Origin of the sequence: Paramesorhizobium leguminum, from assembly GCF_003217235.1 — a bacterium.
Lineage (GTDB): Bacteria > Pseudomonadota > Alphaproteobacteria > Rhizobiales > Rhizobiaceae > Paramesorhizobium > Paramesorhizobium leguminum.
Genome location: NZ_QJTF01000015.1, coordinates 1 through 94773, shown reverse-complemented (window position 1 = coordinate 94773; position 94773 = coordinate 1). Strand labels below are relative to the sequence as shown.

General features: G+C 59.3%; 96 protein-coding genes, 3 tRNA genes and 5 pseudogenes. 46 read left to right on the top strand and 58 right to left on the bottom strand.

The features are described from left to right. A pseudogene (locus C7477_RS13160) lies at positions 1-206 on the top strand (IS110 family transposase); the annotation flags it as partial. 217 nt (positions 207-423) lie between these two features. Here C7477_RS13160 and C7477_RS19220 read toward each other — a convergent pair. The 4 genes and pseudogenes from C7477_RS19220 to C7477_RS13140 form a co-directional block, all read right to left on the bottom strand. Continuing rightward, positions 424-576, bottom strand: a pseudogene (locus C7477_RS19220) (prevent-host-death protein); the annotation flags it as partial. An 83-nt stretch (positions 577-659) separates the two neighbouring features. Further along, the gene (locus C7477_RS13150) at positions 660-2549 is read right to left on the bottom strand and encodes an ABC-F family ATP-binding cassette domain-containing protein (RefSeq protein ID WP_110752845.1); all 1890 of its coding nucleotides are present in this window, start codon (positions 2547-2549) and stop codon (positions 660-662) included. Positions 2550-2626: 77 nt separating this feature from the next. Continuing rightward, the gene (locus C7477_RS13145) at positions 2627-2914 is read right to left on the bottom strand and encodes a YciI family protein (RefSeq protein WP_110752843.1); all 288 of its coding nucleotides are present in this window, start codon (positions 2912-2914) and stop codon (positions 2627-2629) included. 36 nt (positions 2915-2950) lie between these two features. Further along, complete coding sequence (locus C7477_RS13140; protein ID WP_110752841.1) at positions 2951-3553, bottom strand: TetR/AcrR family transcriptional regulator; 603 nt, start codon at positions 3551-3553, stop codon at positions 2951-2953. 160 nt (positions 3554-3713) lie between these two features. Here C7477_RS13140 and ndk point away from each other — a divergent pair, with 160 nt between their 5' ends. Continuing rightward, positions 3714-4136: a nucleoside-diphosphate kinase gene (gene ndk, locus C7477_RS13135; protein WP_110752839.1), complete on the top strand. Its 423-nt coding sequence runs from the start codon at positions 3714-3716 to the stop codon at positions 4134-4136. A gap of 55 nt (positions 4137-4191) precedes the next feature. Here ndk and C7477_RS13130 read toward each other — a convergent pair whose 3' ends face one another. The 8 genes from C7477_RS13130 to C7477_RS13095 all read right to left on the bottom strand — a co-directional run bounded on the left by C7477_RS13130 (position 4192) and on the right by C7477_RS13095 (position 10321). Beyond that, complete coding sequence (locus C7477_RS13130; protein ID WP_110752837.1) at positions 4192-4593, bottom strand: type II toxin-antitoxin system VapC family toxin; 402 nt, start codon at positions 4591-4593, stop codon at positions 4192-4194. Further along, complete coding sequence (locus C7477_RS13125) at positions 4590-4823, bottom strand: type II toxin-antitoxin system Phd/YefM family antitoxin (RefSeq protein WP_110752835.1); 234 nt, start codon at positions 4821-4823, stop codon at positions 4590-4592. The genes C7477_RS13130 and C7477_RS13125 overlap by 4 nt, the downstream gene beginning before the upstream one ends. 78 nt (positions 4824-4901) lie before the next feature. Continuing rightward, positions 4902-5705, bottom strand: a complete 804-nt coding sequence (locus tag C7477_RS13120) for an META domain-containing protein (RefSeq protein ID WP_110752833.1) — start codon at positions 5703-5705, stop codon at positions 4902-4904. A gap of 166 nt (positions 5706-5871) precedes the next feature. Continuing rightward, positions 5872-6363 carry a molybdenum cofactor biosynthesis protein MoaE gene (locus tag C7477_RS13115; RefSeq protein WP_110752831.1) on the bottom strand — a complete coding sequence of 164 codons (492 nt, stop codon included), beginning with the start codon at positions 6361-6363 and terminating at the stop codon, positions 5872-5874. 1 nt (position 6364) lies between these two features. Next, positions 6365-6619, bottom strand: coding sequence for a molybdopterin converting factor subunit 1 (gene moaD, locus C7477_RS13110; RefSeq protein WP_110752859.1), 255 nt, complete (start codon positions 6617-6619; stop codon positions 6365-6367). A gap of 55 nt (positions 6620-6674) precedes the next feature. Beyond that, positions 6675-7256: a CDP-diacylglycerol--glycerol-3-phosphate 3-phosphatidyltransferase gene (gene pgsA / locus C7477_RS13105; protein WP_110752829.1), complete on the bottom strand. Its 582-nt coding sequence runs from the start codon at positions 7254-7256 to the stop codon at positions 6675-6677. 150 nt (positions 7257-7406) lie between these two features. Next, positions 7407-9494 carry an excinuclease ABC subunit UvrC gene (gene uvrC / locus C7477_RS13100; protein WP_110752827.1) on the bottom strand — a complete coding sequence of 696 codons (2088 nt, stop codon included), beginning with the start codon at positions 9492-9494 and terminating at the stop codon, positions 7407-7409. After that, complete coding sequence (locus C7477_RS13095) at positions 9491-10321, bottom strand: SDR family oxidoreductase (protein WP_110752825.1); 831 nt, start codon at positions 10319-10321, stop codon at positions 9491-9493. The genes uvrC and C7477_RS13095 overlap by 4 nt, the downstream gene beginning before the upstream one ends. Before the next feature lie 338 nt (positions 10322-10659). Between C7477_RS13095 and C7477_RS13090 the strand changes: the two genes are divergently transcribed. From C7477_RS13090 to C7477_RS13080, 3 genes are all read left to right on the top strand, one after another. Next, positions 10660-11301, top strand: a complete 642-nt coding sequence (locus C7477_RS13090; RefSeq protein ID WP_110752823.1) for an outer membrane protein — start codon at positions 10660-10662, stop codon at positions 11299-11301. Between the two features lie 195 nt (positions 11302-11496). Continuing rightward, positions 11497-11745 carry a type II toxin-antitoxin system Phd/YefM family antitoxin gene (locus tag C7477_RS13085; RefSeq protein ID WP_110752821.1) on the top strand — a complete coding sequence of 83 codons (249 nt, stop codon included), beginning with the start codon at positions 11497-11499 and terminating at the stop codon, positions 11743-11745. An 11-nt stretch (positions 11746-11756) separates the two neighbouring features. Then, positions 11757-12182, top strand: coding sequence for a type II toxin-antitoxin system VapC family toxin (locus tag C7477_RS13080; RefSeq protein WP_110752819.1), 426 nt, complete (start codon positions 11757-11759; stop codon positions 12180-12182). Between the two features lie 36 nt (positions 12183-12218). Here C7477_RS13080 and C7477_RS13075 read toward each other — a convergent pair whose 3' ends face one another. The 6 genes from C7477_RS13075 to C7477_RS13050 form a co-directional block, all read right to left on the bottom strand. Beyond that, a complete protein-coding gene (locus tag C7477_RS13075) occupies positions 12219-12815 on the bottom strand; it encodes a glutathione S-transferase family protein (protein ID WP_110752817.1) in 597 nt (198 codons plus the stop codon). 26 nt (positions 12816-12841) lie between these two features. Beyond that, positions 12842-13609 carry a ribonuclease T2 family protein gene (locus C7477_RS13070; RefSeq protein WP_110752815.1) on the bottom strand — a complete coding sequence of 256 codons (768 nt, stop codon included), beginning with the start codon at positions 13607-13609 and terminating at the stop codon, positions 12842-12844. A 23-nt stretch (positions 13610-13632) separates the two neighbouring features. Further along, on the bottom strand, positions 13633-14106 hold the full coding sequence (locus tag C7477_RS13065; RefSeq protein WP_110752813.1) for a phage portal protein: 474 nt from the start codon (positions 14104-14106) through the stop codon (positions 13633-13635). 64 nt (positions 14107-14170) lie between these two features. Continuing rightward, complete coding sequence (locus tag C7477_RS13060) at positions 14171-15028, bottom strand: 23S rRNA (adenine(2030)-N(6))-methyltransferase RlmJ (RefSeq protein ID WP_110752810.1); 858 nt, start codon at positions 15026-15028, stop codon at positions 14171-14173. Between the two features lie 42 nt (positions 15029-15070). After that, complete coding sequence (locus C7477_RS13055) at positions 15071-15502, bottom strand: type II toxin-antitoxin system VapC family toxin (protein WP_210206149.1); 432 nt, start codon at positions 15500-15502, stop codon at positions 15071-15073. Then, entirely contained in the window at positions 15499-15753 is a 255-nt protein-coding gene (locus C7477_RS13050; RefSeq protein WP_110752806.1) for a type II toxin-antitoxin system Phd/YefM family antitoxin, read from the bottom strand. The genes C7477_RS13055 and C7477_RS13050 overlap by 4 nt, the downstream gene beginning before the upstream one ends. 173 nt (positions 15754-15926) lie before the next feature. Here C7477_RS13050 and C7477_RS13045 point away from each other — a divergent pair, with 173 nt between their 5' ends. Together C7477_RS13045 and C7477_RS13040 are read left to right on the top strand one after the other, a co-directional pair. Further along, positions 15927-16772: a DMT family transporter gene (locus C7477_RS13045; protein ID WP_110752804.1), complete on the top strand. Its 846-nt coding sequence runs from the start codon at positions 15927-15929 to the stop codon at positions 16770-16772. Positions 16773-16784: 12 nt separating this feature from the next. Beyond that, on the top strand, positions 16785-18890 hold the full coding sequence (locus C7477_RS13040) for a molybdopterin oxidoreductase family protein (RefSeq protein ID WP_110752802.1): 2106 nt from the start codon (positions 16785-16787) through the stop codon (positions 18888-18890). Positions 18891-18923: 33 nt separating this feature from the next. On the opposite strand, the pseudogene C7477_RS13035 reads toward C7477_RS13040, so the two are convergent. From C7477_RS13035 to purM, 4 genes and pseudogenes are all read right to left on the bottom strand, one after another. Beyond that, positions 18924-19676, bottom strand: a pseudogene (locus C7477_RS13035) (Fic/DOC family protein); the annotation flags it as partial. Positions 19677-19741: 65 nt separating this feature from the next. Then, positions 19742-19948 carry an antitoxin VbhA family protein gene (locus C7477_RS13030; protein WP_110752857.1) on the bottom strand — a complete coding sequence of 69 codons (207 nt, stop codon included), beginning with the start codon at positions 19946-19948 and terminating at the stop codon, positions 19742-19744. A 101-nt stretch (positions 19949-20049) separates the two neighbouring features. Beyond that, a complete protein-coding gene (purN, locus tag C7477_RS13025) occupies positions 20050-20706 on the bottom strand; it encodes a phosphoribosylglycinamide formyltransferase (protein WP_110752799.1) in 657 nt (218 codons plus the stop codon). Continuing rightward, a complete protein-coding gene (purM, locus tag C7477_RS13020; protein ID WP_110752797.1) occupies positions 20703-21770 on the bottom strand; it encodes a phosphoribosylformylglycinamidine cyclo-ligase in 1068 nt (355 codons plus the stop codon). Before purM ends, purN begins: the two co-directional genes overlap by 4 nt. Before the next feature lie 236 nt (positions 21771-22006). On the opposite strand from purM, the gene C7477_RS13015 reads away from it, so the two are divergent. Both C7477_RS13015 and hdaA read left to right on the top strand, forming a co-directional pair. Further along, positions 22007-23149 (top strand): AI-2E family transporter, encoded by a 1143-nt coding sequence (locus C7477_RS13015; RefSeq protein WP_110752795.1) that lies wholly within the window; start codon positions 22007-22009, stop codon positions 23147-23149. Then, complete coding sequence (gene hdaA, locus C7477_RS13010; RefSeq protein ID WP_110752793.1) at positions 23146-23832, top strand: DnaA regulatory inactivator HdaA; 687 nt, start codon at positions 23146-23148, stop codon at positions 23830-23832. Before C7477_RS13015 ends, hdaA begins: the two co-directional genes overlap by 4 nt. Positions 23833-23883: 51 nt before the next feature. On the opposite strand, the gene C7477_RS13005 is transcribed toward hdaA, so the two are convergent. Then, entirely contained in the window at positions 23884-24780 is an 897-nt protein-coding gene (locus tag C7477_RS13005; RefSeq protein WP_110752791.1) for a hypothetical protein, read from the bottom strand. A gap of 194 nt (positions 24781-24974) precedes the next feature. Next, positions 24975-25226 carry a hypothetical protein gene (locus C7477_RS18780; RefSeq protein WP_146226099.1) on the bottom strand — a complete coding sequence of 84 codons (252 nt, stop codon included), beginning with the start codon at positions 25224-25226 and terminating at the stop codon, positions 24975-24977. Here C7477_RS18780 and C7477_RS18775 point away from each other — a divergent pair. After that, entirely contained in the window at positions 25225-25821 is a 597-nt protein-coding gene (locus C7477_RS18775) for a hypothetical protein (protein WP_146226098.1), read from the top strand. The two genes, C7477_RS18780 and C7477_RS18775, sit on opposite strands and share 2 nt — an antisense overlap. A gap of 101 nt (positions 25822-25922) precedes the next feature. Then, complete coding sequence (locus tag C7477_RS12995; protein ID WP_281032545.1) at positions 25923-26147, top strand: cold-shock protein; 225 nt, start codon at positions 25923-25925, stop codon at positions 26145-26147. Between the two features lie 133 nt (positions 26148-26280). On the opposite strand, the pseudogene C7477_RS19215 reads toward C7477_RS12995, so the two are convergent. The 5 genes and pseudogenes from C7477_RS19215 to C7477_RS12970 all read right to left on the bottom strand — a co-directional run. Further along, positions 26281-26438 (bottom strand): annotated as a pseudogene (locus C7477_RS19215) (HigA family addiction module antitoxin); the annotation flags it as partial. A gap of 126 nt (positions 26439-26564) precedes the next feature. Continuing rightward, positions 26565-26641, bottom strand: a tRNA-Arg gene (locus C7477_RS12985). Positions 26642-26724: 83 nt separating this feature from the next. Beyond that, the gene (locus C7477_RS12980; RefSeq protein WP_110752785.1) at positions 26725-27030 is read right to left on the bottom strand and encodes an ETC complex I subunit; all 306 of its coding nucleotides are present in this window, start codon (positions 27028-27030) and stop codon (positions 26725-26727) included. Between the two features lie 53 nt (positions 27031-27083). Further along, positions 27084-27160, bottom strand: a tRNA-Pro gene (locus C7477_RS12975). A gap of 59 nt (positions 27161-27219) precedes the next feature. Then, complete coding sequence (locus C7477_RS12970; RefSeq protein WP_110752783.1) at positions 27220-28395, bottom strand: cystathionine beta-lyase; 1176 nt, start codon at positions 28393-28395, stop codon at positions 27220-27222. A 307-nt stretch (positions 28396-28702) separates the two neighbouring features. On the opposite strand from C7477_RS12970, the gene C7477_RS12965 reads away from it, so the two are divergent. From C7477_RS12965 to C7477_RS12950, 4 genes are all read left to right on the top strand, one after another. Then, entirely contained in the window at positions 28703-29734 is a 1032-nt protein-coding gene (locus C7477_RS12965) for an amino acid ABC transporter substrate-binding protein (protein ID WP_110752781.1), read from the top strand. A 217-nt stretch (positions 29735-29951) separates the two neighbouring features. After that, positions 29952-31145 carry an amino acid ABC transporter permease gene (locus tag C7477_RS12960; RefSeq protein WP_110752779.1) on the top strand — a complete coding sequence of 398 codons (1194 nt, stop codon included), beginning with the start codon at positions 29952-29954 and terminating at the stop codon, positions 31143-31145. A 1-nt stretch (position 31146) separates the two neighbouring features. Continuing rightward, complete coding sequence (locus C7477_RS12955) at positions 31147-32325, top strand: amino acid ABC transporter permease (RefSeq protein ID WP_110752777.1); 1179 nt, start codon at positions 31147-31149, stop codon at positions 32323-32325. A gap of 65 nt (positions 32326-32390) precedes the next feature. Beyond that, positions 32391-33197: an amino acid ABC transporter ATP-binding protein gene (locus C7477_RS12950; RefSeq protein ID WP_110752775.1), complete on the top strand. Its 807-nt coding sequence runs from the start codon at positions 32391-32393 to the stop codon at positions 33195-33197. Positions 33198-33540: 343 nt separating this feature from the next. Here the strand turns inward: C7477_RS12950 and C7477_RS12945 are convergent, their stop codons facing one another. The 6 genes from C7477_RS12945 to C7477_RS12915 form a co-directional block, all read right to left on the bottom strand. Then, positions 33541-33945, bottom strand: a complete 405-nt coding sequence (locus C7477_RS12945; RefSeq protein ID WP_110752773.1) for a type II toxin-antitoxin system VapC family toxin — start codon at positions 33943-33945, stop codon at positions 33541-33543. Then, on the bottom strand, positions 33942-34205 hold the full coding sequence (locus C7477_RS12940) for an antitoxin (protein ID WP_110752771.1): 264 nt from the start codon (positions 34203-34205) through the stop codon (positions 33942-33944). The genes C7477_RS12945 and C7477_RS12940 overlap by 4 nt, the downstream gene beginning before the upstream one ends. A gap of 51 nt (positions 34206-34256) precedes the next feature. Beyond that, the gene (locus C7477_RS12935; RefSeq protein WP_181418412.1) at positions 34257-35477 is read right to left on the bottom strand and encodes an FAD-dependent monooxygenase; all 1221 of its coding nucleotides are present in this window, start codon (positions 35475-35477) and stop codon (positions 34257-34259) included. A gap of 213 nt (positions 35478-35690) precedes the next feature. Next, positions 35691-35936 (bottom strand): zinc-finger domain-containing protein, encoded by a 246-nt coding sequence (locus tag C7477_RS12925; RefSeq protein ID WP_110752767.1) that lies wholly within the window; start codon positions 35934-35936, stop codon positions 35691-35693. Positions 35937-36065: 129 nt separating this feature from the next. Continuing rightward, the gene (locus C7477_RS12920; protein WP_110752765.1) at positions 36066-37142 is read right to left on the bottom strand and encodes an FUSC family protein; all 1077 of its coding nucleotides are present in this window, start codon (positions 37140-37142) and stop codon (positions 36066-36068) included. Positions 37143-37150: 8 nt separating this feature from the next. Continuing rightward, positions 37151-37978, bottom strand: coding sequence for an HlyD family secretion protein (locus C7477_RS12915; RefSeq protein WP_245411829.1), 828 nt, complete (start codon positions 37976-37978; stop codon positions 37151-37153). Positions 37979-38272: 294 nt separating this feature from the next. Here C7477_RS12915 and C7477_RS12910 point away from each other — a divergent pair, with 294 nt between their 5' ends. The 3 genes from C7477_RS12910 to C7477_RS12900 all read left to right on the top strand — a co-directional run bounded on the left by C7477_RS12910 (position 38273) and on the right by C7477_RS12900 (position 42932). Continuing rightward, entirely contained in the window at positions 38273-40456 is a 2184-nt protein-coding gene (locus C7477_RS12910) for an RNA degradosome polyphosphate kinase (RefSeq protein WP_342633278.1), read from the top strand. Further along, entirely contained in the window at positions 40453-41970 is a 1518-nt protein-coding gene (gene ppx, locus C7477_RS12905; protein WP_110752761.1) for an exopolyphosphatase, read from the top strand. The genes C7477_RS12910 and ppx overlap by 4 nt, the downstream gene beginning before the upstream one ends. Positions 41971-42053: 83 nt before the next feature. Further along, positions 42054-42932 (top strand): CPBP family intramembrane glutamic endopeptidase, encoded by an 879-nt coding sequence (locus tag C7477_RS12900; RefSeq protein ID WP_110752759.1) that lies wholly within the window; start codon positions 42054-42056, stop codon positions 42930-42932. Here C7477_RS12900 and C7477_RS12895 read toward each other — a convergent pair. The 3 genes from C7477_RS12895 to rnd all read right to left on the bottom strand — a co-directional run bounded on the left by C7477_RS12895 (position 42890) and on the right by rnd (position 45801). Next, a complete protein-coding gene (locus tag C7477_RS12895) occupies positions 42890-43882 on the bottom strand; it encodes a GlxA family transcriptional regulator (RefSeq protein WP_110752757.1) in 993 nt (330 codons plus the stop codon). The two genes, C7477_RS12900 and C7477_RS12895, sit on opposite strands and share 43 nt — an antisense overlap. Positions 43883-43884: 2 nt before the next feature. Further along, complete coding sequence (locus C7477_RS12890; RefSeq protein WP_110752755.1) at positions 43885-44445, bottom strand: isochorismatase family protein; 561 nt, start codon at positions 44443-44445, stop codon at positions 43885-43887. Between the two features lie 198 nt (positions 44446-44643). Further along, positions 44644-45801 carry a ribonuclease D gene (rnd, locus tag C7477_RS12885; protein WP_110752753.1) on the bottom strand — a complete coding sequence of 386 codons (1158 nt, stop codon included), beginning with the start codon at positions 45799-45801 and terminating at the stop codon, positions 44644-44646. A 211-nt stretch (positions 45802-46012) separates the two neighbouring features. Between rnd and aspS the strand changes: the two genes are divergently transcribed. After that, positions 46013-47857 carry an aspartate--tRNA ligase gene (gene aspS, locus C7477_RS12880; RefSeq protein WP_110752851.1) on the top strand — a complete coding sequence of 615 codons (1845 nt, stop codon included), beginning with the start codon at positions 46013-46015 and terminating at the stop codon, positions 47855-47857. Positions 47858-48121: 264 nt separating this feature from the next. Here aspS and C7477_RS12875 read toward each other — a convergent pair whose 3' ends face one another. After that, positions 48122-49321: a hypothetical protein gene (locus C7477_RS12875; RefSeq protein ID WP_110752751.1), complete on the bottom strand. Its 1200-nt coding sequence runs from the start codon at positions 49319-49321 to the stop codon at positions 48122-48124. A 168-nt stretch (positions 49322-49489) separates the two neighbouring features. On the opposite strand from C7477_RS12875, the gene parC reads away from it, so the two are divergent. After that, on the top strand, positions 49490-51742 hold the full coding sequence (gene parC, locus C7477_RS12870) for a DNA topoisomerase IV subunit A (RefSeq protein WP_110752749.1): 2253 nt from the start codon (positions 49490-49492) through the stop codon (positions 51740-51742). Between the two features lie 33 nt (positions 51743-51775). On the opposite strand, the gene C7477_RS12865 is transcribed toward parC, so the two are convergent. From C7477_RS12865 to hemB, 4 genes are all read right to left on the bottom strand, one after another. After that, complete coding sequence (locus C7477_RS12865; protein WP_110752747.1) at positions 51776-52138, bottom strand: four helix bundle protein; 363 nt, start codon at positions 52136-52138, stop codon at positions 51776-51778. Between the two features lie 56 nt (positions 52139-52194). After that, the gene (locus C7477_RS12860; protein ID WP_110752745.1) at positions 52195-52935 is read right to left on the bottom strand and encodes an arginyltransferase; all 741 of its coding nucleotides are present in this window, start codon (positions 52933-52935) and stop codon (positions 52195-52197) included. Positions 52936-53043: 108 nt separating this feature from the next. Then, positions 53044-53514 carry an RDD family protein gene (locus C7477_RS12855; protein ID WP_110752743.1) on the bottom strand — a complete coding sequence of 157 codons (471 nt, stop codon included), beginning with the start codon at positions 53512-53514 and terminating at the stop codon, positions 53044-53046. Positions 53515-53586: 72 nt separating this feature from the next. Continuing rightward, positions 53587-54627 (bottom strand): porphobilinogen synthase, encoded by a 1041-nt coding sequence (gene hemB, locus C7477_RS12850; RefSeq protein ID WP_110752740.1) that lies wholly within the window; start codon positions 54625-54627, stop codon positions 53587-53589. A 255-nt stretch (positions 54628-54882) separates the two neighbouring features. Here hemB and C7477_RS12845 point away from each other — a divergent pair, with 255 nt between their 5' ends. The 18 genes from C7477_RS12845 (at position 54883) to C7477_RS12760 (ending at position 73915) form a co-directional block, all read left to right on the top strand. Further along, on the top strand, positions 54883-55935 hold the full coding sequence (locus tag C7477_RS12845; RefSeq protein WP_110752849.1) for an enoyl-CoA hydratase/isomerase family protein: 1053 nt from the start codon (positions 54883-54885) through the stop codon (positions 55933-55935). Further along, positions 55932-56354: a DUF6163 family protein gene (locus tag C7477_RS12840; protein ID WP_110752738.1), complete on the top strand. Its 423-nt coding sequence runs from the start codon at positions 55932-55934 to the stop codon at positions 56352-56354. The genes C7477_RS12845 and C7477_RS12840 overlap by 4 nt, the downstream gene beginning before the upstream one ends. A gap of 199 nt (positions 56355-56553) precedes the next feature. Then, positions 56554-57069, top strand: coding sequence for a transcriptional regulator LdtR (ldtR, locus tag C7477_RS12835; protein ID WP_110752736.1), 516 nt, complete (start codon positions 56554-56556; stop codon positions 57067-57069). A gap of 464 nt (positions 57070-57533) precedes the next feature. Beyond that, positions 57534-58817, top strand: a complete 1284-nt coding sequence (locus C7477_RS12830; RefSeq protein WP_110752734.1) for a L,D-transpeptidase family protein — start codon at positions 57534-57536, stop codon at positions 58815-58817. A 184-nt stretch (positions 58818-59001) separates the two neighbouring features. Continuing rightward, positions 59002-59970: a glycosyltransferase family 2 protein gene (locus C7477_RS12825; protein ID WP_425373567.1), complete on the top strand. Its 969-nt coding sequence runs from the start codon at positions 59002-59004 to the stop codon at positions 59968-59970. A gap of 131 nt (positions 59971-60101) precedes the next feature. Continuing rightward, entirely contained in the window at positions 60102-61421 is a 1320-nt protein-coding gene (gene glyA, locus C7477_RS12820; protein ID WP_110752730.1) for a serine hydroxymethyltransferase, read from the top strand. An 89-nt stretch (positions 61422-61510) separates the two neighbouring features. Beyond that, on the top strand, positions 61511-61996 hold the full coding sequence (nrdR, locus tag C7477_RS12815; RefSeq protein ID WP_110752728.1) for a transcriptional regulator NrdR: 486 nt from the start codon (positions 61511-61513) through the stop codon (positions 61994-61996). 3 nt (positions 61997-61999) lie between these two features. Then, positions 62000-63127: a bifunctional diaminohydroxyphosphoribosylaminopyrimidine deaminase/5-amino-6-(5-phosphoribosylamino)uracil reductase RibD gene (gene ribD, locus C7477_RS12810; RefSeq protein ID WP_110752726.1), complete on the top strand. Its 1128-nt coding sequence runs from the start codon at positions 62000-62002 to the stop codon at positions 63125-63127. Continuing rightward, a complete protein-coding gene (locus C7477_RS12805) occupies positions 63128-63742 on the top strand; it encodes a riboflavin synthase (RefSeq protein WP_110752724.1) in 615 nt (204 codons plus the stop codon). It abuts the gene before it with no gap. Between the two features lie 83 nt (positions 63743-63825). Continuing rightward, positions 63826-64275: a 6,7-dimethyl-8-ribityllumazine synthase gene (locus tag C7477_RS12800; protein WP_110752722.1), complete on the top strand. Its 450-nt coding sequence runs from the start codon at positions 63826-63828 to the stop codon at positions 64273-64275. 4 nt (positions 64276-64279) lie between these two features. After that, positions 64280-64783, top strand: coding sequence for a transcription antitermination factor NusB (gene nusB, locus C7477_RS12795; RefSeq protein WP_110752720.1), 504 nt, complete (start codon positions 64280-64282; stop codon positions 64781-64783). Positions 64784-65022: 239 nt separating this feature from the next. After that, positions 65023-65472: a GNAT family N-acetyltransferase gene (locus C7477_RS12790; RefSeq protein WP_110752718.1), complete on the top strand. Its 450-nt coding sequence runs from the start codon at positions 65023-65025 to the stop codon at positions 65470-65472. A 92-nt stretch (positions 65473-65564) separates the two neighbouring features. Next, complete coding sequence (locus C7477_RS12785; RefSeq protein ID WP_110752716.1) at positions 65565-66053, top strand: AAA family ATPase; 489 nt, start codon at positions 65565-65567, stop codon at positions 66051-66053. Positions 66054-66123: 70 nt separating this feature from the next. Next, a complete protein-coding gene (locus C7477_RS12780) occupies positions 66124-67356 on the top strand; it encodes an MFS transporter (RefSeq protein WP_110752715.1) in 1233 nt (410 codons plus the stop codon). A gap of 66 nt (positions 67357-67422) precedes the next feature. Next, positions 67423-68949, top strand: coding sequence for a glycerol-3-phosphate dehydrogenase (gene glpD / locus C7477_RS12775; RefSeq protein WP_110752713.1), 1527 nt, complete (start codon positions 67423-67425; stop codon positions 68947-68949). A 56-nt stretch (positions 68950-69005) separates the two neighbouring features. Then, complete coding sequence (gene glpK, locus C7477_RS12770; protein ID WP_110752710.1) at positions 69006-70502, top strand: glycerol kinase GlpK; 1497 nt, start codon at positions 69006-69008, stop codon at positions 70500-70502. Positions 70503-70552: 50 nt separating this feature from the next. Next, a complete protein-coding gene (locus C7477_RS12765) occupies positions 70553-71287 on the top strand; it encodes an MIP/aquaporin family protein (protein ID WP_110752708.1) in 735 nt (244 codons plus the stop codon). Between the two features lie 471 nt (positions 71288-71758). Next, complete coding sequence (locus C7477_RS12760) at positions 71759-73915, top strand: sodium-translocating pyrophosphatase (protein WP_110752706.1); 2157 nt, start codon at positions 71759-71761, stop codon at positions 73913-73915. Between the two features lie 450 nt (positions 73916-74365). Here C7477_RS12760 and C7477_RS12755 read toward each other — a convergent pair whose 3' ends face one another. Further along, on the bottom strand, positions 74366-74869 hold the full coding sequence (locus tag C7477_RS12755; RefSeq protein ID WP_181418411.1) for an outer membrane protein assembly factor BamE: 504 nt from the start codon (positions 74867-74869) through the stop codon (positions 74366-74368). 160 nt (positions 74870-75029) lie between these two features. On the opposite strand from C7477_RS12755, the gene C7477_RS12750 reads away from it, so the two are divergent. The 6 genes from C7477_RS12750 (at position 75030) to C7477_RS12725 (ending at position 79527) form a co-directional block, all read left to right on the top strand. After that, positions 75030-75590 (top strand): ubiquinol-cytochrome C chaperone family protein, encoded by a 561-nt coding sequence (locus C7477_RS12750; RefSeq protein ID WP_110752702.1) that lies wholly within the window; start codon positions 75030-75032, stop codon positions 75588-75590. 34 nt (positions 75591-75624) lie between these two features. Continuing rightward, positions 75625-76179, top strand: coding sequence for a YceD family protein (locus tag C7477_RS12745; protein ID WP_110752700.1), 555 nt, complete (start codon positions 75625-75627; stop codon positions 76177-76179). A 196-nt stretch (positions 76180-76375) separates the two neighbouring features. Continuing rightward, positions 76376-77443, top strand: coding sequence for a phosphate acyltransferase PlsX (gene plsX / locus C7477_RS12740; RefSeq protein WP_110752698.1), 1068 nt, complete (start codon positions 76376-76378; stop codon positions 77441-77443). A 59-nt stretch (positions 77444-77502) separates the two neighbouring features. Continuing rightward, complete coding sequence (locus C7477_RS12735) at positions 77503-78474, top strand: beta-ketoacyl-ACP synthase III (RefSeq protein ID WP_110752696.1); 972 nt, start codon at positions 77503-77505, stop codon at positions 78472-78474. 172 nt (positions 78475-78646) lie between these two features. Beyond that, entirely contained in the window at positions 78647-78985 is a 339-nt protein-coding gene (locus tag C7477_RS12730; RefSeq protein ID WP_110752694.1) for an integration host factor subunit alpha, read from the top strand. A 5-nt stretch (positions 78986-78990) separates the two neighbouring features. After that, positions 78991-79527 (top strand): MerR family transcriptional regulator, encoded by a 537-nt coding sequence (locus tag C7477_RS12725; RefSeq protein WP_110752692.1) that lies wholly within the window; start codon positions 78991-78993, stop codon positions 79525-79527. A 108-nt stretch (positions 79528-79635) separates the two neighbouring features. On the opposite strand, the gene C7477_RS12720 is transcribed toward C7477_RS12725, so the two are convergent. The 5 genes from C7477_RS12720 to C7477_RS12700 form a co-directional block, all read right to left on the bottom strand. Then, positions 79636-79712 (bottom strand) — tRNA-Pro (locus tag C7477_RS12720). Positions 79713-80123: 411 nt separating this feature from the next. After that, positions 80124-81398: an O-antigen ligase family protein gene (locus C7477_RS12715; RefSeq protein WP_425373566.1), complete on the bottom strand. Its 1275-nt coding sequence runs from the start codon at positions 81396-81398 to the stop codon at positions 80124-80126. Continuing rightward, the gene (locus C7477_RS12710) at positions 81395-82942 is read right to left on the bottom strand and encodes an undecaprenyl-phosphate glucose phosphotransferase (RefSeq protein WP_110752690.1); all 1548 of its coding nucleotides are present in this window, start codon (positions 82940-82942) and stop codon (positions 81395-81397) included. Before C7477_RS12710 ends, C7477_RS12715 begins: the two co-directional genes overlap by 4 nt. 320 nt (positions 82943-83262) lie before the next feature. Further along, a complete protein-coding gene (locus C7477_RS12705; RefSeq protein ID WP_110752687.1) occupies positions 83263-84408 on the bottom strand; it encodes a glycosyltransferase in 1146 nt (381 codons plus the stop codon). Positions 84409-84424: 16 nt separating this feature from the next. After that, complete coding sequence (locus tag C7477_RS12700) at positions 84425-84988, bottom strand: polysaccharide biosynthesis/export family protein (protein WP_425373571.1); 564 nt, start codon at positions 84986-84988, stop codon at positions 84425-84427. A 260-nt stretch (positions 84989-85248) separates the two neighbouring features. Here C7477_RS12700 and C7477_RS12695 point away from each other — a divergent pair, with 260 nt between their 5' ends. Then, positions 85249-87471 carry a GumC family protein gene (locus tag C7477_RS12695; protein ID WP_110752683.1) on the top strand — a complete coding sequence of 741 codons (2223 nt, stop codon included), beginning with the start codon at positions 85249-85251 and terminating at the stop codon, positions 87469-87471. Positions 87472-87776: 305 nt separating this feature from the next. Here the strand turns inward: C7477_RS12695 and C7477_RS12690 are convergent, their stop codons facing one another. Both C7477_RS12690 and C7477_RS12685 read right to left on the bottom strand, forming a co-directional pair. Next, positions 87777-88895 carry a GNAT family N-acetyltransferase gene (locus tag C7477_RS12690; RefSeq protein ID WP_110752681.1) on the bottom strand — a complete coding sequence of 373 codons (1119 nt, stop codon included), beginning with the start codon at positions 88893-88895 and terminating at the stop codon, positions 87777-87779. 9 nt (positions 88896-88904) lie between these two features. Further along, positions 88905-89123, bottom strand: a complete 219-nt coding sequence (locus tag C7477_RS12685) for a DUF2842 domain-containing protein (protein ID WP_110752679.1) — start codon at positions 89121-89123, stop codon at positions 88905-88907. A 155-nt stretch (positions 89124-89278) separates the two neighbouring features. Here C7477_RS12685 and C7477_RS12680 point away from each other — a divergent pair, with 155 nt between their 5' ends. Further along, positions 89279-90349 carry a COX15/CtaA family protein gene (locus tag C7477_RS12680; protein WP_245411828.1) on the top strand — a complete coding sequence of 357 codons (1071 nt, stop codon included), beginning with the start codon at positions 89279-89281 and terminating at the stop codon, positions 90347-90349. A gap of 9 nt (positions 90350-90358) precedes the next feature. Here C7477_RS12680 and C7477_RS12675 read toward each other — a convergent pair whose 3' ends face one another. From C7477_RS12675 to C7477_RS12645, 7 genes and pseudogenes are all read right to left on the bottom strand, one after another. After that, a complete protein-coding gene (locus C7477_RS12675) occupies positions 90359-90778 on the bottom strand; it encodes a type II toxin-antitoxin system VapC family toxin (protein WP_110752675.1) in 420 nt (139 codons plus the stop codon). Continuing rightward, the gene (locus C7477_RS12670) at positions 90778-91035 is read right to left on the bottom strand and encodes a type II toxin-antitoxin system Phd/YefM family antitoxin (RefSeq protein ID WP_110752673.1); all 258 of its coding nucleotides are present in this window, start codon (positions 91033-91035) and stop codon (positions 90778-90780) included. The genes C7477_RS12675 and C7477_RS12670 overlap by 1 nt, the downstream gene beginning before the upstream one ends. Before the next feature lie 80 nt (positions 91036-91115). Then, on the bottom strand, positions 91116-92051 hold the full coding sequence (gene argC / locus C7477_RS12665) for an N-acetyl-gamma-glutamyl-phosphate reductase (protein WP_110752671.1): 936 nt from the start codon (positions 92049-92051) through the stop codon (positions 91116-91118). A gap of 80 nt (positions 92052-92131) precedes the next feature. Beyond that, positions 92132-93082 (bottom strand): agmatinase, encoded by a 951-nt coding sequence (gene speB, locus C7477_RS12660; RefSeq protein ID WP_110752669.1) that lies wholly within the window; start codon positions 93080-93082, stop codon positions 92132-92134. A gap of 149 nt (positions 93083-93231) precedes the next feature. Then, a complete protein-coding gene (gene rpsI, locus C7477_RS12655) occupies positions 93232-93714 on the bottom strand; it encodes a 30S ribosomal protein S9 (protein WP_110752667.1) in 483 nt (160 codons plus the stop codon). A 2-nt stretch (positions 93715-93716) separates the two neighbouring features. Beyond that, entirely contained in the window at positions 93717-94181 is a 465-nt protein-coding gene (gene rplM / locus C7477_RS12650; RefSeq protein WP_110752665.1) for a 50S ribosomal protein L13, read from the bottom strand. A 386-nt stretch (positions 94182-94567) separates the two neighbouring features. Further along, a pseudogene (locus tag C7477_RS12645) lies at positions 94568-94773 on the bottom strand (IS110 family transposase); the annotation flags it as partial.

The following is a 94773-nucleotide window of genomic DNA, read 5'->3' as shown; positions in this document are numbered from 1 at the left end:
GCGGGCGCCGTCACATCAGGCCGATGCTCTTCATCGCAGCCCTGACCGCCATCCGCGGCAAAAATGATCTGGCCGCGGCATACAAGGCATTCCTCAAAGCCGGGAAGCCAAAGCGCCTCGCTCTTGCAGCCATCATGCGAAAGATCATCATCCGCGCAAACGCCCGCATCCGTGACCAAATCGCTCCCAAACCGCAACTGACTTGATGACGGAAGGTTTGCTGTTAACGGCTAAATTCCAACATTTCTGCTTGGAAAGAACGGTTCCCGCTAGAGGAAAAAACATCGCCACCCGTCATTCCTGTGCTTGTCACAGGAATCCATGCCTCAACCTATCCATTCACGACAACGGCGCAAAAGGACACCAAGCGATCCCACCAAAAGAGGAAGCTCTCTAGATGTGAGCTTAGCATTTCCCGCTATTCTAGCCATCTTTTGGTTCGTCGCGTTGACGCTTTACATCCAAATCAGCGTCGCATAGTGGCGATTTCATAAGGAACTCCGCAAGCGTACCCACGCGTACGGTCTTTCGTCGCGCCTCTTTGGGGGAGAGAACAACACTCGGCTTGTCGTTTCGTGGTTGCATTGCTCGCCTCCTGGTCATGGTGCTTATAATGACCATATGGACCATTTAGTCGGGTAAACAAGCCCCTCGATGCCTCACTCCGCCATCGCCGTCTCATACTCCGCCGAAAGCGCCATCCACTTCTCCTCCGCTTGAGCGAGTTCCACCTTCGCCTTGGCGATATCGCGCGTGATTGCGGTGACCTTCGACGCGTCCTGACCATAAAGCTCGGGATCGTCGAGCTGCGCCTGCAGGCCCTCGATCTTCTTGTTCAGCTTCTGCACCAGGGCCTCGGCTTCATTGATCCGTTTCTGCAAGGGCTTCAGTGCTTCCCGCTTCTGCGCGGCGAGGCGGCGTTGGTCGGCCTTGGAGACTTTCGGCCCCTGATTGGCAGATTTCCCGCCGCCACCGCCGGAGCGGCTGTCGGACAGAACCAGCGAGCGGTAATCCTCCAGATCGCCGTCATAGGCCTTCACTTCACCGCCGCGCACCAGCCAGAGCCGGTCCATCGTCGCTTCGATCAGATGCCTGTCGTGGGCGATGAGAATGACCGCGCCATTGAAGCCGTTGAGCGCGTGGACGAGTTCCTCGCGGCTGTCGATATCCAGATGGTTGGTCGGCTCGTCGAGAATCAGCAGGTTCGGCCCGTGGAAGGTCGCGAGCCCCATCAGGAGACGCGCCTTTTCGCCGCCCGAGAGGTCCTTGGCGGGCGTCATCATCTTTTCGGTGGAAAGCCCCATCCGCGCCACGCGCGAACGCACCTTTGCTTCCGGCTGGTCGGGCATCAGCTTGCGCACATGCTCGATGGCGTTGTCATCAGGCACGAGATCGTCGAGTTGGTGCTGCGCGAAAAAGGAGACCTTGAGATTGGGCGAGACGGTCAGCCGCCCCGTTTCGGGCGGCAGCCTGCCGCCCAGCAGCTTGGCGAGCGTCGATTTGCCGTTGCCGTTGGAGCCGAGCAGCGCGATGCGGTCGTCATTGTCGATGCGCAAGGATAGATCGCGCAGCACCGGCTTGCCCGGCGTATAGCCGACATCGGCGCTTTCCAGCGCGATGATGGGTGATGCCGCCTTCTTTTCCGCATCCGGAAAGGTGAAGGGCTGCACATGATCGTCTATATGGGCGGCAATCGGCTTCAGCTTCTGCAACGCCTTCAATCGCGATTGCGCCTGCCGCGCCTTGGAGGCCTTGGCGCGGAAGCGTTCGACAAACGCCTCCATATGCTCGCGCTGCTTCTCCTGCTTGACGCGCTGCTTCTGCTGCAATTCGATCATCTCGGAACGCTGGCGTTCGAACTGGTCGTAGCCGCCGCGCCAGAAGGTGAGCTTCCGCTGGTCGAGATGCATGATCGAGTTGACGGCGGAGTTGAGCAAATCGCGGTCGTGGCTGATGAGGATGACGGTGTGCGGATAGCGCCGCACGTAATCTTCAAGCCAGAGCGTGCCTTCGAGATCGAGATAGTTGGTCGGCTCGTCGAGGAGAAGCAGATCCGGCTCCGAGAAGAGAACGGCGGCAAGCGCCACGCGCATCCGCCAGCCGCCGGAAAAGGACGAGGCTGGGCGCCGTTGCGCCTCTGCGTCAAACCCGAGGCCGGAGAGGATCGCGCCCGCGCGCGCTTCCGCTGAATGCGCGTCGATATCGGCGAGGCGCATGTGGATATCGGCGATGCGGTGCGGGTCGGTCGCGGTCTCGGCTTCTGCAAGCAGCGCCGTGCGCTCTTTGTCCGCCTTCAGCACGATTTCGATCAGCGGTTCCTCGGTCCCCGGCGCTTCCTGCGCCACCTGGCCGATGCGCGTGTTCTTCGGCAGCGAGAAATCGCCGGTCTCCGGCGCGAGATCGCCGGTGATGACGCGGAAGAGGGTGGATTTGCCGGTGCCGTTGCGGCCGACGAAGCCGGTCTTCGATCCCGAAGGCAGCGTCACGCTGGCGTGGTCAATCAAAAGGCGTCCGGCCATGCGCACGGAAATGTCGTTCAATATAAGCATGCCCGCGCTTTTGCACGGGAAACGCCTGTTTCGCAAGATGCGGCGGGGCTGCTTTGTCGGAAAAGCGGCCCTTTCGGTTATCCCTTCAGAAAGAGAAGACGCTCATCGACGCGCCCCGGTGTGACTTCATGAATCTCGGCGCTAACCACCCGCTCCGCCACGAACGGGTCTTCCTGTACCAGCATATCAAGAGCCTCTCGGTCGATATTGTGCGCGAAGATCGCACCGCCCGCGTTCGGCTGGAGGTTACCGGCTAGAAGAAAAATCCCGCTGTCAAAGCCTCTTTTGACCCAGGCATTGTGGCCTTCCATGAATTGGGCCGCCTGTGCGCGGTTGTCGGAAAATCTCAGGAATATAATGAACATCTGCGCTCCGTTTTTGAATTGTAAGAAATTGAGATTTCAGACCGTCCGGATTCGGGCTATGCCTGCGGAACCCCCAGCCGCAATATCCCTCAGCCATTCCTTCATCCCGGAAACCTCCCGCTCGACGAAATCCTGATCCTGAAAGGCATTGAAAAGGGTCGCGACGCCTTGGCTTTGGACAAGAAGATGCATCGCAAGCGCATCCGCGTCGGCTTTCCGGCCAAGCGCGGCGAACTGATCGCGAAGCCATGTTCGAAACAGGGCAAACAGCCCGTTGGCGTCCGCCTGCGCTGCATGGTTCAGCTTCGCAAGCTCGCTGGTCAGCGTGCCGATCGGGCATCCATACCGTTTGATCTTTTCGCCATTGACGATGAGGATGTCGATGAAGCGGCTGATCCGTTCCTCCGGGGTCTTGCCGTCGATTTCCCACCGGTCGAGCATCGCCCGCCGATCCGCCAGGCGCTTCTGGATCACCGCGTCCAGAATGTCGTCCTTGGTTTTGAAATGGTGATAGAAATTGCCGCGCGAAATCTTCACGACATCGGCGATGTCCGCAAAGGACGTGTGCTCATATCCCCTGCGATAGAACAGATCATCCGCTACGCCGACAATCTCCTCGCGTGTCGCCCGATTTGCCATGTTGGTGCTGCTTCTCTAGGTCAGTTGTCCTAAAGTAATTTTTAGGTCAATTGTCCTAGTCTGTCAACGTCCCCTGTCGCGCCACAGGCCCTTGGCAAGGGAGCAGCGCGCCGCTATAGGAGCCGCACCTTCCCTCAATAAGAAGACAAAGGTTTCCGATATGGCGATTGAACGCACTTTTTCGATGATCAAGCCCGATGCAACGAAGCGCAACCTGACTGGTGCGATTACCAAGATGCTCGAAGACGCAGGCCTGCGCGTTGTCGCTTCCAGGCGCGTATGGATGAGCCGCCGCGAGGCCGAGGGCTTCTACGCCGTCCATAAGGAACGCCCCTTCTTCGGCGAGCTGGTCGAGACCATGATCTCCGGCCCGACGGTCGTCCAGGTTCTGGAAGGCGAGAACGCCATCCTGAAAAACCGCGAAATCATGGGCGCCACCAACCCCGCCAATGCCGACGAAGGCACGATCCGCAAGACCTTCGCGCTCTCCATCGGCGAAAATTCGGTCCACGGCTCGGACGCCCCTGAAACCGCCGCCGAGGAAATCGCCTACTGGTTCTCCGGCACGGAAATCGTCGGCTGATTTTTCAAGTCGCTTGAAATGCCAAGCCCGCCGGAAACGGCGGGCTTGGATTTTTTTACCAGACCCTGCCACTCCAGCCGGGCTCATTAGACAATTCGTCAAAAATGGCGTCGGCTGAAACCAGAACGAGCTTTTTATCGAGTGCCGTGGCGCCTAAAATCCGATCAAAGGGATCGCGGTGCGCCCAATCCAGCGTAGCGGCGGTTAGCGCAATCGCCGGAGACAATTCGGCAACCCGTCCGCCTTGTTCATCGATCAGCCCGACCAGCCGGTCAAGCAGCGGTTTCATTTCCGGCCATTTGCCGAGACGCACTTTTTGACCGATTTCGAACAGGCTGATAGGGCTGATATAGACATTTTCAGCGCCCTCGATGATATCAGTTGCTTTGGCTGACAGACGACCATCCCCGCTCATGGCCCATGCCCAGGTATGGGTATCCAGCAGAATATGCTTCACTCGGACCCTTCCCAAAGCGCAAGGTCAGCCTCGTCCATCGGCTCGAAGAAATCGGGAGAGGTCCCGGCAAGCTCATCTTTCAAAACGCCGATGATAAATCCTGTTTGCGGGATTGGAATGATCTTTGCCACAGGACGTTTGCCTTTGGCGATTACGACCTCTTCCCCGCCTATTGCCGCCTCGATCAATTTGGAAAGATTTGTTTTGGCTGCATGGATTGTGACTTGCATGCCAGTCTCCTAATTAGCTAACTTAGCCATATTAGTGAATTCCGGCTTCTTTTTCCACAAAATTCTAAAAAATACGCATCAACCATTCTGCGTCAGCCGCAAAATCTCTTTTCCCTTGTCGTCGAGCAGCAAGAGCTTCCCCATATCGACCTTGTAAGCCCTCGTCTTGCCCAGTGCGTCGAAGAACTTGCTTTCCTGGTTCATCAGCGCCGGCGGGCATTGCAGATAGGTGGAGCCGACCTCGGCAAACGAAAGCGTGTCGGCGGAAAATGACGCCTTGGTGAAATAGCGGTTGCAGCCGCTCGAGCCGTTCACTTCGCCACCGTCGCCGATGGTCAGCGTTGTCTGCGCATTGTCGATCACGCCAGCGCCGAAAATATCCTCCACGAGCCAGTTGGAACCTCCGATGGGACTGTCTGGCGCCGCCTCGGCATCCTTTCGCACCACGACGACATCGATGTTGACCGGCTCTTGCAATTGCATCGGATCGACTCGGTATTGCTGGTCATTGACGAACCAGAGCGTATCCCCTGCGGCGATGCGCGCTTGCAGCACATAGGTATGGCCGGGCAGGAGGTCGTCGCTGTCAAAATCGAGCGAGAACGGAATGCGCCCGCGATCGATATGGGAAACCCGCGTCTCGGCCACAATTTTCGCACCCGCGTCGGCCAGCGAAATATCCGCCAGTTGTACATGCAGATTGGCCTCCGGCGGCAGCGCGACCTGCTTTTCATAAGACACCGCGCCACGGATGGTCTTTTCCGCCGCAATGCCTGAGGTCGGAAGCGAAGTCGTCACGAACAGGGTGAAACCGGCAAGCGCGGCGACCCCCGCCACCGCTGCTCCCATCATCGAAATCTTACTCGCCCGAAAGCGCCGCATGTCGTTTCCCGCAATTATTATTGTTTTTGAGTATCTCTCGAATCTCATTGCAAAAGAGGCCGATTCTCCACTCTCATGGATGTGAAATGTTCGTGTGCAAATTGTGACATTGCAAGTTTTTGGGCAAGGTTTCAGGCAAGTTTTTGGTAGCGCTTTGCCAGTTTTTTCAAGTTGCATTGCCTGGCTTGATCGCATCCCATCGCAATTGCGCGCCTTCGTCGCTTGCCTTGGGTTCCACCCAGCCTGCCGGCTGCCCATTGCGGGCATGCTCTTTCTTCCAGAAAGGCGCGCGGGTTTTCAGGAAGTCCATGAGAAACGAGGCTGCCTCGAATGCCGCCTGGCGATGCGCGGAGGTGGTGATGACGAGGACGATATTCTCCCCGGGCAGGATTTTTCCATGACGGTGGATGATACGCAAGGCGAGAAGCGGCCAGCGTTCGAGCGCCGCACCGGCGATGCGCTCTATCTCCATTTCCGCCATGCCGGGGTAATGCTCCAGTTCCAGCGCGGCCAGCGTTTCGCCTTCATCGCGGCATAAACCGCTGAATGTCACCACCGCGCCGATATCGGTCCGGCCCGCTGTCAGCGCTGTAATTTCACGTGCTAAGTCGAAATCATCGCGCTGAACGCTGATATGCGGGATGACCGGAGCGCTCATCTCACCCCCCTGTCATCGGCGGAAAGAGCGCGATTTCCCGCGCCCCCGCAATGGCTGTGTCATGCGCCACATGTTCCTGATTGATAGCGACGCGGATGACTTCAGGATATTGCAGCGCCGCCTCGTATTCCTCGCCGCGCGTTCTAAGATGGTCGAGAAGATCGCCCACTGTATGCACATTTGCAGGGAGTTCGATTTCCTCGTGATCCCTGCCGATGCGCTCGCGCACCCATGCGAAATAGACAAGCTTCGTCATTATTACCTCACGCATGATCTTGTCCAAAAAGCCTGCAACTTTTTGGGATCATGCTCTAATCAACCACATGTTTCAGCCCGGCGCGGAAATAATCCCAGCCGGTGTAGAGTGTGACGAGCGCGGAGATCCATAAGAGTCCGATGCCGACCTCTGTCGTGTATGGGAAAAACTGGTCGCCCGCATGGCCGGCGAGCAGGAAGCCGACGGCAACCATCTGCATGGTGGTCTTCCATTTCGCCAGCGTACTGACCGGTACGCTGACTTTCAGCTCCGCCAGATATTCGCGCAGACCCGAAACGAGGATCTCGCGGCACAGGATGATGATCGCCGCCCATAGCGACCAACCGGCGATCGTGCGGTCGGCGGCGAGCAGCAGGAGGCAGGCGGAAACGAGCAGCTTGTCGGCGATCGGATCGAGCATTCGGCCGATTGTGGAGGTCTGCTTCCAAATCCGCGCCAGATAGCCATCGAAGAAATCCGTTATGCTGGCAGCGGCGAAAATGCCGAGCGCCCACCAGCGCGCGGCGTCGCTGGATTTGAGGCTGCCTTCGACGAAAAAGCACAAAACCACCAGCGGGACGGCAATAATGCGCCCATAGGTGAGGATATTGGGTAACGACAGGGCATTTTTCCGCATTTCGGCAGGTCTCCAGCCGCATGATCCGAGTGAAATCATGCGGCATTCATGAATGTAGGGACACATCAACAGCGATGTGAACAAAAAATCAACACTTAGCTCCGACGCCTGAGGGCGTATTTGGGTTTAGATCGTCCTATTGTGTGCAGATCATTGTGATTCATGGAAATGATCGCGTATCGCGCGCGCCATGGCCTCCGAAATCCCTTCCACCCGCATCAAATCCTCCACCGCGGCGCGGGAAACCGCTTTTGCCGTGCCGAACTGGTGCAGGAGCGCCCGCTTGCGCGCCGGGCCAATGCCGGAGATTTCGTCAAGCGGGTTCTTGACCATCTCCTTTTTGCGCCGGGCGCGATGCGTGCCGATGGCGAAGCGGTGCGCCTCATCGCGCAGCCGCTGGATGAAATAGAGCACCGGATCGCGCGGGGGCAGCATGAAGGCCGGCTTGCCCTCGACGAAGAAGCGCTCCCGCCCTGCGTCGCGGTCCACGCCCTTGGCGATGCCGATGGAGGTCACGAGATGGCCGATGCCCAGCTCGCCCAAAATGCCGCGCACCGCGCCGACCTGTCCCTGGCCGCCATCGATGAAGATCAGGTCCGGCCACGCGGGGAAGCCTTCGCCTGCGATATCGATGTCCTCGACATCTGATGTCTCGACTACCTTTTGCTCTTCCGGCAGGCCGTGTTCCTTCACCAGCCGGGCGAAGCGCCGCTCAATCACCTCGCGCATCATGCCGAAATCGTCACCAGGCGTTATGTCCTCAGACCGGATGTTGAACTTGCGGTACTGGTTTTTGACGAACCCCTCCGGTCCGGCGACGATCATGCCGCCGACGGCATTGGTGCCCATGATGTGCGAGTTGTCGTAAACCTCGATGCGGCGCGGCACGCTTGGAAGGCCGAATGTCTCGGCAAGCCCCTTGAGCAGCCGCGCCTGCGATGAGGTCTCCGCCAGCCGCCGTCCCAGCGCTTCGCGCGCATTGGTGAGCGCATGATCGACCAGCGATTTCTTCTCGCCACGCTGCGGCGCGTTGACCTGAACCCTGTGCCCCGCCCGCGTCGAAAGCGCCTCGGCCAAAAGTTCCTGATCTTCGACTGTTTCGGAGATGAGCACGAGCTTGGGGCAGGGCTTGTCATCATAGAACTGCGACAGGAACGCCCCCAGCACTTCCGCGCCGGAAAGCGACGGATCCGCCTTCGGGAAATAGGCGCGGTTGCCCCAGTTCTGTCCGGTGCGGAAGAAGAACACCTGAATGCAGGTCATGCCGCCTTCCAGATGAATGGCGAAGACGTCGGCCTCCTCCACCGTCTGCGGGTTGATGCCCTGATGGCTCTGCACATGTGACAGCGCGGCAAGGCGGTCGCGATAAACCGCGGCGCGCTCGAAATCGAGATCGGCGGACGCCTCTCGCATCGCCTCGGAAAGGTGCTGTTTCACCGCCTGGCTCTTGCCCGATAGGAACGCCTTCGCCTCGCCGACCAGCCCGGCATAATCTTCATCGCTGACTTCGCGCGTGCACGGCCCGGAACAGCGCTTGATCTGATAAAGCAGGCAGGGACGGGTCCGAACTTCGAACACCGAATCCGTGCAGGTGCGCAGGAGAAAGGCGCGCTGCAGCGCGTTGATGGTGCGATCCACCGCGCCGGCGGAGGCGAACGGGCCGAAATAGTCGCCCTTGCGCGAGCGCGCGCCGCGATGCTTGAAGATGCCCGGCGCGCGGTGATCCCCGGTCATCAGGATGTAGGGAAATGATTTGTCGTCGCGCATCAGCACGTTGAAACGCGGCCGCAGGCGCTTGATGAGGTTTGCTTCGAGCAGCAGCGCCTCGGTTTCCGTGCGGGTGACGACGAACTCCATCGTCGCCGTCTCGCGGATCATCCGCGCAATGCGGTTTGTGTGGCCGCCAAGCCGCGCATAGTTCGAGACGCGCTTCTTCAGGCTGCGCGCTTTGCCGACATAGAGCACGTCGCGGTCCTGATTGAACATGCGGTAGACGCCGGGCTTGTTGGGCAGCCGCTTGACGAAGGCGTTGATGATATCCGAGCCGGAAAGTCCGGCCAGCGCCTCGCCGGCTTCCTCCAGCGCCGAATCCCATTGGATGGCGTCGGCGAGGCCCGCTCGAGCCTCTCCGCCTGCGTCTTCCAAAGGATCGGGCGCCTCGCTCTCTGTTTCCGTCTCGCCGATCAGGAAGCCGGCAATATCCTCCTGCCCGCTGCCCGGCTTATGTCCGCCGCTCATTCCGAAATTCCCAAGATGTCCGGTGTCTCCCACGCCAGATGCTGACCGCCGTCAAGCGCGATCATCTGGCCGGTCACTGATTTCATCTCCCATAGATAGCGAATCGTAAGGCCGAATTCAGACAGGGCAGGCCCTTGCCGCAACGGAATTGCATCCACTTGCCTTTGGAAGTCCCGCCGGTCCTGCCTTTCACTCGGCAATGTCGGGCCGGGACCGATGGCATTGACGCGGATACGGGGCGCGAGCGCCTGCGCCAGCGTGCGGGTGGCACTCCAGAGCGCGGTCTTTGAAAGCGTATAGGAGAAGAATTGCGGATTGGTCTTCCAGACGCGCTGGTCGATGATATTGACGATCAGCCCGTCCTGGCCCTCGGGAAGCGCCGCCGCCATGCTTTCCGCCAGAAACACCGGCGCCTTGAGATGCAGGGCGAAATGCCTTTCCCAGATATCCTCAGCAAGATTGCCCACATGATCTTCCACGAAAACCGAGGCATTGTTGATGAGAAGCCGGACAGGACCGAGCACGGACTGAGCCTTGGCCGTAAGGCCGCGAACGGCGGCCGGGTCCCCAAGGTCTGCCTGGATCACCGCGGCTCGCCCGCCCTTGGCCTTGATCATTTCCACCAAAGCCTCGCCTTCCGTCATCGAGCCGTTGCAATGAATCGCTACGGCAAAGCCATGCGCCGCCAGATCCTCGACGATGGCCTTTCCGATTCGCTTTGCCCCGCCGGTGACGAGTGCCACGACGGAAGGGGTGGAAGCGGCTGAAATTCTGGAGATCACGGTAAACGAATCCTTAGCTGCCTTGTTCGTCCAAATTTGTGCCATCACGCGTCGCAAATTGGGAGCCTGGAATCCCCTTGGGTCTGGCATTCACCCAGGGAATGCTGACAAAATCGCGGCTATGAGGGGGTAAAGGCGCATTTCGCATAGCCACGCCCGGCATTGCCCCTGACGTATATAGTAGCTTTTTAGCATGTTGCCATATTGCAACATCTCATTTCCGCCATTTTTCAGACAGGTTCTTTCCACGGATTGGCACATGTCGCGCCGCATTTGACCACGATCTTGACCCTCGTCACAACGCAGTTTCAGCGGAGGTCCCCACCTCTCTTCCCAAGCATTGGAACGCGTCCGATTAGTAAAAATAAGTAAGGAGAATGCGCATGCGCACTCTTAAGACCCTCGCTCTCGCCACGGCTGCGCTGCTGCCGCTTTCTTTCTCCGCCATGGCTGCTGATGCGATCATGGAACAGCCGCCGGAACCCGCTGCTCCCGTTGAAGCCGCACCCCAGTATACCTGGGCTGGCGGTTACACCGGTCTTTACGGTGGATACGGCTGGGGCAAGTTCGGCGCCAATGGCGGTGACCTGAAGGACAATGCCGCCAAGGCTGGCGGTTATGCCGGCTGGAATTTCCAGAACGGCAACATCGTCTACGGTGCTGAAGGCGATGCCGGCTACTCCTGGCTGAAGGAAGAAAAGAACGGTCTCGAAGCCAAGCAGGGCTTCGAAGGTTCGCTCCGCGCTCGCCTTGGTTATGCCGTGGATCCGGCTCTTCTCTACGTAACGGGCGGTGTCGCCGGTTCGCAGGTCGAGCTTGACGATGGCGTCGACAGCGAGAAGAAGTTCCGCGCCGGCTGGACCGTCGGTGCAGGCGCCGAAGCCTTCATCACGCAGAACATCGTTGGCCGCGTCGAATATCGCTACAGCGATTTCGGCAAGAAGGACTACGATCTTGGCGCCAGCACGGTCGAGTCCGAGCTGAAGACCCACGACGTCCGTCTCGGCGTTGGCTACAAGTTCTAATTCTGAGCATGATCCCAAAAAGTTGCAGACTTTTTGGATAAGATCATGCGTCTTAAAAGAATTGAACACGAAAAAGCCGGGCGGCAACGCCCGGCTTTTTTGTTGCGTTATATAAGGGAAATGTCCGTTGGCTTGTGTCTATCCGGGGAATTTACTATATGTAGTCACAGGTAACCTCAATGGAGGATTTCGGCAGTGAAGCAGATCAACTTGAGAGAAGCCAAGGCCACTTTGTCTGCGATCCTCGATGACGTCGAGCATGGCGAGGTCACAACCATCACACGGCATGGTAAGGCCGTAGCGATGGTGATCCCCTTTGAACAAGGTAAGAAGTTATACCCAGACAGGCCTAATTTCATAGAGTATCTCATGTCGGGTCCCGGCTTTCCCGAAGGTTTCGAGATGGATCGTAACATGTCCCCGAGCCGGGATATTGATCTATGAATGGGTATCTTATGGATACAAACATTATCTCTGCGCTTATGCCGGGAAAACCGCCGCTCCCACCACATACAGCGGAATGGATGCGCGCGCATGAAAGTCAGATGTACATTCCATCCCTTGCCATACACGAGATTCGTAGGGGTATTTCTAAACTGAACAGGGCAGGCGGGCATGAACGTGCCGAACGCTTCCTGGCGTGGTTGAACGGTATTATTGAAATATATAGAGATAAAATTCTTGTCATTGATTTCACCGTCGCCCTGGTTGCAGGCGAGATGGAGGATAAGGCGATTGCAGAGGGCCGCAATCCTGGCTTGGCAGATGTGCTGATAGCGGCAACCGCGAAAACGCACTCCTTGACATTGCTGACGGCGAATATACGGCATTTCCATCCGCTTGGGGTGACATGCTTCAACCCAAGCGAAGATATATCCTGAAATTCCGAGGGGAATTAATTTCCCAATAAGGGAGGTTTACCTCGGCAGCAGCGCCGCCAGTTCCGGGTGCAGCTCCCCGTACCGCTTGAGCCAGCGCTTCAGTTTGGGCCGGCCCTTTTCCCATTGTCCCTCGAAGCGCAAGGCGAGATAGCCGAGCGTCGCCGCCAGCGCGATATGCCCCCCATTGAGCTTTGTGCTGAGGCGAGGCGGAGCCGCCTCAAGAACATCGAGCGCACGCACGACCTTGCCCCATTGCCGGTCGAGCCAGGGCTGGTGAACGATCTCCGCCGGGCGAAAGCGGCGCTCATAGACATGGGCGAGCAGGGCGTCGGCGATACCGTCCGCCAGCGCTTCGAGCCTTTCGGCCTCGAGCCGCTTTTCGGCGTTGCGCGGGAAAAGCTTGTTGCCGGACTCGCGGTTCAGATATTGCGTGATGACCCGGCTATCGAAAACGGTCTTGCCGTCGTCCGTGATCAGCGTCGGTATCTTGCCCAGCGGATTCGCGGAAATAAGCACTTCCGGCTCCTCAGCGGTGTTAACGGCCACCGCCTCGACGGGAATGCCTGCATAATGCGCCGCCATCAGCACCTTGGCACTATAGGGCGAGCCGGAAGTATAAAGAACTTTGGTCATTTTTATCCAAGACTCCTGTAAAAACTCTATTCAACTGGCGGCATGGTAACGGAGCGCCGGCGGCAGGCTTTAGCATCAACCTCTCCGCAATTGCGGAATTTGAGATCTTTCGTCATGCAGATGCGCACATCCTCCAGATAGCCATCCTGGCAAGTGACGGCGATGCCACCTGCCGGGATGCGGGGATTGGCGGCGATGAAGGCGTTTTCCACCTGCATCGGATCGACCGCGCGGCTCTGAGCAGAGTTGCGAAAGCTCACCGGGATATTCACCATTTCATAGGCGCGGCGCACCGCAGCGAAATAATCGGCTTGGGAAAGACCCGTGCAGCTGCCGTGCTTGCGCCATTCATGCCCCATCAGCCCTCCCGAGGGCATGATATCGCGCATCTGCGAAACCAGATCGCGCGGCACATAGCTTTTGCCGGTTGGACAATCCGCCGGATAGCCATTCTCGTGCTGCGGCCAAAGCCCATGGGCAATGAACGCGTAAGGCCGTTCGGACCCGCATTGCTGCCGGTCGCGCGACCCTTCCGTCGCGCAATAGCTGGGCGACCAGGAAAGCGAAAGCACGTAGAAATCGAAATCCTGGGCGCCTGCCGGTTCCGTCTCATCATTGCCGGCGGAAGAACGCGCATTGCTGCGCTCAGAACGGAAATTTGCTCCGCTGTCCTGGCGGGAGAAATTCCCTCCACCGTTTTGGGGGAGGGGCTTCGGCCCATCGTTAAGTAGAGAATAGAGAAACCATGCGATTGCGGCCAGAACCGCCAGCGTTAGAAAACTTTTTCCCTGCATTCTCTACATACCGCCCGTTCGGCCTAACGCAAAATGCGACAACGGCCGTCATATACGTTCCAGCGGTCGAAGCCCGCGACGCAAAACTCGACATTGTCGCCAAACGAGGCGAAGCCTTGACCTTCCTCGATAAGATACCACACCCGCCGTTGTTCGCCGTCGGAGAGAACCGCCGTCGCGTCGCAATAGTGCCGAGTGATCGCGGATGGCAATTCGCCCGCCTCATAGCGCTTTTGCTGGACGTTGCTGAATGCCGAAATTCCGACCGTTGGCAGATTGGGGACATGAGTGACTTGGTAGCCGAAGCGCGAAACGATCGATTTCAACACACGCTGGTCCGCGCATATACCGCCGGAATCGGCGGACCCGTCGGGCGCATTGGCCAGAAAATCGGCTGCCTGGGCCGGCAGCGAAGAAATGCTGCCGGCGGAAACTACGCTTGCAACGGCAAGTGCTGCAGAGGCAAGCATATGGCTGAGTTTTTCGAAGCGCTTCATTATTTTAGGTCCCTCGCCTATAATGTATTTGCGCAATGTCCGCTACCGCCTGGTTTCAGTCAAGCTAAACCCGCTCGCTGCGTATCCAGTCTATTATGAAGGATCCGCCTTTTGCTTCGCTAAGCATTTCTGCGAGGCATGGAAGCAACAGTTTCATCTCACTCTCCAGTGTATAGGGCGGGTTGACGATGATCATGCCGTTGCCGTCGAGCCGGGGTTCGGGCGAGGGCGGACGGATCGCCAGCTCCAGCCTCAATATTTTAGGTATTTCCGTCTCACGTAGCCTTGCTATGAAGCGATTGACTTCCTGCCGGTCCTTTACCGGATACCACAGTGCATAGGTTCCGCCGGGAAAGCGCTTGTGTGCTTTGACCAAGCCATCGACCAGCCGGTCGAATTCGCCTGTAATCTCGAATGGCGGATCGACAAGCACGAGGCCGCGCTTTTCCTTCGGCGGCAGATGCGCGCCAAGCGCCAGCCAGCCGTCGAGATGGATGACGCGCACCTGATGATCCCCGGCGAAGAGATTGGCGAGCGACCGGGCATCGTCGGGATGCAGTTCGATCGCCGATAGCCGGTCCTGCTTGCGCATCAGCCTGCGCGCCAGAAGCGGCGAGCCGGGATAGTGTTTCAACCCAGCTTCGACATTTTCCGAACGGATGATGTCGAGATAGGGCGCGAGAAGATCGGCCACATCAGGCGGAATCGAAGTGCTATCTAGAAGACGCCAGATCCCTGCTTTCCATTCGGCGGTCTTGCCTGCCTCGGTTCCAGTCAGATCGTAACGACCGATGCCGGCATGGGTATCGATCACCCGAAACGCCTGCTCCTTGCGCTTCAGATATTCGATGATGCGGGTGAACACGACGTGCTTGAACACATCGGCAAAATTCCCGGCATGATAGGCGTGGCGATAATTCATGGCGGTGGAGATTTCATGCCCGGGCAAGAACTGCAAGGCTTTTCAGCGCGGCGCAACATCCCATGGATTGAGAACCGCCACGCCGGTGGGCTGAAAATCGCTGACGTTGCGGGTTGCGATTGTCATGCCATGGACGAGAGCAGTCGCGGCGATGAGCGCGTCACGGTCGCTACGCTTGTCTGGCACATGCAGCCGGGCACAGCATTTTGCCACTGCGATATCGATAGGCAATGTCCGCTCGGAAAACTCCGGCAATACATGCTGTTCCAGCCAGGATCGCAACATAGCCCCTTGCACCGCGTCTCGCCGCTCTGTGAGCAGGACGCCTACCTCCAGTTCCATGATGGTAATGGTCGATACGAAAAGCTCGCTGGCATTGATGCTTTTCGACCATGCCGTAACATTGGGGTGCGCGTTGCCGCGCTGGGCCTTGCGCAATTCCGACACCACATTGGTATCGAGGATGTACATCACGAGAAATCAGCCGGTTTAATCCGAATGTCGAGCCGCGGGGGCTCAAATTCGATATCTTCGAGCCCAGGCATCGCCAGAGCATCGACGATATTGCGGCGCTGCTTGGTTAGCTTCTGATACTCCTCGATGCTCAAAAGCACATGCGAGGGCTTGCCGCGGTCGGTGATGAACACCGGCCCCTGCTTCGCCGCCTTTTTCGCGCGGGTAACGTCCTGATTCAGTTCGCGACTGGATATGGTCATAATGGACATGGGCATATCTCCTCATAAGAAATATGTAGTAATGTTACTATTTTTGCAAGTAGGCGACCACCGGGTCAGCAAAATTCCAGCTAGGCGCCTCGTCTGCCGCCATTCCTCGACCGTGCCGCTGCTGTTAGGCTGTAACAAGAATAGATGCACTCCTGATTCTGGTTGCTTTCCCTATGTCCGGTACAGTCGTTCTCATCGTCCTTTTCGGCGCTTTTCTTCATGCGAGCTGGAATGCCGTCGTTAAATCGAGTGGCGATAAATTCCTGAATGCCGTCATCGTGGTCGGCGCGGCTGGTCTCATCGCCGCCGTGGCTCTGCCTTTTCTGCCCGCGCCGGACCGTTCGAGCTGGTCGTATCTCGCCACGTCGATGGTGCTGCAGGTGATTTATCTCTGCCTCGTGGCTGCTGCATATAAGAGCGGCGATATGAGCCAGGCCTATCCGATCATGCGGGGCACGCCGCCGCTGCTGGTGGCGCTCGTAAGCGGTCCGCTGATCGGCGAGGTGTTGCCGTTTGCGCGCTGGGTCGGCATCGGCTTCATCTCAGGCGGTGTGCTGGCGCTTGCCTTCGAAGCGCGGCGGCGCGCGGCCATCGGCAGCGGGCGCACGACCATGCTCGCCCTCGTCAACGCCATGTTCATCGCCGCCTACACGCTGGTGGATGGGATCGGCGTACGCAAATCCGGCGCCCCCGCTGCCTATACGATGTGGGTGTTTGTTCTGAACGCCTTGCCGCTGGTCATCTGGACGCTTGCCATGCACCGCGACCGGATATTGCCGCATCTGCGCGGACGCCTGCATCTGGCGTTCATCGGCGGCGTGGGAACGCTCGGCTCCTATGGTCTGGCGCTATGGGCCATGACCATGGCGCCCATAGCAGTCGTTTCAGCGCTGCGCGAAACCTCCATCTTGTTCGCGATCGTTATTTCGGCGATTTTCCTGAAAGAGCGCATCGGCTTTCAACGCATTGTCGCAGCGGTGCTGATCGTCATAGGGGTCGTCATCATTCGTCTAAGTTGATATGGATAGGCCATGAACAAGCACGTCTCGCATATCGGGCATTCCGCCTGCCCGCACGATTGTCCCTCCACCTGCGCGCTCGATGTGGAGGTGCTGGATGCAAGCACCATCGGGCGCGTACGCGGGGCCAAGGACAACAGCTATACCGATGGCGTCATCTGCGCCAAGGTCGCGCGCTATGCGGAGCGCATTCACCATCCAGACCGCCTGTTGAAGCCGCTCATCCGTGCCGGAGCGAAGGGTGAGGGGGCATGGAAGGAAGCTTCATGGGAAGCAGCGTTGGATCTGGTGGCCGAGCGCTTCCTCAAGGCCGAGGCTGAATTCGGCTCGCAGAGCATCTGGCCCAATTATTACGCCGGCACCATGGGCCTCGTGCAGCGCGATTCGATTCATCGCCTGCGGCACGCCAAGAAATATTCAAACCAGTTCGACTCGTTCTGCACCAATATGGCCTGGACCGGCTTCTTCGCTGGTACCGGCAGCCTCTCCGGCGTCGATCCGCGCGAGATGGCGAAGGCTGATTGCGTGGTGATCTGGGGCACCAATGCGGCGGCCACGCAGGTCAATGTCATGACCCACGCGGTAAAAGCCCGCAAGGAGCGTGGCGCAAAGATCGTCGCCATCGACGTCTATGAGAACGCCACAGTGCGCCAGGCCGATATGGGAATCGTGCTGAAGCCCGGCACCGACGGCGCCTTCGCCTGCGCCGTCATGCATGTGCTTTTCCGTGATGGCATGGCCGATTGGGATTATCTCAACGCCCATACCGATGATCCCAAAGGGCTGGAGCGCCATCTGCAAAGCCGTACACCGGAATGGGCCTCCGCCATATCAGGCGTTCCCGTGGGGGAGATCGAGGCTTTCGCCCGGCTGGTCGGCACCACCAAGCGGACCTTCTTCCGGCTAGGCTACGGCTTCACGCGTCAGCGCAACGGCGCGGTAAACATGCACGCCGCGCTCTCCATCCCTGCCGTTACGGGCGCGTGGCTGCATGAAGGCGGCGGCGCGTTCCATTCCAATGCCGGCATTTTCCGCATGGATAAGTCGGAAATCGAAGGCAAGTCCTTCAAGGACCCCGACATCCGCTATCTCGACCAGTCGAAGATTGGCCGTATCTTGACCGGCGACGCGGAAGCGTTGAATGGCGGGCCGACCGTCATGGCGATGCTGGTCCAGAACACCAATCCGGCCAATGTCGCGCCGGAACAGCGGCTCGTCCGCAAGGGTATGCTGCGCGAGGATCTGTTCATGGTCGTCCACGAGCAGTTCATGACCGATACGGCGAGGCTTGCCGATGTGGTGCTGCCGGCGACCATGTTCCTCGAACATGACGATATCTATCGCGGCGGCGGCCAGCAGCATATCGTGCTGGGGCCGAAGCTGGTCGACGCGGCGGGCGAGGCGCGGCCCAACCTCTTCGTTCTCAACGAACTGGCCAACCGCCTCGGCGTCGGCCATCTGCCGAGCTTCGGCCTCGATGAAAGAACGCTGATCGACAACATGCTGCGCGCCAGCGGCCTGCCCGGTTTCGACGAGTTGAAGGAGCGCCGCTGGCTCGACATGCAGCCGGATTTCGACAGCGCCCATTATTTGAAGGGTTTCAACTGGCCGGACCGCAAATTCCGCTTCAAGCCTGATTGGACCGGCAGCCCGTCACCCAACAAGCCGCCGCGCTCCATGGGGCCGCAGGGACCGCATACCGATTTGCCGGAATTTCCGGACCATTGGCAGGCGATCGAGGTCGCGGACGAGGAGCACCCCTTCCGCCTCGCCACATCGCCCGCGCATAATTTCCTGAACTCCAGCTTCTCCATGACGCCAACCTCCCTCGCCAAGGAGATCCGCCCGCAATTGCTGATCCATACGCAAGACGCGGTTGAGTTGGGCATCGCCAATGGCGACCGGGTGGAAATCGGCAATCAGCGCGGCGAACTGGTGCTGCACGCCAAGGTGCAGGACAGCCAGCGCCGGGGCGTGGTGATTTCCGAGGGCCTATTCCCCAATTCCACCTTCGAACGCGGCGAGGGCATCAACATCCTCACCGGCGCCGACGCCGCCGCCCCCTATGGCGGCGCGGCGTTTCATGACACGAAGGTGTGGGTGCGGAGGGCTGGGTAAGGCAGCGGCAACGCGGCACGCGGGGAAAAATCAGATCGGATCGCTCGGGCTTGCCGTGCGTAGATCGTGTTCATGCGGGTCTTCGCCGCGCTCGCGCAATTCGGAGAACGCGGCGCGCAAGGTTTCCCGGCGTCGGGAATCTGTTGCATCTTCGACAAGATGGCGCATGGCCGGGCTGGAGGGATCACGCGCGGTTTCGATAGATGCCGCAATCATGCGGGCCTTCGTGATCACCGAAAAATCAACATCATGACCGTATGGGCGTCCGAGTTCCGCGATGAAAGCCTCTTGGGCGCGCCCGTTTCCATCCCGAAATGGATGAACGTAATTGAGTTCGGCGAGCACTTGCCCGGCAATCTGTGCAAACTGAGCTGGCGTGGAACCGCGTAGCACGTCCGCGTCGCGAATGGGCCGCAGGGCCTCGTCCAGGCCCATTTCGAGGCGACTGCCGGGCAGGAAGAACGTGCCGCCCTTGGAGATGCTACCGATCTTCTCCGCTCGCTGGCCGTCGATGAATGGATGCTCATTGCGAGCGAAACCGGCCCATTCGTAAATATCCTGAAAAATGTGGTGATGAATCGCTTTCAAGTGCGCCTTGTCGAAAGATCCGGTCGGGCCCAGGCCCTCAGCGATTTCTGTCATCCGGATATGGGCCATGGCATATTCGGCGGGGCGTAGCTCGGAGTGCCGGGTCAAACCGAACCGGTTCCTTAAAACGCCGGTGCGGTCCGGATCGCCGGGGACATCAGGATAAGTATACGATCCCGTCGGCTCCACGCCCGCCATATGGTCTACCTATAAAAAAGCCGCCCGCGAATGCGAACGGCTGGTTTGACTTATTCTGTCAAACATCATGTAGGCTTGAAGCGCGCCTGCATTTGCTTGCGAAATTCATCGATCGTGATTTCGCCCGCGACGTAACGCGCATTTGCCGCCTCGAGAACCGGATCGTGCTTATATCCTTGCCGGATGTTGGCGGCTCGAGCTTGTTCCGTCGCTTTCTGCCGCTTTGCGATGGCGGCAGGCGAACGGTCAGGACGGCGCGCATGGACATTCATCGGCATAACTCCATAGACGTTTCATATAACATGAAACGTTTGGATTTTCAAAATTTCTGCCATTGCGCGGCTGGATGCCAAGCTTGTCGTCAAAGGTAATGCTATCCGATGTTTGGCGAAAGCAGGAAAGCCGTTTCGGTTCCTTCCGGACCCTGAAACCGCGCCTCTCCTCCCACCATCGCCACTTTCCCTTCCGCCACCAGTTTGAGCGCCAGCGGATAGAGCTTGTGCTCTACCTTCAGAACTCGCGCCGAAAGCGTCTCCTCCGTGTCATCCGCCTTCACCGGCACCACGCCCTGCGCAATGATCGGGCCGCCGTCCATTTCGGCGGTGACGAAATGCACAGTGCAGCCGTGAACGCGCATGCCGGATTCGAGTGCGCGGGCATGGCTGTCGAGGCCCTTGAAGAGCGGGAGCAGGGAAGGGTGGATGTTGATCATCCGGCCTTCCCATTGGCCGACGAAATCCGCCGACATCAGCCGCATATAGCCCGCAAGGCAGATCACATCCGGCGCGATGCGGGCGAGCTCGGCATTGAGAGCCTCCTCATGCGCAGCGCGGGAAGGATAGTCTTTCTGCGGCACCGCGATGGCCTCGATGCCGTGGCTTCTCGCCACGTCGAGTCCCGCCGCATCCGGCTTGTTTGAAAGCACGGCGATGATTTCAGCGGGGTAGGCCGGGTCCTTGCAGGCCTCGATCAGCGCGGTCATGTTCGACCCGCGCCCGGAGATGAGCACTGCGACGCGCTTCTTCATCATAGCGCCAGCGTACCGCGATAGACGACGCCCGCATCATCGCGCGGAATCATCCGGCCCAGCGTCACCACCTTCTCGCCTTCCGCCGCAAGGACGCTCATAACATCGTCCGCGTGCTCCGGCGCGACGACGGCGATCATGCCGATGCCGCAATTGAAGGTGCGCAGCATCTCCGTCCACGCCACGCCGCCCGTCCTGGCGAGCCAGGAGAATACAGGCGGCACGTCGATGGTTGAAAGGTCGATTTCCGCCGCAAGCCCGGAAGGAAGCACGCGCGGGATATTGTCGGGAAAGCCGCCGCCGGTGATATGCGCCAGCGCCTTGATGCCGTCACCGGCGCGGATCGCCTTGAGTAGCGGCTTCACATAGATGCGCGTCGGCGTCAGCAGCGCTTCACCAAGCGTCTTGCCGGGCGCGAATGGCGCATCGGCATCCCAGCCAAGGCCGGAGAGTTCGACGATGCGGCGCACCAGCGAGAAGCCGTTGGAATGCACGCCAGATGACGACAGTCCGAGGATGACGTCCCCTTCTGCGATATCGCCCGCCGGAAGCAGCCGGTTGCGCTCCGCAGCGCCGACCGCGAAGCCGGCGAGATCATAATCGCCATCGCGGTACATGCCCGGCATCTCCGCCGTCTCGCCGCCGATCAGCGCCGCGCCGGCTTGACGGCAACCCTCGGCGATACCGGCAACGATCGCTGCGCCTTGATCCGGATCGAGCTTGCCGGTAGCGAAATAATCGAGGAAGAACAGCGGTTCCGCGCCCTGCACCACCAGATCGTTGACGCACATGGCCACGAGATCGATGCCGACGGTGTCATGCTTGCCCGCGTCGATGGCGATTTTCAGCTTGGTACCGACGCCGTCATTCGCCGCGACCAAGACCGGGTCGGTGAAACCCGCCGCCTTCAGGTCGAAAAGGCCGCCGAAGCCGCCGATCTCCCCATCCGCGCCGGGGCGGCGCGTGGAGCGCACGAGTGGCTTGATCTTCTCGACCATCAGATTTCCGGCATCGATATCGACGCCCGCTTCCGCATAGGTCAAACCGTTCTTGCCTTCGCCAGTCATCGATACGCCTCGATAAATTATATATTGCCGTACGTTTTGTACTCGCGCGGGGAAATGGCACGAGTTCGCCCGCCCCGCAAGGCCGATATGGCCGCATAGGCCAGAAAAGCGGGCAAAAAGGGCCCAATCCCCGCCTTTACATAAGAGAAACGCGGGTGGTGCTAATAGTTCACTTGACCGTGACTCAGACACCAGCCTATCTCAATCGCATGGCGCAAACCGACGGTATCAGACCTATGGCGAAAATAGCGGTGAAGACCAAGCCTGAAACTGACATCCATGTCGATGTGCAGGTGAATACCTTGGCCAATGTGCGCCGCCAGGCTTTGTTCTGGCTGGGCGCGATGGTGGTGTTTGCGCTGTTGTTATGGATATTCAGCCCAATCTTGCTGCCTTTCGTGGCGGGAATGGCGCTTGCCTATTTCCTTGATCCCGTCGCCGACCGGCTTGAACGGCTGGGGATGTCGCGGCTGGCTGCGACGGCGGTGATCCTCTTTGTCTTTCTGATCGTGCTGGTTCTGGCGATCATGGTCATCGTGCCGGTGCTGGCGACGCAGTTGAACGATTTCATCGCCCGCTTGCCCGGCTATATCACGCAGCTTCAGGCGTTCCTCGCCGAACGGAATTCGCCGTGGCTGCAAGAATTCATCGGCGCCGACAATTCCGTTATCCAGAAAAATCTGAGCACGCTTCTGCAGCAGGGCACAGGCTTTCTCACCACACTTGTCCAGTCGCTGTGGAATTCCGGCAAGACGCTGGTCGATATCGCGGCGCTTTTCGTCGTTACGCCCGTCGTCGCCTTCTATATGCTGCTCGACTGGGACCGCATGATCAATCACATCGATTCCTGGATACCGCGCGATCATCTTGAAACCGTGCGCGAACTGGCCCGTGAAATGGATGCGGCAATTGCCGGCTTCATTCGCGGGCAGGGCACCCTCTGCATCATCTTAGGCACCATCTATGCGCTTGGCCTTACCATCGTTGGCCTGAATTTCGGCCTCCTGATCGGTTTTTTCGCAGGCGTCATCAGCTTCATTCCTTATGTCGGTTCACTGGTGGGGCTGGTGCTGGCGCTGGGCGTCGCGCTGGTACAGTACGGGCCGGACTGGATCATGATCGGTTCCGTTGCCATCGTCTTCCTCATCGGTCAGTTCATCGAGGGCAACATATTGCAGCCGAAGCTGGTCGGCTCGTCGGTCGGCCTGCACCCGGTATGGCTGATGTTCGCCCTGTTCGCCTTCGGCTCGCTGCTCGGTTTCACCGGCATGTTGATCGCCGTACCGGCGGCGGCGGCGGTTGGCGTGCTGGTGCGCTTTGCGCTTGGCCGCTATCTGAATTCGCCGCTCTACCGCAGTCGCGACAAGGATAAAGCATGACGATCACGCTGCCCCGTCAACTGCCGTTGGCGCTCGGCCATGAGCCGGGCTATGGCCGGGAAGACTTGATCGTCGCGGGATCGAATCGCGCGGCTGTCAACATCATCGACCGATGGCCGAATTGGCTTTCACCCGTAACCGTGCTTGCCGGGCCGGCGGGCTCCGGCAAGACGCATCTGGCGGCAATCTGGAAAGCTGCATCAAATGCCGTGATCCTCGATCAGACCGATATCGGTCCGGATGCCATCGGCAAGGCAACGGCAGGTCCGGTGCTGATCGACGATATCGGCGCCGCGCCTTTCGATGAAACCGGCCTTTTCCATCTCATCAATGCGGTGCGCCAGGCAGGCACATCATTGCTCATGACCTCGCGTCACCGCCCGGCGAACTGGCCGCTGACGCTGCCGGATCTGGCATCGCGCCTGAAGGCGGCCACGGTGGTGGAGATATCGGAGCCGGACGACGAGCTTCTGTCGGCTGTCATCTACAAACTCTTCGCCGACCGGCAGGTGGTCGTGGAGCCGCCGCTTGTCGGCTACCTCGTCAGCCGCATCGAACGCTCGCTCTCCACCGCCAATAGCGTTGTTGACCGGCTAGACCGGGCAGCGCTTGAGCAGAAGTGCCGTATCACAAGGCCGCTTGCAGCCAGTGTGCTGGCGAGCGAGATAAATAGTGATCAGTGAGCGGTGAACAAGGTAGTATCTGCTCACTGCTCACTGCTCACTGCTCACTGCTCACTGCTCACTGCTCACTCTTCGCCCACGCCCACTCAGCGCGGTCAGAAGCCCCAGCGCTGCCGCCTCCAGCGAGAACTGGCCCATGCTGGAGAGCGCGGTCCAGAATGGAAGCTTGGCATAAAAGGCGTAGATGAAAGCAGCGAAAAGCTGCTGCTTGAGCGCCAGGATGAGGAGGGTAAAGACGAGTGTCTTCGTCCACAGACCGCCCGGAAGATATCTCCAGCTGAAAGCGGCGCAGAACAGGCAGGCCAGGGCTGGTTCAACGAAGGTCGCGTAGGAAGGTATCTGGACATTTAACCCATAGGGCATTTCGCACCAGCCATGGGTAGGCGCGAGATATTGGAAATGGGCTGCGATACCCTGCTGGGCAAGCGAGACCAGCGGATTAATCGCAAAGGTCAATAAAAGCCCAAGGATCAGGATGCCCGCGGCCTTCTGCCATCCCGTTTCCATATATCGCCATCCGAGCGCGGCCAGAGCAACCGTGGTGGCATAAGAAAGCGCGCCGGCCAAGCCGGTGAGTGCGAGGAATGCCGCCGATGCCAGATGCGGAACGCCGCAATATGCGTTCATGAACCAGCCTCGCAGTGTCTCGTTGAGGCCGCACATCAGAAGGAACAGGATAATGGCCGAAAGCGCCCGCGAGCGCTGCTGCAGTGCCGTGTGAATGCAGCCGTAAAGCCAGATCGCCCCCCACGCCATGGCGAAATCCGTGGCAAGGCGGAATGGAAGCCATGCTTTCACGGTCTGGTCGGGGTAAGGCACATGCAGAATATCTGTCATGACCACGTGGACGCTGAGCGACAGCACGGCCGTCAGGAAAAAACCTTTCGCCAGACGGCCCCAGCGGACATCTGCGAACAAGCGCAACTCGCGCGTTGCGGAGACGGCCATTTTAAGAACCTCATCGCCTTTAGAGCATGATCCCGAAAAGTTGCAGACTTCCAGGTAAGATCATGCGGCCAAAACAAAGGCTTAGAGCGGGATGCCCGATTCAACTTAATTGCATACCGCTCTAAGCGCACGGAAAACCCGCGCTGGCGCAATATTCTATTGCAGAAGCATGTTCTATCAAAGCTTTAAGCGGATCAGGGCTGGGATCTGAAAATCGAGCCGGTGAAGAAAGGCGACGGGCGCGAGGCGGCGAGGCGGTCTTCATGCACCCAGCCGATCATGCTGGTCGAAGGCACAACGACGCGATGCCATTTGCCGGTCTTGCCATAGGACCGCATTTCGCGACCGCGCTCGACAGTGCCGATGGCGGATGCCTTTTCCCAGGCGTTCTCGTGAATGACGGTGCGCTCGCTGGCATAAATAATGGTAGGGGTGGTCCCAGGCATGGGGCGTCCGACCGGAATGTTCGCGATGGTGGCTTTAAGTGGAGCTTGTGGGGTTTTGACTGGAACCGGGGGCCTCAGGACCATTATCTGGGATGCCTGGCTGCGCGGGGAGGGGGTGACGGGACGCACGGGAAGCTGCGGGCGCGGCGTATCAGCCTTGGGCGCGGGACTTGCCTTCGCCATGCTCTCCTGCCTCCTGGCCGGCGCGACCACCTCTTGTCGTCTGGCGCTGTTTTTCTCCGTTTCCTTGGGGCTGGAAAACCGGGGCATCGAAAACTGGCTTGAAGCCCAGGAAAAATCCGGACGTTTGCCACCCGAAGCCGTCCACCAGCCGGCGGCGCCGAGCGCCACAATGGCGAGAAGCGCAGCGCCCGATCCCGATGAGCCTGAGCCTTTGGCTGAACGTCTTTTCCTGGCCATGAGAACTCCCACCTGTCGATGCGGCGGAAGCTACCAGCCGTTCCTTCGTATTTGGTTACCTGTGACAACGCAGGATGATGTTCCTGCAACGCTTGGAAAACCGAGTCGAAAACTAAAAGTTGACTTTTCCCAAGAGATGCACTATTTCTGGTTTATCGATCTTTTTGCTTGCTGAACTTGGTTGCCGCGCGAATCGCGCTTTGAACGAACTTCCCTTTCAAAAAATCGCTATCACCATCCGCATGGCCATCGGCTTTGCGGTTCATTAACACTGCTTTGAAAGGGTTTGTCATGACCACAGGCACAGTAAAATGGTTCAATTCCACCAAGGGCTTCGGCTTTATCCAGCCTGACAACGGCGGCGCTGACGTGTTCGTTCATATCTCGGCCGTCGAGCGCGCAGGAATGCGCGAAATCGTCGAAGGCCAGAAGATCAGCTACGAGCTCGAGCGCGACAACAAGTCGGGCAAGATGTCCGCAGGCAACCTGCAGGCTGCCTAAAAACACGGCTTAGAGCAGGATTGCATCCGGCTCTAATCCATCTCCGCTTTCCTTTGACCACGGATGTACTGGCATTGTTGAAAGCAGGATGACGAAGGGCCGGGCAATTTGCCTGGCCTTTTTTGTTTGCGCTTCTCTCCTGCAGAATATCGTAAAGTTGCCGGCGGGATATGCCAGGCAGGCTGGCGATTTCGGCCTTGCCCTTTCCCGTCGCCGGTATGATTTCCTCGGGGATGCGCCGGGATGTGCCGGGCACCGCTCCAGCGGCTGCCTTGCTTCATGGACTGCAATCTGGGATATCGTCGATGACGAGACATGCAGGCTCGAACCACTTGCAAACCCGTTCGGGCCCAAACTGTTGCCTATGTCTCCAGTGTAAACTGTAACCTATGTGTCCGGTATGGACCCTAGAAGATATGGCGATCCCGGCTGGATTCGAACCAGCGACCATCAGCTTAGAAGGCTGGTGCTCTATCCAACTGAGCTACGGGACCGTCGGGACAAGCAATATACGCAGAGCTTCGCTCAGCCAAGCAAAAAGGCTTGGGATATCAGCCTAAACAGAGCGGAAAACCGCTCAATGCGTCCAGGGCTGCTGGCGGTCGTATTTGAAATTGTCGGAATAGGAAACCTTGCGCCGCGCCGCTTCCTTCGGCTCGTCAAGCCGGTAGGGAATGCCGTTTTTCTCGGCATAGGCAACAGCTTCTTCTTTGGTGCCGAAGAAAAGCTTGATCTGGCTCTTCATGTCGCCGGACGATGTGTAGCCCATCAGCGGCTCGACTTTGCGCGGGCTTTCCGGTTCGAACTCAAGGAGCCATTCCGTCGTTTTTGCCTTGCCCGACTGCATCGCAGTCTTGGCGGGACGATATATGCGTGCAACCATCCTGGTACCTTTAGAGCATTGAGGCCAATTGAACTTCGCCCGCGTGGCGGGAATGGTCGGAGCGAGAGGATTCGAACCTCCGACCCCCTGATCCCAAATCAGGTGCGCTACCAGGCTGCGCTACGCTCCGCCAATATTGATTTCCCTAGAGATTTAGTGGTCCCTGCGCAAGAGGGAAAATCCTTTTATTCAAGCCGATGCCGCGTCGAACCCGTTTTGCAGGTCCGCGATCAGGTCAGCCGTGTCCTCAAGCCCGATCTGCAGCCGGATGACCGGCCCCGGATAATCCGTCCTGGCCACAGTGCGGTCGGCAATGTTGACTTGAAGCGCAAGGCTGCCATAGCCGCCCCATGAATAGCCGATGCCGAACAGCTTTAGCGCGTCGAGGAAGGCCTGGGCCCTCGTTGCCCCACCGCCAGCGAGCACGAAGGCGAAGACGCCGGACGCGCCGGTGAAATCGCGCTTCCAGATATCATGGCCCGGGTGGCTTTCCAGCGCCGGATGCAGCACCGAGGCCACGCCCAGTTGGGTCTCAAGCCAGCGGGCGATTTCAAGCGCGCTTTTCTGGTGCGCATCGAGCCTCACGCCCATGGTGCGCAGGCCGCGCAGGATCTGGTAGACATCATCAGGCGCGGCGCACATGCCAAGCGTGCCGTGGCTTTCCAGCAGTTGCGGCCAGCAGCGCGCATTGGCCGATACCGTACCCAGCAGTACGTCGGAATGACCGGATGGATATTTCGTCGCCGCGTGAATGGAGATATCGACACCGTGGTCGAGCGGCCTGAAATAAAGCGGCGTCGCCCAGGTATTGTCCATCATAACGATAGCGCCCGCTTCATGCGCCATTGCCGAGATGGCCGGTATGTCCTGTATTTCGAAGGTGTTGGACCCCGGCGATTCGGTGAACACCACTTTGGTATTGGGGCGCATCAGCGCTGATATGCCGGCGCCGAGGTGGGGATCATAGTACTCTACTTCGATGCCAAGCCGGGTCAGCATGGTATCGGCGAAATGCCGGGTAGGGTAGTAGATCGTATCGACGAACAAGACGTGATCGCCCGCCGAGAGAAAGGCGAGGAGAGGGACGGTGACGGCGGCCAGCCCCGAGGGGACGAGAACCGTCCCGGCGGAGCCCTCCAGCATGTCGACCGCGCTTGCAAGCGCGTCGCTCGTTGGTGTGCCGCGCGTGCCGTAGGTGTATTTCTGCTTGCCCGACGCCATCGTCTGCGCATCGGGAAAGAGCACCGTCGAGGCATGGACCACCGGCGGATTGAGGAAGCCGTAATAATCGCTGGGATCGTAGCCCGCATGGGCGAGGCGCGTGTTGATGCCGAGCGGCTTCTGTTTGTCCGAAGGATTTGTCATCGATTTTCTCCCGGCTCTCTCAAGCCCACATGAATTATCTGTCGATAATCCCGCCGCGCCGGCCTTGCAACCGGCATCGCCTGTGGATTCATTTCTTCCAATCCCGTAACGCAGTGCGACGTTCGTTTAATAAGCGTTAAAAGCCTTGACCCCGCGCGAATAATCGCATTCGATATCGGGGTGGATGGGAAGCACGGCAGACATCTCAATGATACGGTATCCGCTTTTGGGGGCGTGTACCGGTATTCTGCTTGGGTCACCCTTCAAACGGGAACACAAAAGGCAACACAAAAAGGGTAGTGCCAAAATGAAAAAATCAGTTTTTAAAAGCGTCCTGGGCGTCGCCGCGCTCGCATGGACCGCGACAGTGGCAAACGCCGGCACGCTGGATGATGTGAAGGCCAAGGGCTTCCTGCAATGCGGCGTCAACACGTCGCTCGCCGGCTTCTCGGCGCCGAACGACAAGGGCGAATGGTCCGGTTTCGACGTGGATTATTGCCGCGCCGTTGCCGCCGCCGTCTTCGGCGATGCCACCAAGGTCAAGTTCACGCCGCTCAACGCCAAGGAACGCTTCACCGCGCTGCAGTCGGGCGAAATTGATCTCCTGGTTCGCAATACCACCTACACCATCAGCCGCGACACCGCGCTGGGTCTCGATTTCGCCGGCATCAACTATTATGACGGCCAGGGCTTCATGATCAACGCGAAGAAGCTTTCGGGCATCAATTCCGCGCTGCAGCTCTCCGGCGCCTCCATCTGCGTACAGTCCGGCACGACGACCGAGCTGAACCTCGCCGACTATTTCAAGACCAACAAGATGGAATATAACCCCGTCGTGTTCGAGAAGCTGGAAGAGGTCAACGCCGCCTATGATGCCGGCCGTTGCGATGCTTACACCTCCGACCAGTCCCAGCTTTATGCCGTGCGCCTGTCGTTGGCCAATCCGGACGACCATGTGGTCCTGCCGGAAATCATCTCCAAGGAGCCTTTCGGTCTCGGCGTTCGCCAGGGCGATTCGCAGTGGGCCGACGTCGTGCGCTGGACCCATTTCGCGATGCTGAATGCCGAGGAATTCGGTATCACCCAGGCGAATGTCGAAGAGATGAAGAACTCCGCCAATCCGGAAATCAAGCGTCTGCTTGGCTCCGAGGCGGATACCAAGATCGGTACCGATCTGGGCCTGACCAATGATTGGGTCGTTCGGATCATCAAGGGCGTCGGCAATTATGGCGAGGTATTCGAGCGCAATCTCGGCGCTTCCAGCCCGCTGAAAATCGCCCGCGGCCTCAACGCCCAGTGGACGAAGGGCGGCTTGCAGTACGGTGTGCCGGTCCGCTAACACCCAAGCATAGCCTTCCGAGCATGAATGAAGCCGGGAAGGCGGCGAAGAGCCGCCTTCCCGGTCGTCTTTCTAAATTCAGGAAAAGTTTCCGTCTGGGTTTGCGTAAATACAAGAGTTGGAGCGGTTCCACGATTCAATCAAGGCGGGAACCGCTCTAGAGAACGAAACTGCCAATAAAAACAATAAATTGGGAACCACAGAGTAGTGAGGGTACATGGCTACGCAGGATATTGCAGAATCCGGGCGTGAAAGCCCGGGTGTATCGTTTTTATACGATCCTAAAATCCGGGGCATCGTCTATCAGGCTGTCGTTTTCATCGCGATCATTGGACTGATCTATTGGATCGTCGGCAACACGGTTGCCAATTTGCAGCGCGCCAATATCGCCTCTGGTTTCAGCTTTCTCAAAGGCCGCGCCGGTTTCGACGTCAGCGAGTCGCTGATCGCATATTCGAGCGATTCCACCTATGCCCGCGCGCTTCTCGTCGGCGTGTTGAATACGCTTTATGTGGCCGCCATCGGCATCGTCACCGCCTCCATCATCGGCTTTCTGGTGGGAATTGGCCGGCTTTCCCGCAACTGGCTGATCGCCAAGATTTGCCTGGTGTATGTAGAAGTTTTCCGCAACATCCCGACGCTTCTGGTCATCTTCTTCTGGTATTTCGGTGTGCTTTCGGTGCTGCCGGAGGTCCGCGAAAGCTATTCCCTGCCATTCAGCAGCTTTCTCAACAAGCGCGGGCTGTTCTTTCCAGACCCCGTCTGGGGGGATAAGGCCTGGTTGATTGGTGTCGCAGTGCTGGTAGGGCTTGCACTTTCCGTCCTTGTATCCCGGTGGGCGCGCTCAAGGCAGATGGCGACCGGGCAGATATTTCCCGTATACCGCACCGCCGCCGCGCTCATTTTCGGACTACCGCTGCTCGCCTTCATCCTGGCTGGCTTTCCGCTGTCGTTCAATTATCCGAAGCTGGGCACCTTCAACCTTGCGGGCGGCTCGCAGGTGAGGCCGGAGTTCCTGGCGCTTTTCCTGGCTCTGTCCTTTTATACGGCTTCCTTCATCGCGGAGGTGGTGCGCGCCGGCATTCTGGGCGTCAGCAAAGGGCAGACGGAGGCAGCCTCAGCCCTCGGTCTTCGCCCGGGACAGACGATGCGCCAGGTGGTGGTTCCTCAAGCTTTGCGCATCATTATCCCGCCCTTGACGAACCAGTATCTCAACCTGATCAAGAATTCATCGCTCGCCATCGCCATCGGCTTTCCCGATCTCGTGGCCGTGGGCGGAACGATCCTCAACCAGACCGGGCAGGCCATCGAAATCGTGGCGATCTGGATGGCGATCTATCTCGGCATCAGCCTTGCGACCTCGGCTTTCATGAACTGGTTCAACGGTAAAATGGCATTGGTGGAGAGATAAGATGGCGAACCTCGATCTCACTCCCCGGCTCGGACCCGATCTCAACTTCGTACGCAAGGAAATGGCCGCCGCGGAACGCCCGCCGATTGGGGTGGGCGGTCTTACCCATTGGCTGCGTACCAATCTGTTCGCCACGCCGACGGATGCTGCCCTTTCGATACTGGCCATTCTGGCGCTCGTCTGGTTCCTGCCGCCGATGTTCGACTGGCTTTTCATCAACGCCGCATGGACGGGCAGCGATCGCACCGCCTGTATCACCGTGGCGCAGGGCGGTCTCCAGCCGGCCAATTGGTCCGGGGCATGTTGGCCGTTCATCCACGCGAAGTTCGAGCAGTTTATCTATGGGCGCTATCCCATGGAGGAGCGCTGGCGCGTCAATCTGACGGCGGCGCTGTTCGTGCTGCTTCTTGTGCCGCTGCTCATCCCGCGCGCGCCATACAAGAAGTTGAACGCGCTTTTGTTCTTCGTGGCCTTTCCGGTGGTGGCCTTCTTCCTTCTCGTCGGCGGCTCGCTTGACCTGAGCTATGTCGAGACCCCGCTTTGGGGCGGCCTTCTGGTGACGCTGGTTCTCGCCTTTGTCGGCATCGTGGTTTCCCTGCCGCTGGGCATCATTCTGGCGATGGGACGCCGGTCGAAACTGCCGGTCATCAAGCTGCTTTCCGTCATTTTCATCGAGACGGTGCGCGGTGTGCCGCTGGTGACGGTGCTGTTCATGGCCAGCGTCATGCTGCCGCTCTTCCTGCCGCCTGGCACCAACTTCGACAAGCTGTTGCGGGCTTTGATCGGGGTTGCCCTGTTCGAGACCGCCTATCTGGCGGAAGTGGTTCGCGGCGGCCTGCAGGCTATCCCGAAGGGGCAGTTCGAGGGCGCGGATTCGCTGGGCCTGAGCTATTGGCAGAAGATGCGGCTGATCATTCTGCCGCAGGCGCTGAAACTGGTCATTCCGGGCATCGTCAACTCTTTCATCAGCCTGTTCAAGGACACAAGCCTCGTCTACATCATCGGCATGTTCGATCTGCTTGGCATTGTCCGGCAGAACTTCTCCGATACGAACTGGGCCTCCCCGGAGACGCCTGCCACAGGGCTGATCTTCGCCGGCTTCGTCTTCTGGATTTTCTGTTTTGGGATGTCGCGCTATTCCATCTTCATGGAACGCAGGCTCGACACATCTCACAAATGATCCCGAAAAGTTGCAGACTTTTCGGACAAGATCATGCGACAATAAAGAATTAAGGGAACTTTTCCATGAATACTCAACACAGCATCATCGATCCCTCTGAAATCCAGGCGGACCGCTCCAAGATGAAGGTTTCCTCCACCGAAGTGGCGGTCGATATCGTCAACATGCACAAATGGTATGGCGACTTCCATGTGCTGCGCGACATCAATCTGAAGGTGATGCGCGGCGAGCGCATCGTCGTCGCCGGCCCGTCCGGTTCAGGCAAATCGACCATGATCCGCTGCATCAACCGGCTGGAAGAACACCAGAAGGGCAAGATCATCGTCGATGGCATCGAGCTGACGAACGATCTGAAGAAGATCGACGAGGTGCGCCGCGAGGTCGGCATGGTCTTCCAGCACTTCAACCTCTTCCCGCACCTGACGATCCTTGAGAACTGTACGCTCGCGCCGATCTGGGTCCGCAAGATGCCGAAGAAGAAGGCGGAAGAGATCGCCATGCATTATCTGGAACGGGTCAAGATACCCGAGCAGGCGAACAAATATCCGGGCCAGCTTTCCGGCGGCCAGCAGCAGCGCGTGGCGATCGCCCGCTCGCTCTGCATGAACCCGCGCATCATGCTGTTCGACGAGCCGACATCGGCGCTCGATCCGGAGATGATCAAGGAAGTGCTCGACACCATGGTCTCGCTCGCGGAAGAGGGCATGACTATGGTCTGCGTCACCCACGAAATGGGTTTCGCCCGCCAGGTCGCCAATCGGGTCATCTTCATGGATCAAGGCCAGATCGTCGAGCAGAACTCACCGGCGGAATTCTTCGACAACCCGCAACACGAACGCACCAAGCTGTTCCTGAGCCAGATCTTGCATTGATTGAGCGCGGCCTTCACCCTCGTGGTTCGAGGCTCGTTACGCTCGCACCTCAGGATGAGGGTGAAGGGAATAAGCCTATCGCGTGGAATGCCCCTCACCCTTACCCTCTCCCCGCACGCGGGGCGAGGGGGGCGTCAGCGTTTGCGCCCCTTCCTTCTTCCCTGCACCGGCAAAAGGAAAAGGCGAAGACGTCCATGTCCCCCTCTCCCCGTAATTCACGGGGAGAGGGTAAGGGTGAGGGGCAATCCGCAACGCTTCAGTATCCCTCGTGGTGAGGTGCGACTCGTAGCTTGCGAAGGGGAGCCTCGAACCACGGGGGCGCTTGGCGATTCCATCAACACCGTCAATCCAACCAATTCTCAATCCGCAAAGCGCGAATGCGCTTGAATTCGCCCATGTTGGCAGTCACGAGAACGGCGCCAAGCGCACATGCGTGAGCGGCGATGAACAGGTCGTTGGGACCGATGGGGTTGCCTGCGGTTTGCAGTTCGGTTCGAATGCGGCCATATTCTGCATCAGCGGGTACATCGAGCGGGAGTACTTGCATACTCTCAAGAATCGCCTCGATCTGCGCCGTGAGTTTTTGCGAATTTTTCCTGGCGCATCCGTAGCGTAGCTCCGCCGCCGTAACGATGCTGACACAAATCGCATCCGGTCCTGTTTCAGCGATACGTCTGGCAACCGGGCCTTGCGGGTTCCGTGCGAGGTCGGACACGATGTTGGTATCCAGCATATAAAGCCCGCTCACAGGTCGATTTCCGTCGCCGGAGGCAGAGTGTCGTCAATATCGGGGAATTGATCTTCAGGCCCAAGCGGTTTCAACTCGGCCAGAACATCCAGCAAATTCTTGCGCCGCACCGGCTCGATGATCAGGCGGTCCCCATCGCGATGGATCATTACCCGGTCGCCGGGAAGCTCGAAGTCAGCCGGAATGCGCACCGCCTGGCTTTTGTTATTGCGGAAGAGCTTGGCCTCCCGCGAATGCTCATAGTGCCGGAACTCTGGCATATCGCGCTCCTTTGCATATACAAGAGTATATACATCGTCTTCGCGACTATTTCAAGCGGCCTCGCCAAACCCCGTCCCGTCATACCCATACAACCAATCCAGATCCGCCAGAAACCGCTCCGGCGATCTCGCACGCAGCAGCATGTTCCGCCCCAGCGCCAATGGTCCGGCGGTGTGATAGGCGAAGCGGTTCCACGATCCGCGCCGCGCCACGCGGGCGATGCGCTTGGTCCGCTCTTCATCGAAGCGGGCAAGCGCCGCCGGCCAGTCCGCTTCTTCAACCGTTAGAGCCGCCGCTAGCGCGCAGGCGTCTTCTATCGCCATCGCCGCGCCTTGCGCCGCGAAGGGCGTCATGGCGTGCGCGGCATCGCCAAGAAGGATCGTACGCTCATCAATGATGAAGCGGGATGAGCGCATCTCAAACAGCGGCCAATGAGTCCATTGTTCGGCTGCCGCCCGGATGACGGCGTGGATGGCAGGGTGCCAGCCGGAAAAGGCGACCGCAAGCTTGATGCTGTCTCCTTTGGCTGACCATTCGCGGCCGGGATCGCTGCCCTTGGTGACCGCGACGAAATTGAAGGATTTTCCGGCCTTTACAGGGTAGGCGATGAAATGCGCCCCGCGTCCAAGCCAGGCCGAAACGCTGTTCGTATCCGGCAGAACCGCCAGGAATTCTTGCGGGAGGGCCTCGGTGGCCAGGCTCGCTCGCCATGCGATATGGCCGGTGAAGGCAGCGCTTTGCCGAAGCTCCGCCGCCGCGCGCCGCGCCGACCATACGCCGTCGCAGGCGATGAGCAGCTTGGCCTGATGTTCCTCGATGCGGTCTCCCGCATTGATCCGCACCGTCACGCCATTCTCTCCGGCGCTATGAGAGATGACATTCGCGCCGAGCCTGAGCGTTATGTTTGCGTGTTCATTGACAGCGGCGATGAGTGCCGCTTGCAGATCGGCCCGGTGGCAGGCGAGGTAGGGGGCATTCCAGCGCGCTTCCGCCCCCCCAAGGCCCATGCGGGTGAGGGGCCTGCCCTTCGCCCCGTCGATCAGATAAAGCGCATCCGGCGTGACCGCCTGCGGGATAAGCCGGTCGAGAACGCCAAGGCGGGCAAGCAGACGGGTGGCATTGGGCGCAAGCTGCAAGCCCGCGCCGACTTCGGAAAGCTCACGCGTCTTGTCGAAGATCGCGACGGAGAAACCCTTCATCGCGAATGCCAGCGCGGCTGTCAGCCCCGCGACGCCCGCGCCTGCTACGATGATGTGCTTGGCGTCTTTCATTGAAGTGCTGGCGGGACAGTACCCCCCTCTGGCTTGCCAGCCATCTCCCCCTCAAGGGGGGGGATTACGCTCTCATCGGCGTTCGGCACCAATCGCAAGCCTTGAAGGGTGAGCGGCAAGGGCCGTATCAGCCAATCTCCCCCCTTGAGGGGGAGATGCCCGGCAGGGCAGAGGGGGGTACTGCCTCGCGCTTCCGTCAAAACAGGAACCGCCTCAATCGCTCGTCATCACATAGAGACAACCGGCGGGCTTGGTCTCCACCCCATGCAGGCTGGCATTATACTTGTAAAGCGTCGAGCAATAGGGACAGACCAACTCGTCATCCTCGCCCATGTCGAGATAGACATGCGGATGGTCGAAGGGCGGATTGGCGCCCACGCACATGAATTCATGCACACCGATTTCGATGGCTTCATGGCCGACATCATTGTGGAAATGCGGGATGGGATGATCGGACATGAGGCGCTCCAGATGCTACAGCATGATCATGCGGGTAAAGCAATGATCGGCTTGACGTTTACCGCGGTTGATCCTTTTGCGGAAACGTTTGGATCAAATCGCCCCATATTTCAAGCCTGACAAGACATTTCAAGCCTTGGTTCCATTCCACCCAAGCGCCCGGCGCACCAGCGGCGCAAGCAAAGGCTGCGTGATGGCGACCACAACGATGCCGCCGAAGATGCCGGCCAGACGGTCGATGGCAGGCAGAATATCGGGCGAGGGGCCCATTCCCTGAACCATCGCCATGATGATGGCGACGCCCGCCTGCAGCCCGACATAGGATGCCTCGCCGCCGCGATGGTGAACTTGCGCGCTGATGAACAAGCCTGTGCCCATCAGAACCAGCCAGGGCAGCATGGCGTCGGCGGCAACCTTCATGGCCAGAAGGCCATAGGCCGCGCCAAGCAGACATCCAAATGCGCGGGTAGCTGCCTTCCAGTGCGGCCCGCTCTGCATGGAAATCAGGATGATGACGGCGGTGATCGGCGTCTGCCCGAGGGCCGGCAGTTGCAGGCTTTCCCAGATGGATGGGATGGCGGCGATGGCAATACCGCCGCTGATCGCATTGGTCGCAAGGTTGCGATCGAGGGGCCGGGCGAAAAGACCGGGCCTGGCGTCGCGCTCCGTCCCTTGTGGCGCTCGCTCCGCGAGGACATAATCGACGAGGCAGCCGGCCAGTATGCCGACGAGAATCTCCAGCGTGCGATAAACGGCAAAGTCGATGGCAGCGTCCGGCGTGTTCAGCGAGCCGAACATGATCACCAGGGTCGTGACACCACCGAGCAGAAACGCATAGCCGTGCCGTGCGCGCTCGAAGCCATAAAGGGAGACCGCCGTCGCCGCCGCGCAGGTGAGTTCGAACATGAAATGGTGAGCAACGAGCGCCGCCCCTGCATAGCCGGCAAAGGCGCCGATAATGGTGCCAAGCGCCCGGTCGAGACTGCGCGCGAGCGTCGCTGCAACATCGCTTTGGCCGATGACAAGCGCGGTAATCCCCGCCCACCAGGGATTGTCGAGGCGCAGCCACAGGGCGAGCAGAATGGCTAGGAGCGCCGCCAGCGTTCCCCTGATAGCCGTATGCACATGCGCATGCGCGATCGAAAACGACAGCGCGCGCCATTCCGCTTCAAGACTGGCGAGGAGGCGCTCGATGAAATCCAGCATGGAGGCTCTCAGCGGAAGAAGAGCACGCGGGCGTCGGCGCCCATGAAAAGACCGCTCGTCCGCACTCCGGGGTCGAGCACGATGGTGACGGGCAGGCGCCGGCGAAGCCTGATCCAGCCGGTCGTCGGCGCGACATAGGGCAGAAGAGCCTCCGGCGCCTGGTCACGGGCGATGCCGCGCGCCACCCCCTGCACCCGGCCCGGCAGAAGTCGCCAGGGGTCGGCGTCGAGCCATACCCAGACGCGCGTACCGGCGGGTACGGAGGCTGCGACATCCTCCTTGAAATTGGCGACGATGCGCCACCGGCTATCATCGATGATGCCGATGAGCGGCTTGGCCGCGCTGGCATATGCGCCGGGCCGCACGGTGAGATTGTTGACATAGCCGGAAACCGGCGCGGTGAGGCGGGTCCGCGCAAGGGAATACTGCGCAATCGCCAGTTCGGCCCGGACCTGCGCCAAAGTCGCTTCCGTCGCGGCAGTCCGCCCCCTGTTCGACGTCCCCTGCGCTGCCTCGATGCCGGCCAACTGCTTGAGCTTGAGATCGACGGCGAGTTGATACGGCGCAGGATTGATGGTTGCGAGGAGCGTACCCGGCGTTACCCTCTGATTGTCCTGCACATCGACCGACTGGACCACGCCAGAAACTTCCGGCGCAACCGCCACGAGATCGGACTGGACGAAGGCATCCCCCGTATAGGCGATGAAATGGCCGACGATAGTGTAGAGCGCGATACCCATCAGCAAAATGCCCGCAACCCACGTGGCACGGGCATATCGCGCTCCGCCGGATCGTGCGGGTTTCTTGCCGGATGCTGCATTATTGCTGGTGGCCATGGCTTTTTAATTCATTGAAACAAGGATAGCATCCCCTATTTCGCATAAATACTTTTAAAAGTTCAGTGTGTTATTGTGTTTTACAGCTATTTCATCGCCGCCAGCCATAAGGCTCGATGAATCCGGGATATTGCGGAAATTTCGATATCGAATGCGATTTCATGGCCCCCGTGCTATCAAACTGTCATAAGACTTTCATAAGTTCCGGGTCGGTTCGGGCAGGGCCGGACGGAACGGAGAGTGGATGAGATGAACGAAGCGAACACGACGATAGTTGAAGAATCCGCGGTAAGGATCGAGGCGGAAGCCGCCGCCGCGCCGGGGGAGCCTTCCTTGCTGGAAAGCCCGGACCGTTTCGTCAATCGCGAATTTTCCTGGCTGCAGTTCAATCGCCGTGTTCTGGAAGAGGCGGGCAATGAGAAGCAGCCGCTGCTGGAGCGCCTGCGCTTTCTCTCCATTTCGGCGGCCAATCTCGACGAGTTCTTCATGGTGCGTATCGCCGGCCTCGCGGGGCAGGTGCGCGCCGGCATCGCCAACCGCAGCTCCGACGGGCGCACGCCGCAGGAGCAGCTCGATTTCGTTCTGGAGGAGGTCGGCAAGCTTCAGGCGGCGCAACAGGAAAACCTGCACATCCTGCTTGGCGAGCTTTCCCGCGAAAAGATCGAGATCGTCAAGCCGGATGCGCTGAGCGCGGAGGAGAGAAGCTGGCTCGAAGGCCATTTCCTCGAAACGATCTTCCCGATCCTGACGCCGCTCTCCATCGATCCGGCCCATCCGTTCCCGTTCATCCCGAATCTCGGCTTCACCATTGCGCTGCAGCTGGCGCGCCGTGCCGACAACCAGCCGATGACGGCGCTTCTGCGCCTGCCCATCGCGCTCAAGCGCTTTATCCACCTTCCGCAGGAGAATGGCCGCTCGCGGTTCATCTCGCTGGAGGATGCGGTGAGCCTCTTCATCGGCAGGCTCTTCCCCGGTTATGTGGTGAAGGGCGCGGGCACGTTCCGCATTATCAGAGACAGCGATATCGAGGTGGAGGAAGAGGCGGAAGATCTGGTGCGCCTGTTCGAAAGCGCGTTGAAGCGCCGTCGTCGCGGTCAGGTCATCCGCATCGAGTTCGACAGTGAAATGCCGGAATCGCTGCGGCTTTTCGTGGCGACTGAACTCGCCGTGCCGGAAAACCGCATCAGCGTCTTGAAGGGCCTGCTCGCGCTCAACATGATCTCGGAAATTGTAGCCGTTCCACGCGCGGATTTGAAATTCGTCCCTTACAATCCCCGATTTCCCGAGCGCATTCGCGAGCATGGCGGCGATTGTTTCGCGGCGATTCGCGAAAAGGACATCGTGGTCCACCATCCCTACGAATCTTTCGACGTGGTGGTGCAGTTCCTGCGTCAGGCGGCGGCTGACCCGGATGTGCTGGCGATCAAGCAGACGCTCTACAGAACCTCCAACGACAGCCCCATCGTCCGCGCGCTGGTGGACGCGGCGGAAGCCGGAAAATCGGTAACGGCGCTGGTGGAATTGAAGGCCCGCTTCGATGAAGAGGCGAATATCCGCTGGGCGCGCGATCTGGAGCGCGCCGGCGTTCAGGTCGTCTTCGGCTTTCTCGAATTGAAGACCCATGCCAAGATGTCTCTGGTCGTCCGCCGCGAGGATTCGCGGCTACGCACTTATGTCCATCTCGGCACCGGCAATTATCACCCCATCACCGCGCGCATCTATACCGATCTCTCCTTCTTCACGAGCGATCCGGTTATCGCGCGCGATGTCGCGCACCTCTTCAATTTCATCACCGGCTATGCCCAGCCCGATGGCGAGATGAGCCTCGCTGTCTCGCCGCTGACGCTGCGCGACCGCATTCTCAAGCACATCGATGATGAAATCGCCCACGCGAAGGCCGGCCGCCCCGCCGCCATCTGGATGAAGATGAATTCGCTTGTCGATCCGCAGATCATCGATGCGCTCTACCGCGCCAGCATGGGCGGCGTGGAGGTCGATCTGGTGGTGCGCGGCATATGCTGCCTGAGGCCGCAGGTTCCCGGACTGTCCGATAACATCCGCGCCAAATCCATCGTCGGGCGCTTCCTCGAGCACAGCCGCATTTTCTGCTTCGGCAACGGCCATGGCCTGCCCTCGGAAAAGGCCATCCTTTATATCGGCTCCGCCGACATGATGCCGCGCAATCTCGATCGCCGGGTGGAAACGCTGGTGCCGATCACCAACGCGACGGTGCATCAGCAGGTGCTTTCACAGATCATGCTCGCCAATGTCATTGACAATCAGCAAAGCTACGAACTACTTGCCGATGGTACCTCGCGCCGGATAAAACCTGCGGAGGGAGAAGAAGCCTTCAACGCGCAGGAATACTTCATGACCAATCCAAGCCTTTCGGGGCGCGGCAAATCGCTGAAATCATCCGCGCCGCGCCTGATAGCGCATCGCAAGCGCGCCCGCGCCGAGAGAAACCGCACCGCATGAGTCTTCCCCTGGCTCAAGGGCGCCTGAAAGGGCGCCAGCCGATCGCGGTCATCGATATCGGCTCGAACTCGGTGCGTCTGGTTGTCTATGAAGGCGTCGTCCGCTCCCCGACGGTGCTTTTCAATGAGAAGATTCTGTCCGGTCTGGGCAAAGGCTTGGCCAAGACCGGACGCCTCAACGACAAATCCGTCGATAGCGCGTTGCGCGCGTTGCGCCGGTTCCGGGCGCTGGCCGAGCAGGCCGGCGCCACATCGATCCATGCGATCGCCACAGCCGCCGCGCGCGAGGCGGAGAACGGCCCCGCTTTTATCGCGGAAGCGGAGGCGGTGCTGGGCGAGCACATTCAGGTGCTGTCAGGCAAGGAAGAGGCCTATTATTCCGCGCTGGGCATCATCTCCGGCTTTCACAATCCCGATGGCATCGCCGGCGATCTCGGCGGCGGCAGCCTGGAACTGGTGGATGTGCGCGGCCACACCATAGGCGATGGCATCACCTTGCCGCTCGGCGGCCTGCGCCTGCAGGACCTTTCCAACGGCAAGCTGGCGGAAGCGGCGAAAATCGCCCGTGCCGAACTTGACCGGGCAAAGCTCCTGAATGAGGGCGAGGGGCGCATCTTCTATGCGGTCGGCGGCACATGGCGAAATCTCGCCAAGCTGCATATGAGCGTCAATAACTATCCGCTGCATATCATGCACGCTTACGAGATGGACCCGAAGGAGGCGCAAAACTTCCTGCAACGCGTCGCCAAGGGCGATGTCGATCATATGCCCGGCATCGAGGCGGTGTCGAAGAACCGCCGGCAACTGCTTTCCTACGGCGCGATCGTGCTTCTGGAAACCATAAGCCGGATGAAGCCGGGCAAGATCGTCTTTTCGGCGCTTGGCGTGCGCGAGGGATATCTCTACTCGCTCCTGTCTAAGCAGGAACAGCGGGTCGATCCGCTGCTCGCCGCAGCCGAAGAGACCGCAATCTTGCGCGCCCGGTCGCCGCGCCATGCCCATGAGCTTGCGGATTGGACTGAGAAGGCCTTCGCGGCGCTGGGTTTCGATGAAACGGAAGATGAGGCGCGTTATCGCAGGGCCGCTTGCCTGCTTGCCGATATCAGCTGGCGGGCGCATCCGGATTATCGCGGATCGCAGGCGCTCAATCTCATAGCACACGGCTCATTCGGCGGTATCGATCACCCCGGACGCTCCTACATGGCGCTCGCCAACTACTTCCGTCATGAGGGAGTAGTGGACGATGCCGTGGCGCCCGAAATCCTGCGCCTTGCCACGCCCAGGCTCCGCGAGCGGGCAAAGCTGCTCGGCGCCCTCCTGCGTGTCGTCTATCTCCTGTCCGCTTCGATGCCGGGTGTGATCCCGCATCTCACTTGGCGCGCGATGGAAAACGGCGGCCTCGAGCTCGTGGTGCCGAAGAACCACGCCGATCTGGTGGCCGAACGCCCGGAAGCGCGGTTGCAGCATCTGGCGAAGCTGGTGGGCAAGGAATTGCATCTGGCGGTTGGGGAATAACCCGACCGCCGCTCCGGCCTTCTTGCGCCCGCTTCAGTTTATCCGCACTATGCCGTGAATATCTGCAACGAGAGGGTTGTAAGATGCGCGAAAAAATCAAGGCGTTGCTTGGCGTAGTCGCGTTCTATCTGCTCTTTACGTATTTGCAGCCTTATGCGCTGCCGCCGCATATTCGCATCGAGAGTCCGGCATTTTTTCAATATCTGGATAGCCTGACGGGCTATCCGATCCTGATGAGCCGGATTCAATCTTTTCTGTTCTGCCTCGTCATCTATATCTTCTTTACGATAGTGCTGGAGCGGCAAAACTGGAAGGCTGCCTTTTTTCTGCAGGAAAGCCCGTATGGCCTACTGAAAGGCGGCGCTTTCGCAATTATCTGCACGACATGCGCTCTTTTGATATACCATGCAATCGGCTTGATCGACCTTAAGAGCCCGGTCGTCAGCTACTGCGGGGCGGTGAGCATTGTTTTTGCCTGGCTTGTTGGACAGATTTTCAACGCGCCGAAGGAGGAATTCATTTTTCGCGGCTATATGCTGGACCGCCTGGCGAGAAACTTCAACGTTCACCTCGCCATATCAGGTTCCTCAACAATCTTCGGCCTGGTACATATTTCAGAATTTGGCCTTCCGGGTGTTTTCGATGCAGCGGTCGGCGGAATTATTCTGGGATATATGTTCGTATATTATAGAAATATCTGGGTCCCCGTCGGTTTTCATGCGCTTTATGATGCCCTTGCCAATCCCTTGCAGGCTGGCAGTTTCTTCGCTCTCCAGCCGACAGCATCGCTAGCCTGGCTAGGCGCATATGCGGATCAGGCCCCTATGATCTGCAGCGCCATGATCAATACAGTCCTTTTGATCGCTTTCTTTGTCTGGAAACGCCTTTGGCTTCTGCCGAAATATTTCGAGGGCGATGCTCACGCGGATGCGCCACGGCTCCGTGATGGCGGGGCGTCGTGAATGCGGTTCCAGGCGCGCCGGAATTGCCGCGTTGAGGCAAAGCCTGCCTTTTCGGCCACGCTTTCCATGTCGAGCCGCGAGCCTTTCACCAACTCCTGGGCAAGAGCGATGCGCAAATTGTTCACATAGTCGGTGACGCTCATGCCAGTGTGCTCGTTGAACAGGCGCGATAGATTGCGCGGGCTGGTTGCGGTGATGTCAGCCAATGCCGTCACGGACCAATCCCTTGCCGGGTCCGCCGCAATGGCATCCTGCGCCCGGTGGATCGCCGGGTGAATGTGATTGCGGCCTTCCAGCCAAGGCGAGAACTGCGGATCGCCGCCGCTGCGCCTGAGATAGACAACCAGATAACGGGCGACGGCAAGCGCGACGGCGTGTCCGGCCTCCCGCGCCACGATATAGAGCATCAGGTCGATACCGGCGGTGATTCCGGCGCTGGTCATCCGGTCGGCATGTTCCACATAAAGCCGGTTTTCACGCACGGATGCCAATGGCGCAATGCGCTTCAATTCAGCGATGGTTGCATGGTGCGTGGTGCACTCATGGCCATCCAGCAGGCCCGCGCGTGCCGCGAGCAGCGCGCCGGAGCAGATCGTGACGAGCTTTATTCCGGGCCGGACACAGCGCCTGAGCCAGCCGACGATCTCCGCCTCTTGCTGCCTTTCCTCCGCAACATCGCGGAGGAGGGAACCCAGCGGTTCATCAGCCGCCCCGGAGATGATGACCAGCGCATCGTCCGGCAGTGTTTCCGGCAAGGGCGCGATGCCGCTGAGTTCAAGCCCGATCGAACTGCCGATACGCGGGGAGGGGCCGATATAGGTGACGTCGAAGCCTATGGCCTGCTGCTCAAGATTTGTCTTGCGCAGCACTTCCATAGGCCCGGCGATGTCGAGCAGCAACGCGCGCGGAGGCACCACCACGAAAACCGGGATGATCCTCCGCTCGCTCATTGCTACGCCGCCGCCCGTCGCGGCAATGCCAGGGCCTCGTCCGCCGTGGCGATCCGTGCGAACCGGCCACTGAGCACCAGCTCCGTGCGGGCGCGGATCTCCGCAGGTTCCCAGACACGGCCCGTCGCATCGGTCATGCGGAAGGTCAGCATCGCCTCGCCGACATAATCGACGGCGAAGCCCAGGTCGGAGGCGTGGCGGGTCGTCGTCTCGCAGCACTGTTCGGTGCGGATACCGGAAATGATCACGCGCCTGATGCCGTTCCTGATAAGCCAGACATCGAGGCCGGAGCCGACCAGCGCGCTATGCCGCCGCTTCCTGAAGACCGCATCGGGCTCGATATGAAGCGGCGCCAGCGTTGTCACGAAGCCGGACGCTTCGGAGAACGGGCCTTGGTCCTCGACATGAAAGATCTGCACGACCGGAATTCCTTGCGCCTTCGCCCCATCAACCAGCGCCTGCTGGCGCTCCACATAGGCCGCCACGCCGTCCTCGTGGAAGTAAGGCCGATGGCGGAAGGATTCCTGCGCGTCGATTACGATCAAAGCGGTATCAGCGGACATTTTTGTCATCTCCAGATGGTTGATCTGGATTGAGTTTTAAACAAGTTCTGCTGGGGAGAAATGCCGGTTTAGGACCGATAGGGGACAATTCACGCCAACTAAGGGAGTAGGGCAGTAGGGCAATAAGGCAGTATGTTCGATTATTGACATCGCCTGCCGGGAGACGCTTTTCCCCTACTGCCCTACTGCCCTACTGCCCTACTGCCCTAACTCAACCGCCACAATCCGCCGGTTCTCGAACTTTATCCCGATCTCGCCATCGATCAGCTTCAGCGCCTTGTCACCAAAGACCTCGCGGCGCCAGCCATGCAGCGCGGGCACGTCGGCCTTTTCGCCCTCGGCGGCGATTTTGTCGATGTCGTCGGAATTGGCGACGATCTTGGCCGCGACGCCGTATTCCTCGGTGACGAGCTTCAGGAGCACCTTGAGCAAATCAGCCGCGGCGCCCGCGCCTTCCGGCGAATGCGATTGCTTTGGCAGCCGCGGCATCTCTTCCTTGGGTATCGCCAGCGCCGCGTTGACGGCGGCGATCAGTCCAGCCGCCTGGCCCGAGCGCTCCCAGCCTTTTGGAATCGTGCGAAGCCGCCCCAGCGCCTCGGCGTCCACCGGTTGCTGCTGGGCGATTTCATAGATCGTATCATCCTTGATCACCCGGCCGCGCGGCACGTTGCGCTCGCGCGCCTCGCGTTCCCGCCAAGCCGCCACGGCCCGCATCACAGCGAGTTCCTGCGGCTTGCGCAAACGCGATTTCAGGCGTTTCCATGCGTCGTCGGGGTGAAGGTCGTAGGTTTCCTGCGCGGTGAGGATATCCATTTCCTCGTTCACCCAATCAGCGCGGCCTTCCTTTTCAAGCAGCGCCTTGAGGTGAAGGTAAACGTCGCGCAGATGGGTGACATCAGCGAGCGCATATTCGAGCTGCTTCTGCGAAAGCGGGCGTTGCCGCCAATCGGTGAAGCGGGAGGATTTGTCGAGGTTCGTACCCGTGATTCGGTTGACGAGCTGGTCATAGGAGATGGCATCGCCGAAGCCGCACACCATGGCGGCAACTTGCGTATCGAACACCGGATGCGGAATGAGATTGCCCAAATGAAAGATGATCTCGATATCCTGCCGCGCGGCATGGAAAACTTTCATCACCTTTTCATTGGCCATCAGCGCGAAAAAGGGCGCAAGATCGAGTTCCGGCGCCAGCGCATCGATCAGCGCCGTATGGTCGGGCGAGGCCAGCTGGATGACGCATAGTTCCGGCCAGAAGGTCGTTTCCCGAATGAATTCGGTATCGATGGTGACGAAATCGGATTTCGAAAGGGCGGAAACGGCCTCTTCGAGGCCCTGTGTCGTCGTTATAAGGTTCATGGGTTTTCTATAAGGGGAATAGGGGAATAGGGGAATAGGGGAATAGGGGAGTATGCCTGTTATCAAGGAATAATCGATAGGGCCTACTCCCTTATTCCCCTACTCCCCTATTCCCTTTGTGCCTTGACAAAACCAAGCCAAAATGCGCTTTTCCGCCCAAATTTTCCGTGCTGCGCCTAGCGCTCCGTTTCCATATTTCGAGGCAGACATCATGCATCCTTACCGCAGCCATACCTGCGCGGCTCTTCGCAAGTCGGACGTCGGTTCCACCGTCCGCCTGTCCGGCTGGGTCCATCGCGTCCGCGACCATGGCGGGATTCTCTTCATCGATATGCGTGACCATTACGGCCTGACGCAGATCGTGGTCGATCCCGATTCGCCGGCGTTCAAGATCGCCGAAACCGTCCGCAGCGAATGGGTGATCCGCGTCGATGGCGAGGTCAAGGCGCGCACGGCGGATACGGTCAACGCCGGTCTGCCGACCGGCGAAGTGGAAATCTTCGCGACCAAAATCGAAGTCCTTGCCGCCGCCAAGGAGTTGCCGCTGCCGGTGTTCGGCGAGCCGGATTATCCGGAAGACATCCGCCTGAAATACCGCTTCCTCGATTTGCGCCGCGACACGCTGCACAAGAACATCATGAGCCGCACGAAGATCATCGCCGCCATGCGCCGGCGCATGGCCGAGATCGGCTTCAACGAGTTCTCAACGCCGATCCTGACGGCCTCCTCGCCCGAAGGCGCGCGCGACTTCCTCGTGCCGAGCCGCATTCATGAAGGCAAGTTTTACGCCCTGCCGCAGGCGCCGCAGCAATATAAGCAGCTTCTGATGGTCGCCGGCTTCGACCGCTATTTCCAGATCGCGCCCTGCTTCCGCGACGAGGACCCGCGCGCCGACCGCCTGCCGGGCGAGTTCTACCAGCTCGACCTCGAAATGAGCTTCGTCACCCAGGAGGAAATCTGGGAGACGATGGAGCCGGTCATGCGCGGCATTTTCGAGGAATTCGCCGAAGGCAAGCCGGTGACGCAAAACTTCCCGCGCATCCCCTATGACGAAGCCATCCGCAAATACGGCTCCGACAAGCCGGACCTGCGCAACCCCATCGTCATGGAAGCGGTAACGGACCATTTCGCCGGCTCCGGCTTCAAGGTCTTCGCCAACATGATCGCGGGCGACCCCAAGGTCGAAGTCTGGGCGATTCCCGCCAAGACCGGCGGCTCGCGCGCCTTCTGCGACCGCATGAATTCATGGGCGCAAGGACAGGGGCAGCCGGGCCTGGGTTACATCTTCTGGAAGGAAGAAGATGGCACACTGGATTCGGGCACGCTTAGCGGAACTATGATACTTTCTGGCGGAGCTAGGAAGATTGTAGGGTCTGGCCCCGTTGCTAAAAATATCGGCGAGGAGCGCACCGAAGCAATTCGCCAACAGCTGGGGTTGGCAGCGGGCGACGCCTGCTTCTTCGTCGCCGGTCAGCCCGCGAAGTTCTACAAATTCGCAGGCGAGGCCCGCACCCGCGCGGGCGAGGAACTGAACCTCGTCGACCGCGACCGTTTTGAGCTGGCGTGGATTATCGACTTCCCGTTCTACGAATGGGATGAGGACAACAAGAAGATCGAATTCGGCCACAACCCGTTCTCCATGCCGCAGGGCGGGATGGAAGCGCTTGAGAACATGGACCCGCTGGAGATCAAGGCCTATCAGTACGATCTCGTCTGCAACGGTTATGAACTCGCCTCCGGCGGCATTCGCAACCAGCTTCCGGAAGTGATGATCAAGGCGTTCGAGAAGGTCGGTTTGACTCAGAGCGACGTGGAAGAGCGCTTCGGCGGCCTCTACCGCGCATTCCAGTATGGCGCGCCGCCCCATGGCGGCATGGCCGCCGGCATCGACCGCATCATCATGCTGCTCGTCGGCGCGAAGAATTTGCGCGAAATCTCGCTCTTCCCGATGAACCAGCAGGCGCTGGATCTTCTCATGGGCGCGCCGTCCGAAGTGGGGCCTGCGCAGTTGCGCGATCTGCATATCCGGTTGAACCCGGTGAAGAAGGAAGGGTAGGGCCTATTATTTGAAAGTGCCGGCTGGACAGTCTTCTCTGCCCTGCCGGAGAAAGGCTCGCGCCCTTCCCTCCCCCTTGCGGGGAGGGTGGCCCGAAGGGTCGGGTGGGGGTAGTGACGTTTGCGTCTCTGCTGAAGACCGTGGCGCATACGTCACCACCCCCATCCGCCCGCTAACGCGGGCTCCTTCCCCGCAAGGGGGAAGGAGGGCGCTAAAGCAGGCAGGGCGCTTCCGCCAAAGGCGAGGATGATGAAGTTCCTCGTCCTACTTGTTCGCTGTCACCGTCACGCCCAGCACATCAGGCAGCCGTTCCGGCTGGGCCGTGCCAGTCGCCATCAACACTGCAACCGGAACCGGAGAAGATGGCACGGCACGGATTTCCAGCGACTTCGGGTTGTCGAGATAGGCGCCAACCGCCTGCGTCACCTGACTTGCGAAGGCGGCGTTCTTCAATTGCCCCGCGAGGAATGGCAGCACCGCCTTCGTCTGGTTGACTATGGTCGAGCGATCCGAACCCTGCTTCTTGGCGTAATAATCCAGAACCTTGCCGGTGAGCGACACGTCATCGAAGCGGATGGACGCGCCATTGACCGTCAATTGCTGGATGAGGCCGAGCATTGCCAGGTGCCCGGTGTTTTTATCTTGGTTTACCGCGAGCGCCGCCTGCGCTTCCTGCGTCTCCTTGATGAAATCGAGCGTATAGCCGCCGATATCGAACGTCATGCCGAGTTTGCCGCCCTGATCCATGGTGAGATCGAACTTATCAAGCTTGAGGCGCCCGTCCGGTGACCAACTTCCCTTAGAGACGATATTGCCGGTGATTTGTTTGTAGCCCAGCGCCTCGATCGTCTTGGTCATTTCCGATGGCTTGGCCGCGCTCACATCAATATCGACCTTGGCCACGTCCCAGCTATAATCGATAGGGCTGCCTGCCTTGTAGGGAGAGGCGGTGGTCACGATATCCTTGAACGTGGCGATCTGCTTGCCATCCTCCGTGATTGCTATCTCATCGATCTTGGCCTTTTGATAATAAAGGAAGTTGGCGAGCGGATCAGTCGAAACCTTGGGAGCAAGATGCAGCTTGTCCATCTCCACGCCTTTTGCCGACATGCTCATTCCTGCCATCGGGAAATTCATGTTCGGCACGCTTGCCCGCCCGATATCGTAGCCCCCATCGGCGGCGTCCGTAACGTCGTTGAGCGTGATGTCGCCCAGATCGAAGGGCTTTTCTTCTTTCTTGGCGCCGGGCATCGTCACGGATGAATTCTTCAGGATCACCGTCGAGCCTTGGGTTTCCACGCTCTGATAATCAAGCTGTCCGCCTTGCGCCGCATAGTCTTCCTTCATGCGTTCCGCTACGGCATTGCCGTCGAACGCGAAGGCTGATCCGGCCATCAGCAGCGACAGCGCTGATGCCGCCATCAAGGTGCGCGCCGTTGATTTCAGCTCAGGTGTGACGGGCATTGGAATTCCTCGTTATTGGATGGGCCTGGAATCAGAATTGGTTTCCAGTTCAGATGGATTACGAATATGCGGAAAATATGGGGCACGCCATGCGGTTTTGCCATATTTAGCCACGTGTTCAGGCCATATTTACTTGCCGTAGAATCACCCGCTTGCTAATTCCACCCTATGGGAAAAAGCCTGATTCCGCCTGGTGGCGGTGACGACAATCATATCGAGCCTGTCGATCTCAAATCGGCGCTGGAAGAGCGCTATCTTGCCTATGCGCTGTCGACCATCATGCACCGCGCGCTTCCCGATGTGCGCGATGGGCTGAAGCCGGTGCATCGCCGTATCATGCATGCGATGCGGCTTCTGCGGCTCAATCCCGATGCCGCCTATGCCAAATGCGCCCGCATCGTCGGCGATGTGATGGGTAAGTTCCATCCCCACGGTGATCAGTCGATTTATGACGCGCTGGTTCGCATGGCGCAGGATTTCGCGGTGCGTTATCCGCTGGTTGATGGGCAGGGCAATTTCGGCAATATCGACGGCGATAATGCCGCCGCCATGCGCTACACCGAAGCGCGCATGACCGACGTGGCGGCGCTGCTTCTCGATGGCATCACCGAGGACGCGATCGATTTCCGCCCCACCTACAATGAGGAGGACGAAGAGCCGATCGTTCTGCCCGGCGCCTTCCCTAACCTGTTGGCTAACGGCTCGTCGGGCATCGCCGTTGGCATGGCGACCTCCATCCCGCCGCACAATGTCGCCGAACTCTGCGACGCCGCGCTTTATTTGATCGAGAAGCCCGACGCCACCGTGGATGAGCTTGTCAACCTGGTGCAGGGCCCGGATTTCCCGACAGGCGGCATTCTGGTCGAGCCGGCGGAGAGTATCCGCGAATCCTACCGCACAGGGCGAGGCTCGTTCCGCCTGCGCGCGCGCTGGCACAAGGAGGATGGCGGGCGCGGCACATGGGTGATCGTCATCACCGAAATTCCCTATCAGGTGCAGAAATCGCGCCTGATCGAGAAGATCGCCGAACTGCTCATCGCCAAGAAGCTGCCGTTGCTGGACGATGTGCGTGACGAATCCGCCGAAGATGTGCGCATCGTGCTGGAGCCGAAGAACCGCTCGGTCGATCCTGAACTGCTGATGGAATCGCTGTTCAAGCTGAGCGATCTGGAAAACCGCTTCCCGCTCAACATGAACGTGCTTTCGCAGGGCAAGGTGCCGAACGTCCTGAGCCTGGCTGAAGTGCTGAAGCAATGGCTCGCCCACCGCAAGGAGGTGCTGATCCGCCGCTCACGCTATCGGCACGCGGAAATCGAAAAGCGGCTGGAAGTGCTGGGCGGTTATCTCATCGCCTATCTCAACCTCGACGAGGTGATCCGCATCATTCGCGAGGAGGATCACCCGAAGCCGGCCTTGATGGCTGCCTTCAGCCTGACCGACAATCAGGCCGAAGCGATCCTCAACATGCGCCTGCGCTCGCTGCGCAAGCTCGAAGAATTCGAAATCCGCAAGGAATTTGACGCTCTCACCGAGGAAAAGACCCAGATCGAGGAACTGCTCGCCTCGGATGCCAAGCAATGGCAGACGATCGCCTGGGAAATCGCCAACGTGCGCAAGAAATACGGGCCCGAAACGCCGCTGGGCAAGCGCCGCACGACATTTGCGCAAGCCCCCAGCCACGATCTCGACGACATCCACCATGCGATGATCGAGAAGGAACCGGTGACCATCGTCGTCTCCGAAAAGGGCTGGCTGCGCGCGATGAAGGGGCATCTGGCCGATTTCGGGGCGCTGAGCTTCAAGGAAGGCGACAAATTGAAGCTCGCCTTCCACGCCGAGACGACGGACAAGATCCTGATCCTCACCACCGGCGGCAAATTCTACACCATCGGCGCCAACACGCTGCCCGGCGGCCGCGGCCATGGCGAGCCCATCCGCATTCTGGTCGATATGGAAAACGACCAGGATATCGTCACGGCCTTCGCGCATGATCCGGCGGCCAAGCTGCTGCTGGTCTCGCATGAGGGCAACGGCTTCATCGTGCCGGAAACCGAGACGGTGGCTAATACCCGCAAGGGCAAGCAGGTGATGAACGTCAAGGCGCCCGACGAAGCCAAATTGTGCGTGCGCGTCACAGGCGATCATGTCGCCATCGTCGGCGAAAACCGCAAGATGCTGGTCTTTCCGCTCATCCAAATCCCGGAAATGGGCCGCGGCAAGGGCGTGCGCCTGCAACGATACAAGGATGGCGGCGTTTCCGACATTCGCATATTTGCGATTGCGCAAGGGCTGACCTGGCAGGACTCTGCCGACCGCACTTTCACCCGCAGCAAGGACGAATTGGCGGAATGGATCGGCGACCGCGCTACAGCTGGACGGATGGTGCCGAAGGGGTTTCCGCGTAGCGGTAAGTTTTCTTAAGGCAATAGGGCAGTAAGGCAGTAGGGCAGTATGTTAAGGAAGGGAGAGCTTGCGGATTAAGAGCCGCAGGAGTTTTCCGACGCTTTCGCTCATTACCTCTATCGATTTGATTGTCTCTTTTTGAGAGAAGCCAAGCCGTTCGGCAATTAACAGGTGCGTTTCTAGTTCTTTCAGCGAGCCTTGTGCGATACGCAGAAATTGCTGATAGGAGCCGCGATTTTCCCGGCCAAACCCTTCTGCGATGTTGGCAGGAACAGATACGGCGGCACGGCGTATTTGGCTTGTTAAGCCATAAATTTCTTCTTTGGGCCAGGAATTGGTTAGTTTATAAATAGCCATCACCAAATCCATCGCCTGCTGCCAGACCAAAAGGTCGCGAAATGAATTGACGGACAAGGTGCTTCCCCCAGACTTTTCCCCTACTGCCCTACTGCCCTACTGCCCTACTGCCCTCACTCCCTCCGCTCCCACCCTTTCGGGCCCAAATGCTCCTGCGGCTTGAAACGGATTTTATACTGCATCTTTTGCGAGCCATCGACCCAATAGCCCAGATAGACATGCGGCAGCCCCAGCCTCACTGCGCGCTGGATGTGGTCGAGGATAAGGAACGTGCCGAGCGAGCGCTCGGTGAGAGCGGGATCGAAGAAGGAATAAACCATCGACAGCCCGTCCGACATCACGTCGGTCAGCGCGACCGCGATGAGTTCACCTTCGCTTTTCTGGCTACCGATGGGCTCCCGCCGGCGATATTCGATGATCTGCGTGTCGACATGCGTGTCTTCCACCATCATCGCATAATCGAGAACGCTCATGTCCGACATGCCCCCCTTGCGATGGCGAGCGTCGAGATAGGTGCGGAAGAGCGAATATTGCTCGGTGGAGGGCTCCGCCTTGTGGCTATGGCTGACCAGATCGGTGTTGCGGTTCCATACCCGCCGCATCGAGCGGGTCATTGCAAATTCGTTCGCGAGGATGCGCACGGACACGCATGCGCGGCAGGTTTCGCAGGCCGGCCGGTAGGCGATGTTCTGCGACCGGCGGAAGCCGCCCTGCGTCAGGAGGTCGTTGAGTTCGTTCGCCTTGTCGCCGACCAGATGCGTGAAGACTTTTCGCTCGTACTGGCCCTCAAGGTAGGGACAGCTCGAAGGAGCGGTCAAGAAAAACTGCGGTGATTGCTGCGGTTGGTGCGTCATTCGACATTCGGCCCATGCCAATTTACCTTAGCATGAACTTCGCTTGCCCAAAACGTCAATAGGAATCAACGGGCCATGCTTTTTGATTCCTGAAATAATTATTCTTCGTCAGCGATCGGCGCGGACTACGACCGTCCCCAGCAGCATGTCATGCACGGTCCGTTTGCGGTCGAGAAACAGGGTCGCCAGCAGGATCAGCGGCGTCAAGATCACGTTTCCAGCCCAGAACAGCACCGTATGCACCATCGCCAGCATACCGTCGACGGGCCGGCCATCGAGCCGCTCCAGCTTGATATCCATCATCTGCATTCCCTTGGTCGCCTGGCGCCTTCCGCCCAAGGTCGTGGCGACGTAGCCAAGCGCGACGAGCGGGAACATGATGCCGTAAAGCATCCAGCCCAGGCCTAGCGTCGCCACGCCCAGAACGGCGATGACGACGGCCACGGGAATGCAAAGCAGCAGAACCAGCAGGTAATCAATCAGGAATGCGAATATCCGGCGGGTCCGGACGCCCTGATAAAGGCGCCAGTCGTCACGTTGCGAAGGGATGATTTCGCCATGCAATACATTGTCGGTCATCGCAGTTTTCCCGTCAGGTCACTCCATTGTGAAAGGAAAATGGGATAGTGAGCGACCTTTTTCAAGAATACCTTATTTTTGTCCGAGCTTTTCCGCGACCTCGATCGCGAAATAGGTCAAAATGCCGTCGCATCCTGCACGCTTGAAGGCGAGCAGGCTTTCCATCATTACCTTGTCTCCATCGATCCAGCCATTGGCGGCGGCGGCCTTGATCATAGAGTACTCGCCCGAAACCTGATAGACATAGGTCGGCATGGCGAAGGTGTCCTTGAGGCGGCGGGCAATGTCGAGATACGGGAGGCCCGGCTTGACCATGATCATGTCAGCCCCTTCGAGAAGGTCCTGTTCCGCCTCGCGGATCGCCTCGTCGCTGTTGGCCGGGTCGATGTAATAGGTCTTCTTGTCGCCTTTCAGCAGGCCTGATGTGCCGATGGCCTCCCGGTAGGGGCCATAGAAGGCGGAGGCGAATTTCGTCGCATAGGACATGATCGCGACGTCTTGGAACCCATTGCTGTCGAGCGCCTCCCGGATCGCGCCGATACGCCCGTCCATCATGTCGGAGGGGGCGATGATGTCGGCTCCTGCCTCCGCCTGGCTCAGCGCGCCACGCACGATCATCTCCACCGATTCGTCGTTGACGATAATGCCGTCGCGCAGGATGCCGTCATGGCCATGGGTGGTGAACGGATCGAGCGCCGCGTCGGTGATCACGCCGATCTCAGGTACTTCCTTTTTAACCGCGCGTACGAAGCGGTTGATGAGATTGTCCGGGCTGGCGACATGGGAGCCGGTCAAATCCTTGAAGTCGGCATTCTCGCGCGGGAAGGGCGCGATTGCCGGAATGCCCAGCTTTGCCGCCTTTTTCGCCTGCCGCACCGCCCTATCCACCGAATAGCGCTCGACGCCGGGCATTGCGGTGATTGTCTCGCTGTAATTTTCGCCCTCGCAAAGGAATATCGGCCAGATCAGGTCATCCACCGTGAGGCGATTCTCCTGTACCAGCCTGCGCGACCAATCCGCCTTGCGCATCCGCCTCAAACGGCGCCCGCGCGTAATCTCATCGACGCTGCGGCTCGTTTCGCTCTGGCGGATTTGGGAAAAAGGCTTGTTCATCATGGTCTCCCGCGAGGTGTTAACAAGGGTTTATCACGGCAAGGATGGCGAAACCAAGTTACTTGCCCCGCGCGGCATTGACGCGGCGGGTTTCCCTTTTTACCCCTAGCGTTTGGAATGCCCCTCATCCGCCTGCCGGCACCTTCTCCCCGTGAAGAACGGGGAGAAGGAAGAGGGGGCAACGTCGAGGTCCCCCTCGCCCCGCTTGCGGGGAGAGGGTAAGGGTGAGGGGCAACTGCGCTTGGGAGGCGGGTGGTGGAAGTCGATTTTGGCGGTGGCGGCGAAGTCATTTTTGAACGCAAGGGATTCGCCGGGCTTATCCGCCTGACGCGCCCAACTGCGCTCAATGCGTTGACGCATGGCATGGTGACGGCGATACGGCGCGCACTCACCGCCTGGGAGGCCGAGCCCCAGGTCGCTTGCGTCATCGTCGAAGGCGAGGAAAGGGCCTTCTGCGCCGGTGGTGATGTTGCGGCCGTTTATAAGGCGGGTCGCGAGGGTAATCCATCCTATCGCTTTTTCGCGGAAGAATACCGGCTCAACGCCCAAATCAAACGCTATTCCAAGCCCTGCATCGCCTTTCTCGACGGTATCGTCATGGGCGGCGGCGCAGGCATTTCCATCCATGGCTCTCACCGCGTCGTTACCGAAAACACGCTGTTCGCCATGCCGGAAACCGGCATAGGCTTCTTTCCTGATGTTGGGACGAGCGCTTTCCTCCCCCATTTGCCGGGTCATTTCGGCATTTATCTGGCACTCACGGGCAACAGGATACGCTGGGGCGATTGCCTTAACACCGGCATCGCAACCCACGCAGTCGTCGCCGCCGAGATTGAACGCATCCGCGCTTTGCTCATCGAGACGGGTGATGCCGATGCGGCTTTCGTAAATACGGCAAATCCCGATTTCGAGACGGATATCGAGACAATAGATCTGATTGCACAATGCTTCGCCGCGCCGACGCTTGAAGACTGCATCTTTGAATTGGCGGGCAAGGCCGCAAACGGCAGCGCCTCGGCTGAAGGCATTCTGAAACGCATGAAAAGCCGCTCACCGACAAGTTTATATGTCACTTTCCGGCAAATGCGGGAGGGCAGGGCGCTTTCCATGGATGATTGCATGAAAATGGATTATCGCATCCTGAACCGGATGCTTGAGAGCCATGATTTTTATGAGGGTGTGCGCGCTGTGCTGATCGACAAGGACGGGATGCCCCGGTGGAAACCCGCAAAGCTGAAGGATGTCCGCACGAGCGACGTGGACGCCTATTTCGTGCAACTTGGAGATAAGGAACTGACCTTGCCATGATGGAAGAGCAACTGCGTCAGCGCATCGAGCCCTCGCTCGCCGAAACCGGCTTCGTCTGGTTCATGCGGCTATTGTCGATCTACTGTCTGGCGCTTGGCCTCTCCTATTGGATAAGGCTCATCGGCCTGCATCAGGGTATGCTCTGGCGCTTCGACCTGATGCCCTGGCAATGGCAGACGGCAGCCGTTTCGCTGGCGATCCTGTTTCCGGTGGCCGCATCCGGTCTCTGGATGCGCGCGCCGTGGGGCCCCGTTGTCTGGTTCGGCGCCGCGCTGGTGGAAACGGCGATGTATACGGTCTTCGAACGCATATTCGCCGCCAAGCCCATGGTGGGCATTACCAATCTTCTGATCCTGACGGTCTATATCGCGTTTCGCGCAATAATCTTCCTCCAGGGGCGGGAGCGCCGAAGGAGATAAGCCCGGCAAAAAAGGCCTGAAAAGCCCGCCCTGGCGACCCGAGCATTTATGCCTCATAAGTAATTTATTAAGCTAGAAACTGCTTCTTCTTTGGTAAGCTACTGTTAAGTCTGTGTTTTAATTCGAATTTTATGCATGAGCGTTATTGTCTCTCTCAACGGTGAGGAAAAAACACCGACACAACAGAGAGGCTAATACGATGATCAACACACAGCGCAAGACGGGCGCGGAAGCGCGTTCGCATAATGAAGAAACCGCACTCCGCACCCTTTATCTTGAAGCCTTGCAGCTTGTGGAGCGCCTGCATCGCCGTCTGCTCGACGTGGTCAAGGATGAGTTCGACCGCAATGGCCGCAGCGATATCAACGCCGTGCAGGCGTTGCTGCTCTTCAACATCGGCAATGCCGAGTTGACGGCGGGCGAGTTGCGCAGCCGTGGTTACTATCTCGGTTCGAATGTCTCCTACAATCTGAAGAAGCTCGTCGATATGGGCTTCATTCATCACCGGCCTTCCCGCGTCGATCGCCGCTCGGTGCGCATCAGCCTGACGCCGAAAGGCGCCGAGATTGCCGAGCTGGTCGCCGGTCTCTACGAGCGCCACGTTGCCTCGATCGAGCAGGTCGGCGGCATCCGCGCCGAAGAGTTCCAGAATATGAACAAGTCTCTGCAGCGTCTTGATCGCTTCTGGAATGACTCCATCGCCTACCGCATGTAATTGTTGCACAAACGTCACATCCCCAAAAAGTCCGGCAGCGATGCCGGCCTTTTTGCTATTGGCGTGTCCATTTCGCGCTTGCGGGCGCTTGGCTAGACATGATTAAGCCATAAACGCGGGCCTGATGAGCTAACCAAGCGGAAAGCTCCGCAATCAGCTAACGGGGTGAGTTTGTATCGCGCGTTCCGAGTGGTACGCGGCAGGGAAAGTTGTCTTTTGTTAACGCTATTCCTCGTACTTTACGAACTCGAAATTGGGACGGACGCTGGAGAGAGTGAAGCAAGGCCAGGAAAAGTGTGAAGCGGTTTTCCCGGAAAAAACAGGAACTGTTTTTCCAGAGGACTTGCGTCAAAAAGCAAGGCCAGGAAAAGTGTGAAGCGGTTTTCCCGGAAAAAGCAGGAACTGTTTTTCCAACGGACTTGCGTCAAAGAAGGCACGAGATGAGCAAACCAGGGAATGCACCGATGAAAAACCCGCGAAAGAACCTTGAACCTTCCACAATGGATCGCCGCCTGTTTCTGCGTGGCGCGGCAACAGCCGGACTGTCGGTATTCGCAAGCGGCGCCTTTGCCCAGCCCGTCATCAACGACGTGCTTGCCGCGCCGCGCCGCGGCAACTGGAACGATCAGTTCGATGCCCGCGCCGCCGGTGCGCAAAAGGTGGCCACGACCCAGCCCATCATGAGCCCTGCGACGGTTTCCTACGTGCAGACCGCCATCGGCACTTACAGCAATATCGCCGCCCAGGGTGGCTGGCCACAGGTTCCGGGCAATGCCAAGCTGCGGCTCGGCGCCGTCGATCCCGCCGTATCCATCTTGCGCCGTCGATTGATGATTTCAGGCGATTTGCCGGAAAGCGCCGGCCTTTCCAACTCGTACGACACCTATGTCGATGCGGCGGTAAAGCGCTTCCAGAGCCGCCATGGCCTGCCGGCCGATGGTGTGATGGGGCAGTTCACCTACGCAGCCATGAATGTCGGCGCCGATGTGCGCCTGGGCCAGCTCCAGACCAATTTGCAGCGCGTGGGCGAACTCGCCAATATCACCGACCCGCGCTTCGTCATGGTGAACATCCCCGCCGCGCAGATCGAGGCGGTGGAGAATGGCCGGGTGATGCAGCGCCACACCGCCGTCGTCGGCAAGATCGACCGTCAGACGCCGCTTCTCGTTTCGAAGATTCACGAGGTCATCCTCAATCCTTACTGGACGGCCCCGAAATCGATCATCGAAAAAGACATTATTCCGCTGATGCGCAAGGACCCGACCTATCTCACGCGCAACAAGATCCGTCTTTATGATGGGCAGGGGCAGGAAGTCGCGCCCGAAACGGTTGACTGGAACACCAATGACGCCGTGAAGCTGATGTTCCGGCAGGACCCCGGCAAGATCAACGCCATGTCCTCCACCAAGATCAATTTCCATAATGCGCATGCCGTCTATATGCACGACACGCCGCAAAAAACGCTGTTCAATAATTTGATGCGCTTCGATTCCTCCGGCTGCGTTCGCGTTCAGAATGTGCGGGATCTCGATGTCTGGCTGTTGAAGAACACATCTGGCTGGGACCGCCAGACGATCGAGGCGACGATCAAGGCCGGCGTCAATACACCGATCCAGCTTGCCGATCCGGTGCCGGTGCATTTCATCTATGTCAGCGCCTGGTCCACGGGCGATGGCGTCGTCCACTTCCGCGATGACATCTACCAGCGCGACGGTGCAGCCGAACTGGCGCTAGGCACCGAGATTTAGAGTCCGGGAGCCAGCTGCGATCGTTGATCTGCACCGAAAAAGAATCCAAGGGCCGCCATATGGCGGCCCTTGTTTTAGGTTCTGCCTTTTGCAGGAGCAGGTATACATACAAATTTAATACTAGTTTAGATGCTCGCGAATTGGTGATCTGACTTTATTACTTGCGTATATTAAACGCTCGCTGATGAAGCGTCGTATTTGTGTTTCCGTGATTACGCGGAACAGGCCCAAGATGTTATGCAATCTGTTTTCTTCACTTGCCGCCATGGAGCGGCCACAGGGAGAGCGGGTTTCTTTTCTGGTCGTTGAAAACAACGACGTGCAGACTCTCGGCGAATCCATCGAGCGCTTTCGCTCCCGTATGCCCGGCACTGAAATCGACTACCGGAACGAAAGCGTGGTAGGAATTGCGGCAGCCAGGAACCATGCGCTGAACCACGCAATCGAGCGAGGCTATGATCTTCTCGTTTTTGTCGATGATGATGAATATGTCTCGCCGGACTGGCTCATGAACCTTTTGGCGGAGCGTGACAGGCTTGATCTCGACATCGTCGGCTCCCCAGTGCGGCCAACGCCTTTTGACCGGAAACTCACCTTGATGCAAAAGCTCGTATGGGCTGGCATCAGACAAAACGGCTTGAAATCGGAACGCAAATGCAAGGCGAAATGCGATGCCGGTTTGAGCGAGACGATCAAGGTGGCGACGGGAAGCTGGATGGGGCGGCTGGATTTCTTCCGCGAAACGGGCTTGCGGTTCGATCCGCAATTCAACCTCACCGGAGGCGAAGACTGGGATCTGTGGGCAAGGGCAAAAAGCCTGGGCGCCAGAACCGGCTGGGCCTGCAATGCGATTGTCTACGAAACGGTTCCGCCTTGCCGCTTGACGCTTTCCTATCATTTCCACCGCAACCGCGATCATAATATCACGCAGTTTACAGCCCAATATCGACAGAATCCGAAAAAAGCCCTCAGCAAGCTGCCATTGAAAATCCTTGGGCGGTTTTTCAAGTTCCTGGGGACGGCCTGCGCGATCCCTTTCCGCGGCGCGGCGGGGCTCGTCTCTTCCGCCGCGGCCCTTGGCGGCGTCGTCGGCTTATTGCAGGTATGCGCCGGCAAGCATTCTCTTCGTTATATGAAAACAACGGGGTTTTAACGGGACAACGGCCAACCCGTCGGTTTCCAACCACTGCTTTTCGCGCCCCGGCCATTGGCCTCCACGCCCTGAATGTGATAATGCGCGGTCATCACATTGACCTTTGCCCGGAAACCCGGAGGGATACCACCATGTCGCAGGCCAACCCCGCTTCAGCGCGAGATTTTTCGGAAACCTTCTTCAACGCCCCCCTCGAAGAGACCGATGCCGAGCTGTTCGGCGCGATCCGCAACGAGCTTGGCCGCCAGCGCCATGAGATCGAGCTGATCGCCTCGGAGAACATCGTCTCCCGCGCCGTCATGGAGGCGCAAGGGTCTGTCATGACCAACAAATATGCCGAGGGCTATCCGGGCAAGCGCTATTATGGCGGCTGCCAGTTTGTGGATGTTGCCGAGGAACTGGCCATCGAGCGCGCCAAGAAGCTGTTCGGCGCGGAATTCGTCAACGTGCAGCCGAATTCCGGCAGCCAGATGAACCAGGCCGTGTTCCTGGCGCTGCTTAACCCCGGCGATACCTTCATGGGCCTCGACTTGAACTCCGGCGGCCACCTGACGCATGGCTCGCCCGTCAACATGTCGGGCAAATGGTTCAACGTCGTCTCCTATGGCGTGCGCCGGGACGACAACCTCCTCGACATGGAGGAGATCGAGCGCCTCGCCCGTGAGCACAAGCCCAAGCTCATCATCGCCGGGGGCACCGCCTATTCCCGCTTCTGGGATTGGCAGCGCTTCCGCCAGATCGCGGATGAGATCGGCGCCTATCTCATGGTCGATATGGCCCATATCGCCGGGCTCGTTGCGGGTGGCGTCCATCCTTCGCCGGTTCCGCATGCTCATGTTTGCACGACCACCACGCACAAGTCGCTTCGCGGCCCGCGCGGCGGCATGATCCTGACCAACGATGCCGAGATCGCCAAGAAGATCAATTCGGCTGTCTTCCCCGGCCTGCAGGGCGGCCCGCTGATGCATGTCATCGCCGCCAAGGCGGTGGCTTTCGGCGAGGCGCTCAAGCCTGAATTCAAGACCTATGCCCGCAATGTCGTGGAAAACGCCCGCGCATTGGCTGATGTGCTGAAGGAAAACGGCCTCAACATCGTCTCCGGCGGCACCGACAATCATCTGATGCTGGTCGATCTGCGCCCCAAGAACGCCACCGGCAAGCGGGCGGAAGCCGCGCTTGGCCGCGCCAACATTACCTGCAACAAGAACGGCATTCCCTTCGACCCTGAAAAGCCCTTCGTCACCTCAGGCGTACGCTTGGGTACGCCCGCCGGCACGACGCGCGGCTTCGGGGCGGCGGAGTTCCGCGAGATCGGTAATCTGATTTCGGAAGTGCTCGACGGGCTGAAAGTCGCCAATTCCGATGAGGGCAATGCGGCGGTGGAACAGGCGGTGAAGGATAAGGTCATCACGCTCACCAACCGCTTCCCGCTCTATCCGTATCTGGGCTGATCACGCATCGGTGTATGCGGCAATTGCGTGGTTCATTGTGAAGTTCTTATGCCGTAGTCTAATGCAAGGAATCACGGCGAAAGAAGTTCATGCGTTGCCCTTATTGCCAGTCTGAAGACACACAAGTGAAGGATTCCCGCCCTGCGGAAGATGGGGCGGTGATCCGCAGGCGCAGGGTCTGCTCGGTCTGCGGCGGACGGTTCACCACATTCGAGCGCGTGCAGTTGCGCGAGCTGCTGGTCGTCAAGAAGAGCGGCCGCCGCGTTCCCTTCGACCGTGACAAGCTGATGCGCTCGGTCGAAGTGGCGTTGCGCAAGCGCGAGGTCGACCGGGAGCGCATCGAGCGCGCCATTTCCGGCATCGTCCGGCAGCTGGAAAGTTCCGGCGAGGCGGAGGTGGAATCCGAGGAGATAGGCCGTCTCGTCATGGATGCGCTGAAAGGCATCGACGACATCGCCTATATCCGCTTCGCTTCCGTTTACCGCAATTTCAGACAGGCGCGTGATTTCCACAATGTCATCGATGAACTGACCGCCAAGGACAAGCTTCCCGACAGCGATTTCGTGGAGGAGTGAGCGATGGCGGACGCTCCTTCCTCGAAAGCCGGCAAAGCCGATCTACGGTTCATGGCCGCCGCCATCCGCTATTCCCGCCGGCATCTGGGATTGACCGGCACCAACCCTTCGGTCGCGACCTTGATCGTCCGCGACGATGGTAGGGGTCCTGTTATCGTGGGTAGGGGCGTCACTGCGGTGGGGGGGAGGCCCCATGCCGAGACCATAGCCCTCGCCGAGGCGGGGGAGAAGGCGAGGGGGGCCACCGCCTATGTGACGCTCGAACCATGCGCCCATCATGGCCGCACCCCGCCCTGCGCCGAGGCGCTGGTCGCCGCCGGGGTCAAGCGCGTTGTAGCCGGCGCGACCGACCCGGACGCCCGCGTTTCGGGGAGGGGATACGCCATCTTGCGCGAAGGCGGCATCGAGGTCATCGAGGGGATACTGGCGGAAAGCGCCGCCGACCTGATGGCCGGTTATTTGATGCGCTCGTCCGCCAAACGTCCCGAAGTAACGCTGAAGCTCGCCCTCTCCGCCGATGGCATGATTGGCCGGAAAGGTGAGGGGCAGCTTGCCATAACAGGCCCGGTTTCGCGGGCACAAACCCATCTGATGCGGGCGCAAAGCGATGCCATCCTCATCGGCATAGGCACCGCGCTTGCCGACGATCCGACACTCACCTGCCGCCTGCCCGGGCTGGAGCAGCGTTCGCCCGTCCGCATCGTGCTCGACAGCGACCTCAGGCTCCCGCTTTCCTCTGCGCTGGTGCTTTCCGCATCCGCCGTTCCCCTCTGGATCGCCTGTAGCGCCGATGCCGACCCGCAGAAAAGACAGGCGATGATCGACGCCGGCTGCCGGATTCTTGCAACCGAGAGCATCGATGGCCGCATAGCCCTGCCCGAACTTTTAGAAGATCTGGCGGCGCTGGGCATTGCTACCGTGCTGGTCGAAGGCGGCGCCGATGTCGCCGGCCAGTTCCTGAGCGAGGGGCTGGTGGACCGCATCGCGCTTTTCGAAGGCGAGGTGGAAATTGGCAGAGAAAATGGGGTTGCCGTGCCCGGCCTTCAGTCCCATATCGCCGATAGTTTCACACCCTCCCGCGAGGCGCGCTTCGGCGCGGACCGTTTCACCGAATTCACGAGGAAGCCCTGAATGTTCACAGGTATCGTTACGGATGTCGGCAAAGTCGATCGGATCAAGCCGCTGAACGAGGGCATCCTGTTGCGCATCGAGACGGACTACGACCCCGATACGATCGCGCTCGGCGCCTCCATCGCCTGCGCCGGTGTATGCCTCACCGTCACGGCGCTGCCGGAAAAAGGCTCCAATGCCCGTTGGTTCGAGGTCGAGGCGTGGGAAGAGGCGCTTCGCCTGACGACGCTCGGCACATGGAAATCCGGAACGCGCATCAATCTCGAACGCTCGCTGAAGCTGGGCGATGAGATGGGAGGTCACCTCGTTTCCGGCCATGTCGATGGCGAGGCCGAAATCATCGAGCGTACCGAGGAAGGCGACGCCGTCCGCTTCCGCCTGCGCGCGCCGGAAGCCCTTGCCCCCTTCATAGCGCAAAAAGGCTCGGTCGCGCTCGACGGCACTTCGCTGACGGTCAACGGCGTCGAGGATAACGAATTCGATGTGCTGCTGATCCGCCACTCGCTCCATGTCACCACATGGGGAGAACGCAAGGCAGGGGACAAGGTGAACATCGAGATCGATCAACTCGCGCGCTACGCCGCGCGGCTTGCGCAATATCCGAAATCGGCCTAGAGCCATTGCATACGGCGGCCCCTGATTTCCGCCCCCAATTCTAGCGACCACATCACTGGCGCAAACCCGTCATGGAGCATCCTATGTCCAACACGAAGGCGCGCGCGCCGCATTTGCTTATTGTCGAAGCCCGGTTTTACGATGATCTGGCCGACGCGCTTTTGAACGGCGCCAAGCTGGCGCTCGACGAGGCGGACGCAACCTACGATGTGGTGACGGTTCCCGGCGCGCTGGAAATCCCCGCTGCCGTTTCCTTCGCGCTCGACGGCGAATCCGATTATGACGGCTATGTCGCGCTCGGCTGCGTCATCAGGGGCGAAACCTACCATTTCGAAATCGTCGCCAATGAGTCGGCCCGCGCGCTGATGGATCTCGCCGTCGAGGAAGGCCTTGCCATCGGCAACGGCATCCTGACCGTGGAAAACGACGAGCAGGCTTGGGTTCGCGCCCGCCACGGGGAGGGTGACAAGGGGGGAGGCGCTGCCCGCGCCGCGCTCACCATGATCGAACTGCGCAAGAAACTTGGAGCCTGACGCGATGGCTTCTCCTGCTGAAGGCCGCCCCACCGCTGCCCCCCGCATCGCCAACAAGCGCGGCGTCGCAAGGCTTGCTGCCGTGCAGGCGCTCTACCAGATGGATGTCGCCGGCACCGGCGTGCTTGAGGTCGTCGCGGAATACGAGGCCCACCGGCTGGGCAAGGAAGTGGACGGCGCGCAATATCTCGATGCCGACCCGCAATGGTTCCGCGCCATCCTCGCCGGTGTCGTCACCGACCAGCTGAAGCTCGATCCGATGATCCGCGAGGCGCTGACCGAGGACTGGCCGCTATCGCGCCTCGACTCAACCCTCCGCGCCATCCTGCGCGCCGGCGCGTGGGAACTGAAGGACCGCAAGGACGTTCCAACCGCGGTCATCGTCTCGGAATATGTTGATATCGCCAAGGCTTTCTATACCGATGACGAGCCAAAGCTTGCCAACGCCGTCCTGGACCGTCTGGCGTACAAGATTCGCGGCGAAAGCCGTGGTGTGAAGGGTGGTTAACTAGGAGGCACTCTGTTACCCTTGTTTCCGAGTAAGGACGCTGACAGAAAGCGCCCCCTCTCTTGCGATTTCAACATCTTAGCGAAGCTAAGTGTTAGAAATCGCAAGAGAGGGGGCGCCTTTGCGCCACAAGCAAACAAACATTGCCAATAGCATGTACGGCCCGTATTGCGCTTGCCCAGACCCGTTGAGTGGTTATGTTGTAGAAAACCCCAGTTAATGTTCGCCGAGGCTACTTAATGGAAATTTCCAACCTCCGCAGCTATCCTGATATGGCGGATATCATTGCTGATCGTTGTTGGAATGCATGGTGGACAGAGACAGAAGTGTCTTTGACAGAGTATCGTGCTCACTTGGAGCCAATGATTGCAGGCAACGAAGTTCCTGTCGCTCTTATAGCGCATGACCAAGGCGAATATCTCGGTTCAGTTTTGTTGATCGAAAACGACCTTGATGATCGACAGCAATACACACCATGGATCGCCGCTCTATGGGTTGAACCGGAATCCAGGCGACAGGGTATTGCAGCGAAATTAATAGAGGCAGCCCGTAGGGAGGCAGCTTTTCAAGGGTACGGACTCTGCTATCTCTGTGCGACGCCCGACAACACGCCATACTATATCGCTCGTGGTTTCGAGCAGATCGAAACAGATGTATCCGGATTGAACATCTTTACGATCGGGTCATGACCGCACGATATCATATGGGCTGTTGTCGAAAATCTCCGTATGCTTGCTTCGTCACAGCCCTTAGCCGCAAAACGTGTCACGGGTTTTAGCGAATGGGTGGCAGAAATTATCTAATCGAAGGCGTTTCAGGAACCGGCAAGACTTCGGTCTGCGATGAGCTGCAACGGCGTGGCTATCACTCCATTCATGGTGATAGAGAACTGGCCTATCAGGGCGATCCCGAAACCGGGGAGCCCTTGGATGGCTTCGCCCATGAGCATCATATTTGGGATGTCGATAAGGTGAGAGCCTTCGTGGCCGACCAAAGTCATGCAGCATCGTTCTTTTGCGGCGGCTCGAGGAATTTCGGTCGTTTCATTGATCTGTTTGATGCGGTTTTCGTTCTTGAAATCGATCCGGACATATTGAACCGCCGTCTTGCCGCCAGACCTGAAAGCGAGTTTGGCGGGCGAGCACGCGAACGGGAATTCATTGCGCGATTACATGCCACGAAAGAAGACGTTCCAAAGGACGCAATCATGATCGACGCCACGGCACCACTCGTCCAGGTCGTTGATGCGATTTTGGAAAAATGCAGCTAGGTTTCTGTCGCGCAATTTCTAAAATCCGCTACAGATCAACTGTTCCAGAACTCTGGGAGTTTCGCGTCGCATGTCCTTGTCGCAACTAATTCCTGCCGCCGAAACCGAAGCCAAGCGAACGGCCCTCATTCTGGCGGCGGCGCAGGCAATTGTCGGCAGCGCTCCGTCCATTGCGATTTCCATGGGCGGGCTTGCAGGGCATTATCTGCTGGGGCTCGACAAATCGCTGGCGACCGCGCCCGTCACCGGTTTCGCCTTGGGTACGGCGTTGGGGATGCTTCCCGCAGCGGCCCTCATGCGGCGGATCGGCCGGCGCTATGGCTTCATGGCTGGAGCGGGCGTCACCTCGCTTGGCGGCATCGTCGCCGCGCTTGCCTTGTTTCGGGGCGATTTCTGGCTGTTCGTGGCAGGGCTCTTGGTGATCGGTCTGGGTAGCGCCTTCGTCCAGCAATATCGCTTCGCTGCAACCGACAATGCGCCATCCTCCTTCAAGCCCAAGGCTGTCTCATGGGTGCTGACGGGCGGCGTGTTCGCTGCAATCATCGGCCCTACCGCCGTGATTTATACGCGTACGCTCTTCGAGCCGGTCATGTTCGCGGGTTCCTTCCTGGCAGTTGGCGTTATCGGCGTGTTGGGCATCGGTATTCTCTCGCTGTTACGCTTGCAAAGCCACGTCGCGACGGCGGCGGACGACGATGACCTCCCCGCCCGCCCGCTGGGCGCGATCATTTCGCAGCCGCGCTTTTTCGTGGCGCTCTTCTGCGCCATCGTCTCTTATGCGCTGATGAGCTTCGTCATGACAGGCGCGCCGCTCGCCATGGTCGGCTGCGGGTTTTCCGCCGATGAGGCGACGCTCGGCATCCAATGGCATGTGCTCGCCATGTTCGGTCCGAGCTTCTTCACCGGGCGCCTGATCAGCCGCTTCGGCAAGGAGGCAATCGTTGCCGCCGGTCTTCTCCTGCTTCTCGCCTGCGCCGGTGTCGCGCTCGCCGGGATCGAGCTTTGGAATTTCTGGCTCGCCCTCATCCTGCTGGGCGTCGGCTGGAATTTCGGTTTCATTGGCGCTACAACGATGGTGACGGAAACCTACCGCCGCTCCGAAAAGGGCAAGATCGAGGGGCTGCACGATTTCCTGCTGTTTGGGACTGTCGCCATCGCCTCGCTGATGTCAGGCAAGATGCTGACGGCCTTCGGCTGGGACGTGCTGAACTGGATCGTCATCCCTGTGAGCGCCGCCTGCCTTCTCGCGCTCGCCGCGCTTGGCCTGCATGAACGGCGGCGCGTCTCCCTTCCTGCACAATAATTGGGGTTGCGAAAGCCGTGGAACTGTCCCATCCTCCCATGCACAAGAATTGTAGAGTGAGGCGCGGTGGCTGATCGCGGCATATACGATCTTCTGGTAATCGGCGGCGGCATCAATGGAGCGGGAATCGCCCGGGATGCTGCCGGACGCGGACTCTCCGTCTTTCTCGCCGAACAGGGCGACCTGGCCGAATTCACCTCTTCCGCCAGCACCAAGCTTATCCACGGCGGCATCCGCTATCTCGAAAATTACGAATTCCGTCTTGTGCGCGAGGCGCTGATGGAGCGCGAGCGCTTGCTCGCCATCGCGCCGCACATCATCTGGCCGCTGCGCTTCGTGCTGCCGCACGAGCCGGGCCTGAGGCCCGCCTGGATGATCCGAATCGGGCTGTTTCTGTATGACCATCTCGCGCGGCTTAAAACCTTGCCCGGCTCGCAGGGTGTCAACTTGCGGACATCTCCCGTCGGAATGCCGCTGCGCGACGCCCTGACCAAAGGCTTCCTCTATTCCGACTGCGCGGTGGACGACAGCCGCCTCGTCGTTTTCAATGCCATCGCGGCTGAGGAGAATGGCGCGCAAATTCGCACGCGCACACGCTTTGTCGAGGCGCATCGCGAGGATGATGTCTGGGTCGCGACAACAGAGGATCTCGCCTCGGGCAAGCGCGAGACGGTGAAGGCGCGTATCCTCATCAACGCCGCCGGCCCCTGGGTGAGCGAGCTTCTGAGCGAGAAGCTTGGCATTCATTCCCGCGCGGCGGTGCGGCTGGTCAAGGGCAGCCACATCGTCGTGCCGCGTCTCTATGAAGGCGAGCAAGCCTATATCTTCCAGAATCCGGACCGGCGCATTGTTTTCGCCATTCCCTACCGGGAAAAGTTCACGCTCATCGGCACGACCGACGTGCCCTATGAAGATGAGCCGCACGCGGTCGGAATTTCAAAGGATGAGACCGCCTATCTCTGCGAGAGCGTGAACCACTATTTCAAGCGCGGCATTACGCCCGCCGATGTGGTGTGGACCTATGCGGGCGTCAGGCCGCTTTACGACGACGCGGCAAGCAACGCTTCCGTGGTCACGCGCGATTATGTGCTGGATATCGACGCGTCGTCCGGTGAGCCGCCGGTCATGTCGATCTTCGGCGGCAAGATCACCACTTACCGCCGTCTCGCCGAACATGCGCTGGAAAAGCTGGAGCCCTGGCTGCCCGGCCTGAAGCCCTCCTGGACGGCGAAAGTACCGCTGCCCGGCGGCGACCTGCCCGACGGCGATTTCGACCGTTTCGTAGCGGATCTCATTAAGCGCAAGCCCTTCCTTCCGGCGGATATGGCTCATCGGCTCGCGCGGGCCTACGGCACGCATGTCGATATGATTCTGGGCGAGGCCCGTGCGCTAAACGATCTCGGACGGGATTTCGGCGGCGGACTCACGCAGGCGGAAGTCGACTACCTCGTTGATTATGAATGGGCGCGTACTTCCGCGGATATCCTCTGGCGGCGCTCGAAGCTTGGGCTTGTGGCACCGAAGGAGACGGCGGCTGCGCTCGATGACTATCTCGATATCAAATCTACGGCTCTGCGGCGCAAGGTCAACTGAACGACCGAAAACTTCGCTGAGCCGCTCAAATATGAACTGCGACAGGGAGGACCAGCATGACCAAGTATGTAGGCGCGATTGATCAGGGTACGACGAGTTCCCGCTTCATCGTCTTCGACCGCAAGGGCGAAATCATTTCGCTCGCCCAGAAGGAACATGAGCAGATCTACCCGAAGCCCGGCTGGGTCGAGCACGACGCAACCGAGATATGGCGCAACACCACCGCCGTCATCGGCGAGGCGCTGCGCAAGGCGGGCCTCACGGCCTCCGATCTCGTGGCTGTCGGCATCACCAACCAGCGCGAGACGACGCTGCTGTGGGACCGGCATACCGGCGTGCCGCTCTATAACGCTCTTGTCTGGCAGGATACGCGCGTCGATCAGCTCGTGGCCGGGCTGGAGCGGGAAGGCGGCAAGGACCGCCTGCGCGCCAAGACCGGCCTGCCGCTGGCGAGCTATTTCTCCGGCCTCAAGCTCAAATGGATTCTCGACAATGTCCCCGGCGCGCGGGAAAAGGCAGAGGCGGGCGATGCCATCTTCGGCAATATGGATACATGGATTGTCTGGAACCTGACCGGCGGCCCGGATGGCGGCCTGCACATCACCGACGTGACGAACGCCAGCCGTACCCAGCTCATGAACATCGAGACGCTTGAATGGGATGACGAAATTCTTGATCTTTTCGACATTCCGAAGGCGGCGCTGCCGAAAATCGTATCGTCGAGCGAAGTCTATGGCGAGGCGAAGGGCGTACTCGCCGGTGTGCCGGTCGCCGGTATCCTGGGCGACCAGCAGGCGGCGCTGGTCGGGCAGGCCTGCTTCAAGCCGGGCGAGGCGAAGAACACCTACGGCACCGGCTGTTTCACGCTCATCAACACGGGCGACAAGCCTTTTCCGTCGAATTACGGCCTCATCACCACCGTCGCCTACAAGCTAGGCGATGCGCCGACGGTCTACGCGCTCGAAGGCTCAATCGCCATCACCGGCGCGCTGGTGCAATGGCTGCGCGACAATCTCGGCATCATCGAGAAGAGCTCGGACATCGAGCAGCTCGCCCGCTCGGTGCCTGATAATGGCGATGTCTATTTCGTGCCAGCCTTTTCGGGACTTTATGCCCCGCACTGGAAGGAAAGCGCCCGCGGCGTCATCTGCGGCCTGACGCGCTTCGCCAACAAGGGCCAGATCGCCCGCGCGGCACTGGAGGCCACCGCCTATCAGACGCGCGAGGTGCTGGAGGCGATGGAAAAGGACTCCAAGATCGCCATCAAGGAGCTGCGCACCGATGGCGGCATGGTCGCCAACGAGCTTCTCATGCAATTCCAGTCCGACATTCTCGACGTGCCCGTCGTGCGTCCGAAGGTGACGGAAACCACCGCCCTTGGCGCGGCCTATGCCGCAGGCCTCGCCACGGGCTATTGGAAGAGCACGGACGATCTCGTCCACAATTGGGGTGTCGACAAGCGCTGGCACCCGAACATGCCGGCGACGGAACGGGAGCGCCTGTTCTCATCTTGGAACAAGGCCGTGACCCGGTCGTTGGATTGGGTGGAGTGAATTTGAATAAACGGAAATAGAATCTGCGTTTCAATTATTGGGAGGAATAAATGATCTCGCCTTTTCTCGGAGAACTCCTGGGCACGATGGTGCTCGTCCTGCTCGGTGACGGTGTCGTCGCCGGGGTGCTGTTGGCCCAGTCCAAGGCCTTTAATGCGGGCTGGATTACGATCACGGCCGGCTGGGGCCTCGCGGTGCTGGCCGGTGTCTTTACCGCCATGGCAGCCGGTAGCGCCGACGCCCACATCAACCCGGCGGTGACGCTCGGCTTTGCATTCTCATCGGGCGACTGGAGCAAGGTCGCGACCTATCTTCCGGCCCAGTTCATCGGCGCCTTCATCGGTGCCGTGCTGGTGTGGCTGCACTATTTGCCGCATTGGGCCAAAACGCAGGATACAGGCGCGAAGCTCGGCGTGTTCTGTACCGCCCCCGCCATCCGCAACCCGCCCGCCAACTTTATCAGCGAAGTCATCGCCACCTTCGTGCTCCTGTTCGTGATCGCCGCCATCGCCTCGAAGCTGGTTGGCGGTGTAGGTGGCATCCCGGCGGGCGTCGGTCCCTACATGGTCGGCATGCTCGTCTGGGCCATCGGCATGTCGCTCGGCGGCACCACGGGCTATGCCATCAACCCGGCGCGTGATCTCGGCCCCCGCATCGCCCACGCCGTCCTGCCTATCGCCGGCAAGGGCGGCTCCGACTGGGGCTATGCCTGGATTCCGGTGGTCGGGCCGATTGTCGGCGCGCTGATTGCAGGCCTTGCGATCAGGATTATTGGGATCGTGTAGGTTTAAGCAGAGGGTGGTGGGGCAATACTCCCTTGGCTTGCTGCGCTGGTTGGGCGCCCTCCTTCCCCCTTGCGGGGAAGGTGCCCGCAGAGCGGGCGGATGGGGGTGGTGGCGAATACATGCCAACCGGCAGTCGTAGCACGCTGCCTTTACCACCCCCACCCGGCCCTTCGGGCCACCCTCCCCGCAAGGGGGAGGGAGAACCGCTTCGGCAAGCCAGAGGGGGGTATTGCGCCAACGATTCCATAAGTATTTCTTGACGTTCGCCTTACCGTTCCGCATCTTTCCACAGGTGCGGCAAAAGAATATTTCATGCTGTGCTAAAGTATGATCCCGAAAAGTTGCAGACTTTTCGGATAAGATCATACGCTGGAATAACGCGACCCGGGAGGAGCTTTGGGTCATAGCGCATGATCCCGAAAAGTTGCAGACTTTTCGGATAAGATCATGCGGGTAAAACAAAAACAAATAATGGGAGTTGGCATGACAGTTCTTCTTCTCGTCATCGCCTGCGGCGCGGCGGCTGTCCTTTACGCCGTCTGGGCGACCAGATCGGTCCTTGCGGCGGATCAGGGCAACGCGCGGATGCAGGAAATCGCCGCCGCCATTCGCGAGGGTGCGCAGGCCTATCTCGCCCGGCAATATACGACCATCGCCATTGTCGGCGCCGTCGTCTTCGCCGCCGTCTGGTATCTTCTGTCGGCCTCGTCGGCCGTCGGCTTTCTCATCGGCGCCGTCCTGTCCGGCCTCGCCGGCTTCATCGGAATGCATGTGTCGGTGCGCGCCAATGTCCGCACTGCGCAAGCCGCCTCGCGCAGCCTTGCCGCCGGGCTGGAAATCGCCTTCAAATCCGGCGCCATCACCGGCCTTCTCGTGGCGGGCCTCGCGCTTCTCGGCGTCTCCGTTTATTATTTTATGCTGACCCAGTGGCTGGGCTATCCGTCCACCGGCCGCGCCGTGATCGATCCGCTGGTCTCATTGGGCTTCGGCGCTTCGCTCATCTCCATCTTCGCGCGTCTTGGCGGCGGCATTTTCACCAAGGGGGCGGATGTCGGCGGCGATCTCGTCGGCAAGGTCGAGGCGGGAATTCCTGAGGATGATCCGCGCAATCCGGCCACCATCGCCGATAATGTCGGCGACAATGTCGGCGATTGCGCCGGCATGGCGGCGGATCTGTTCGAGACCTACGCGGTGACGGTTGTCGCCACGATGGTGCTTGCGGCGATCTTCTTCGGCGCAAGCCCGATGTTCGAGACGATCATGGTCTATCCGCTGGCCATCGCCGCCGTCTGTATCCTCACCTCGATCGCCGGCACGTTCTTCGTCAAGCTCGGTGCCAACGGCTCCATCATGGGCGCGCTCTACAAAGGGCTGATCGCCACCGGCCTGCTTTCCATCGTCGGCCTCGCCATCGCCACGTCGATGACAATAGGCTGGGGCGAGATCGGCACGGTCGCGGGCAAGGCTGTCACCGGCGGCAACCTCTTCATCTGCGGGCTGATCGGCCTCGCCGTGACGGGATTGCTCGTCCTCATCACCGAATATTATACCGGCACCAACAAGCGTCCGGTCAATTCCATCGCGCAGGCCTCGGTGACCGGCCATGGCACCAATGTCATCCAGGGGCTCGCCGTCTCGCTTGAATCGACGGCGCTGCCCGCGCTCGTCATCATCGGCGGCATCATCTCCACCTATCAGGTCGCGGGCCTCTTTGGCACGGCCATCGCCGTCACCGCCATGCTGGGGATCGCCGGCATGATCGTCGCGCTCGATGCCTTCGGTCCGGTGACGGACAATGCGGGCGGCATCGCCGAAATGGCGGGGCTCGATCCGGATGTGCGCAAGTCCACCGATGCGCTCGATGCGGTCGGCAACACCACCAAGGCCGTCACCAAGGGCTACGCCATCGGTTCGGCGGGGTTGGGTGCGCTCGTGCTTTTCGCCGCCTATTCCAACGATCTGGCCTATTTCGCAGCCAATGGGGCGACGTTCCCTTATTTCGCCGATGTCGGCCACGTCTCCTTCGAACTCTCCAACCCCTATGTGGTGGCTGGCCTGATCTTCGGCGGCCTCATCCCCTACCTCTTCAGCGGCATGGCCATGACCGCCGTGGGCAGGGCAGGGGGCGCGGTGGTGCAGGAGGTGCGCCGGCAATTCCGTGAAAAGCCGGGCATCATGGCCGGAACCGACCGGCCTGATTATGCCCGCGCCGTCGATCTGCTGACCAAGGCGGCGATCCGCGAAATGATCGTTCCCTCACTGCTGCCCGTGCTGGCGCCCATCGTCGTCTATTTCGGTGTGCTGCTGATCTCCGGCTCCAAGTCCTCCGCCTTCGCGGCCCTCGGCGCATCGCTTCTGGGCGTCATCGTCAATGGCCTCTTCGTGGCGATTTCCATGACGTCGGGCGGCGGCGCATGGGACAACGCCAAGAAGAGCTTCGAGGACGGATTCGTCGATAGCCAGGGGGTGAAACACCTGAAGGGCTCGGAAGCGCACAAGGCCTCCGTCACCGGCGATACGGTGGGCGACCCCTACAAGGACACCGCCGGCCCGGCGGTCAACCCGGCGATCAAGATCACCAACATCGTGGCCTTGCTGCTATTGGCGGTGCTGGCGCATTCCGCATGATCACGCGGGTTGCATAGAATTAGCGGGATGCCGGTTCGATTGAATGGCATCCTGCGTGGGGATTGCAGACTAAAGCAGCAGCGCGGGTGATTTAACCAGGCCAGCGCATCCGGCGAATCGGCGTCCGGACTGCGGCAAGACACAGCCTTGTCTGCGAGGAGACGATATGATGTGGTCTATACCGCTGCGTAGAGCGCCGCGCGTCCTATTGGACGCGCAAAGGACGCTCTACCACTTTGAATGCTGCATAATTTTGTCCTTAAATCGATTCCGATTTAAGGAATTATGCAGTGCACGCTTGAGATAAAGAAAACCCGCACGGCCTGGTTAATCACCGTGCGGATATATCTTATAATCTAGGCGTTAGGCCTGCAGCGTTGACGCGCTGCAGGCCACTCCAAATATAAATACAAACTTTGATTTTTACAAGAACTGCAAACCGGATAGGTTTTACCGCCCCGTTGTCGGAACGCCAGCCGGCATCTTGCCCGCGCCGGCGAGAATCTGGCCGAGGAAGGTCTGGTCCTTGCCGCCTGTCGGCGTGGTCCGCGAGATGAAATCGAACACCTTGCCATCCTGGATGCCATAATTGGCAATCTGGCTGACCTTGCCGTCCTTATTGAAATAGATGGCGAGAATGCGCCGGTCGATGACTTTCGGCGTCATGAATTGAGCGGCGCGATAACGTGTCTCGGAGATGTAATAGAAGACTTCATTATCGAAGGTCGCCGTCGTCGAGGGCGAGCCCAGAGCGAGCAGCACCTGTTCGCGGCTCGACCCGACGGGGACGGTATCGAGCGCCTGCTGGTCCAGCACATAGCCCTGGGTCAGCGTCTCGGAGGGATTGAGCGAGGCCGCGGTGTTGCACCCCGTCAAACCGGCTGAAAAGAGAATGGTGGTTCCGATGAGGAATGCCCCTCTCGTCTGGACACCCTTGAAAATCCGCTGCGACAACGACATCTCCATTTTCAATCTCGATTCGGCTAAAACCAACACTTGAGACGCTTGATGCCGGATACCAACTTAATTGCATCCTGCTCCAGCACTTCCGCCATCGGGTGAACTTCGGTAAACCACCTTGCTTCTGGATGCAACAAGCGCGGGCCCGTCCCTGATGATTCTTAAATTGTTCAGCCGCAAGGCTAAAGTAAATGAGGCAATTACGATCGCTTTTTATGAAGCGATCGTGGCGGCGGCGCGGCAACCGCGCTTTTATGCACTTCTTTTTGTGCCTGATACGCCGATTGGCCGTTATGAAATGCTGTCGCTGCACGTCTTTCTGGCTATGCACCGCCTGAAGGGCGAAAATGCAGCATTGCGCGCTCTCAGCCAGGAGGTAGCGGATGAGTTTTTCAAGGATGTCGATCATTCGCTGCGCGAGCTTGGCATCGGCGATCAGGGCGTGCCGAAACGAATGAAGAAGCTGGCACGCATGTTCTATGGCCGCGTCGAGGCTTATGAAGCTGCATTCGCCGCGAGCGATCGCGAGGCTTTCGCGGCGGCATTGACACGCAACGTTCGCCCGGAGATGGAATTCTGGCCTGGCGCGGTTCCGCTGGCGTCCTACGCCTTCGAGGCGAGGGAAAGCCTTCGCCGGCAGTCCGATGAGGAATTGGCGCGCGGATCCATTGCTTTTCTCGATGCGGCGCAGCCGGCTCTTTCACCGAGTGCCTGAGGGAAAGATAAGAACTGAGAGAAAGATCAAGAAAATGAACGACACGCCCGCCCTGAAATTTCCTGTATCCGTGCGCAACCTTCCGCAAAAGGGTTTGGCCGTCACCATCAAGGCCGACGAACGGGAACGCGCGGCGCTCGCCCGGGATCATGGTCTGGAAGAGGTGAAATCCTTCGAGGCGGAACTCCAGATCATGCCGTGGAAGAAGCGCGGCGTAAAAGTGCATGGCCGGATCGTTGCGGAAATCGTCCAGTCCTGCGTGGTCACGCTTGAACCCATAGATGCGAGAATGGCCGAGACGGTGGAATCCATCTTCGTGCCTGATGATTCCAGCCTTGCCCGCATTCGCCTCGATGAAAGCGGAGAAATGCTGATCGATGCGGAAGGCCCGGATATGCCGGAAACCTTTTCCGGCGATCATCTCGATATCGGCGCGATTGCGGAGGAGTTTTTTGAGCTGAACCTCGATCCTTTTCCGCGCAAAGCGGGGTTGCCGGATGAGCCGCTCTCCATCGAATCGGGAGATATGGCGCCGGAAAAGCCGGTCTCTCCCTTCGTAAAACTCGCCGATTGGAAAAAGAAATCGTGATACGCGGTTCTGCTTGGACGAGTGGGAGCGAGATTCCTGTTGTCTGTGATTACAAAAACGCTATTTTCCGCGCGACTGTGGGACACCACCCGGAAAACTTCGGGATAAGTGAATAAGCATAGGGCGACCGGAAAGCCAAAGCGGTTTTCCGGGGCTTGCGTAGAAGAAGAATTTTAGACCGGGACAGGAAAACAGAGTGATCAGAATCTCGATTGACGCGATGGGAGGCGATTTCGGCCCGGAAGTCGTCATTCCCGGCGCGGCTATAGCGCTGGAGCGCCATCCGGATCTCCGCTTCCGTCTTTATGGGCTGGCGGAACAGGTCGAGCCCGTTTTGGCACGTTACCCGAAGGTGGCGGCTGCTTCCATTTTTCACGCCAGCGAGATCGCCATCCGTATGGATGAGAAGCCGAGCCAGGCGCTCCGCAATGGTCGCGGTAAATCCTCCATGTGGCAGGCGATCGAAGCGGTGCGGGATGGTGACGCGGATGTCTGCGTTTCAGCCGGCAACACCGGCGCGCTGATGGCGATGTCGAAATTCTGCCTGCGGATGATGGCCAATGTCGAGCGCCCGGCCATCGCGGCGATCTGGCCGACATTGCGCGGCGAAAGCATCGTGCTGGATGTCGGCGCGACCATCGGCGCCAACGCGGTGCAGCTTGTCGACTATGCCGTGATGGGCGCAGGCATGGCGCGCGCGCTTTTTGAAATCAAGCGCCCCACCATCGGCCTGCTCAATGTCGGTGTCGAGGAGGTCAAGGGCCTCGATGAAATCCGCGAAGCCGGGCAGATGCTGCGCGAAATCCCGCTTGCCGGCCTTGAATATGCCGGTTTCGTGGAAGGGAACGACATCGGCAAGGGCACCGTGGATGTCGTGGTGACCGAAGGGTTCTCCGGCAATATCGCGTTGAAAACCGCTGAGGGCACAGCGCGGCAGTTCGTCGAATTTCTGCGCGCCGCGATGCGCCGCACGCTGTTGGCGAGAATAGGTTATCTTTTCGCCAAAAGTGCGTTCGACCGCCTGCGCGAGAAGATGGACCCGCGCAAGGTCAATGGCGGTGTCTTCCTGGGGCTGAACGGTATTGTCATCAAGAGCCATGGCGGTGCTGACGCGGAAGGCTTCGCCGCCGCGCTGGAAACTGGCTACGATATGGTGCGCAATGAGCTTTTGAAGAAGATTTCTTCCGATCTCAGCCAGTTTCATGAGAACCGCCCTCTTGCCGCCACGGTTGAGGGCGACGCCGAAGCCGAAGAACAACAATAAAAATGGCAAAAGCTTGGGCTTCGCGCCAGAGCGTTTTGTGCAGGACAGGGAAAACGGGCATGATCAGATCCATCGTCAGAGGCGTCGGCGCGGCAACCCCGTCCCGCATCATGAAGAACGCCGATTTCGAAGGCATTGTCGAAACATCCGACGAGTGGATCGTGCAGCGCACCGGCATCAGGCAGCGCCATATCGCGGGCGAGGGGGAAACCACCGTTTCGCTCGGCGCAGCCGCCGCGCGGGCAGCACTCGACAATGCGGGTCTTGAGCCCAAGGACATCGACCTGATCGTTCTTGCCACGTCGACGCCCAACCACACCTTTCCGGCAAGTGCGGTCGAAATCCAACGGCAGTTGGGCATCACCCATGGTTTCGCTTTCGATGTGCAGGCCGTGTGCAGTGGCTTCATCTATGCCCTGACCACCGCCGACCTCTATATCCGCGGCGGCCTGGCAAAGCGTGTGCTGGTGATCGGCTCGGAAACCTTTTCGCGTATCCTCGACTGGAACGACCGCACCACCTGCGTGCTCTTCGGCGATGGCGCGGGCGCGCTCATCCTGGAGGAGGGCGAGGGCAAGGGCCTGACATTGGATCGCGGCGTTCTGGCTGCCAATCTGCGCTCCGATGGTTCGCACAAGGAGAAGCTCTACGTCGATGGTGGCCCGTCGACCACGCAGACCGTCGGCCATCTGCGCATGGAAGGCCGGGAGGTCTTCAAACATGCTGTCGGGATGATAACGGATGTGATCGAGGCATCTTTTGCCGAAACAGGCGTCACGGCGGCTGATATCGATTGGTTCGTGCCGCATCAGGCGAACAAGCGCATCATCGACGCCTCCGCCAGGAAGCTCGGCATTGCCGAGGAAAAGGTGGTGATCACCGTCGATACACACGGCAATACCTCCGCCGCGTCGGTTCCGCTGGCGCTCGCCACCGCGGTCACCGATGGGCGCATCAAGGAGGGCGACCTGGTGCTTCTGGAGGCGATGGGCGGCGGTTTCACCTGGGGCGCGGTGCTCGTTCGCTGGTAAAGCGCCGGTTTTTATCGCTCCGCGTTGAGAAGAGCAGCTTGACCCCGCTGGAAATCTTTGTGTAACGTCCTGACCTTAGTGCATTTTTGCAGTCGGCGGAGTGCCGGCATCGCTCGAATGCGGCTAAACCAGACTTTTGTTATTGTGCAGAGCTAACCAAGCAGGTTCCGTCATGGGGGGAAAGACTGTCACGCGCGCGGATCTGGCCGAGGCGGTTTATCGCCAGGTCGGCCTCTCGCGTACGGAGTCCGCGGCGCTGGTCGAGATGATCCTCGATGAGGTTTGCGATGCGATCGTCAATGGCGAAACGGTCAAGCTTTCTTCCTTCGCAACATTTCAGATCCGCGAGAAGAACGAGCGTATCGGCCGTAACCCGAAGACGGGCGAGGAAGTACCCATCCTGCCGCGCCGGGTGATGACGTTCAAGGCTTCCAACGTGCTGAAGCAGCGCATCCTCGAGGCCCATCAGGCGCGCCGGGGCAAGACAAATTCAGCTGAGAAGGCGCCATAACGCGCATGGATAAAAGCCCGGATGCTTTCAGGACCATCAGTGAGGTTGCTGAAGATCTCAATCTGCCTCAACATGTGCTGCGCTTCTGGGAAACCCGGTTTACCCAGATCAAGCCAATGAAGCGCGGTGGCGGACGCAGGTATTACCGTCCGCTCGATGTCGAGTTGCTGAAAGGCATTCGCCATCTTCTTTATGATCAAGGCTATACGATCAAGGGCGTGCAGCGCTTGCTGCGCGAGAACAGCTCCCAGTTCGTCATTGCTCTTGGCAATGGCGATATGGCGGCGGTGGAGGCGATCACGCGCCAGAAGCAGGCCGCCGCGGCAAAGGACGCCGCCGATGACGACCTCGCCGACGCAACGCTGCCTGCGGGCATCGCCAGACCTCAGCCGGGCCGCAAGCTTTTCGGCCTTCTGAAAGGAGAGGAGGACGGACCTGTCGGGGCCAATGACAAGCGTCTGTCCAAGGATAACCGCACACTTCTGCAGGAGGCGCTTTTCGATCTGCTCGAGTGCAAGCGGCTGCTCGATCAGGTCCGGTAGAACAGGAAAAAATGCGCGATGTCACCGCGCATGAACCCAGCGCTCTATTTTTAAAAATTGACTGAAACTGATTTCCCCGCAGGCGGCTGCTAATTCGTTGTGAAATAATGGTCGGAGCGACAGGATTCGAACCTGCGACCCCTTGACCCCCAGTCAAGTGCGCTACCAAGCTGCGCTACGCTCCGAGCCGAGGAAAGCCTTAGAATGCAAAGGGTTTCTTCGCAAGCCCTAAAAATAGGAAACGGCGAAAATGCATAAGGGAATGCCTGGTGTGCATCAGCGAAGGACATGGATCGCGCGTGACTTGAAATCGCCGGGCGTCGTGGTAATATCTTAAGAAGGAGGTGAGACGAAGTTCTCTCCGGTGAAGACCGGGCCGAAGCCCGGTCCTCGTTTTCTTACTTGTTACTGATCGTCAGGGTGAATGTCCAAATTCTGCCCCTGATTGTCAGCGTAAGCCGGATCATCAATCGTCTCACCTCCTTTCAGTTTGCCAAGTCATCGTAATCTGACACAAGTCATTGCGACCTGGCAGTTGCAATCATAAGTATATTTTCGGTGAATTATAAAGCCCGATTCGCTTGGCGATTTCGAAATTAAGCGATCTGGTTTTTAAGAATCGGCTCTGGCCTTCGCCGATGTCTCGCCTCCAGTCCCACACAACCCCAGATGATGCCGATCAGCAGATAGAAATGCCGCCAGTGGTCGGTGTCGATCACATTGCCGACCATGACGTGGGTGAGATAGGTCACATAGGCGCAGACGAGGTAGGGCTGCCAGGGCCGGTCTCGCAGGAGGATGCGCAGGCCCATGCCAAGGGTCAACATCGTCATTATCACAAAGGCGGTGAAGCCCAGCCAGCCATAATCAAGCGCCGCTTTCAGCCAGGTATTGTGCGTGTCTTCCCCATAGATCGGCCCAAACTCTAACGGGCCGATGCCGAGGGGATGCTGTGCCGCCAGCACCAGGCCATACCAATGGCGCGCGAACCGGCCGATGCGGTCCGCGTCATAGGATTGCACCAGCTGGGCGCGTTCGGAGAAAAGCTGCGCCACCTGCGGTATCTGCAATGCGACGATAATGGCAAGCCCGATGATGATGACCGCAAGCATCGCAAGTACGATCAGCTTCAGCCGGAATTTGTTGCTGGGGTGTTGTAGCGCGAGAATGAGCGTCAACAGTACCATCGCCACTGCCAGCATCCCCCACCCGGCGCGGGAAAATGACAGGAAAAGTCCTAGTGCCAGAACGAGCAGCGGCAAAAGGTGCAAGGCAAGCGCGCGTGGCTTTCCCGTCAATATCTGATAGATGCTCCATGAGGCGGGCAGGATCAGGAAAGGCGCAAACACGTTCGGGTCCTGGAACGCTCCCTTGGCGCGCCCGTAGAGCGTGAACATATCGGAGCCGGGGAAGGCGTTGAAATAGCCGAGAATGCCAAAGATCGATGTTAGAATAGCGGCGAGATAATAGGCGTGAAAGATCGTCGCCAGCCGGCGATAGTCGGCCTCGATGATCGCCGTAAAGAAGACAGCCGTGAATGCCAGAAACAGCGATACGGCGATATAGAGCGGCGCGGTCTTGAGATCGGGCATCTGTGTGGCGGAGACCATCCCGCCGAAATTGAACAGTACGAGCAGCGCCAGAAGCACCGCCGCGGTCCGCGATATTTTGAGACCGAACAGCGCCCAGACCGCGATCAGCCCTGCCATATAGAGTTCGTAAGGGGCTGGCTCCTCGATCACAAAGCCGCTCAGGAAAACACCGAGACCAATGGCGCCTTTCGAAATCAGCCGGACGAGCGCTCGGTTGACCGCCGCCTTGTCTGGAGCATTAGCAGAGGGAGGGGAACTGCTTTCGACAATGGCGCTCAATAGGCGTTTTCCGTTTTAAGAAGGCGGATCGGCGTCAGGAACAGAATTTTCAGATCGAACCAGAGCGACCAGTTCTCGATATAATGGAGATCGAACTCCGTGCGCATCTTGATTTTGTCGTCATTGTCGACTTCGCCGCGCCAGCCATTGATCTGCGCCCAGCCGGTGACTCCGGGCTTCACCTTGTGGCGGGCGAAATAGCCATCCACCACCTCGTTGTAGAGCACATTATGCGAGTGAGCGGCTATGGCATGAGGGCGCGGGCCGACAAGCGACAGCCTCCCGGCAAGCGCGTTGAAGAATTGCGGCAGCTCGTCGATCGACGTCTTGCGGATAAAGCGCCCCACCTTGGTCACGCGCGGATCGTTCTTGGTCACGGCATTGCGTGCGGTCGGATCGCATTGCTCGATATACATCGAACGGAACTTCCATACCTTGATGATCTCGTTGTTAAAGCCATGGCGCTGCTGCTTGAAGATGACCGGCCCACTGCTTTCCAGCCTGATGGCCAAGGCGGTCAAAAGCATGACAGGCGAGAAAACGGCGATTCCGAGCAGGCTGAACACAATGTCGAATGCGCGTTTGGCGACATAGTCCCAGTCATTGATAGGCTTGTCGAAAACATCGAGCATCGGCACGGAGCCGATATAGGAATAGGCGCGAGGCCGGAACCGCAGATGGTTGGTATGCGCCGAGAGCCGGATATCGACCGGCAGCACCCAGAGCTTTTTCAGCATGGAAAGAACCCGCCCCTCCGCCGTCAGCGGCAGGGAGACGATCAGCATGTCGATATGCGCGATGCGGGCAAATTCGATCAGCTCCGACACATTGCCAAGCTTTGGATAGCCCGCGACGATGGGAGGCGAGCGGCGATTGTCCCGGTCGTCGAAGATACCGCAGATGCGGATGTCGTTGTCGGGCTGCTGCTCCAGCGAGCGGATCAGGTCTTCGGCGTTCTTGCCGCCGCCGACGATGACGGCGCGCCTTTCCATCGTACCGTTACGTGCCCAGCCGCGGATTTTACGCGCCAGGATCAAGCGAAGGCCGACAAGCAGCAGGAGACCGGTGCAGAACCAGGCGATGAACCAGAGGCGCGAATATTCCTCGGAAACTTTGAGAACAAATCCCGCGAGCGCCAGAAGAGCGAACACGCCGATCCAGGAAACGGCCAGCCGGCCAAGATTACGTGCGGGATGGCGCAACGCCATGATCTGATAGCCGTCGCTCATCTCCATCAACAGTACGTAAAGGAGCGAGCCCGCCAGGATGGCGAGCGGATAGATATAGGCGAGATATGTATAGAAGCCGACATAAGCGACGAAAATGGTGAGGCCGGAAAGAAGCACGAGGCTAAACTCGACGATGCGCATAAGCCCGCTGACCATGACGGGAGCAATGGTATCGCGGCGGTACTGATACGCTACCTCGGCCGCTGTCGCATTGAGCTTGATGGATTCGTCCGCCTCACCGCCATCGCTCATACTCGCATCTATGCGGGTAAGCGCCTCCCGGCTGAAAGGTGCATTCAACTCTCGTTTGCCCATCGTCCCATCTCGCCCCCATATACTAGGTTGCATCAGATACACTATTGCGGCAGGTTTTGCGATTTCTAATAGACAGCTTCGCCAAGATGTTTAAATCGCATTTTCTCCTGCAAGCGGAGAGATAAAGCGCTGCATTATTCACAATGCCAATCACAAAAACTGGAGATCGGCGGATGAGGGTTGGCGGGTTCTGTCTTCCGCCTTGTCCCAAGAAGCAAATTTGGGGGGATTGGCAACGTAAACCATTGGATTGCCATGGAAGGCGATCAACAGAATGACCTATTCACAAAATCCGATGCTTATATATTAGAGATGCTTTATTAAGATCGGAGCGCCGTCCGGTAAACGTCTTCTACGGCGTTGGCCATGGCGCTGGCTCCGAATCTTCGCCTGATATCGTCGTGATCGGGCATTTTCTTCGCGTAAGCTGCGGGGTCAGTAGCGATGTCGGCGATTCTTTCCGCCAGCGCCGCGATATTTGGCTGGACAAGAGTGGCAGGGGCTTGGCCCAGAATTTCCGGTATCCCGCCAACCTGGGTTGCGAGGATCGGCTTGGTTGCGGCAAGCGTTTCCAGCACGATATAGGGTAGGGCCTCCGCCCTGGAGGGAACGACCACAACATGCCCCAGCCGGAAAGCCTCGCGCACTGGCATGGGATCGTGGAAAACCACTCGGTCGGCAAGACCAAGCTCCTGAACGAGCTGGACATAGCGCGGCTTGTCGGCGCCGTCGCCCACCAAAACGGCGGACAACTTATGCCCAACGCGTTCTTCCGCTTGGCTGAGCGCGCGAATAAGCATATCCGGCCCCTTCAGGTCGCGCATCATGCCGACATAAAGAAAATCGGCAGCATCGGCATTCGTTTCGACTTTCTCGAAGTCGATGTCCGTCAAACCGTTGTGGATGACGGTGCTGGGACATTTTGGATGCCCGATCTTGGCTGCATAAGAGTCTCGCTCATAGCGCGAAACGAAGATAATGGCGTCGGTTAAGGGCTCCACCGTCCGCTCGAGAGCCAACACGAGTTTGCCCGTTGGCGTGCTCTTGCTGAAATGAAGGCTGCCTCCATGCGGGGAATAAAAACGGGCTACGCGAGACCTGAAAGCCCGTAAGGCCGAGCCGAATATGCGCGAGTAGACACCGCCCTTGGCGCCGTGTCCGTGCAAGATATCCGGCTGCAATTTCCTGATAATTCTATATGTCTTGAAGGCGGGGAAAATGTCGCCCGGCCCGATATGGCGCTGCATGGGGATGCGATGCACTCCCAACGCGAGCTTGTCACGAATGCCGTCGAACAGATGGTCCTCAAAAGCTCCGCCTGTCGACGAATCGCAGATGATGCCGACTTGATGTCCTGCCGCCGATTGCGCACTTGCGAGGTCCCGCACATGGCGGAAGATGCCGCCCACTGGCGAGCGGAAGCAATGGACGATGCGCAATGGCGGGGAACTCACGTCACTGATCATCGATCAAAGGGAGAATTCAGAACAGGCGTTCGCGAACATAGATGGTATCGCCTGGCAGGAGGGGATCGGTAATGAGGACGCGGCCGGTAATGATCTTGCCGTTGAACTGTCTGGTGATATCGACGTTCGCCTGCTCGGCTCTCGCGGAGAATCCGCCCGCCGCCGCGATCGCCTTTTGTGCGGTCATGCCCGGAACGTAGGAATATTGCCCGGCAGCGCCCACTTCGCCCATGATGAACACTGGCCGGTAGCGATCGATTTCCACGGAAACGTCCGGATCCCGCAGATAGCCCTTGCGAAGTTTGGCGGCGATATCGCTCTCCAGTTGCTGCAGGGTGCGACCACGCGCCGGCACCTTGCCGATCAGCGGAAAGGCTATGTAGCCGGAAGGGTCGACATTGTAGGTATTCGTCAAGTCGGCTTGCTCGAAAACTGTGATACGCAGCCGGTCGCCGGCGTCGAGTATATAGGGCCGGTTTAGCGCGGCGTGAAAGGCGGGTGGGGCCGGAACATAACTCGCGCATCCGCTGACGGCCAGAAGGGTGGCGCCGAAAGCCGCCGTGAAGATGCGTCCGCAAATACGCCTTGTCTCTCGCACCGCTTATAACCTTATTTTCTGCCGTCGCGCTATTCGCCATCGGGCAGACATCCCACTATCGTCATGTTCTTATCGAATGATTAGGGTTAATGGCCGGTAAAGGGACAGCCCTAAATTGCGGCTAAATAAAGCAATGATCGAACCGAAGGTCCAGATCGGCCGTTTAACCCGATGGTTACCATGTATGTTTACCATATAAGGAAAGCCCGGGTATGGGGCTGGTGGGTACGGAGTAAGAGTTCATGTCCAGTACAGGCTCGGTGGGAAGCGATGTCGATATAGATCTGGGCGCACTGTTCGCCAGTCTTCGGCGCAACGCGCTTTTCATCCTGGTTGGCGCGCTGACCCTTGCCGCCCTCGCTCTTCTCTTTTGCTTAGCTGCGACGCCGCAGTTCCGCGCCGAAAGCCGGATTTTGATCGAAACGCGTGAGTCGATCTTCACGCGCCCGAATGGCGAAACCGCCGCCGACCGCCCGGTCCTGGATCAGGAAGGCGTCAAGAGTCAGGTGGAAGTCGTCACATCCACCGATCTTCTGAAAACGGTAGGCGACAAGCTGGATCTGGCCGGCACGGACGAATTCGGCAGGCCTGGAACCCTGTCGCGCGCGCTCATCTCCCTCGGTCTGAGGGAGGGTCCTGCTCAATCCTCGCGCGAGGATTATATGTTGCGCAAAATGCGCGAGCATCTGCAGGTTTATAATGTTCCGGACTCGCGCGTCATTGTCGTGCAGTTTTCATCGAAGGACCCGGCGCTGGCTGCCAAGGTGTCCAATGCGATTGCCGACGAATACATCGCCCTGCAGCGCGCCGCGAAGCTGGAATCGACCGGCGATGCGACCGCCTGGCTTCAGCCGGAAATCGCCGATCTGAGCAAGCGCGTCAAAGCAGCGGAAACCAAGGTCGCCAACTACCGCGCCTCCGCCGATCTTCTGGCGGGGCAGGGCGACACTCCGATTGCCACGCAACAACTGTCCGAAGTATCGTCCGAGCTTTCGCGCGTCCGCGCCGGCAGGTCGGCGAGCGAGGCAAAAGCGGAAAGCATCCGCAAGGCGCTTGCCACCGGCGCGCCGCTCGATACCGTGCCGGATATCGTTGCCTCCGGACTGATGCAGCGTCTGCGCGAACGCCAGATCCAGTTGAACGCCAATATCGCCGACCTCTCGACCTCTCTCCTCGACGGTCATCCGCGCATTCGGGCCTTGCGCTCGCAATTGGCTGATTTGAACCAGCAGATCCGCAACGAAGGCCGTAAGATCCTCGAAAGTTTTGAAAATGAAGCTGAAACCGCGAAATTGCGCGAGACGGAGCTTAACCGCGAGTTGAATCGGACAAAGGCACAAGCGGCGCGCGCCGGCGATCAGACGGTGGAACTGAGGGCGTTGGAGCGCGAGGCGGCGGCGCAGCGCGAGCTGCTTGAAACCTATCTCACGCGCTATCGCGAAGCGGCCTCACGCACCGACCGCAATTATCTGCCTGTCGACGCACGCGTTTTCTCGCGTGCCGATACGCCTGCCCAACCTTATTTCCCGAAGACCCTGCCGATTGTCGGCGCGACATTCCTTGCCGGGTTGCTGTTGCTTTCGATCTTCATTTTGTTGCGTGAACTTTTCAGTGGCCGCGCCATGCGTCCCGTCGACAACGTTCAGCCGCCGCCCGCGGATGAAATCCGGATGCCCGCCCAGATGCCTGCCCAGGTGCTGGCAGTGAGTGAGGCTGCGGGCGTTTTGGCGCAAGGTAATCACGATGAGAAGAATGTCCGGCGCCCGAAGCGTTCGGCCCGCGCGTCGCCATCGACGGAAGCCGTCCAGCAAATTTATGATAGCTACACGGCGATTGGTGATGAGTTGCCCGACAATCTGCATAGCGTCCAGAGAATCGCATCGCGCCTGGTTGAGCTTGGCGTCTCGCGCGGCCTCATCGTCTCACCGGAAGGAGATGACGGTTCAGCTGCATCGGTCCGGCTCACGCGCGAGCTGGCGGACAGGCAATTGCGCGCCATTCTCATCGACATGACGGGAACCGGTGCGATCAGCCGGGCGATGCTCGATGGCAGGACCGCCGCGGGCATCACCGATCTGCTCGCCTCTGAAAAACAGTTTACCGACGTCATTCATAGCGATCATTATTCCGATGCGCATGTCATGCCGCTAGGTCTCTGCGATCCCGAACGCGCCATGCGCGCGATCGATCGGCTGCCGATCATTCTCGACGCTCTGGAAGCCGCTTATGACCTCGTCATCGTCGAATGCGGCCCGTCGAACGCGGAAGGGGTCAAGCGGCTTTACGGCAGTGCCACGCAAATCATTCTGAGCGTGATCGACCCAGAGGATAACGCCGTGGCGCTTTCGGCTCTGGATTTGCAGGAGAATGGATTTGAGGATGTACTCATCCTCATGGGCACGGAGCCGGAAGCGCCGGTTCCACCAGCGGGTGAGAAAAAACCCCGGTCGCGGCTGGTTCAGTAGCGGTACGCTAGACACTCATAATGCGTTTGCTATGAATGACGGGTCGAGACGAAAGCAGTAAGCGCCGTGTCCAGCCGGCGCGCCGATGAGGATGGGCTACATCGGCATTGGCGAGTGCCTCGCTCTCGAACCGGAGTGATAAATATGGGCTTCTATTGGCCTATAATAATCACGGTTGAGGTAAGAAAAACCCGCACGGGCTGGAAAATCACCGTGCGGGTACAAATAATACCTTAGTCGAAAGGCCTTCCGCAGTTAGCGCTGCGGGAGGCACTTCGGAAATATACTATTCTTCCGCATCCGTTTCAAGACACCCGCGCGCGCAGCTTTTTTGCCAGACGCCACGCCCAGGCATTCCTTTTGACCGCCATCGCGATGGCATTGCGCGCCCGGTATACCGCGGCATAAGTACCCCCTTTTACCGTGAAGCCAATCACGCTGTCATAAAGCGGTTGTTCGATATCGCACCAGTCGCGCTTGTAGGGCTCGTCGCCGATGCCGAAGCTATAGACGGACACGCCATCCACGCAGCTTTGCGCGATGTCTTCAAAGAAGAGATATTCACCGGGGCTTGCCGAAACGAGATCGTCGTCCGCGATGCCGCCGAATTCCACCGTCAGATCGCCCACCCAATAGGATTTTCCTATCACCGCGCGGATAATTCCGCCCACCTCCAGGCCTTTGGCCTCGAAGGTCCTGGGTGTTCTTCCTGTCGATTCTCCAAAGAGCGCGTGGAAAAAATCCCGTACGCCCGGCTCGCTAAAAACATTGTCGATGCCGCCTTTGGCGAAGCGCTCAGCCTTGATAACGAAGAACCGGTTGAGCAGCGCCTGCGCCTCTTCGGAAGTATCGGCCGTGACGATCCGGTAGCCGCCCGCGTCCTCGTAGCGCCGTGTATGCTGGCGATGCTTCTTGCGCTTACGCTTGGCGTTACTACGTTCAAGCACTGCATCGAAACCGGAGGAAAGCGAGGCGGACAGCACTGGATTGGGATTGAGCGCCGTTTTCAAGTGGTGGAGGGGGTTAGCCATTCCATTTAACGAGCCGAGTTGCCTTGTCAGCAGCAACCCGTCGATATCGGGCCGCGCCGCATGAATGGCCCGCATAAGCGCACGAATATCGTCAACGCCGATACCGTCAGCATAGGCGCGGGCAAGGATGGGAAAATTGCCGTTGGCATGGGTGCCGCCGGGAAACCGCGCCAGCCGGCCTAAGCGGGATTTCACCACCTCGAGCGGCAGCATCAGGATCGGCCTCCCGCCATCGTAAAGCGCCGCGATAAAGCAATCCGCATTGACATGGGCCTGCCAGTTGCGCACGAAGGTTGTCGATTGCGGCAGGCCGCTGACGAAGCTGTCAGGCTCCCATAATGTGAGCGCCGCGTTTATATCGTTTGAGATATGGGGCGAAAGACCCGTGAGCATCTCCAATGCTCAGCCGGTTTTCCGGCGCGGCGGCTTTTCCATCCACCATATGATCCACATCGCCGGAAGTATCCATAAAAGGCCCGTGAAGAGAAAATATGCCAGATGCACCCAGCCGCTCGATTGCGCGAGATGGCCGACCGCGATGATCGTGGCAATGAGCGCATAGATCGACACCAGCGCCACCAGCAAAAAGGTTCCGATCAGTTTCTTCAGCCTTACCGGCATCGGTCGTGCCCCACTCATCTTACGCCTTCACTACCGTCTCGGACCTGAAAGGAAAAGAGGGAAAGCAAACGTGACGGCGTGTCGCGCGATGTCTTCTTGTAATGAGAGCGGTGATACGGCACCTATCCGCTATGTTGGATAGGGAGTTGGAAGGCATGTCAGCAACGGCGATGAGCGGCAACCTTGCCTCGATGACGCAGCAAGAGGCACGCAACCGGCGCGCCGTGCGCTACTGGCTCTATGCTGTTTTCCTCGTGCTGATCGCCATCGTCATAGTCGGCGGCGCGACGCGCATGACGGGTTCCGGCCTCTCGATCACCGAATGGAAGCCCATCCACGGCGTCATCCCCCCGTTGAGCCACGCTGAATGGGTCGAGGAGTTCGCAAAATACCAGCAGATCCCGCAATATATTGAGATCAACAAGGGGATGAGCCTTGAAGAGTTCAAGGGCATCTTCTGGTGGGAATGGGCGCACCGGTTTCTCGCACGCGGTGTAGGCTTCCTTGTCGCCATTCCGCTCGCCTTCTTCTGGCTCACCGGCAGGCTTGAGCGCGGATTGAAGCCGCGCCTTCTCGGCATATTGGCGCTTGGCGGCCTGCAGGGCGCAATCGGCTGGTGGATGGTCGCCTCGGGCCTGAGCGAGCGCGTCAGTGTCAGCCAATACAGGCTGGCGACCCACTTGACGCTCGCCTGCATCATCATCATCGCCGTGTTCTATGTCGCGCGTGGTCTCGCGATCTATACGGAGCGGCCCGCCGAACGCTCCATACAGCGCTTCGCCGGCTGGCTGGTATTCGCCGTTCTCGTACAGATTTATCTCGGCGGCCTCGTGGCCGGGCTTCACGCGGGGCTCACCTACAACACATGGCCTCTGATGGACGGTACCATCATCCCATCCGATCTGTTCATCCAGTCACCCTGGTGGCGTAATCTCTTTGAGAATCCCAAGACCGTGCAGTTCTTGCACCGTATGTTCGCCTATACCGTGCTGGTTTTGGCCGTGCTTCACGCTATGCAAGTTAACCGGATCGCCCCCCAAACCACCCATGCGCGCCGCGCGACAGTTCTGGTGGGATTGATCCTGGTGCAGGCAGCCATTGGCGTCGCCACGCTTTTGGCAAGCGTTCCGATCCACTGGGGCCTGACGCATCAGGCCTTCGCGCTGGCGGTGCTCGCCTTTGCCGTGGCGCACTGGCGCGCGTGTAAGGGCGCTTATGTCGGGTAAACCGGCAGGCTATTCCTCCCAGGGATTGAGCAAGGTTACGTGCGTTCCCACGAAATCGGTGGTGTTGCGTGTAACCAGCGTCATGCCGAAGGTAAGGGCGGTCGCCGCAATGAAACTGTCCCGGTAGGGACGTGGATTGGGGACATGCAGCATCGCGCTTCTGCGCGCGACATTGGTATCGACTGGAAGAATCCGGTTATTGAACAGGGGCAGGACGTGTTCATCCAGCCAGCTTCGTAGGACCGCGCCTTGGGTAGGATCTTTACGTTCCAGCTGAAGTGTTCCGATTTCGAGTTCCTGCACCACGATAACCGAGAGATACAAGCTTGCCCCCGGCACTTCGCGGCTCCAGCGGGCAACGTTGGCGTCGGCTTTTCCAGCCCGGACCTTGCGCAACTCCGAGATGACATTGGTATCCAGGAGATACATCAGGACAGGTCCACGTTGCCTGGCATTTCTCGGAAGCGAGGGAAATCAACCTCGATGTCCTCAATGCCCGGCGGCAGGCCGAGTTCATCGACGACACTTTGCTGCTGACCGATGATACGCTGATACTCTGTAAAGGATAAAAGGACGTGAGCCGGCTTGCCGCGATCGGTGATGATGACAGGGCCATCGTTAGCCGCACGCTTAGCGCGGCCAATGTCCATGTTGAGGTCACGACTGGATAGGGTGGTGATGGACATGGAAACCTCCTGCCGGATGTAATGTTACCACAGTTACCACAAATCGTCCATTTGCCCAAGTCGGAAATACAAATAGGTTCCTAACGCTTCCCCAGCATCAAATTCATGTTCTGCACAGCAGCACCCGATGCGCCTTTGCCGAGATTGTCGAGAAGCGCCACGAGGTTTACCAACCCATCGCCTTCCGTGCCGAAGACATAGAGCTTCAAGCGGTCGCTATTCGCCAGCTCTTCCGCATCGACGCGTGGCAGCTTCGCGCTTGTCTCCAGCGGCACCACCTCCACGATATCCTGCCCGGCATAGTGCTCGGCAAGCACCGCATGGACCTTTTCAAGCGACGGCTTGCCTTCGAGCTCATCCAGGAACAACGGCACCTGCGCGATCATGCCCTGCGGGAAACGGCCGACGCTGGGGCTGAAGATCGGGCGCCGGTCGAGCCGGCCGTGCAATTGCAATTCCCCGACATGCTTGTGGCGCAGCGGCAGGCCGTAGAGGAAATTGTTCGCCGTGAGATGCTCCGGATGGCTCTCATCCTCCATCTGGGCGATCAGCTGCTTGCCGCCGCCCGTATAGCCGGAGACGGCATTGACGCTGACGGGATAATCGGCGGAAAGCAGGCCGGCATCGCGCAAGGGGCGGATGAGCGCAATCGCGCCCGTGGGATAGCAGCCGGGATTGGCGACGAGCCGCGCCTCGGCGATCCGTTCGCGCTGTCCCTTGGCGAGTTCGGCAAAGCCATAGGCCCAATCAGGATGGACGCGATGGGCCGTCGATGTATCGATAATGCGGGTCGCATTGTGCCCTTCGAGCAACGCCACCGCCTCGCGCGAGGCATCGTCCGGCAGGCAGAGGATGGCGATGTCGGCGGTGCGTAAGTAATCGGCGCGCAAATCCTTGTTGCGCCGGTCGGCTTCGGGGATCGAGATCACGTCGAGATCGTCGCGGGCGGCGAGCCGCGTCCTGATCTGGAGGCCCGTGGTGCCGTGCTCGCCATCGATGAAGATTTTCGGTTTCATCAGCTTTCGCTCATCATTTCAAAGGGATAGGGACATTTTCGGATTCTGTTTTAGAGATGCCTGAATCATTTTGCGAGCGGCTATCGTCGCGCTTTCTTCTCCGCAAGCAGGCCGAGATAATACATGGCAATCGTCGCCCCTGCGATGGCCGTTATATCGGCATGATCATAGGCGGGCGCAACCTCCACCACATCGGCTCCGACGATATCGAGGCCACCCAATTGACGCAGCACCGCCAGCATCTTGGCGGAGGAGGGGCCCCCGGCGACCGGGGTACCCGTCCCCGGCGCAAAGGCAGGGTCGAGGCAGTCGATATCGAACGTCAGGTAGACCTTGCGTCCCCCGGTCCGCTCCATGATGGCTGCGGCAATCGCCGATGCGGACATCTCCTCGACTTCATGGCCATGGATAAGCTTGATGCCGCAATCATCAGGCGCATGGGTGCGAATGCCGATCTGGATCGAATGATCAGGGTCGATCACACCATCGCGGACGGCCCGCCCGACGAACGAGCCGTGATCGATGCGCTTGCCATCGTCATACCAGGTATCCTGATGTGCATCGAACTGCACCAGCGCCAACGGCCCGTATTTGGCCGCATGGGCTTTAAGCAGCGGCCAAGTGACGAAATGATCGCCCCCGAGCGACAGGAGGAACGCATCGGATTTGAGAACTTTCGCCGCTTCCCGCTCGATTGTCGCAGGCGTCTTCTGGTGGTTGCCATAGTCGAGCAGGCAATCGCCATAGTCGATCACCGCCAGTTCGGTAAAGAGATCGCGGTTGAAGGGATATTGCGGATCGTTGTCGAAAATCGCCGAAGCCCGCCGGATCGCCTGCGGACCGAACCGCGCGCCGGGACGATTGGAAACCGCCGCGTCGAAAGGGATACCCCACACCACCGCATCCGCGCCTTTGGGATTCTTGCTGTAGAGCCGCCGCATGAACGACAGTACCCCCGCATGGGTCGGGTCCGTCGCAGCGCCGGTCAGGCTGCGCGCGGTAAATGCGTGATCGATGGTCTTCGAGGGCATGGATATTCCAGTGAGTGAGATAGTGAGGTAGGGAATAGTGAGGTAGTAGAAGATTATCCTATCTTACTACTCACTATTCCCTACCTCACTAACAAAAAAAGCGGACCCGAAGGCCCGCTTTTCCGTGAATTCCGTCCGAAGCGTGAAAATTAACGCTTGGAGAACTGGAACGAACGACGGGCCTTGGCCTTGCCGTATTTCTTGCGCTCGACCACGCGGCTGTCGCGGGTCAGGAAGCCGCCCTTCTTGAGCACGGCGCGCAAAGCCGGCTCGTAATAGGTCAGCGCCTTGGAGATGCCGTGACGCACGGCACCGGCCTGACCGGAGAGGCCGCCGCCGGCGACGGTGGCGATCACGTCGAACTGACCGGCGCGGTTGGCCGCGATGATCGGCTGCTGCAGGATCATCTGCAGCACGGGACGGGCGAAATACGCGCCGAATTCCTTGTCATTGACGATGATCTTGCCGGAACCGGGCTTGACCCAGACGCGGGCAACCGCATCCTTGCGCTTGCCGGTGGCATAGGCGCGGCCAAGGGAATCGAGCTTCTGAACATGAACCGGCGCGGCGTCGGCCTTGGTGGCGACAGCGGAGTTGCCGAGTTCCTGGAGCGAGTTGAGCTGCTCAGCCATGATTATGCAGTCCTCTTGTTCTTGCGGTTCAGCACGCCGATATCGAGTACTTCGGGCTGCTGGGCTTCATGCGGATGGTCGGCACCGGCATAGACGCGCAGGTTCTTCATCTGGCGACGGCCGAGAGGGCCGCGCGGAATCATGCGCTCGATGGCCTTTTCGACGACGCGCTCAGGGAAACGTCCTTCAAGGATCTGGCGCGCGGTGCGCTCCTTGATGCCGCCCGGATGTCCGGTATGCCAGTAATAGACCTTGTCGGTGTACTTCTTGCCGGTCAGGGCAATCTTGCCCGCATTGATGATGATGACATTGTCGCCATCGTCGACATGCGGGGTGAAGGTGGCTTTGTGCTTGCCGCGCAGGCGGTTGGCGACGATGGACGCGAGACGGCCGACGACGAGACCCTCGGCGTCGATCAGCACCCACTTCTTCACCACTTCCGCCGGCTTCTGGGAGAAGGTTGTCATGTTTCTGTCCTTGAAAGTCCCTGCATGAAGCGGGGCATTTTTTGTTGCTTGACGTTGTCCGAAGGCCAGGAGCCATCGGGTAACAAGAAATGCGAGAAGCCGAACTTCCCACACCACGCGGGCCAAATACAGGGGAACCGGCATTGCGTCAAGCGGATATTTTTTACAATATGAGAAAAACATCAATGAAAACAGTGATTTAAAAAATAGGTATTATAATACCGCTTGAAAATTGAAGTTTGCGCCGTTGTGGTGACGGAACCGTTGAGGCATGGATTCCTGTGACAAGCACAGGAATGACGGATTGTTTGATTGCCGTTCATAACCTCCAATCTCGCAGTATGCACAACGGCTATCGCTGAAGAGCAGCCATCACCATCCCGTCATCAAGTCAGTTGCGGTTTGGGAGCGATTTTGTCACGGATGCGGGCGTTTGCGCGGATGATGATCTTTCGCATGATGGCTGCAAGAGCGAGGCGCTTTGGTTTTCCGGCCTCGAGGAATGCCTTGTATGCCGCGGCCAGATCATTTTTGCCGCGGATGGCGGTCAGGGCTGCGATGAAGAGCATCGGCCTGATGTGACGGCGCCCGC

What these genes read in the sequence shown, in the direction of transcription:
- C7477_RS13150 (WP_110752845.1), bottom strand. Translation starts at nt 2,549, where the DNA reads ATGCTTATATTGAACGACATTTCCGTGCGCATGGCCGGACGCCTTTTG.
- C7477_RS13145 (WP_110752843.1), bottom strand. Translation starts at nt 2,914, where the DNA reads ATGTTCATTATATTCCTGAGATTTTCCGACAACCGCGCACAGGCGGCC.
- C7477_RS13140 (WP_110752841.1), bottom strand. Translation starts at nt 3,553, where the DNA reads ATGGCAAATCGGGCGACACGCGAGGAGATTGTCGGCGTAGCGGATGAT.
- ndk (WP_110752839.1), top strand. Translation starts at nt 3,714, where the DNA reads ATGGCGATTGAACGCACTTTTTCGATGATCAAGCCCGATGCAACGAAG.
- C7477_RS13125 (WP_110752835.1), bottom strand. Translation starts at nt 4,823, where the DNA reads ATGCAAGTCACAATCCATGCAGCCAAAACAAATCTTTCCAAATTGATC.
- C7477_RS13120 (WP_110752833.1), bottom strand. Translation starts at nt 5,705, where the DNA reads ATGCGGCGCTTTCGGGCGAGTAAGATTTCGATGATGGGAGCAGCGGTG.
- C7477_RS13115 (WP_110752831.1), bottom strand. Translation starts at nt 6,363, where the DNA reads ATGAGCGCTCCGGTCATCCCGCATATCAGCGTTCAGCGCGATGATTTC.
- moaD (WP_110752859.1), bottom strand. Translation starts at nt 6,619, where the DNA reads ATGACGAAGCTTGTCTATTTCGCATGGGTGCGCGAGCGCATCGGCAGG.
- pgsA (WP_110752829.1), bottom strand. Translation starts at nt 7,256, where the DNA reads ATGCGGAAAAATGCCCTGTCGTTACCCAATATCCTCACCTATGGGCGC.
- uvrC (WP_110752827.1), bottom strand. Translation starts at nt 9,494, where the DNA reads ATGAGCGGCGGACATAAGCCGGGCAGCGGGCAGGAGGATATTGCCGGC.
- C7477_RS13095 (WP_110752825.1), bottom strand. Translation starts at nt 10,321, where the DNA reads ATGGCACAAATTTGGACGAACAAGGCAGCTAAGGATTCGTTTACCGTG.
- C7477_RS13090 (WP_110752823.1), top strand. Translation starts at nt 10,660, where the DNA reads ATGCGCACTCTTAAGACCCTCGCTCTCGCCACGGCTGCGCTGCTGCCG.
- C7477_RS13080 (WP_110752819.1), top strand. Translation starts at nt 11,757, where the DNA reads ATGGATACAAACATTATCTCTGCGCTTATGCCGGGAAAACCGCCGCTC.
- C7477_RS13075 (WP_110752817.1), bottom strand. Translation starts at nt 12,815, where the DNA reads ATGACCAAAGTTCTTTATACTTCCGGCTCGCCCTATAGTGCCAAGGTG.
- C7477_RS13070 (WP_110752815.1), bottom strand. Translation starts at nt 13,609, where the DNA reads ATGCAGGGAAAAAGTTTTCTAACGCTGGCGGTTCTGGCCGCAATCGCA.
- C7477_RS13065 (WP_110752813.1), bottom strand. Translation starts at nt 14,106, where the DNA reads ATGAAGCGCTTCGAAAAACTCAGCCATATGCTTGCCTCTGCAGCACTT.
- C7477_RS13060 (WP_110752810.1), bottom strand. Translation starts at nt 15,028, where the DNA reads ATGAATTATCGCCACGCCTATCATGCCGGGAATTTTGCCGATGTGTTC.
- C7477_RS13050 (WP_110752806.1), bottom strand. Translation starts at nt 15,753, where the DNA reads ATGTCCATTATGACCATATCCAGTCGCGAACTGAATCAGGACGTTACC.
- C7477_RS13045 (WP_110752804.1), top strand. Translation starts at nt 15,927, where the DNA reads ATGTCCGGTACAGTCGTTCTCATCGTCCTTTTCGGCGCTTTTCTTCAT.
- C7477_RS13040 (WP_110752802.1), top strand. Translation starts at nt 16,785, where the DNA reads ATGAACAAGCACGTCTCGCATATCGGGCATTCCGCCTGCCCGCACGAT.
- C7477_RS13030 (WP_110752857.1), bottom strand. Translation starts at nt 19,948, where the DNA reads ATGAATGTCCATGCGCGCCGTCCTGACCGTTCGCCTGCCGCCATCGCA.
- purN (WP_110752799.1), bottom strand. Translation starts at nt 20,706, where the DNA reads ATGATGAAGAAGCGCGTCGCAGTGCTCATCTCCGGGCGCGGGTCGAAC.
- purM (WP_110752797.1), bottom strand. Translation starts at nt 21,770, where the DNA reads ATGACTGGCGAAGGCAAGAACGGTTTGACCTATGCGGAAGCGGGCGTC.
- C7477_RS13015 (WP_110752795.1), top strand. Translation starts at nt 22,007, where the DNA reads ATGGCGAAAATAGCGGTGAAGACCAAGCCTGAAACTGACATCCATGTC.
- hdaA (WP_110752793.1), top strand. Translation starts at nt 23,146, where the DNA reads ATGACGATCACGCTGCCCCGTCAACTGCCGTTGGCGCTCGGCCATGAG.
- C7477_RS13005 (WP_110752791.1), bottom strand. Translation starts at nt 24,780, where the DNA reads ATGGCCGTCTCCGCAACGCGCGAGTTGCGCTTGTTCGCAGATGTCCGC.
- C7477_RS18775 (WP_146226098.1), top strand. Translation starts at nt 25,225, where the DNA reads ATGGGGCGTCCGACCGGAATGTTCGCGATGGTGGCTTTAAGTGGAGCT.
- C7477_RS18780 (WP_146226099.1), bottom strand. Translation starts at nt 25,226, where the DNA reads ATGCCTGGGACCACCCCTACCATTATTTATGCCAGCGAGCGCACCGTC.
- C7477_RS12980 (WP_110752785.1), bottom strand. Translation starts at nt 27,030, where the DNA reads ATGGTTGCACGCATATATCGTCCCGCCAAGACTGCGATGCAGTCGGGC.
- C7477_RS12970 (WP_110752783.1), bottom strand. Translation starts at nt 28,395, where the DNA reads ATGACAAATCCTTCGGACAAACAGAAGCCGCTCGGCATCAACACGCGC.
- C7477_RS12965 (WP_110752781.1), top strand. Translation starts at nt 28,703, where the DNA reads ATGAAAAAATCAGTTTTTAAAAGCGTCCTGGGCGTCGCCGCGCTCGCA.
- C7477_RS12960 (WP_110752779.1), top strand. Translation starts at nt 29,952, where the DNA reads ATGGCTACGCAGGATATTGCAGAATCCGGGCGTGAAAGCCCGGGTGTA.
- C7477_RS12955 (WP_110752777.1), top strand. Translation starts at nt 31,147, where the DNA reads ATGGCGAACCTCGATCTCACTCCCCGGCTCGGACCCGATCTCAACTTC.
- C7477_RS12950 (WP_110752775.1), top strand. Translation starts at nt 32,391, where the DNA reads ATGAATACTCAACACAGCATCATCGATCCCTCTGAAATCCAGGCGGAC.
- C7477_RS12940 (WP_110752771.1), bottom strand. Translation starts at nt 34,205, where the DNA reads ATGCCAGAGTTCCGGCACTATGAGCATTCGCGGGAGGCCAAGCTCTTC.
- C7477_RS12935 (WP_181418412.1), bottom strand. Translation starts at nt 35,477, where the DNA reads ATGAAAGACGCCAAGCACATCATCGTAGCAGGCGCGGGCGTCGCGGGG.
- C7477_RS12925 (WP_110752767.1), bottom strand. Translation starts at nt 35,936, where the DNA reads ATGTCCGATCATCCCATCCCGCATTTCCACAATGATGTCGGCCATGAA.
- C7477_RS12920 (WP_110752765.1), bottom strand. Translation starts at nt 37,142, where the DNA reads ATGCTGGATTTCATCGAGCGCCTCCTCGCCAGTCTTGAAGCGGAATGG.
- C7477_RS12915 (WP_245411829.1), bottom strand. Translation starts at nt 37,978, where the DNA reads ATGGCCACCAGCAATAATGCAGCATCCGGCAAGAAACCCGCACGATCC.
- ppx (WP_110752761.1), top strand. Translation starts at nt 40,453, where the DNA reads ATGAGTCTTCCCCTGGCTCAAGGGCGCCTGAAAGGGCGCCAGCCGATC.
- C7477_RS12900 (WP_110752759.1), top strand. Translation starts at nt 42,054, where the DNA reads ATGCGCGAAAAAATCAAGGCGTTGCTTGGCGTAGTCGCGTTCTATCTG.
- C7477_RS12895 (WP_110752757.1), bottom strand. Translation starts at nt 43,882, where the DNA reads ATGAGCGAGCGGAGGATCATCCCGGTTTTCGTGGTGGTGCCTCCGCGC.
- C7477_RS12890 (WP_110752755.1), bottom strand. Translation starts at nt 44,445, where the DNA reads ATGTCCGCTGATACCGCTTTGATCGTAATCGACGCGCAGGAATCCTTC.
- rnd (WP_110752753.1), bottom strand. Translation starts at nt 45,801, where the DNA reads ATGAACCTTATAACGACGACACAGGGCCTCGAAGAGGCCGTTTCCGCC.
- aspS (WP_110752851.1), top strand. Translation starts at nt 46,013, where the DNA reads ATGCATCCTTACCGCAGCCATACCTGCGCGGCTCTTCGCAAGTCGGAC.
- C7477_RS12875 (WP_110752751.1), bottom strand. Translation starts at nt 49,321, where the DNA reads ATGCCCGTCACACCTGAGCTGAAATCAACGGCGCGCACCTTGATGGCG.
- parC (WP_110752749.1), top strand. Translation starts at nt 49,490, where the DNA reads ATGGGAAAAAGCCTGATTCCGCCTGGTGGCGGTGACGACAATCATATC.
- C7477_RS12860 (WP_110752745.1), bottom strand. Translation starts at nt 52,935, where the DNA reads ATGACGCACCAACCGCAGCAATCACCGCAGTTTTTCTTGACCGCTCCT.
- C7477_RS12855 (WP_110752743.1), bottom strand. Translation starts at nt 53,514, where the DNA reads ATGACCGACAATGTATTGCATGGCGAAATCATCCCTTCGCAACGTGAC.
- hemB (WP_110752740.1), bottom strand. Translation starts at nt 54,627, where the DNA reads ATGAACAAGCCTTTTTCCCAAATCCGCCAGAGCGAAACGAGCCGCAGC.
- C7477_RS12840 (WP_110752738.1), top strand. Translation starts at nt 55,932, where the DNA reads ATGATGGAAGAGCAACTGCGTCAGCGCATCGAGCCCTCGCTCGCCGAA.
- ldtR (WP_110752736.1), top strand. Translation starts at nt 56,554, where the DNA reads ATGATCAACACACAGCGCAAGACGGGCGCGGAAGCGCGTTCGCATAAT.
- C7477_RS12830 (WP_110752734.1), top strand. Translation starts at nt 57,534, where the DNA reads ATGAAAAACCCGCGAAAGAACCTTGAACCTTCCACAATGGATCGCCGC.
- C7477_RS12825 (WP_425373567.1), top strand. Translation starts at nt 59,002, where the DNA reads ATGAAGCGTCGTATTTGTGTTTCCGTGATTACGCGGAACAGGCCCAAG.
- glyA (WP_110752730.1), top strand. Translation starts at nt 60,102, where the DNA reads ATGTCGCAGGCCAACCCCGCTTCAGCGCGAGATTTTTCGGAAACCTTC.
- nrdR (WP_110752728.1), top strand. Translation starts at nt 61,511, where the DNA reads ATGCGTTGCCCTTATTGCCAGTCTGAAGACACACAAGTGAAGGATTCC.
- ribD (WP_110752726.1), top strand. Translation starts at nt 62,000, where the DNA reads ATGGCGGACGCTCCTTCCTCGAAAGCCGGCAAAGCCGATCTACGGTTC.
- C7477_RS12805 (WP_110752724.1), top strand. Translation starts at nt 63,128, where the DNA reads ATGTTCACAGGTATCGTTACGGATGTCGGCAAAGTCGATCGGATCAAG.
- C7477_RS12800 (WP_110752722.1), top strand. Translation starts at nt 63,826, where the DNA reads ATGTCCAACACGAAGGCGCGCGCGCCGCATTTGCTTATTGTCGAAGCC.
- nusB (WP_110752720.1), top strand. Translation starts at nt 64,280, where the DNA reads ATGGCTTCTCCTGCTGAAGGCCGCCCCACCGCTGCCCCCCGCATCGCC.
- C7477_RS12790 (WP_110752718.1), top strand. Translation starts at nt 65,023, where the DNA reads ATGGAAATTTCCAACCTCCGCAGCTATCCTGATATGGCGGATATCATT.
- C7477_RS12785 (WP_110752716.1), top strand. Translation starts at nt 65,565, where the DNA reads ATGGGTGGCAGAAATTATCTAATCGAAGGCGTTTCAGGAACCGGCAAG.
- C7477_RS12780 (WP_110752715.1), top strand. Translation starts at nt 66,124, where the DNA reads ATGTCCTTGTCGCAACTAATTCCTGCCGCCGAAACCGAAGCCAAGCGA.
- glpK (WP_110752710.1), top strand. Translation starts at nt 69,006, where the DNA reads ATGACCAAGTATGTAGGCGCGATTGATCAGGGTACGACGAGTTCCCGC.
- C7477_RS12765 (WP_110752708.1), top strand. Translation starts at nt 70,553, where the DNA reads ATGATCTCGCCTTTTCTCGGAGAACTCCTGGGCACGATGGTGCTCGTC.
- C7477_RS12760 (WP_110752706.1), top strand. Translation starts at nt 71,759, where the DNA reads ATGGGAGTTGGCATGACAGTTCTTCTTCTCGTCATCGCCTGCGGCGCG.
- C7477_RS12750 (WP_110752702.1), top strand. Translation starts at nt 75,030, where the DNA reads ATGATTCTTAAATTGTTCAGCCGCAAGGCTAAAGTAAATGAGGCAATT.
- C7477_RS12745 (WP_110752700.1), top strand. Translation starts at nt 75,625, where the DNA reads ATGAACGACACGCCCGCCCTGAAATTTCCTGTATCCGTGCGCAACCTT.
- C7477_RS12735 (WP_110752696.1), top strand. Translation starts at nt 77,503, where the DNA reads ATGATCAGATCCATCGTCAGAGGCGTCGGCGCGGCAACCCCGTCCCGC.
- C7477_RS12730 (WP_110752694.1), top strand. Translation starts at nt 78,647, where the DNA reads ATGGGGGGAAAGACTGTCACGCGCGCGGATCTGGCCGAGGCGGTTTAT.
- C7477_RS12725 (WP_110752692.1), top strand. Translation starts at nt 78,991, where the DNA reads ATGGATAAAAGCCCGGATGCTTTCAGGACCATCAGTGAGGTTGCTGAA.
- C7477_RS12710 (WP_110752690.1), bottom strand. Translation starts at nt 82,942, where the DNA reads ATGGGCAAACGAGAGTTGAATGCACCTTTCAGCCGGGAGGCGCTTACC.
- C7477_RS12705 (WP_110752687.1), bottom strand. Translation starts at nt 84,408, where the DNA reads ATGATCAGTGACGTGAGTTCCCCGCCATTGCGCATCGTCCATTGCTTC.
- C7477_RS12695 (WP_110752683.1), top strand. Translation starts at nt 85,249, where the DNA reads ATGTCCAGTACAGGCTCGGTGGGAAGCGATGTCGATATAGATCTGGGC.
- C7477_RS12690 (WP_110752681.1), bottom strand. Translation starts at nt 88,895, where the DNA reads ATGCTCACGGGTCTTTCGCCCCATATCTCAAACGATATAAACGCGGCG.
- C7477_RS12685 (WP_110752679.1), bottom strand. Translation starts at nt 89,123, where the DNA reads ATGCCGGTAAGGCTGAAGAAACTGATCGGAACCTTTTTGCTGGTGGCG.
- C7477_RS12680 (WP_245411828.1), top strand. Translation starts at nt 89,279, where the DNA reads ATGTCAGCAACGGCGATGAGCGGCAACCTTGCCTCGATGACGCAGCAA.
- C7477_RS12675 (WP_110752675.1), bottom strand. Translation starts at nt 90,778, where the DNA reads ATGTATCTCCTGGATACCAATGTCATCTCGGAGTTGCGCAAGGTCCGG.
- C7477_RS12670 (WP_110752673.1), bottom strand. Translation starts at nt 91,035, where the DNA reads ATGTCCATCACCACCCTATCCAGTCGTGACCTCAACATGGACATTGGC.
- argC (WP_110752671.1), bottom strand. Translation starts at nt 92,051, where the DNA reads ATGAAACCGAAAATCTTCATCGATGGCGAGCACGGCACCACGGGCCTC.
- speB (WP_110752669.1), bottom strand. Translation starts at nt 93,082, where the DNA reads ATGCCCTCGAAGACCATCGATCACGCATTTACCGCGCGCAGCCTGACC.
- rpsI (WP_110752667.1), bottom strand. Translation starts at nt 93,714, where the DNA reads ATGGCTGAGCAGCTCAACTCGCTCCAGGAACTCGGCAACTCCGCTGTC.
- rplM (WP_110752665.1), bottom strand. Translation starts at nt 94,181, where the DNA reads ATGACAACCTTCTCCCAGAAGCCGGCGGAAGTGGTGAAGAAGTGGGTG.